Origin of the sequence: Lysobacter enzymogenes, from assembly GCF_023617245.1 — a bacterium.
Lineage (GTDB): Bacteria > Pseudomonadota > Gammaproteobacteria > Xanthomonadales > Xanthomonadaceae > Lysobacter > Lysobacter yananisis.
The window spans coordinates 3,992,970-4,105,414 of sequence record NZ_CP067396.1 but is presented as its reverse complement, the minus strand read 5'-3'; the positions used below and the strand labels follow the sequence as shown (position 1 = coordinate 4,105,414).

Sequence of the window (112,445 nt, the reverse complement as noted above, 5' to 3'; positions counted from 1 at the left end):
GCGGGTGGCTGCGCGCCTGCTCGTGGGTGATCACGCCGTTGGCGATCAGCTCCTGCACGTAGCTGTGGTCCTGCGAGAGCTGGGCCAGGTGGCCGTCGCGCCACAGGTAGACCCGGCTGTCGCCGACCCAGGCGACCTCGAAGCGGTTGCCGTTGATGCGCGCGGCGACCACGGTGGTGCCCATCGGCAGGGTGTCGTTGCGCCGGCGCGAGGTGCGGATGATCTCCTCGTCGGCGATCCGGATCGCCTGGGCCAGCGCCGAGCCGCCGCGCACTTCGCGCACGATCACCTCGCGCGCCAGCGCGCTGGCGACCTCGCCGTACTCGTGCCCGCCCATGCCGTCGGCGACCAGCCACAAGCCCAGCTCGCTGTCGCCGTAATAGGTGTCTTCGTTGAGTTCGCGGCGCAGGCCGACGTGCGTGAGGTGTCCGAATTCGATCATCTGCCGGTCATGCCATTCGCGTCGTCGGGATCGCCACTGAAGGTGTATACGGAATCATCGCGAGCGAGCGGCCTAGTGGCAAGGAAAGCGTGATCCCTGCTGCGCTTCATGCATGAGCGCGGATGAAGGCGGCGTGTGCGCTGCGGCCGCTTCGCGCGCGCCGCGCGTCGCAGCCGCCGCAGCGAGATTCGCCTGTCGCGGCAAAACCGGCGATGAAGCGGCGCGCCGGCGCGGCGTCCTGCCGGGCTCCGCGGCGGCGATGTCGGGCGCGGCGGTGGGCGTGGCGCATGGACGAGGACCGAAGACGGAAGGGCGGCGCGCAGGACGCCGGAAAACGAAACGGGCCCGCGAGGGGCCCGTTGCGTCTGTATCTGGCGGAGAGGGGGGGATTCGAACCCCCGGTACGCTATAAACGTACGCCTGATTTCGAGTCAGGTACAATCAACCGCTCTGCCACCTCTCCGGGTGCAGTCGAGCCGCGTATGTTACGGGTTGCCGCGCGCGGGAGCAAGCGGCGCGTGCGCTCAAGCGCCCGTGCGTGCGCGCATCCGCCCCGGCGCCGCCGGCAAAGCCGCCGCGCCGGCGCGGGGCTACACTAGCGGCCCCTCACGTTATCGAGACGGTCGCGCCCATGTCCGAAATCCTGGTCCCGGTGTCCTTCGGCGAACTGCTGGACAAGATCGCCATCCTGCAGATCAAGTCCGAGCGCATGAGCGACGAGGCCAAGCTGGCCAACGTGCGCGCCGAACTGACCGCGCTGGAGCGCACCTGGATGGCGCATCCGGCCGCCGGCAACGACATCGTGCGCCTGCGCGCCGAGCTCAAGGCGGTCAACGAGCGGCTGTGGGTGATCGAGGACGACATCCGGGTCAAGGAAAAGCGCCAGGAGTTCGATGCCGAGTTCATCCGCCTGGCGCGTTCGGTCTACGTCGAGAACGACGTGCGCGCGCGGGTCAAGAAGGAGATCAACCTGGCGCTGGGTTCGACCTACGTGGAAGAGAAGTCCTACCAGGACTACGGCACCGGGCCGGTCTGAGCCGGTTCGCCGCGATGGCGCCGGCCGCCGCATCCGGGATCAGGCCGGCCCGACGCTAGCGGATTCGGCCCGGGTCTGCTCTCGCGGCGGCTCCGGGGCCGCCGTCAGCCGCGCGCCGCCAGCTGCGCGCGCACGTCCATCAGCGCGAATCCGAGCAGGTTGAGGCCGCGCCAGCGCTCCGGCCGGGTCGCGTCGGCGTGGTCGGCGGCCAGGCCGATGCCCCACACCGCATCGACCGGGCTGGCTTCGACCAGCACCTGTTCGCCGGTGGCCAGCAGGAACTCGCCCAGCGCCGGGTCCTGCCCGAACTTGGCGAGATTGCCGGCGACCACCAGCGGGTAGCGATGCGCGACCCAGCGCGCCTCGTCGAACCCGGCGATCTTGCGCCCCAGGGCCTTGGCCGCCGCCGGATCGGCGTCGGCGAGGATGCGCGCGGCGCTGGCCTGGTCGCCGAACAAGCGCGCCTTGCCCGCCATCATCCAATGCTCGGCGGTGGCGTAACGCTCGCCGTCGATCTCGAACGCGGCCGGGTACCACTGGCTGAAGCAACTCTTGCCGACCTGCCCGGGCCGGGCGCGGTGGCCCCAGAAGCACAGGTAGTCGAAGTGCGCGCCGCCGCGCACGGCGGCGACGAGCGGGTCGAGCGAAAGCGGGAGCATGGGCGGCGATTCCTTTCGATGGCGATTCGATGGTGCGATTGCGGGGGTGCGATTGCAGGGGTGCGATTGCGGCGGTGCGATTGCGGCGGTGCGGGCGGGCCGTCGGCTCAGCGTCCCGGGTGATCGGCGCGGTAGCGTTCGAACGCGGCGATGCCGTCTTCGACCGCGATCAGGTCCATGACCCCGTCATGCTCGATCTTGGTCCCCCAGGCGATCTGCGCGGCCGGCTTGCCCAGGTATTTGCGCGCGGCGTCGTCGTAGCGATCGGCGCAATAGCGTAGGTCGCTGTACGGCCCGCTGCGCGCCGGGTTGCTGGCCGCGTGCAGGCCCAGCACCTTGGTGCCCATGGCGTTGGCGATGTGCATCGGGCCGGAGTCCGGTGTCATCAGCAATTGGCCGCGTTCGAGCAGCGCCGGCAGTTGCTTGAGCGTGTCCTTGCCGACCAGGTCCAGCGCGGAATGGGTCATCGCCGCGACGATGGCGTCGGTGGTGTCGCGCTCGAGTTGGCTGCGGCCGCCGCACATCACCACCCGCCAGCCGAGCCCGGCGGCGTGGTCGGCGACCGCGGCGTAGCGCTCGGGGCGCCAGTTGCGCAGGGTGTGGCTGGAGCACGGCGAGATCAGCAGGGTCGGGGCGCCGTCGTCGGGCCATTGCGCCCGCGCCCATTCGCGGGCGGCGTCCGGTACCGGCAGGTCCCACACCACTTCGGTCTGGCGCAGGCCCAGCGGTTCGCAGAAGCTGCCGATCGCGTCGAGCACGTGGATGCCGGGGCGGTCGGGGATGCGCTCGTTGACGAACAGGCCGTGCAGGTCCTTGGAGCGCGAGCGGTCGTAGCCGATCCGCCGCGTCGCCGGCACGAACGCCGACAGCAGGTTGGCGCGCGCGGCCACCTGCATCTGCAGCAGCGCGTCGAAGCGCCCGCCGGGCAGGCCGCGCTCGCGCAGGCCGCGGCGCAGCGCGCGCATGCCGGCCCAGCCGCTTTTCTTGTCGTACTCGATGAAGTCCACGCCTTCCAGGCCTTCGAGCAGGCGGCGTTCGCCCTTGCCGATGATCCAGGCGATCGACGCCTGCGGCCGGGCCTTGCGCAGGGTGCGCACCAGCGGGACCACGTGGGTGACGTCGCCCAGCGCCGACAGGCGCAGCAGGCACAGCGCGGGGGCGGGGGGCAAAGTCGATGAGGACGGGGTCGATTGGTTCACGTGACTTGTTAGACTCGGACGGATGACGGGTTATGACGCCGCCGAGGGACTGACGCCGTACCGCGACGACAGCGGCTACGGAGCGATTCTGTTCGACCGCGCACGGGTGCAGCAAGCCGCGCCGGAATGGTTCGTGCCCGGACACTGGGGCGCGCAGGCGCGGCCGGTGGACAGCGGCGGCCGCGGCGGGGCCTGGTTCGTCGACGCGCCGTTCGGCCGCGCGGTGCTGCGCCGCTACCTGCGCGGCGGCCTGGTCGCGCGCTTCAACCGCGATCGCTACGGCTGGCGCGGCGGCGACCGCACCCGCAGCTTCGCCGAATTCCGCCTGACCCGCGAGGCCGCCCGTCGCGGCCTGCCGGTGCCGGCGCCGATCGCCGCGCTGTACCGGCGCGAGGGCCTGCAGTACCGCGCCGCGATCCTGGTCGCGCGGCTCGACGACGTGCGCTCGCTGGCCGACCGCGCCGCGGTCGCCGGCGACGGCGCGCCGTGGGAGGAGACCGGCCGGCTGGTCGCCCGCTGCCACCGCGCCGGGCTCGACCATGCCGACCTCAACGCCACCAACCTGCTGTTCGACGCCGCCGGCCGCGGCTGGGTGATCGACCTGGACCGCGGCCAGTTCCGCATTCCCGCGACCGGCTGGCGCGAGCGCAACCTCGCCCGGCTCAAGCGTTCGCTGCTGAAACTGCGCGGGCCGCGGCCGCCGGCCGAGGTCGAACGCGATTTCGCCCGATTGCGCGCGGCCTATGACCGCGCCTGGGAACGTGGTTACTGATTAGGCGTCGCCGCCATGGCGCGGCGGCACAATCAAGAAGAACCGGCGCGCGCCGGGCGATCGGATGCTGGAAGGGGGTTCAATGACTTGGCGGCTGCGTCTGCACGGTGTCGGCAATGCGTCGGCGGTGGAACTGGGATCGGCGATGGCGACGCTGGAACGCGACGGCGAGCCGTGGCTGACCATCGACTGCGGCGGCGAGGGCCTGACCGCGTTCCTGCGCCACTACGGGCGCATGCCCGAGGCGGTGTTCCTCACCCATGCGCACATGGACCACATCGCCGGCTTCGAGCGGCTGTTCGTGGCCCACTACTTCGACCCGGACCGGCGCGGCAAGGTCCGGCTGTACATCCCCGCGCCATTGGTGCCGCTGCTGCAGCAGCGCGTGGCCGACTACCCCAACGTGCTGGCCGAAGGCGGGGTGAATTTCTGGGATGCGTTCCAGCTGGTGCCGGTCAGCGGCCATTTCTGGCATCGGGGCGTGCGCATGGAGGCGTTCCCGGTGCGCCACCACTGGCCCGACAGCGCGTTCGGCCTGCGCCTGCGCGGCAGCGCGGTGTGGACCGGCGACACCCGGCCGATCCCGGAGATGCTGGCCCGGTTCGCCGACGAAGGCGAACTGATCGCGCACGATTGCGCCCTGCACGGCAATCCCTCGCACAGCGGCATCGAGGACCTGGAGCGCGAATACCCGCCGGCGTTGCTGCAACGCTGTGTCCTGTATCACTACGCCAGCCGCGAGGAGGGCGACGCGCTGGCCGCGCGGGGGTATCGTGTCGGCAGGCCCGGCGAGGCCATCGACCTGGCCGACCCCACTGCCGCACAGGTGCCGCCTTCGTGAATGCCGCTGCCGACCGCCTCGTCCCGCTCGCCGCGCCCGATCCGCTCGATCGTCGCGGCCGGCCGTTGCGGGACCTGAGGCTGTCGGTGATCGAAGCCTGCAACTTCCGCTGTCCCTATTGCATGCCGGCCGAGCGCGTGCCGGACGACTACGGCCTGGACGCCGCCTCGCGGCTGAGCTTCGACGAGATCGAGACCCTGGTGCGCGGCTTCGTCCGCGTCGGCGTGCGCAAGCTGCGCCTGACCGGCGGCGAGCCGCTGCTGCGCAAGAACCTGCCGGAGCTGATCGCGCGCCTGAGCCGGATCGACGGCCTCGACGACCTGGCGCTGACCAGCAACGGCTCGCTGCTGGCGCGGCAGGCGCGCGCGCTGCGCGAGGCCGGGCTGCGGCGGCTGACGGTGAGTCTGGATGCGCTCGATCCGGACCTGTTCCGGCGCCTGTCCGGCGGCCGCGGCGAGGTGGCGCAGGTGCTGGCCGGGATCGAGGCCGCGCGCGCGGCCGGGTTCGGGCCGCTGAAGATCAACTGCGTGGTCCAGCGCGGCGTCAACGAGGACCAGGTGCTGCCGCTGGCGGAACATTTCCGCGGCAGCGGCGAGGTGTTGCGCTTCATCGAGTACATGGACGTGGGCAACTGCAACGGCTGGGACGCGCGCGGGGTGGTGAGTTCGCGGCAACTGCGCGACGCCATCGACGCGCGCTGGCCGCTGCGCGCGCTGGACGCGCAGTACCGCGGCGAAGTCGCCTCGCGCTACGCCTATCGCGACGGCGCCGGCGAGATCGGCTTCGTGTCCTCGATCAGCGCGCCGTTCTGCGGCGACTGCCACCGCGCGCGGGTGTCCGCCGACGGCCGCCTGTACACCTGCCTGTTCGCCGCCGAAGGCAGCGACCTGCGCGAGGCGCTGGCCGGCGGCGAGACCGCGCTGGCCGAGCGCGTGGCGGCGCTGTGGCGCGGCCGCAACGACCGCTACAGCGAACTGCGCGCGGCCGATGCGCCGCGGCCGAAGCGGCACGTGGAAATGTTCCTGATCGGCGGTTGAGCGGCGATGCCGACGGCGGACCTGCACGACTCCCTGCAACGGCGCGGTTTCGCCCATTGGCCCGGCGCGCTCGCGTCGGAGCAGGTCGCCGCGGTCGCCGCGCAGCCGTTGCTGGCCGAGGCCGCCGATACGGATGCCGGCGACCGTGAACTGCTGCGCGAGCCCTGGTGCGGCGCGCTGGCGGCGCGCTTGCGCGAACGGCTGGCCGCCGCCGGCGTGCTGGCGCCGGACGCGGTGGCGGTGCAATGCACGCTGTTCCGCAAGAGCGCGCTGCGCAACTGGAAGGTGACCCTGCACCAGGATCTGTCGATCCCGGTCGCCGCGGCGGTGGCCGATCCGCGCCTGGGCGCGTGGTCGCGCAAGCAGGGCCGGCCCTTCGTCCAGCCGCCGGCCGAGCTGCTGCAGCGGCTGCTGGCGGTGCGCCTGCACCTGGACGATTGCGGCGCCGGCGACGGCCCGCTGCGGGTGGTGGCCGGTTCGCACCGCCACGGCCGGCTCGACGCGGCCGCGGCGCAGGCCCTGCGCGCGGCCGAGGGCGAGACCGAATGCACCGCGGATCGCGGCGATCTGCTTATCATGCGGCCGTTGCTGCTGCACGCCTCGTCCAAGGCGACCCGGCCCGAGGGGCGGCGGCGCGTCCTGCATTTCCTGTTCGGCCCGCGCGAGCCCGGCTACTCGCTGCACTGGAGCATCGCCCTTTGAACGCCAAACCGACGAAGGCCGCACCGGCCCTGACCCATCTCGACCGCGCCGGCCGCCCGGCGATGGTCGATGTCGGCGCCAAGCCAGTCACCGCGCGCGCCGCGGTGGCGCGCTGCCGGGTGCGCTTTCCCGCCGCCGTGGCCGCGCAGCTGCGCGCCAGCGGCATGAGCAGCAAGAAGGGCGCGGTGATCGACACCGCGATCGTCGCCGGCACCATGGCGGTCAAGCGCACCCACGAGCTGATTCCGTTCTGCCATCCGCTGCCCATCGACGGCTGCCGTTTCGCCGTGGACTGGGACGGCGAGAACGCGCTGTCGATCGAATGCGAGGTGCGCACCGTCCATCGCACCGGCGTGGAGATGGAAGCGCTGACCGGCGCCACCGTCGCCGCGCTGACCGTGTACGACATGTGCAAGGCGCTGTCGCACGCGATCGTCATCGGCCCGGCGAAACTGGTCGGCAAGCGCGGCGGCAAACGCGATTTCGGCGCGGTCGCGGGGGCGGGCGCATGAGCACGCTGACCGTGCTGTATTTCGCCAGCCTGCGCGACGCCGCCGGCATCGCCAGCGAATCGGTCCCGGCCGATGCGCGCGATCTGCGCGGCCTGTACGAGACGCTGCGCGCGCGCCACGGCTTCGCCTTGCCGGTCGAGCGCCTGCGCGTGGCCGTGGACGGCGCGTTCGCGCGTTGGGACGAGGCGCCGCGCGCGGGCAGCGAAGTCGCCTTCATCCCGCCGGTGTCGGGGGGCTGAGCGATGGCGCATTCCGATACCTCCGCCAGCCGATCCGCCGCGCCCGAGGCGCGGTTCGCCCTGTCCGCGGCTGCGTTCGAGATTGCGCCGCTGCGCGCGGGCCTGCTCAGCGCCCAGGCCGGCGCCTACGCCAGCTTCGAAGGCTGGGTGCGCGATCACCACGGCGGCCGCGCGGTGCTGGGCCTGCGTTACGAGAGTTATGCCGAGCTGGCTTTGAGCGAAGGCGAGAAGGTGCTGGCCGAGGCGCGCGAGCGCTTCGCCATCGTCGACGCGCACTGCGTGCACCGGGTCGGCGACCTGGCCATCGGCGAACTGGCGGTCTGGGTCGGCGTCAGCGCGGCGCATCGCGACGCGGCGTTCGCGGCGTGCCGCTACATCATCGACGAGACCAAGGCGCGGGTGCCGATCTGGAAGCACGAGCGTTATGCCGATGGCGACGCGGATTGGTTGCATCCGCTGCCGCCGGCGGCGGGGGCGTAGCGATCGGGGCGGAAGGCGTCGGGGCTGAAGCCCCTCCCACAAGAGCCGTGAGCCATAGCCAAGCTCTTGTGGGAGGGGCTTCAGCCCCGACGCTTTTGTCTCAGCCAAGGCCCTGCATACCGCGCCGTCGCCGGCACATGCCCGCGCCGGCTCGATGGGTTAGCGTCGAAAACCCCGCATCCGCATCGAGAAGCCGCCATGCTCCTGCGCCCGCTGTGCCTGCCGTTGCTGTTGCTCGCCGCGCTGCCCGCGCTGTCCGCCGAGCTGTTGGTCGGCAACAAGTCCGCCGACACCGTCTGGCGCCTGTCGCTCGAGGACGGCCGCAAGCTCGGCGAGTTCGCGACGCGCAAAGCGCCGCACGAGATCGTCGTCGCGCCCGACGGCAAGACCGCGCTGGTCGCCAACTACGGCGGCAGCGACGCCGCCGGCGACACCCTCAGCGTGCTCGACCTGCGCGGCAAGGCGCCGCCGCGGATCGTCGAACTCGGCCGCCACGGCCGCCCGCACGGGCTGCGCTTCCTGCCCGGCGGGCGCGAGGCGCTGGCGACCACCGAGGCCTCGCAGCACTTGCTGCGCATCGACGTGGCGAGCGGCCGGATCGTCGCCGAGATCGCGCTCGGCGAAGGCAAGGGCCACATGGTCGCGGTCGCCGCCGACGGCAAGAACGCGTATGTCACCAAGGTCGACCGCGGCACGCTCAGCCGCATCGATCTCGCCCGCAACCGCAAGGCGGAGGAAGTCGAGGCCGGCGCGGGCGCGGAGGGCGTCGCGGTGCGGCCGGGTAGCGGCGAGGTCTGGGTCAGCAACCGCGAAGCCGGCACGGTCACCGTGCACCAGCCGCAGACGCTGGCGATCCTGCGCACGTTGCCGAGTCCCGGCTTCCCGATCCGGGTCGCGTTCACCGCCGACGGCCGCCACGCCCTGGTCAGCAACGCGCGCGCGGCGACGCTGTCGGTGTTCGACGCGCAGCGCAAGCGGCCGCTGGCGACGGTGGCGCTGAGCCGCGACGGCGCGCAGTACCGCGACACCATGCTCGGGCGCGCCGCGCTGCCGATCGGCGTCGTCGCCGATCCGGCCAGGCCGCGGGTGTACGTGGCGATCAGTGGCGGCGACGAGGTCGCGGTGATCGACCGCGCGACCTGGAAGCCGGTGGCGTACTGGAAGACCGGGCGCGAGCCCGATGCGGTGGCGGTCGCTGCGGATTGAGTGCGGCGCGTCGGAGCCGACTCGTCGAGTTCGGCCGTTTGTGCCCGCTTGCTCCGTCCAGCGCGGCGCCTGTTCGCAAGCCGCTCGCACTTCGCGATCCGCCCTCTCTCCGCTTGCAGGAGAGGGCAGGGTGAGCGCCGGCCTCTCGAACCGGCGAATCCGCCCCCGCAAAAAGGCGGCGGCCCCGCAAGCGTGACTCCGGCGCCCGAATCAACCGATACCGTTGCTGCCTTCCGGCCCTGGCGGGATTTTCGATCTATCGTCGCGGAGGCGCCAACGGGGCCACCATAGGATCTTGCGCCGGCGGCGGGGCTCGCACGAGGCGGGCCGGAACGCTACCGGAGGGGCGGCATTCTGCACGAAGCCGCAGTGCGGCGCAAACGCGCGCGGCGAGCGCGGCCGCAGGGGCGTTCGGACCGACGCCGCGCATCCGACGCTAGCGTTCTCCATGCACGCAATGCGGCGGGCGACGCTTGCGATCCCCGCATGCGTATCGCTGTCGTCTGCGAGCAAAGTCCAGACGGGCGCGCACATGCGTTGGCGCGTCCAGCGCGCGCCGCGCCGTGGATCGATGCGCCATTGCACGCGCGATCGCGCAGGCGGCTGCTCGCGGCCGTCGATGCCGGAAAACGAAAAGCCCCCGATCGCTCGGGGGCTTTTGCGCGGATCTGGCGGAGAGAGGGGGATTCGAACCCCCGAAGCGCGGTTTAGACGCTTACACACTTTCCAGGCGTGCTCCTTCAACCACTCGGACACCTCTCCGGAGCCTGACGGGCCGCCGAGGCGGGCCGTGCAGGGCCGGGAATTCTAGCCGGCGCCGCGCCGGGGGACAAGTTGTGCCGGCGCGGCCCGGTTCGGGACCGATCGCGCCTGGGGAGCGAGGGTGGGGCATGGCACAATGCCGGACCGGTCCGCGCGCGCTGCGCCGCCGGCCGGCCCGATCCCGCCGCGGCGGCGTCGCCGGCCTTGCGCCGCGCTCGCCAGGCGCCGCGCGGACCGCCTCCCGCCAACACCCGTGTCCAAGGATCCGATGTCCTATCTCGTCCTCGCCCGCAAATGGCGCCCCAAGCGTTTCGCCGAACTGGTCGGGCAGGAGCACGTGGTGCGCGCGCTGACCAACGCGCTGAGCACCGGACGCGTGCACCACGCCTTCCTGTTCACCGGCACCCGCGGCGTGGGCAAGACCACGATCGCGCGCATTTTCGCCAAGTCGCTCAATTGCGAGCAGGGCACCTCGGCCGATCCCTGCGGCGAGTGCAACGCCTGCCGCGACATCGACGCCGGCCGCTTCATCGACCTTCTGGAAATCGACGCGGCCAGCAACACCGGCGTGGACGACGTGCGCGAGGTGATCGACAACGCGCAGTACATGCCCAGCCGCGGACGGGTCAAGGTCTACCTGATCGACGAAGTCCACATGCTGTCCAAGTCGGCCTTCAACGCGTTGCTCAAGACGCTGGAAGAGCCGCCGGGGCACGTCAAGTTCCTGCTCGCCACCACCGACCCGCAGAAGCTGCCGGTGACGGTGCTCTCGCGCTGCCTGCAGTTCAATCTCAAGCGTCTGGACGAGCAGCAGATCGCCGGGCAGATGACCCGGATCCTCGCGGCCGAGGCGATCCCGGTCGAGGACGCGGCGATCCGCCAGCTGGCCAAGGCCGCCGACGGCAGCCTGCGCGACGGCCTGTCGCTGCTCGACCAGGCCATCGCCTACAGCGGCGCCGGCAGCGCGGGCGGTGCCGGCGGCGAGCAGGCGCTGCAGGGCGCGGCGGTGGCGGCGATGCTCGGCTCGGTCGACCGCACCCGCGTCGGCGCGGTGCTGTCGGCGCTGGCCGAAGGCGACGGCCGCCGCCTGCTCGACGAAGTGGCGACCCTGGCCGAATTCTCGCCCGATTGGGGCAACGTGCTCGAATCGCTCGGCGACGCGCTGCACCGCATCCAGGTGCGGCAGCTGGTGCCGGACGCTGCGGTCGAGGCCGACGGCGTCGATGTCGACGGCCTGGCCGCGCAACTGCGGCCCGAGCTGGTGCAGCTGTGGTACCAGATGAGCCTGGGCGGCCGCCGCGACCTGCCGCTCGCGCCGAGCCCGCGCGCGGGTTTCGAGATGAGCGTGCTGCGCATGCTCGCGTTCCGGCCCGGCGCGGGCGGCGATGCCGCGCCGCCGTTGGGCTCGGGCGGGCGCGGCGAACCGGCGCGCGCGGCCAATGCCGCGGCGCAGGCGGCCGCGGCGATGCGCGAGATGGGCAGCGGGCCGCGCACGGCCGCGGCCGAGGCGGCGCCGCCCGCGCTGGCGGTGCGCGAAGCGCGCCCGGCCTATGTCGCCGGCGAGAACGCCAGCGACGATGCGCCGCCGTGGGCGCCGCAGGAGCCGGCAACGGCGCCCGCCGGCAGCGTGTCTGCGCCGAAGCCCGCGGTCGCACTGAAGCCCGCGGCCGAGCCGCCCGCGAATCCGATGCGCGAGGCCGCGCCCGCACGCGCGTTGCCGGCGATGTCCAACCCGTTCGACGACGCCCCGCGCGACGCGGCGCCGGTCGCGGCGCCGAAGCCCGCGCCGCCGGCCCGCGCCAACCCGTTCGAGGACGCCGCGCGCGACGCGGCGCCGGTCGCCGCACCGAAGCCCGCGCCGCCGACCCGCGCCAATCCGTTCGAGGACGCTGCGCGCGACGCGGCGCCGGCCGCGGCACCGAAGCCCGCGCCGCCGGCCCGTGCCAACCCGTTCGAGGACGCCCCGCGCGAAGCGGCGCCAGTCGCCGTGCCGAAGCCCGCGCCGTCGGCTCGCGCCAATCCGTTCGAGGATGCTCCGCGCGAAGCGACGCCGGTCGCCGCGCCGAAGCCCGCGCCGCCGGCTCCCGCCAATCCGTTCGAAGACGACCCGCGCGATGCCGACCAGCTCGCCGCCGCGTCGTCCGCGGGCGGCCCGATGTTCGAGGACGATCCGCGCGACGCGCCGCCGCCGCGCGCGGCCGTGGCGCCGCCCGTGCCCGTCGCGCCGCCGGCGCCCGCCGCGCGCGAGGACATCCTCGCCCCGGCCGAACCGATCACCATGCCCGCGCGCGCCGCCGCGCCGGCCGGCGCCGCCGCCATCGCCGACGACGGCGCCTGGCACGCGCTGATCGACGGCAGCGGCCTGCGCGGGCCGGCTCGGATCCTGGCCGAGCACGCTGCCTTCCTCGGCTACGCCGGCGGCGTGCTGACCCTGGCGCTGGGCCCGAACGACGAACACCTCAAGGCGCCGGCGCTGATCAAGCTGGTCGCCGACGCGCTGGCCGCGCCGTTGGGCGCGCCGCCGCAGATCCGCTTCGAGACCGCGGCGGACAGCGCCGGCCACGGCAACGGCGAGTCGGTGCACGCGCGCAACCTGCGCGCGCGCGACGAGCGCCAGGCGCGGGCCGAGGACGTGTTCATGAACGATCCGGACGTGCGCCGGCTGATCGAGCAGTACGGCGCCCGGCTCGTGCCCGATTCGATCCGCCCGTTCGACGAAGCCTGACGGATCGGCGCGGCCGCCCTTGCGCGCGGCCGCCGCCGGCCCAACACCTGTAGCGTCGCCTTCGGCGTCGGCGCGGCATGCCACACTCGCCGCGCGCGAGCCGCCGGGACGGCCGGCCCGGATCGCTTGCCCGCCCGGCTCGCCGTCCGCCCCGCGCCGACCCGATCACCGAACCCTTCACGAAAACAGCAGGACCACCACCATGCGCGGCAACATCGCCCAACTCATGCAACAAGCGCAGAAGATGCAGGAAAACGTGCAGCGCGCCCAAGAAGAACTGGCCAAGATCGAAGTCACCGGCAGCGCCGGCGGCGGCATGGTCAGCATCACCGTCACCGGCCGCATGGAGTGCCGCAAGGTGCGCATCGATCCCAGCGTGCTGAGCGACCAGGAAATGGTCGAGGACCTGATCGCCGCGGCTTTCAACGACGCGGTCAACAAGATCAACGCCGAGTCGCAGGCGAAGATGTCGGCGGCCACCGCCGGCATGCCGATGCCGCCCGGCATGAAGCTGCCGTTCTGAGCGGGCGGGGCTGAATCCCATGGGTTTGCATATCGGTATCACCGCCGCGCTGGTCGCGGCCGGCCTGCTCGGGCTGGATCTCTACGCCACCTGGGCGGTCTGGCGCGAGCCGGATCTCACCGGCGCGCAGAAGGGCCTGCAGTCGGCGATGGTCTGGCTGCTGCCGCTGCTGGGCGCGATCGTCGTGCTCAACGTGGTGCGCTCGATGAACCGCGAGCCGACCGCGCGCAGCACCTTCACCACCTCCGAGTGAACGCCGCCGCCGCGAAGGGCGCGCGCGCATGAGCAGCGCCCTGCTCGAACAACTGATCGACGCGCTGCGGGTGCTGCCGGGCGTGGGCCAGAAATCGGCCCAGCGCATGGCCTACCACCTGCTCGAGCGCGAGCGCGCCGGCGGCCAGCGCTTGGCCGCGGCGCTGAGCGAGGCGATCGAGAAGATCGGCCACTGCGTGCGCTGCCGCGACTTCAGCGAAAGCGAGGTCTGTCCGACCTGCGCCAGCGCCGCGCGCGATGCGCACCTGCTGTGCGCGGTGGAATCGCCGGCCGACCGGCTGGCGATCGAGCAGGCCACCGGCTACCGCGGCCTGTACTTCGTGCTGCAGGGCCGGCTCAGCCCGCTCGACGGCATCGGCCCGCGCGAGCTCGGTCTGGACTCGCTGGCCGCGCGCCTGGCCGAGGGCGAGGTGCAGGAACTCATCATCGCCACCAACCCGACCGTGGAAGGCGAGGCCACCGCGCACTACCTGGCGCAATTGGCGCGCCAGCACGCGGTCAAGCCGAGCCGGCTGGCGCACGGCGTGCCGCTGGGCGGCGAGTTGGAATACGTGGATCGCGGCACGCTGTCGCATGCGTTCGGCAGCCGGACCGAGGTGTGACGATGTTCGGGATTCGGCTCGGTTTCGGTCGCGGTCGCGGCGCAGCCCGCGGCCGGCGCGGTCGGGGTAACGGCGTGGCTGGTACGCTTCGCCGGTCCCGAGTCCCGACGAGCCCGCCATGACCGACCCCACCATCTTCGGCAAGATCATCCGCCGCGAACTGCCGGCCGACATCGTCTATGAAGACGACGACCTGATCGCGTTCCGCGACATCGCCCCGCAGGCGCCGGTGCACGTGCTGTTCGTGCCGAAGACGCCGATCGCCACGCTCAACGAACTCAAGCCCGAACAGGCCGCAGTGGTCGGCAAGCTCGCCTACGCCGCCGCCCAGTACGCCAAGCGCGAGGGCTTCGCCGAAGACGGCTACCGCGTGGTCATGAACTGCAACGAGCACGGCGGCCAGACCGTGTTCCAGCTGCACCTGCACCTGCTCGCCGGCGACCCTCTCGGCCGCTTCGGCACGCCGCGCTGAGCCGCGGCGGAGCGTCGGCGACGCGGGCCGCGTCGCCTGCTGCGCGCGACCGCCGCCGCACAACGAACGAAGGCGCCCCAGGGGCGCCTTCGTCGCATCCAACGGGCGCGGCCTCAGCCGCGCGCGGGACTTACCACCAGCCCCACCACGGCCACGGCGACGGACGTTCGATCACGTCGACCTGCTGGCGCAGCGGCCACAGGTACACCACGTCGGCATCGAGCTTGGGCAGGCGATAGTCGTACTCGCCGATGCGGCGCGATTCGAAGCCGTCGATGCGGCCGGTGAAGGTCACCTCGCGGTTCTTCTCGAACAGCGCCGGATCGTAGAACCCGGTGCGGCAGGCCAGGAAGCGGCCGCCGGTGTCGTCGGTCGCCCAGTACGGACGGCCGGTGTCGCCGAGCCGGGTCGAGATCATCTCGAAACAGGTGCGGTTGGCCTGCGGCTCGACGCCGACGATGCGTCCGCCCCAGCGCACCACCGAACCGGTGGCGTCGCGGGCAGCCGCGTCGGACGGAGTGATCGCGGTGAACGCCCCCTGCAGCGGCTGGGGCGCGGTGGCGCAGGCGCTGAGCAGCGCGGCGCCGGCGGCTAACAAGGCAAGACGGAGGCGGTTCATCGAGGTTCTCCAGTGCGGGTCGGGCGGTGCGCGCGTAGCGTCCGGACCAGTTCGTTGCGCAGTGCTCGGGCTTCGCGCCGCCCGGGTTGGCTGTCAGCGTACCGCCAATCGTTGAAACTTTGGCTGAGCCGGCGCAGCGGCGCGGCCAGATCCGGCCGCGCCTTGGCGACGCGTTCAGCCCAGGCCAGGGCCGGCTCGTGCGGCTCGCGTTCCAGGCCCAGCCGGCGGTAGCGGCGGCCCAGCGCATGCCAGGCGCGCAGCACCGGGTCGCGCTCGCGTTCGCCGCGGCTGCTGAGCCAGATCATCCAGGCGCCGGCGAGGCTGGCGAACAGCACGAACAGCGCGAGCAGGCGCGGGCCGTCGAGCCGGTCCACGCCGAACGGGCGCAGCAGCCGCTCCTGCCGGCTGGCGTCGAAGCCGAGCACGAAATCGTTCCAGCCGCGGCGCAGCCAGTCGCCGACGTTGAACAAGGGCGTGGACGCGCCGATGCCGCCGAACAGGCCGCCGGCGCCCGGGGTGCGGTCGGCGAGGGTGTCGTAGATGCGTTCGGGCGCGATCGCGGCGGTCGGGTCCATGCGCACCCAGCCGCGCCCGCGCAGCCACACCTCGGCCCAGGCGTGGGCGTCGGAGCGGCGCACCAGCCAATAGCCGCCGACCGGGTTGTAGTAGCCGCCGGCGTAGCCGGTGACCACCCGCGCCGGAACCCCCGCCGCGCGCATCAGCACCACGAACGAGGAGCTGAAGTGCTCGCAGAAACCGGCCTTCTGCTCGAACAGGAACTCGTCCACCGAGTGCCGGCCCAGCAGCGGCGTTTCCAGGGTGTAGGCGAACTCGCGGTGGAACATGCGCATCGCCCGCTCGACCACGGCGGCATCGTCGGCGCCGGCCTCGCGCCGCCACTGCGCGGCCAGCGCCAGGGTGCGCGGGTTGTAGCCGGCCGGCAGTTCCAGCGCGGCGCGGCGCAGCAGCGGCCGCAGCTCCGGCTCGAACGCGCGCGGCGGCGAGGAGCGCAGGCGCCAGCGGCTGAGCGAGGTCAGCGAGCGCTCCGCGTACAGGCCGTAGTCGTAACTCAGCTGCGAGCGCGCCGGCGCGGCCAGCGGCAGGTCGAGGGCGACGAACTGGCGGTTGTCGGTCGCCTCGACTTCCAGGTCGTAGTCCCAGACCGTGGCCGAGGCCTGGAACGGCGCCGCCGGCAGGCCGCGGAACCAGCGCGGCTGGGTCCAGGTGCGGCCGTCGAAGTCCCACAGCACCGGCCCGCGCCAGTACATCTGCGAGGTCGGCGGCGCGGCGCCATGGAAGCGCGCGCGCAGGGTCACCGTCTCGTCGTTCATCAGCTCGATCAGCTCGCCCGGCGACATCCGGTCGGACAGGCCGGGGCGGGCGAGGGCGCGGTCGGGCACGCCCCACAGCGGCGCGGCCAGGCGCGGGAACAGCCAGAACACCGCCAGCGCCAGCGGCAGGCCGATGCCGATCAGGCGCGCGATCGACCACAGTTGCTGGCGCACCGGCGCGGCCGGCTCGGGCGGCTGGCCGGGCAGCGCCAGCGCATCGAGCTGGGCCAGCCGCTGCAGGGTGACCAGGGCGAACGTCGAGGCCGCCAGGCCCAGGGTCAGCGACAGCGGGCCCTGGTCGAGCAGGAAGGTCGCGAACGGGCCGAACAGGGCGAAGCCGATCAGGCTGCGCGCATCGCGCAGGGTGTAGGTCTCCGAGGGTTTCAGCGCGAACATCGCCGCCAGCAGCGCGCAGCCGGTATCGCGGCCGACGGCGAAGCGCGCCAGCACCAGCACCGTGCCGACCAAGGCGATCACCAGCACCAGCCGCACCAGTGCCGGCAGCGGCCGCCGCCACGACAGCGCGCCGACGACCAGGCCGGTCGCGGCGACGACCGCGGCGATCTTCGCCGGCAACTGCAGCAGCAGCGGCAGCAGGCAGCTGGCGCCGGCCAGCAGCGCCCAGCGGCGCGCGCCGGGTTCCAGCGCCGCGGCGGGCAGGGCCTCAGCCATGCGGCATCAGCGCCAGCGCGCGCAGGCAGGCGTGGCGATGGGCGGCGCCGTTGCCGGGGCCGAGCGGGTTGTGGCCGGGCAGGGTCAGGCGATAGCGGCAGCCGTCGCGCTCGGCCTCGTCGACCCAGCGCGCCAGGCGCGAGATCCGGGTTTCCTGCGGCAGGCCGTGCAGGCGGTGCCAGTCGAGTTCGACGTCGGCGCCGAGCGGTTGCTCGTACTCGCGCACCAGCAGCGTGTCGCGCCGCGCCGAATGCTTCCAGGCGATCGCCCGGCGCGCGTCGCCGGGGCGATAGTTGCGCAAATGGTGGACGTCGTCGCCGCTGGGATGCAGCCGGGTCACGGTCGGATCGCCGCCGCCGACCGGCAGCGGCGGCCCGTGCGCTTCCGGCGCCGGATACACCAGCAGCGGCGCTTCCGGCCACACGTGCGACCAGGCCCGTGCCAGCCCGAGCGGACGGGTGGTAGACACGCGCAACTTGGGCAGGTCGAACCAGCCGCGGCGGTGGGTGGCGATGCGCAGCTCGGCTTCGCCGGCGCCTTGTTCCAGGTCCAGCCGCGCCGGTTCGAGTTCGCCGGCGAGCCCGTCGTCGACCTGCAACCCCTGGCGCGGCCGGTCCGGCGCGGCGCGCGCGTGCACCCGCACGCGCATCGCGCTGCCGGCCGGCACCGGCTCGGCGTCGACCGCGACGATGCGCAGCCCGGCCAGTTGCAACTGCGCCGCGATCAGGCTGGCCAGCCCGGCGCCGCCGAGCAGCAGCGCCAGCAGGAAGGCCGGGTTGTTGTTGTAGTTCAGCGCGCCCAGGATCATCGCCGTCAGCAGCGCGCCGTAGAACGCGCCGAAGCCGGTCGGCAGCACGTAGATGCGGCGGCGGTCGAACTGGACCGGCAGCGCCTCGGGCAGGCGCGGCCGGGTCCAGGCGTGCATGCGCGCGCGCCCGCGCCGCCATAGGCTGCGCGCGGCGGGGGCGGGCGCGGCGTCGGCGCGGGCCGGGGCCGCGCTCAATCCACGGCCACCGCGTAGAGGATCGACTTGGCCAGGTCGGCGGCGGCGTCGGCCTCGGCGACCAGGCGATGGGTGGCGACCGCGGCGAACAGCGCCTGCACGTCCTCGGGCACCACGTGGCCGCGGCCGAGCAGCAGCGCGTAGGCGCGCGCGGCGCGCAGCAGCGCCAGGCCGGCGCGCGGCGACAGGCCCACGCGCACGCCCGGGTGCTTGCGGCTGCGCGCCAGCAGCGCCTGCACGTAGCCGATCAGCGCCTCGCTGGCGTGGACCGCGTCGACCGCGCTGCGGATCGCCTGCACGTCCGGCGCGCTCAGCAGCGCGCGCGCTTGCGCGATCAGGTGGCGGCGGTCGGCGCCGGCGAGCAGGTCGCGCTCGGCGGCTTCGTCGGGATAGCCCAGTTGCAGGCGCAGCAGGAAGCGGTCGAGCTGCGAATCGGGCAGCGGGTAGGTGCCCGACAGGTCGACCGGGTTCTGGGTGGCGATGACGAAGAACGGATCCGGCAGCCGGTGGCTGCGCCCGTCCACGGTCACCTGGTGCTCGGCCATCGCTTCCAGCAGCGCGCTTTGCGTGCGCGGCGGCGCGCGGTTGATCTCGTCGGCGAGCAGCACCTGGGCGAACACCGGGCCGGGATGGAACTGGAACTGGCGCGAGGTCGGATCGAACACCGACACGCCGACCACGTCGGCCGGCAACAGGTCGGAAGTGAACTGCACGCGCTGGAACTCCAGGCCCAGCGTCGCCGCCAGCGCATGCGCGAGCGTGGTCTTGCCGAGGCCGGGCAGGTCCTCGATCAGCAGGTGCCCGTCGGACAGCAGCGCGACGAAGGCCAGGCGCACCGCCTGCGCCTTGCCGAGCACTAGCGCGTTGACCTGCGCCTGCGCTTGTTCGAGGGCGCTGCGCAGGCCATCGGTTAGGATGGCCGCGTCGTGCGTCGCGCTGCTTGCGGTGATCTTGCCTGCGCTCATCGGGCCTGCCGTGGTGTGGTAAAGACGGGTGAAGTCGAAGATGTCGTTTTTGTCAGGTTCGTGAGGGTCGGCGACGCGGCGCGCACGCGCTTATGCGATGCGCGTCAACAAATCGCGGCGCGACCGCGTTCTCGCCGGCGCGGACGATCCCCAAACATTCGAGAGTGTAGCGAGGTCGGGTGCCGATGCGGGACAGGGACGAAGCCAGCGCGATGCGCAATGTGTTCTGGGCGCTGTGGACGCTGGTGTTGCTGCTCAAGCTCGCCGTCGCCGCCAAGCTGCCGCTGTTCGTCGACGAAGCGTTCTATTGGCAGGAAGGCCGCCATCCCGCCGCGGCCTATTCCGACCTGCCCGGACTGACCGCGTGGCTGGCGCGGCTGGGCGTGGAGTTGGGCGGCACCCGCCCGCTGGCGCTGCGCGCGCCGTTCCTGGCCATCGCCGCGTTGGTGCCCTGGCTGCTGGCGCGGGTGACCGCGCGCGAGTTCGGCGCGCGCAACGGCTGGATCGCCGGCAGCTATGCCTTGCTGTTGCCGCTGTCGGGCACGCTCGGCTTGCTCGCCTTGCCCGATGCGATGATGGCGCTGGCGACGCTGCTGTGCCTGGACGCGGGCGCGCGCCTGCTGCGCCAGGTCGATGCGCGCAGCGCGGTCGAACTCGCCGCGGGTCTGGCGTTGGGCGCGCTCAGCCACTACCGCTTCATCGCGGTGATCGGCGTCGGCTTCCTGGTGCTGATGCTGCTGCCCGAAGGCCGCCGCGCGCTGCGCGACGTGCGCGTGCTGACCGCGGTGGCGATCGGCGCCTCGGCCTGGGCGCCGCTGGTGGCCTGGAACCTCGACAACGCCGATGCCGGCCTGCGTTTCCAGTTGGTCGACCGGCATCCGTGGGCGTTCCACACCGACGGTCTGTGGTTCGTCGCGATCCAGGCCTTGCTGGTCACCCCGTTCCTGTTCGCCGCGCTGCTCGCGGCCGGTTGGCGCGGTGCGCGCGATCCCTCGCCGGCGACGCGCTACTTCGCCTTGCTCGGCAGCCTGATCGTGCTCGGCTTCTTCGTGCTCGGCTTTTTCGCCGACACCGAGCGGGTCAGCTTCCACTGGCCGCTGCCGGGCTTCATGGCGTTGCTGCCGTTGCTGCCGCTGGTGCTGGCGCGCTGGCCGGAATGGGCGCGCGGGTTGTGCGCGGGCCTGGCCGGCGCGGCGCTGCTGGCGATGCTGGGCTATTACGTCGCGGTGTCGCGGCCGGAGTTGCGCGCGCGCAGCGCCGGCGAGAAGTGGTACCCGGCCAACTTCGCCGGCTGGGACGAGCTGGCGCGCGCGGTGCGGGCGAAACTCGCGACGATGCCGCCGGGCACGCGCCTGGTCGCCGACAATTTCAAGGTCGGCGCCGAACTCGGCTTCGCCCTCGACGATCCGCGCATCGCCGTGCTCGATCATCCGATCAACCACAAGCACGGCCGCGCGCCGCAACTGCGCTTGTGGGGACTGCACCGCGACGGCCGCGCCGACTGGGGCGAGGGCCCGGCGCTGCTGGTGGTCGGCGCCACCGAGGTCGCCTACAAGAATCTGCTGCAGCGCTATCACGACCTGTGCGCGATGGTCGGCCCGCTGCCGCCGCCGCGGGTGCTCAACGTCGATCACGGCCGCCAGCGCTTCGTCCTGTTCGCGTTCGATGGCGCGCCGCGCAGCGGCGACTGCACGACGCCGGCGATGGCCTGGATCGACCAGCCCGCGGCCGGCGCACGGGTCGGACCGGGCGCGTTCGCGGTCACCGGCTGGGCGTTCAAGGACGGGGTCGGGCTGGACAAGGTCGAGGTCATGCTCGACGGGCGGGTGGTGGCGCAGGCCCATTACGGCCGCGAGCGCATCGGCGTGCGCGAGTACTGGACGCTGCGCGACGGCCGCCGTTCCAGCGATCCGCAGCATCCGCAGGTCGGCTTCGAAGCCACCGTGCAGCTCGATGCCGAGCCGCCCGGCCGCCACTGGCTGGGCCTGCGCCTGCACGGGCGCGACGGCAGCGTCGAGGATTGGGCCGAGCAACCGATCGATCTGCGCCGGCCCTGAGCCGGCGCGGCGCGGGGCAGGGCGCTCTCACGCAGCGTCCGGCGCGATGGCGCCGCTCGATCCTCGCTGCCGCGCGTCGTCCGCTGCCGCGCGCCCGGCGCGGCGCGGCGGATCGCTCAGGGCAGGGCATACCCCGCGCGCCGCAGCAGCCGCGCGGTCGCGATCAGCGGCAGTCCGACCAGCGCGGTCGGGTCGCGCGACTCGATCGCCTCGAACAAGGCGATGCCGAGGCCTTCGGACTTGAAGCTGCCGGCGCAGTCGAAGGGGCGCTCGGCATCGACGTAGCGCTCGATCTCGGCCAACGCCAGTTCGCGGAAGCGCACCACGGTGACATCGAGTTCGCTCAAGCCGGCCTCGCCGTCGCGCAGCACGCATACGCCGGTGCAGAAGCGCACCTCGCGCCCGGACATCGCGCTCAGTTGCGCGATCGCCTGGTCGCGTCCGCCGGGCTTGCCGATCGGCCGGCCGTCGAATTCGGCGACCTGGTCGGAGCCGATCACCCACGCCCCGGGGCGCTGCGCGGCGACCGCGGCGGCCTTGGCTTCGGCCAGACGCCAGGCCAGCGCCGCCGGCGCCTCGCCGGGTTGCGGGGTTTCGTCGGTCTCGGGGCGGGCGACGTCGAAGTCCAGGCGCAGGCGGGCGAGCAGTTCGCGGCGGTAGACGGAGGTGGAGGCGAGGATCAGCGGGGTCATGGGCTCAGTTCAGCCGGGCCTGTTCGATCTGCACCAATTGCTGTTCGATCCGTCCGCGCGCGGCGTCGATCGAAGCGCGGACCTCGCCGAGCTGGTTCAGGCTGGCCTGGCGGCCGTGGTCGCGCAGCCACAGGCGCTGGCGCAGCATCTCGCGCATGGCCTCGCCGACCGGGTCGCGGCCTTCGTCGCCGGCCACCGCCTCGATCTCGGCGCGGGCGGTGCGCAGGCGCTCTTCCAGGGCGTCGGCGGCGTCGAGAACCTCGCGCACCGCGCGCTGGCGCTGCAGCGGCCGGTACAGCAGGGCGGCGGCCAGGATCGCCGCGGCCGCTGTGGTCAGGAAGATTAACAGGGCGATGGCCAAGGTCAGGCCCGTGGCATGGATCGAGGCCGGGCAGTCTGCACGTCCGGGCCGGCCAGGGGCAAATCCCTGGCCGGCCCGGGACTTGCGCTGCGTCACCGGTTTGACACAGGCCCGCGCCATCTCTACCATTTCGCGGCTTATGTCAGCCGAAGTGCCACCTGGGCGGGTGCCCGAAGTTCTGGATGCCTGGCGCCTGGTGGCGGCACGGCGCGGTGTGGAAGGCCGTCTGCCGTTGTCGGCGCTGACGCGCCTGCAGGGCCTGCTGTACGACGTCGACGGCGAAGTCCGGTTCTCGCTGGACTTCGACACCGACGAGCTGCGGGTGCCCTACGCCGAGCTGAAGATCGAAGCCGGACTGCCGCTGCTGTGCCAGCGTTCGCTGGAGCGGTTCGTGATGCCGGTCCGGATCGAGCAGCGCCTCGGCCTGATCCGCGACGAGGCCGACGAAGCCGCGTTGCCGCCCGGTTACGAGCCGCTGCTGATGCCCGAAGACGGCATGCTGCGGCCCGCGGAGATGGTCGAGGACGAATTGATCCTGGCCGTGCCCGTGGTCCCGGTGGCGCCGGACAGCGAGGCGGTCGAGCGCGACTTCTCGGCCACCCAGGTCGAGCTGGACGCCGCCAACCCGTTCGCCGCGCTGTCGTCGCTGAAGAAGAACAACTGACCCAAACCCGTTGGGTTGTTGCAAAATATCCAGTTCCACATCCGACCTGCAGGCATCGAGCGAGTCCTGCTAATCGGGCTTACGCTATCCACCTCAGGTTTCCACCGCTTTTCCGGAGCAAGACCATGGCCGTTCAGAAGTCCCGCGTCACCCCGTCCCGTCGCGGCCAGCGCCGTGCGCACGATGCGCTGTCCAGCAAGCAGCTGGCCACCGACCCGACCACCGGCGAGACCCACATCCGCCACCACGTCACCGCCGACGGCTACTACCGCGGCAAGAAGGTGATCGACACCAAGTCGCGCGTCGCCGACGAGGAGTAATCCTCCCGGTCCGCCGCGGCGCGCGCTGGAGTTGGCGCGCGTCGCCGCGATCTGGGCCGGCGGAGGATGCCCGAGGGCATCGCGCCGGCACCGGTCGGGCCGCCCCCGCGGCGGTCCCGCGCGACCACAGACCTGCGGCTTCCGCGGTTTCGTCTTCCGCCAGCTTTGCGCTGGCGGTCCTGTTTTCCGGTGGCCTGCGGGTGCGCGCGCGTTCGCGCCTTCGTCCCCGCGCAGGCCGCCCCGGCAACTCCGCGGAGCGGTGATGACAGATCGGATTTACGCCCGGATTGCGGGCACCGGCAGCTACCTGCCGGCCCAGGTGGTGACCAACGACGAGCTCGCCAAGCGCGTCGAGACCAGCGACGAATGGATCCGGACCCGTACCGGCATCCGCCAGCGCCACGTCGCCGCCGAAGGCGAGACCACCGTCGACCTGGCCTACCAGGCCTCGCTGCGCGCGCTCGAAGCCGCCGGCACGACGCCCGAGGAGATCGATCTGATCATCCTGGGCACCACCACCCCGGACCTGATCTTCCCGTCGAGCGCCTGCTTGCTGCAGCACCGCCTCGGCGCCAACGGCTGCCCGGCGTTCGACGTCAACGCGGCCTGCTCGGGCTTCGTCTACGCGCTGACCGTGGCCGACAAGTTCATCCGGTCCGGCGCGGCCAAGACCGTGCTCGTGGTCGGCGCCGAAACCCTGACCCGCATGCTCGACTGGACCGATCGCTCGACCTGCGTGCTGTTCGGCGACGGCGCCGGCGCGGTCGTGCTCAAGGCCGATAGCGAGACCGGCATCCTCAGCACCCATCTGCACGCCGACGGCGGCAAGAAGGAGCTGCTGTGGAATCCGGTCGGCGTCTCGGCCGGGTTCAAGCCGGAAGAGCACAACGCCGGCGTGCGCGTGCTGATGACCGGCAACGAAGTGTTCAAGCACGCGGTCAAGGCGCTGGATTCGGTGGTCGAGGAGACCCTGGAAGCCAACGGCCTGGACCGCCACGAGATCGACTGGCTGATTCCGCACCAGGCCAACCTGCGCATCATCGAGGCCACGGCCAAGCGCCTGGACATGCCGATGGAGCGGGTGATCGTCACCGTCGACAAGCACGGCAACACCTCCTCGGGTTCGGTGCCGCTGGCGCTCGACGAAGCGGTGCGCTCGGGCAAGGTCCAGCGCGGCCAGCTTTTGCTGCTTGAGGCCTTCGGCGGCGGTTTCACTTGGGGTTCGGCGCTGCTGCGTTACTAATGCGTTAACAGGGGCGTCCGCTCCTGCGTGGAGCGGCGTCCCGTCCACGGGCCGGAGCGCCCGCGCGCGGCGCCACGCACAAGGACTCGCGTCATGGTGACCCGTCTGAACCTGCAAGGCCGCACGGCCTGGCTCAAATCCTATGGCGGCGGCAGCCGCCGCCTGCGCTTGCGCGCGCTGGAACTGACCGCGCGCCGGCTCGGCGTGCCGTCGCTGCGGCCGCCGCCGCACCGGGTCGGCGCCGACGCGCGCCAGACCGAGCAGCGCCGCCTGCAGGAACTGGCCGCGGTCGACGTGCGCGTGCCCAGCATCCTCGGCGAAGGCGACACCTACCTGTTGCTGAGCGACATCGGCGAGACGCTGTCGGCGCGCCTGCGCCGGTCTTCGCCGCCAGAGGCCTACCGCCTGGTCACCGAAGCCGCGCGCGCGCTGGCCCAGGTGCACGCGCGCGGCGGCTACATCGGCCAGCCGCTGGCGCGCAACCTCACCGTCGACGAGCACGGCCGCATCGGCTTCATCGATTTCGAGGAAGACCCGGCCGAGGTCATGAGCGTGCAGCAGGCGCAGATCCGCGACTGGCTGATCTTCGCCGCCGGCACCTCGCGTTACTTCCGCGATCCCGACCGCGAGCTCAGCGCGATCATCGCCGAGTCGTTGCGCGGCGGCGCCGAGGAAGTGCGCCGCGGCCTCGGCGACGCCGCCGACCGGCTCGGCTTCGTGCAGTCGCTGACCCGCTGGCTCGGCCGGCGCGCGCGCGGCCTCGGCGGCGCGGTGCAGGCGCTGCGTCGCGCGGCCTGGGTGTGGGCGCTGTGCGCGGTGCTGATCGGCCTGGGCGTGGACTTCGCCCCGGACCGCGATTTCGATTCGATCCGGCAGATGGCCGAGTTCATCGACTGATCTCGGCGCTGCTGGCGGCGCACCGAAGGCCGCGGGGCGACCCGCGGCCTTCTGCATCCAGCCGATCGCCGCGCCGCTGAAGGCCCGACTGTAGGAGCTGCGCGAGCTGCGACCGCGAAACCTCGCTTGCGTCGTAATTGCGGATTCGCGGTCGCAGCTTGCGCAGCTCCTGAAGTCGGACCATCTGCGTCGAGGTCGGCGATCCGCGCGTCGAAACCGCCGATCGCGCACAACCGCTCGCGTCACTTTGCGACGCGCTGTGACCCCGTACCGCCGGGTACAGACGTTCGCCGCGGTTCGCCCGTATCATGCGCGCTCCCTATCGATACGGCAGTGCGCGTGAGCGACCAGCGACTTTCTTTCGTCTTCCCCGGTCAGGGCTCGCAATCGCTGGGCATGCTGGCCGAGCTGTCGGAACTGCACGCGGGCGTGCGCGAATCCTTCGCCGAGGCCAGCGACGGCGCCGGCGTCGACCTGTGGGCGCTGAGCCAGGGCGGCCCGGAAGAAATGCTCAACCGCACCGAATACACCCAGCCGGCGTTGCTCGCGGCCGGCGTGGCGGTGTGGCGGCTGTGGCAGGCCCGCGGCGGCGCGCAGCCGGCGCTGCTGGCCGGGCACAGCCTCGGCGAATACACCGCGCTGGTCGCCGCCGGCGCGCTGTCGCTGCGCGACGGCGCGCACCTGGTGCGCCTGCGCGGCCAGCTGATGCAGGAAGCCGCCCCGGCCGGGGTGGGCGCCATGGCCGCCGTGCTCGGCGCCGAGGACGCCCTGGTCGAGGAGATCTGCCAGGCCGTGTCCGGCAGCGAGGTGGTGGTCCCGGCCAACTACAACTCGCCGGGCCAGATCGTGATCGGCGGCCACGCCGGCGCGGTCGACAAGGCCCTGACCCGGCTGGCCGAATCCGGCGTGCGCAAGGCGGTCAAGCTGGCCGTCAGCGTGCCCTCGCACACCCCGCTGATGCGCGAAGCCGCCAACCGCCTGGCCGAGGCCATGGCCGGGCTGGAGTGGCGCCTGCCGGGCCTGCCGGTGGTGCAGAACGTCGACGCCCAGGTCCATGCCAGCGTCGAGGCGATCCGCGACGCCCTGGTCCGCCAGCTGTACCTGCCGGTGCAGTGGACCGGCTGCGTCCAGGCGCTGGCCGCCGCCGGCGTCCAGCGCACCGCCGAGTGCGGGCCGGGCAAGGTCCTGACCGGGCTGGTCAAGCGCATTGACAAGTCCATCGACGGCCGCGCCATCGGCACACCGGCGGAGTTCGAGACCGCCCTGGCCGAGTGGCGCTGAGCCCGCACGGCCGCACCTTTCGCGCCGCGCGCGCTACTCAATCGCGACGCCAGCCTGTAGGCTGGCCGCGCCCGGGCCGCGCGCCCGGCGGGCGGGATCGCAGGACGCGGCGGTTACCAGCAGCGGCGCAACCACGAGCCAGCACTACGGAGTGAGAAAATGAGCACGACCCCGCTTTCGGGCGAAATCGCGCTGGTCACCGGCGCCAGCCGCGGCATCGGCGCGGCGATCGCCGACGAACTGGCCGCGCAGGGCGCGACCGTGATCGGCACCGCCACCAGCGAATCCGGCGCGGCCGCCATCGGCGAGCGCCTGGCCGCGCACGGCGGCCACGGCCGGGTCCTGAACGTGGCCGATCCGGCCTCGGTCGAGTCCCTGCTCGACGCGGTGGCCAAGGAGATCGGCGCGATCTCGATCCTGGTCAACAACGCCGGCATCACCCGCGACAACCTGCTCATGCGGATGAAGGACGAGGACTGGCAGGCGATCCTCGACACCAATCTCAGCAGCGTCTACCGCACCAGCAAGGCGGTGATGCGCTCGATGATGAAGGCGCGCAAGGGCCGGATCATCAACATCGCCTCGGTGGTCGGCGTGACCGGCAACCCGGGCCAGGCCAACTACGCCGCCGCCAAGGCCGGCGTGATCGCCTTCAGCAAATCGCTGGCGCGCGAGATCGGCAGCCGCGGGGTGACCGTGAACGTCGTCGCGCCCGGATTCATCGACACCGACATGACCCGCGACCTGCCGCAGGACGCGAAGACGGCCATGTTCGACCAGATCGCGCTGGGCCGCTTCGGCGAACCGGCCGACATCGCCCGCGCGGTGGCGTTCCTGGCCGGCCCCGGGGCCGGCTACATCACCGGCGAAACGCTGCACGTCAACGGCGGCATGTACATGCCGTAAGGCCTTGACGTAGGCTAGTAAGCGATTGAACCCAAAGGGGTTTCGCCGATGCCGGGCGCCGGTCTCGCGAAACATCCCGATTCCATTAGACTATCCCATCGAAAAACCCCTCACGGGAGGAGCAGCATCCATGAGCAGCATCGAAGAACGCGTCAAGAAGATCGTGGTCGAACAGCTGGGCGTCAAGGAAGAAGAGGTCACCAACAACGCTTCGTTCGTCGACGACCTCGGCGCGGATTCGCTCGACACGGTCGAGCTGGTGATGGCGCTCGAGGAAGAGTTCGAGTGCGAGATCCCGGACGAAGAGGCCGAGAAGATCACCTCGGTGCAGCAGGCGATCGATTACGTCAAGGCGCACGTCAAGTCGTAATCCGCCGCGACGGGCCCGCGCACGAGCTTTCGCGCGCGGCGTCCGACGGCATGCGTTGCGGCGACCATCGCACGACCATCGCAATGGATCGACAAGCAACCAACCGGGGCCGCATTGCGGCCCCGTGCTTTTCCGGCCGGTCGATACGCCGGCGTAGCGTCGGGCGGCGTACGGTCGCCGCGTCGCGCGGGCCGCGCGGCCGGGCCGCGGCGGGCCGATCGGCCCGGATCGCGCTCGACCTGGCGCCGGCAAGACCGACCCGCTCCGAACCAGACCGATCCGTTCCAAACAAGATTGCTCCCAAGAGGTAAGGCTGAATGTCCAACCGTTCCTTCAACCGCCGCGTGGTCGTCACCGGCCTCGGCCTCGTCTCTCCGCTCGGCAACGACGTCGCCAGCAGCTGGGACGGCATCGTCAACGGCCGCTGCGGCATCGGTCCGATCACCCATTTCGATCCCGCCGCGTTCACCACCCGCATCGCCGGCGAAGTGCGCGACTTCGACATCACCCGCTACGGGGTGAGCACGAAGGACGCGAAGAAGATGGACGAGTTCATCCATTACGGCGTCGCCGCCTCGCTGATGGCGTTGCAGGACGCCGGCATCGTCGTCGACGACTCCAACGCCGAGCGCATCGGCGCGCTGGTGGGTTCGGGCATCGGCGGCCTGCTCGGCATCGAGGAGCAGACGATCAAGTACCACGAGGGCGGCCCGCGCAAGATCTCGCCGTTCTACGTGCCCAGCACCATCATCAACATGCTGCCGGGGCAGATCTCGCTGATCACCGGCGCCAAGGGCCCGAACTTCTCCGCGGTCTCGGCCTGCGCCACCTCCAACCATTCCATCGGCGTGGCGATGCGCATGATCCAGTACGGCGATGCCGACGTGATGGTCGCCGGCGGCGCCGAGCGCGGCTCCTCGCCGACCTCGGTCGGCGGCTTCTGCTCGATGAAGGCGATGTCGACCCGCAACGACGATCCCGCCCGCGCCTCGCGGCCGTGGGACAAGGATCGCGACGGTTTCGTGCTCGGCGACGGCGCCGGCATCCTGATCCTGGAAGAGTACGAACGCGCCAAGGCGCGCGGCGCTCGCATCTACTGCGAGCTGGCCGGCTTCGGCGCCAGTTCCGACGCGTTCCACATGACCGCGCCGAGCGAGAACGGCGAGGGCCCGGCGCGCTGCATGGTCGCCGCGTTCAAGGACGCCGGGATCAATCCCGAGCAGGTCGAGTACCTCAACGCGCACGGCACCTCCACCCCGCTCGGCGACCTCGCCGAGACCCTGGCGATGAAGCGCGCGCTCGGCGATCACGCCTACAAGATGATGGTCAGCTCGACCAAGTCGATGACCGGGCACCTGCTCGGCGCGGCCGGCGGCGCCGAGGCGATCTTCTCGGTGCTGGCGCTGCACCACGGCATCATCCCGCCGACCATCAACCTCGACGAGCCGGGCGAGGGCTGCGATCTGGACTACGTGCCGAACGTGGCGCGCGAGAAGAAGATCGACGTGGCGGTATCGAACGGGTTCGGCTTCGGCGGCACCAACGGCACGCTGGTGTTCAAGCGCGTCTGACCCTGGGTTCGGTTGTTCGGAAAACCCGCGGAGCTTCGGTTCCGCGGGTTTTTCTTTGCGCGATGGTGCCGCGGCTGGCGCGGCGGTCCGGCGGGCCGCGTAGGATGGCCGCCATGTCCGCAGCCGACGACCTTCCCGAAGCGCGTTTCTTCCGCGGCGGCGTCCGCCTCCCGGCTTTGCCGCCGTTCGACCGCGGCCAGGCCTACGGCGACGCCCTGTTCGAAACCCTGCGCGCGCACTGCGGCGAACTGCCGTGGTGGGACGCGCATTGGGCGCGGCTCACGCACGGCGCGCAGCGCCTGGGCCTGGCGCTGCCCGATCCGGAGCGAGTACGCGCCGAGGCGCTCGAACTGCTCGCCGGCGCCGACGCGGTGCTCAAGCTGATCCTCAGCCGCGGCGCGGGCGGGCGCGGGTACGCGCCGCCGGCGCGGGCCGAGCCGGTGTGGACCCTCTCGCGCCATCCGCTGCCGCCTCCGCCGCGCGCCGGCGGCCTGCGCCTGCGCTGGTGCGAGCTGCGCCTGGCCGAGCAGCCGGCGCTGGCCGGGCTCAAGCACTGCAACCGCCTGGAGCAGGTGCTGGCGCGGGCGGAATGGGACGATCCGGACATCGACGAGGGCCTGCTGCGCAACGCCGCCGGCGAGGCGGTCTGCGCCACCGCCGCCAATGTGTTCGTCCTGCACGGGCGGCAATGGACCACGCCGCCGGTGGATCGCTGCGGCGTGGCCGGCGTGTGCCGGCAGCGCCTGATCGAACTCGGCGCGGCGCGGGTCGCGGCGGTGGCGGCCGAAGAACTGCAACGCGCCGATGCCATTTTCCTGTGCAACGCCGTGCGCGGTATCCTGCCCGTGGCGCGGCTCGGCGAGCGGCAGTGGGCGCCGCATCCGGCCGTGGCCGAGTTGCGGCGCCGGCTCGGCGACGCCCATCCCGCCTTCGTCCCCGGCGACGACTGAGCCGCCGCATCCGCGGCCGCCGGTCCGCGGCGGCGCGGCGGGCCCGGATCGTTCGACGGAGGTTGCGTGGCGGCAAAGGAAAAGAAAGGCAAGCGCGGCTGCGGTTGCCTGATCGTGATCGTACTGTTGCTGGCGGCGCTGGCCGTGGGCGGCGGGTGGGCGTGGCAGCGTTACCTCGGCTTCGCCGACGCGCCGCTGCGCGGGCTGGCGCCGGATCAGAGCCTGCTGGTCGAGCGCGGCGATTCGCTGCCGACGGTGGTGCGCAAGCTGCGCGCGTCCGGGGTGGAGGTCGGCGAGGAACTGGAGTGGCGCCTGCTGGCCAAGCAGCTCGGCGCGGCCGGGCGGTTGCAGGTCGGCGAGTATTCGCTGGCGCCGGGCACCAGCCCGCGCGCGTTGCTGGTCGCGATGCGCGACGGCAAGGTGGTCAGCCACCGCTTCGTGATCGTCGACGGCTGGAACGTGCGCGACCTGCGCACGGCGCTGGCGCGCGCGGATAAGCTCAAGCAACAAGCGGCACAGCTCGACGACGCGGCGCTGATGAAGGCGCTCGGCAAGGGCGGGCAGCACCCGGAAGGGCGCTTCCTGCCGGAAACCTATTTCTACACCGGCGGCGACAGCGATCTGGACGTGCTCAAGCGCGCGGCCGCGGCGATGGACAAGGCGCTGGCGGCGTCGTGGTCCGGACGCGACAAGGACAGCGTGCTCAAGACCCCGTACGAGCTGCTGACGATGGCCTCGATCGTGGAGAAGGAAACCGGCGTGCCGGCCGAACGCGCGCAGATCGCCGGCCTGTTCGAGCGCCGGCTCAAGCTCGGCATGCGCCTGGAGACCGACCCGACCGTGATCTACGGCATCGGCTCGGCGTACGACGGCAACATCCGCAAGCGCGACCTGCAGACCGACACGCCGTACAACACCTACACCCGCGCCGGCCTGCCGCCGACGCCGATCGCCATGCCCGGGCTGGCCGCGCTCAAGGCCGCGGCCAATCCGGCGCCGGGCGATGCGCTGTTCTTCGTCGCCGCCGGCGACGGCAGCGGCCGCAGCCTGTTCGCTGCGACCTACGCCCAGCACCAGGCCAACGTGCGCCTGTACCTGCAGCGCTATCGCCAGAACCAGGGCCGCGGCCAGCCGGAGGAGGGCAAGGCGGTGCTGGAGGAAGCGGCCGAAACGTCGCCGGCGTCCGCGGCGCCCGCCGCCCGGCCCGCGCCGGGAGCGAGCCGATGAGCCTGCGCACCTGGCCGCGCCTGGTCACCCTGGAGGGCGGCGAAGGCGCCGGCAAGTCGACCGTGCTGGCCGCGTTGCGCGGCGCGTTCGAAGCCGCCGGCATCCAGGCCGTCTACACCCGCGAGCCCGGCGGCACGCCGCTGGCCGAGCAGATCCGCGGGCTCATGCTCGACACCCAGCACGAGCCGGCCACCGACGAAACCGAACTGCTGCTGGCGTTCGCCGCGCGCGCCCAGCACGTGCGCGCGACCGTGCTGCCGGCGCTGCAGCGCGGCGCCTGGGTGGTCAGCGACCGCTTCACCGACGCCAGCTACGCCTACCAGGGCGCCGGCCGCGGCGGCGACGCGGCGTTCATCGCCGAACTGGAGCGGCGCGTGGTCGGCATCCGCCCGGCCCTGACCCTGCTGCTGGACGTGCCGGTCGACGTCGGCCTGGCGCGCATGCGCGGGCGCGGCGCCGCCGACCGGATCGAGAGCGAGCGCAACGAGTTCTTCGAGCGCGTGCGCCAGGGCTATCGCGACCGCGCCGCGGCCGAGCCGGCGCGGTTCGAAGTGATCGATGCCGCACAGCCCGCCGAGGCGGTCGCCGCGCAGGCGGTGGCGCGGCTGCGCGCGTTGATCGCCGCGACCGCGGAGGGCGCCGCATGAGCGCCGTTTTCGCGCCGTGGCAACGACGCATCTACGACCAGGCCCAGGCCTCCATCGCCGCCGGCCGGCTCGGCCACGGCCTGTTGTTCTGCGGCCCGGCCGAACTGGGCAAGCGCGCGGTCGCGCAGCGGCTCGCCGAAGGCCTGCTGTGCCGCGAGCGCCTGTCCGACGGCGGCCCCTGCGGCCGTTGCCGCAGCTGCCTGCTGCTGGCCGCGGGCACGCATCCGGATTACCAACTGGTCAGCTTCGTGCCGAACAAGGAAGGCACCAAGCTGCGCACCGAAATCGTGATCGAACAGATCCGCAACCTGTCCGAACGGCTGGCGTTGACGCCGCAGTACGGCGGCGCGCAGATCGCGATCATCGACCCGGCCGACGCGATCAACACCGCCGCCTGCAACGCGCTGCTCAAGACCCTGGAAGAACCAGTGCCGGGCCGCTACCTGTGGCTGGTGAGCTCGCACCCGGCGCGGCTGCCGGCGACCATCCGCAGCCGCTGCCAGCGCCTGGAATTCCGCTTGCCGCCGCAGGACGAGGCGCTGGCCTGGCTCAAGGCCCAGGGCCATGCCGACGCGGCCGCGCGCGAGGCCTTCGACGCGGCGCGCGGCCATCCCGGATTGGCGCACGAATGGTTGACCGGCGACGGCCTCAAGCTGCGCCGCGAAGTCGCCGCCGACCTGGCCAAGCTCGGCCGCGGCGAAACCTCCGCGCCCGAAGTCGCGCAGCGTTGGGTCGGCGACGAGCACGCGGTGTTGCGTCTGCGACACGCGTCGGACATCGCGCTCGCCGAAGCCAGCGCCGGCTTGACCGACCCGGCGCGCGCGCGCAGTCTTGCGTCCTGGTTCGACCGGGCCAACCGGACCCGCGAACTGCTGCGGACCACGGTCCGCGCCGATCTGGCGGTCACCGAATTGTTGATGGCCTGGCGCAGCGACGAAGCGCGCCGCGCCGGGGGAGGAAGGGCATGAACGCACCAGCGGGCGCAGCGCGGCAGGGCATCCTGTCGCTGACGATCAAGGACAAGGCCGCGCTGTACAGCGCCTACATGCCGTTCCTGAAATACGGCGGCATCTTCATCGCCACGCCCAAGCGCTATTTCCTCGGCGACGAGGTGTTCCTGCTGCTGACCCTGCCCGAGTCGGGCGAGCGCATGCCGGTCGCGGGCAAGGTGGTATGGGTGACGCCGACCGGTGCGCAGGGCCACCGCACCGCGGGCATCGGCGTGCAGTTCGCCGAGACCGCCGAGGGCGATGCGATCAAGGGCAAGATCGAGGCCCTGCTGGCCGGTACGTTGAACGCCGAGCGGCCGACGCACACGATGTGACGCGGCTGTGGCCGTTTCCTGTCGGAGGCGGCTAGCACGACGGATGCGGGGTAATCCGTCGCGACGATCCGATGCAACCGAGTCTGCGGCTGCCTTTCTCGGGAAGGGCGGAATGCGGTTGCGGTTGCTGTTGCCTTGCCCTTGCCTTGCCTTGCATTTGCTTGGACGAAAACCTCGCCGCAGGCCCTGGCTCCGTAGCCCCGGAGGGCGCGCGCATGGATGCGCGCGTGCGCCATGGGGCAGGACGCCCCTTATGGCGCAGCCCCGCGCAAGGTGCTGGACTTAGTGTCTTTTGACCTTAAACAAGCGTTTTTCTTTGGCTGCTGGTCTCTAACCTCAAGTGCATCACCTCAGTGAGGCACTGTGAATGGGTCAGCAGTATTCGCATCTGAGCGCAGAAGAGCGCGGCGCCATCATGGTCTTGATCGCCCAAGGGGCGAGCGGACGGCAAATCGCCCAGACGTTGGGTCGGGCGCAAAGCACTATTGCTCGCGAGTTGCGTCGTAATGGGTTTCAGTCCCATTCGGGGCCGCCGCTGCGCGGACGCCCCCGTTTCGACCCTGGCTACGATGCGACCCGGGCGGGCCGGCGGGCCCAGCGACTGCGGCGACGGGCGCGCGTGCGCCGCAAGCTGCGACGCGACACCGTGCTGTGGCGACGCGTGCGCTATTGGCTGGAACGGTGCTGGTCGCCGCAACAGATTGCCGACAAACTGCGGGATCTGTACCCGGACCGGCCCTGGCTGCGCGTGTCGCACGAAACGATCTATACCGCGATTTATGCGATGCCGCGCGGCGAATTGCGCCGCCAGGTGACCCGTCTGCTGCGGCAGGGGCGCAAGTCCGGCCGCCGCACGCGCCAGGGAAGCGACGCCCGCGGCCATCTGCCGGATCTGCCCAACATCCGCCTGCGGCCGCCGGCCGCGCATGAGCGCCTGATGCCGGGGCATTGGGAGGGCGACCTGATCGTGGGCGCGCACAATCGCTCGGCGATTGGGGTATTGGTCTGCCGCCGCACCTTGTACGTCAAGCTGGTCAAGCTCGCCGACGCGACCGCGCACACGGTGCTGGAGGCCTTCAGCTCGGCGTTCGAAGGTGTGCCGGAAAGTTTGAAGAAGACCTTGACCTACGACCAGGGCAAGGAAATGGCATCGCATCGGCAGTTGAGCGAACGCACTGGTTTAGCGATCTACTTCGCCGACCCCCATAGCCCGTGGCAACGCGGAACCTGCGAAAACACCAACGGCTTGTTGCGGCAATACTTTCCCAAGGGCACCGATCTGTCGGTGCATTCTGCGCAGCGCCTCAAAGAGGTGGCGTGGGAAATGAACAACCGCCCCCGTCGCAGCCTGGGCAGGCGCTCGCCCGTCGAGGTGCTCTTTGCGGACGAAAGCTCTTGATGGTGGCTTGTCGTCGCGCGACGCATCGATAACGGCGGAAGCAACAGCAAAATCAAAATGGGTTCCGGCTTTCGCCGGAATGACAGTGGCGGGTTACGTACCCGACTGTAGGAGCGGCGCGAGCCGCGACCGCGACAACGCAACTACGGCGAAACGTTCGTAGTCGTCGCGATGGCGCGGTCGCGGCTTGCGCCGCTCCTACAGGGGGCGTGCCGCGGTGGGGTCTGCGTTTGCATGTTCGTTCGGGTGAAGACAAGCGAAGATCCAGAGCTTCCGTCCGCAAGCGGCCGGGTCACTTTCTTTGTCTGAAGCCACAAAGAAAGTAACCAAAGAAAAGGCCTTGTTTTTTCGGATCAAGAGCCACTATGGCTCGCAGCGGCGCGGGGCCGCGCCATAAGGGGCATCCTGCCCCATGGCGCGCGTGCGCATCCATGCGCACGCCCTCCGGGGCTGCGGGACGACTGCATCGGGCTCGGGGGCGAGCAAATGCAAGTGCAAATGCAACGGCAGGAGCAATATGGATTCCGGCTTTCGCCGGAATGACGGTGCGTGGGGCGCGGGGATTACGGCGGGTCGATGCGGCAAGGGCGTGGACAGATTTTGCCGCCCTCGCGATGGCTTCGATCGAACGCAAAGAAAAAGCCGCGCTGGGCGCGGCTTTTTCGTGGACGTGCGGCTCCGGTTACGGACGCAACGCCGGCGAATCCCAGCCCGGACGCGGAGCGAAGCGCTCGCCATAGCGCGCCTGCAATTGCTTGAGCCGCGTCAGCACGTTGTCGACGCCGGTCTCGCGCACGTACTGGATCGGACCGCCGCGGAACGGAGCGAAGCCGGTGCCGAAGATCACGCCGGCGTCGAGCAGGTCGCCGTCGGCGACCACGCCGTCGTGCAGGCAGGCGACCGCTTCGTTGACCATCGGCAGGATCAGGCGGTCTTCCAGGTCGGCCGGCGCCTTGTAGTCCTTCGCCAGTTCGGGCTTCTGCGCGCGGCCGTTTTCCCACTTGTACAGGCCTTGCCCGTCCTTCTTGCCGCGCTTGCCGGGCTCCACGCCCGCCAGCGCCGCAGGCACGGTCAGGCCGAGGAACGGCGCGAGTTCGGCGCCGACGCCCGCGGCCACGTCCAGGCCGACGGTGTCGATCAGTTCGATCGGGCCCATCGGCATGCCGAACTTCACCGCCGCCTTGTCGATCGCCGCGCCCGGGATGCCCTCGGCGAACGCGGTGCCGGCTTCGAGCATGTACGGGAACAGCACGCGGTTGACCAGGAAGCCGGGCGTGCCGGCGACCGGCACCGGCAGCTTGTCGAGCGCGCGGCAGAACGCGGCCAGGCGCTGCTCGGTCTCCGGCGCCATGCGGTCGTGGCGGATGATCTCCACCAGCGGCATCAGCGCGACCGGGTTGAAGTAGTGCAGGCCGGCGAACTGGGCCGGACGGCGGATGTGCTCGCGCAGTTCGTCGAGCGGGATCGACGAGGTGTTGGTGGTCAGCAGCGCGTCGGGCTTGAGCTGCGGCTCGACCGCGTCGTACAACTCGCGCTTGGCTTCGGGCTTTTCGATGATCGCCTCGATCACTAGGTCGGCGTCCTTGACGCCGTCGCCGGCGAGGTCGCCCTTGAGCCGCGCCGCCACCGCCGGACGCTTGGTCTCGTCCTTGACCTTCTTGGCGAACAGCGCCTGCGCGCGCTCCAGCGCGCCGTCGATGAAGCGTTGCTCGCGGTCGCTCAGGGTGACTTCGAAACCCTTGTAGGCCGACCACGCGGCGATGTCGCCGCCCATCACGCCGGCGCCGACCACGTGCACGTTCTTGATCTTGTGATCCTTGCCGCCCTGGCCCTTGAGCCGCTCTTGCAGGAAGAACACCCGGATCAGGTTGCGCGCGGTCGGTGTGCCCGACAGCTTCACCACCGACTTGCGCTCGGCCGCGAGCAGCGCCTGCACGCCGCCGCTGGCGCGCTCCCAGGTCGAGATCAGCGCGTACGGCGCGGGGTAGTGGTCCTTCTTGGCCTTGCGCGCGACCTGCTTGACCAGCATCGGCGCGAGGATCTTGCGCGCGAGCCAGGTGTTGCTGGCCCAGGCGGTGAAGCGTTGCTTGAACGGACGCTGCGCGCCGCGCAAGGCCAGCGCGGCGGCGGTGTCGACCAGCACGGCGGGCTCGGCGGTCTTGTCGACCAGGCCGATCGCGCGCGCGGCCGAGCCCGACAGGCTGCGGCCGGTGAGCATCATGTCGAACGCGGCCGGCGCGCCGATCAGGCGCGGCAGGCGCACGCTGCCGCCCCAGCCGGGATAGATGCCGAGCTTCACTTCCGGCAGGCCGATGCGGGTCGAGGGATCGGTGCTGGCGACGCGGTAGCGGCAGGCCAGCGAGATCTCGGTGCCGCCGCCCATGCAGAAGCCATGGATCGCCGCGACCGTGGGGCAGGGCAGCTCGGCCAGGCGCTGGAACACCTGCTGGCCGCGCCGGATCGCGTCGCCGACCGTGCCCTTCTCATCGAAGGTCTGGAATTCCTTGATGTCGGCGCCGGCGATGAAGCCCGAGGCCTTCGCCGAGCGCAGCACCAGGCCCTTGGGCGGGTCCAGGGCGAGGCGCTCGAGCAGGCTGTCGAGTTCGATCAGCACTTCCTGGGCGAAGGTGTTGACCGGGGAGCCTTCGCGATCGAAGGACAGCACCAGGACGCCGTCCTCGCGCAGTTCGGTATGCCAATGGCGGGCGCGGAGCCCGTCAAACGCGGGGAGGCCGTCGAGGGCTGCAGTCATGCCGCACCATCCGTTCAGGTATGGAATAGGCCGCTATCATCCCGATCTGGTTCGGCTGCCGTCAAATCGGCGACGCCGGCACCCCGCCGCGCGGCCGTCCGGCGGGCCTTTCAGCCGGCGCGCGGGCGGCGAAGGCGCCGGTTGTGTGACACTTGGCGGTTGCGAGCGGTCGCCGGCGGCCCCATTACTCCGGCGATTGAACTTTTGCCCCGACAGGGTTGTCCCATTGCTCGGCCGTATGCCGAGCCGACAGGAGTGCCGGCGCGGTATGGCCGATAACGAGTTGTTGGACCAGGAGCTGGTCAGGCGTGTCCAGCGCGGCGACAGCGCGGCCTTCGATGCCTTGGTGCGTAAGTACCAGCATCGGATCACCGCGTTGATCGGGCGCTACATTCCCGACTGGAGCGAATGCCAGGACGTGGCCCAGGAAACCTTCATCCGCGCCTACCGCGCGATGGCGAATTTCCGCGGCGACGCCCAGTTCTATACGTGGTTGCACCGCATCGCCGTGAATACCGCCAAAAACTACCTCGTCGCCCAGAACCGTCGCCCGCCGACCGACGACATCGACGCCGGCGACGCCGAGCAGTTCGAGACCGGCGTGCGCCTGCGCGACACCGACACCCCCGAACACGAACTGCTGCGGCAGGAGATCGAACGCACGGTGATGCGCGTGGTCGACTCCCTGCCGGAGGAACTGAGATCGGCGATCACCCTGCGCGAGGTGGATGGCCTGAGCTACGAAGAGATCGCGCAGAAGATGAATTGTCCGATCGGCACCGTGCGTTCGCGCATCTTCCGCGCCCGCGAGGCGATCGATACGGAACTTCGGCCCCTTCTGGACAATCAAGACCAGGGTACTCACCGCACCAGGGAGCGCGCTCACTGATGACTTCCACCATCCACTCAGGCGACGACAACGAGACGCTGAGCGCGCTGTTCGACGGCGAGCTCGACGGCGATGCCGCGCGCTTCGCCTTCAAGCGGCTCAGCCACGACGGACAATGGCGCGAGGCCTGCGGCCGCTGGCAGCTGTGCGGCGACGTGCTGCGCCGCCGCGCCCACGGCGCGGCCGAGCCGGCGCCGGGCTTCGCCGCGACCGGCTTCGCCGAGCGCGTCGCCGCGGCCATCGCCGCCGACGCGGCGCTGCAGGCCAGCCAGGCCGCCGCGGCCCCGCCGGCGCAAACCGAAATCAAGCCGCGCAAGGCTGCCGGCTCGCGCCGCGGCTGGATCGGCGGCGCGGCGCTGGCGGCTTCGGTCGCGGTCGCGGCGCTGTTCGTGGCGCGGCCGTTCTCCGACGAGGCCGCCGGTGGCGTGGCCGATCCGGCCCAGGTCGCGGCGCAGGCCGCGCCGGGCGCGGCTCCGGCCCAGCCCACCGCTCCGGCCGTACCGCAACCGGCTCCGGCCCAGGCGCCGCAAGCGCTGGCCGCGCAGACGCCGGCGACCGCCGAGACCGGGCTGACCTCGGCCGATGCGTCCGGCATCGCCGCGGGCGCGGCGGTGGCCGTGGCCGAGCTGCCGCGCCGTCTCAACGAACGCCGTTCGCGCGGGCAGAGCCAACGCGCCGCCGTGCGCGCATCCGAGCGTCAGACCCAGGAGGCGCCGTTGCAGGTCGCCGCCGCCGGCGCGCCGATGACCGCCGTCGCCGATGCCGGCCACGCCAACCCGTTCCGGCCGCAATCGGGCGAAACCCCGGCGGCGCGGCCGTGGCCGCGCGCGGCGTTGCCGAACTACCCGAGCAGCAGCGCCTACAGTGCGAGCTACGGCAGTTCCGGCCTGGTGTCGCCGTCGTTCTACCCGTTCGAGCCGGCGCAGGATGCGTCCGCCGCGCGAACCCGGCCGCCGGTCCAGGAACCGCAGCCGCCGCAGCCATAGGCTGTCCGATCGCTGGCTGATCGATGCGGGCCCGCCCGCATCGCGCCGGCCGGGTCCGCGCCGGCGACGATGGCCGGACCCTCCCCGAATTCCCTCCCTCCTGCGCGGCCCGCCCGCGCAACGGGGTCGGTTTGCCGCGGTTTTGCCGCCAATCGCCCCTCACCCTGGACAACCCCAGCCGTACCGAGGCCGCCGTCATGACCCTGCCGATCCACGTTCCGACCCAGACTTCCCCCGCACGCCGCCGGCCGCTCCAGTCGCTCGCCCTGGTCGGCGCGATCGTCGCCGCGCTGCCGGTGGCCTGCACCGCGCAGCCGCCGACCGCGCCGATCGCGCCGCCGCCGTCGGCGACGCCGTCCGCGCCCATCGTCGCCGGCCTGCCGGACTTCACCGCGCTGGTGCAGCGCGTGGGCCCGGCGGTGGTCAACATCAGCGCCGAGATCACGCCTAAGCGCCAGGCGCGCTCGCGCAACCAGATGCCCGACGAGGACCAGATCCCCGAATTCTTCCGCCGCTTCTTCGGCCCCGACTTCCCCGGCCCGGGCGGCCAGGGTCCCGGCCAGCAGGGCCCGCGCCAGCCGCGTGGCGGCGGGCGTTCGATCGGCAGCGGCTTCCTGATCTCGCAGGACGGCTATGTGCTGACCAACCACCATGTGGTCGACGGCGCCGACAACGTCACCGTCAAGCTCACCGACCGGCGCGAGTTCAAGGCCAAGGTGATCGGCAGCGACGAGCAGTCCGACGTCGCCTTGCTCAAGATCGACGCCAAGGGCCTGCCGTTCCTGCGCAGCGCCAACGCCGGGCTGACCAAGGCCGGCCAGTGGGTGGTGGCGATCGGCTCGCCGTTCGGCCTCGACCATTCGGTCACCGCCGGCATCGTCAGCGCGGTCGGCCGCGCCAACCCGTACGCCGACCAGCGCTACGTGCCCTTCATCCAGACCGACGTGGCGATCAACCAGGGCAACTCCGGCGGCCCGCTACTCAACACCGCGGGCGAGGTGGTCGGCATCAATTCGCAGATCTTCTCCAACTCCGGCGGCTACATGGGCGTGAGCTTCGCGATCCCGATCGACGTGGCGATGAACTCGGCCGAGCAGCTGCGGGCCAAGGGCAAGGTCAGCCGCGGGCAGTTGGGCGTGGTGGTGCAGGCGATGACCATCGAAGGCGCCAAGAGCCTGGGCCTGCCCGACGCCAACGGCGCGCTGATCTCGCAGGTGGTGCCGGGCGGCCCGGCCGAGAAGGCCGGCCTGCAGGCCGGCGACGTGATCCGCAGCGTCAACGGCACCGCGGTGCGCGAATCCAGCGACCTGCCGCCGCTGATCGGCAACATGGCGCCGGGCTCCAAGGCCCGGCTGGGCGTGTTCCGCGAGGGCAAGACGGTCGAGCTCAACGTCGCCGTCAACGAACTCGACGCGAGCCTGGCCGGCGGCGCGGCCGGGTCGGAGCCGTCCGACCGCGACGATGCCTCGGCGTCGAACGCCAAGGGCAATCCGCTCAACCTGATCGTTCAGGACGTCGACCAGGCCGCGCGCCAGCGCCTGGGCCTGAAGGCGGGCGAGGGCGTGCTGGTGCGCGATCCGGGCGACGCCGGCGATGCCGGGGTGCGCCCGGGCGACGTGGTGCTCTCGGTCGGCCGCACTCCGGTCGGCAACGCGGCGGCGCTGAACCGGGCCCTGGCCGGGGTGCGCCCGGGCCAGACCGTGATGCTGCTGGTCCGGCGCGGTGCCCAGACCCAGTTCATCGCGGTCCAGGCGGCCGAAACGAAGTGAGGCGCGCCGGCGTCGCGGCCGCGCGGACCCGCACGGGCGGGTCCGGCGCGGTCGGCGGCGCCGGGACGGATCGGACGCCCGCCGCATCGCGGCGGGCGTCTTCACATCCGCCGCCGGGCCTTGCCGGGCCGGGCGGACAGGGCGATCCGTGAACGCGGACGCCGGTCGCCGCGCGCGGATCGCCGCCCGGGCGCCAACTCCCGTCGAGGGCTGTGCGATAATGTCCCGTTAATTTTCCTGTCCGCTCAACCTTGGAGCCGGCGAGTCCCGCGTCGCCCTGCATGCACCTGATCAGAAACTTCTCCATCATCGCCCACGTCGACCACGGCAAGTCGACGCTCGCCGACCGCATCATCCAACTGTGCGGAGGCCTCGAAGCGCGCGAGATGGAAGCGCAGGTGCTCGATTCCAATCCGATCGAGCGCGAACGCGGCATCACCATCAAGGCGCAGTCCGTTTCCTTGCCGTACAAGGCCAAGGACGGCAACACCTACCAGCTCAACTTCATCGACACCCCCGGCCACGTCGACTTCAGCTACGAAGTCAGCCGTTCGCTGGCCGCCTGCGAGGGCGCGCTGCTGGTGGTCGACGCCGCCCAGGGCGTGGAAGCGCAGTCGGTGGCCAACTGCTACACCGCGGTCGAGCAGGGCCTGGAAGTGGTGCCGGTGCTCAACAAGATCGACCTGCCCACCGCCGACATCGAGCGCGCCAAGACCGAGATCGAAGCGGTCATCGGCATCGACGCCGAGGACGCGGTGGCGATCAGCGCCAAGACCGGCCTCAACGTCGAACTGGTGCTGGAGGCGATCGTCCACCGCATTCCGCCGCCGAAGCCGCGCGACACCGACAAGCTGCAGGCGCTGATCATCGATTCGTGGTTCGACAACTACCTCGGCGTGGTCTCGCTGGTGCGGGTCATGCAGGGCGAGATCAAGCCGGGCAGCAAGATCCTGGTGATGTCGACCGGGCGCACCCACCAGGTCGACAAGGTCGGCGTGTTCACCCCCAAGCGCAAGGAGCTGCCGAAGCTCGGCGCCGGCGAAGTGGGCTGGATCACCGCCTCGATCAAGGACGTGCACGGCGCGCCGGTCGGCGACACCCTGACCCTGGCCGGCGATCCGGCGCCGGGGCCGCTGCCGGGCTTCCAGGAAATGCAGCCGCGCGTGTTCGCCGGGCTGTTCCCGGTCGACGCCGAGGACTACCCGTCGCTGCGCGAAGCGCTGGAAAAGCTGCGCCTCAACGACGCCGCGCTGCGCTTCGAGCCGGAAAGCTCCGAGGCGATGGGCTTCGGCTTCCGTTGCGGCTTCCTCGGCATGCTGCACATGGAGATCGTGCAGGAGCGGCTGGAGCGCGAGTACGACCTCAACCTGATCAGCACCGCGCCGACGGTGATCTACGAGGTGCTCAAGACCGACGGCACCACGATCCCGATGGACAATCCGGCCAAGCTGCCGCCGGTGAACATGGTCGAGGAGATCCGCGAGCCGGTGATCCGCGCCAACATCCTCACTCCGCCGGACTACATCGGCAACGTGATCAAGCTGTGCGAGGAAAAGCGCGGCGTGCAGATCGGCATCACCTACATGGCCAGCCAGGTGCAGATCAGCTACGAGCTGCCGATGGCCGAGGTGGTGCTGGACTTCTTCGACAAGCTGAAGTCGGTCAGCCGCGGCTACGCGTCGCTGGACTATCACTTCCTGCGTTTCCAGGAAGGCCCGTTCGTGCGCGTGGACACGCTGATCAACGGCGACAAGGTCGATGCGCTGTCGATCATCGTCCACCGCAGCCACGCCGACCGGCGCGGCCGCGAGCTGTGCGAGAAGATGAAGGACCTGATCCCGCGACAGATGTTCGACGTCGCGATCCAGGCCGCGATCGGCTCGCAGATCATCGCCCGCAGCACGGTCAAGGCCATGCGCAAGAACGTTTTGGCCAAGTGCTATGGTGGCGACATCACCCGCAAGAAGAAGCTCCTCGAGAAGCAGAAAGAGGGCAAGAAGCGGATGAAGCAGGTCGGTCGGGTCGAGATTCCGCAGGAAGCGTTCCTGGCGGTGCTCTCGACCGACAGCAAGTAATCCGGACGGGAATAGGGAGTGGGGAATCGGCCATGGCCGGCGCGCTGCCGGCGCCGCGGGTTCCCTGAGGTTTTCGTCTTCATCAACTAACCACGGATCGGGCGGAGGATCGGCGGAACACGAGGGCGGCGCGGCCGATTCCCGGTTCCCCGTTCCGGCTCCCGGCCCGGACAAGGAACAAGCATGCGTTGGTTCGAAATCGTCCTGGTGTCGCTGACCCTGTTCACCGGCGTGATCTGGCTGCTCGACAAGCTGGTGCTGGCCAAGCGCCGCGCCGCGCGCGAGGGACTGCTCGACGACGGCAAGGAGCCGGTGGTCGTCGACTATTCCAAGGCGTTCTTCCCGGTGCTGTTCGTGGTGCTGATCCTGCGCAGCTTCATCGCCGAGCCGTTCCGGATTCCGTCGAACTCGATGATGCCGACCCTGCTGACCGGCGACTTCATCCTGGTCAACAAGTTCACCTACGGCCTGCGCCTGCCGATCAGCAACCAGAAGGTGCTGCCGATGGGCGAGCCGGCGCGCGGCGACGTGGTCGTGTTCCGTCCGCCGCACCATCCCGAGCAGGACTGGATCAAGCGCATCATCGGTCTGCCGGGCGACAAGATCAGCTATCGCGACGGCCGCCTGACGGTGAACGGCGAACCGGTGCCCTACACTCCGATCGGCACCTACCAGGGCCGCGGCAAGGGCGTCGAAATGACCGGCGCGCAGGAACTGAGCGAGCAGATCGGCAACCACGTGCACCGCATCCTGCTGCGCACCGAGTCGCCGCTGCTGGACCAGGGCGAAGGCGACTGGGTGGTGCCGAAGGGCGAATATTTTGTGATGGGCGACAATCGCGACAACAGCGAGGACAGCCGATACTGGGGCTTCCTGCCGGAGCAGAACCTGCGCGGCCGGGCGTTCCTGATCTGGATGAACTTCGACGAAGGCGTGGATTTTTCCCGGATCGGTAATAGCATTCCTTGACGGCCGGGCCGTCGCGGCGGGGGTTCGCGACGGCGGGGTCGGGCGGTAGGGAGCGGCGTGCCCTGGATGGCAAGCACGATCGGCAATCGGGATCCAATGGGGATACAGGCTCATGAAGCGTAATCAGCGCGGCATCACTCTGCTCGGTTTCATCATCACGCTGGCCGTGGTCGGCGTTTTCGCCTACGTCGGCATGAAGCTGGTGCCGATGTACACCGACTACTACTCGGTCAAGCGTTCCCTCGCCGATCTGGCCAAGGAACCCGGCGCCGGCCAGATGGATGCGGCCAAGGCGCGCGACCTGTTCTTCCGCCGCATGGACATGAGCTATGTGGACAGCGTCAAGCAGGAGCACTTCAAGGTGCAGCGCAACGACCGCGGCCTGGAAATCACCGTCGCCTACGAAGTGCGTCGTCCGCTGATCGCCAATCTCGATGTCGTCGGCCATTTCGAAGCCAAGCAAGCGTTGACCAGCAAAGAAGGTGACTGATCCGATCTCCCATCGCTTCGCCAATCCGGCCCTGCTGGAGCAAGCGCTGACCCACCGCAGCGCCGGGGCGCCGCATAACGAGCGCCTGGAGTTCCTCGGCGACGCGTTGGTGAACCTGATCGTGGCCGAGGCGCTGTACCAGCGCTGGCCGCAGGCCGACGAGGGCGCGCTGACCCGCGCCCGGGCCGAGTTGGTGCGCGAATCGGCGCTGGCGCCGATCGCGCGCACGCTGGAACTCGGCGCCCGGTTGACCCTGGGCCCGGGCGAGATGAAATCCGGCGGCCACCGCCGCGACTCGATCCTGGCCGATGCGCTGGAAGCCGTGGTCGGGGCGATCTACCTCGACGCCGGCTTCGAGACCTGCCGCGCCCAGGTGCTGCCGTGGTTCGTGCCGGCGATGGAGGCCCTGCCGCCGGCGCACAAGGTCGGCAAGGACGCCAAGACCCGTTTGCAGGAATGGCTGCAGGGCCGGCAGAAGCCGCTGCCGCTGTACGCGTTGCTGGCGGAGAGCGGCGAAGACCATGCCAAGACCTTCCGGGTCAGCTGCACCGTCGGCCAGCCGCCGCTGAGCGCCGAGGGCGAGGCCGGTTCGCGCCGCGCCGCCGAGCAACTCGCCGCCGAAGAGGTCCTGCGCTTGCTCAAGGCCGACGACTGACGGCGCGGGTTCGGGTTGTTGGACGCTTGAGGCCCGCTTTTGGCGGGCCTTGTCGTTTGCGGGGTCGGGTGGGCGGTCGCCGGCCGCCCGAGCCGTCGAATCCGTCCGGATGCGGCGACCTGCACCTCTAGCGTCATCCCCGCGAAGGCCAGGATCCAGGCAGGGCGCTGAAGTCTCTGGATTCCCGCCTTCGCGGGAATGACGGCAGGCGGGGCCGGGCGGCTCGCGGCGTTACCCGATTCCGAATCCCCGATCCCTAAATTTGCCGTCCCCGCCGCTCAAGCGGACAATTCCCCCATGACCTCCACTCCGCACCGCGCCGGCTACGTCGCCGTCATCGGCCGACCCAACGTCGGCAAATCCACCCTGACCAACGCCCTCGTCGGCGCCAAGGTCAGCATCGTCTCGCCGCGTCCGCAGACCACGCGCCACCGCTTGCTCGGCATCGCCACCTTCCCCGAAGGCCAGGTGTTGCTGGTCGACACCCCCGGCATCCACCGCGAACAGAAGCGGGCGATGAACCGGATGATGAACCGCGCCGCGCGCGGCTCGCTCGAAGGCGTCGACGCCGCGCTGCTGGTCGTGCGCGCCGGTCAATGGGACGACGAGGACACGCTCGCCTACGACGCACTGCGCGGCGCCGGCCTGCCGGTGGTGCTGGTGGTCAACCAGGTCGACCGCATCGCCGATAAGACCAAGCTGCTGCCGTACCTGGCGCAGATCACCGAGGGGCGCGAGTTCGCCGGCGTGCATCCGATCTCCGCGCTCAAGCGCAGCGGCCTGGAGGCGCTGGTCAAGACCGTGCTGGCGCTGCTGCCCGAGCAGGGTCCGCTGTACGGCGAGGACGAGATCACCGACAAGAGCCAGCGCTTCCTCGCCGGCGAGATGGTGCGCGAGCAGCTCATGCGCCAGCTCGGCGAGGAACTGCCGTACGCGACCACGGTCGAGATCGAACGCTTCGAAGTCGACGGCGCGATGCTGCGCATCGGCGCGGTGATCTGGGTCGAGCGCGACGGTCAGAAGGCCATCGTCATCGGCAAGGCCGGTTCGCGCCTGCGCGAAATCGGCGCCAAGGCGCGGGTGCAGATGGAGCACCTGTTCGGCGCCAAGGTGTTCCTGGAAACCTGGGTGCGGGTGCGCGAGGGCTGGTCGGACGACGAAGCGGCGCTGCGGCAGTTGGGTTACGAATGATGGTTCGGGACCCGGGACACGGGACCCGTAGGCAACAGTCGAGATCCCGGGAATATCGCCATGAAGGCAGTAGTTCCCACGGTTGTGTTTTTTAGCCTTTCCCGAGTCCCGAGTCCCGAGTCCCGAGTCCCGAGTCCCGGGTCCCGGGTCCCGGGTCCCGGGTCCCGCCCCCGAGCCCATGCGCCTGACCGCCGAACCCGCCTACATCCTCCACGTCCGTCCCTGGCGCGAGACCAGCGTGCTGGTGGAAGCGCTGAGCGAGCAGCACGGCCGGATCGGCCTGGTCGCGCGCGGGGTGCAGGGGCCGAAGAAGCAGGTCCTGCGCGCGGCGTTGCAGCCGTTCCAGCACGTGCGCCTGGACGCCTTGCTGCGCGGCGAACTGGCGCGGCTGGCGACGGCCGAAGCGATCGACGCGGCGCCGCGCCTGCACGGCGACGCCGCGCTGGCCGGGTTCTACGTCAACGAACTGCTGCTGCGGCTGGTGCCGCGCGGCGACCCGTTCGCGGAGTTGTACGAACTCTACGGCCGCACCCGCGCGCGCCTGGACGGCCCGCACCTGGCCTGGACCCTGCGCCGTTTCGAGCGCGACCTGCTCGACGCGCTGGGCTCGGGCCTGGACTGGAGCGCGGACGCCGACGGCGCCCCGATCGATCCGGCCGCGCGCTACCGTCTCGACCCGGAGCAGGGCGCGCGTCGCCTGCTCAGCGATCGCGGCCACGGCGAACGCAGCGCCGCGGCGACCGGCCGCGCGCTGTTGGCCCTGGCCGAGGACCGCCAGCCCGAGCCCAGCGACCTGCCGGGCCTGCGCCACGCCTTGCGCTCGGTGCTGGTCCACCACCTCGGCCCGCGCGGGCTGAAATCCTGGGAAATGATGGCCGACCTGGCGCGCGCGTCCCGCCCCGCCGCGGTGCGCGACGACAACCCCTGAGCCGCCGCGGGCTACGCCCGTAGAGCGCGAGCCCGCCTGCACAGCCGCGCTGCAGACTTGGTCTCGTGGGAGGGCCTTCAGGCCCGATGCTTTCCGCTCGGATCACGACGAAACCACCCGAGCCAATCGGCGCGGTGCGCAGCGGCGCGCCGCGCACACCGGCCCGAGTCGCTTTTTGTGGGAGGGCCTTCAGGCCCGACGCTTTCCGCTCAGATCACGGCGAAACCACCCAAGCCGATCAGCGCTTTGCGCAGCGCCGCGCCGCACATACCGGCCCGAGTTGCTTTTGTGGGAGGGCCTTCAGGCCCGACGCTTCCCGCTCGGATTACGGCGAAACCACCCGAGCCGATCAGCGCTGTGCGCAGCGACGCGCCACACACCGACCCGAACCGCTTCTATGGAAGGACCTTCAGCCACGACGCTTCCCGCTCGAATCGCCGCTCAGCCCTTGGCTCAACCCGCCAGTTCGATCGTCTCGCGCGCCACCTGATCGAACCGCGCCAGCCCTTCGGCCGAGTCCAGCTGCGCCTGCAGCGCCTGCACCGTCTGCCCCAATCGCGCCGCGCCGACGAAGCCGCAACTGGCGCGCAGCTTGTGCAGTTCGCCGCGCAGGGCCTCGAGGTTGCCGAGCTGGGCCGCAGCCAGGATCGAGCGTCGCGCGTTCGGCAATTCCTGCACGAACAACCCGCGCAGGGTCAGGATGTGGGCGCGGTTGCCGTTGAGCGCGCGAGCGGCGGACTCGTCGTCCCAGACCGGCGCGGTGTCGGCGTCGGCCGCGCACGCGGAAGCCGGCGCATCGGATTCGGGCAGGCCCAGCAGGCGCCGGATCGCGCCGCGCACCGCGGCCGCCGGCAAGGGCTTGACCAGCACTTCGCAGAAGCCCGAGGCGATCAGGCGGTCGCGCACCTCGCTCTCGCCGGTGGCGGTGTGCGCCAGCGCCGGCGTGGCCGGGTGCGAGCGGCGCAGGCGCTCGAGCAGTTCGCTGCCGCTGCCGTCGGGCAGGTGCGCATCGAACAGCCACAGTTGGTAATCGGTCGAAGCGCCCAGCGCCATCGCCGCGGCCAGACTGTCGGCGCCGTCGACCTGCGCCGGCACGGCTTCCACGGCCGCGGTCAGGAAAGCTCGGCTGGTGGGGTCGTCCTCGACCAGCAACACGCGTGGGACCTGGGAATTCTTCATTGCCGGTTCGCTTCCGCCCGCTATCCTGCTTCCATGCTGCGGACCATGTTACGCCTACTGATGGGGTTGTCGCTGCCCCTGCTCGGGGCGGTCTGCCTGTGGGCGCTGCCGGCCGATGGTGAGGCGCGCACGCTGAACGCCAGGATCGCCCGCGTCGCCACCGGCGTGGCCCAGCTGGAACGGGTGCAGGTGCGCCTGGCCTGGCCCGACGGCGCGGCGCAGGGCGAACTGGAGCTGCGCGCCGGCCGGATCGATGCGCCGGATCTGGGCTATCGCTTCGACGAGGTCGCCTGGCGTTGCCCGCTGCGCCGCGACGGCCGCGGCGGCTGGCAGTGCGAGGGCGAATTGCGCGGGCAGGGCGGGGCGCCAATGAGGTTGGCGCTGGACCTGGGCGTGGCCAGCACCGACGCGCGCCTGAGCCGCGGCGCCAGCGCCATCTCGCTGCAGCGCGCCGCCGCCACGCCCGACGCCACCCGCATCGACCTGACCCGGGTGCCGCTGGCCTGGGCCCAGGCGTTGGCGGCGAAGGCCTGGAGCGAGGGCCGGATCAAGTCCGGCAGCGTCGACGGCCGCCTCGATGTCACCGCGCCGGCGCGCGCGCCGCTGCGCATCGCCGGCGAACTGGGCGTGGACGGCGCCGGTTTCGACACACCCGACGGCCTGGTCGCCGGCGAGAAACTGGCCGCGCGCTTGCGCGTGGACAGCGAGCTGGGCGCGGTCACCCGCCTGCGCCTGGGCGGGCGCCTGCTCGACGGCGAGATGCTGTTCGGCAACGCCTACATCGCCCTGCGCGGCAAGCCGGTGGCGCTGGACCTGCAGGCCGAGAGCGGACCCGGCGGCGGCTGGCGCCTGCCGCGCATCGCCTGGCGCGATCCCGGCGCGCTCGATGCGGAAGGCAGCGCCGCGCTGCGCGGCGATGCGAGCCTGGACGCGCTCGACCTGCAACTGGCCAGCCCGGACCTGGCGCCGCTGCGCGAACGCTACCTGTCGGGCTTCCTCGGCCTGGCCGGGCTGTCCAAGCTGGAACTGTCCGGCGGCCTGGATGCCCAGCTGAGCCTGCGCGGCGGCGACCTGTCGCAGGCGCGCGCGCAGTTGCGCGAGGTGCGCCTGCGCGACGAACAGGGGCGGTTCCGTTTCGACGGCCTCGACGGCAGCCTGGCCTATTCCGACGCCGCCTCGCGCGAGAGCGAACTGAGCTGGCGCAGCGGCGCGTTGTACGGCCTGGAATTCGGCCCCACCCGGCTGCCGTTCTCCAGCGACCACGGCGAATTCCGATTGCAGCGCGCGATCTCGTTCCCGATGCTCGGCGGCCGGGTCGGCGCCGACAACCTGCGCCTGCGTCCGCCGGCCGGCGGCAAGGGCCTGGACCTGCGTTTCGGTCTGAACCTGGACCGGCTCGATGTCGCCCAGCTGTCCAAGGCACTGGACTGGCCGGCCTTCACCGGCGAACTCAGCGGCCGCATCCCCGAGGCGCATTACGCCGACGAGCGTCTGGAACTCGACGGTGGCCTGGCGATGCAGTTGTTCGGCGGCACCGTCGAGGTGTCGTCGCTGGCGATGGAGCGGCCGTTCGGCGTCGCGCCCACGCTGAGCTCGGACCTGGCCCTGCGCAACATCGACCTGGAGTCGCTGACCGGCGTGTTCGGCTTCGGCAGCATCACCGGGCGTTTGTACGGCCGCATCGATCAGCTGCGCCTGGTCGATTGGCAGCCGACCGCGTTCGACGCCGAACTGCATACCGAAAAAACCCGCGGCGTGCGCCAGCGCATCAGCCAGCGCGCGGTGCAGGACCTGTCCAGCGTCGGCGACTCGTCCTTCGTCGGCAGCCTGCAGGACCGGCTGATCGGCTTCTTCGACGACTTCGGCTACGCCCGCCTGGGCATCTCCTGCAAGCTCGCCGACGAGGTCTGCCAGATGGGCGGGCTCGGCGCGGCCAAGGCCGGCCCCGACGGCAAGCCCGGCTTCACCATCGTCCGCGGCGCCGGCGTGCCGCACCTGGACGTGGTCGGCTACAACCACCGGGTCGACTGGTCGACCCTGCTCGAACGCATGGAGGCGGTCAGCAAGGGCGAGCTCAAGCCGGTGGTGCAGTAAGGCCGCCGCGCGCGGCCGGGCGGGACGGGGCCGCGGCGCGGCCGGCCGGCCGGCGTAGCCTTGCCGTTCAACGCCGCCGTGGTTCAATGGCGGGCATTCGTTCACTGCCGCGGACGGACCGGCGGCCCGCCGCGCCGGACGCGCACAACCAGAAGGATCCGCACATGCGCCGTTGGATGGGAGTACCGGTCGCCGCCGTGATGTTGACGGCCTGCGTGACCATCAACGTCTACTTCCCGGCCGCCGAGGCCAAGGAAGCGGCCAAGGAATTCGTCGAGAAGGTCATCGGCGACACGCCCGCGGCGCAGCCGCAGGCCCAGCCGTCGGAAGGCGGCAAGCCCGGCGGCAGCGCCGCGCTGGATCGCCCGTCGCTGCGCTGGGGCGAACTGGCCAGCCGCATCGACTGGTGGTCGGTGGCCGGCATCGGCAGCGCCCGCGCGCAGTCGCCGGACATCTCGATCAAGACCCCGGCGATCCAGGCGATCCAGTCGCGCATGGCCCAGCGCTTCGATTCGCAGCTGCGCGCGCAGTTCGACTCCGGCGCGCTCGGCTTCGCCAGCAACGGCACCGTGAGCGTGCGCGACGCGGCCAAAATCCCGCTGTCCGACCGGGTCGGCGTCAATCAGGCGGTGGCCGACCAGAACCGCGATTCCAATGCGGTCTACAAGGAAATCGCCGTGGCCAACAACCATCCCGAATGGGAAGGCCAGATCCGCCAGGTGTTCTCGAAGCAGTGGATCGAGAGCGCCAAGGGCGGTTGGTGGTACCAGGACGCGGGCGGGGCCTGGAAGCAGAAGTGATCGGGACCGGGGACCGGGGACCCGGGACCCGGGACCCGGGACCCGGTGAGAGCGAGAGCCCGCCGCTTGGCGGGCTTTTTCTTGCGGAGCCGGTTTGCGTTCGCTCCCCGGTCCCCGGTCCCGAACATGCGACAATAGCCGGCCGTAAAACCCCGCCAGCCGCTGTGGCCCGCATCGACCAGACTCCTTTCGAGATCGCCATTTCCGGTCTCACCCACGACGGCCGCGGCGTTGGCCGCCGCCCCGATCCCAAGGCCCCCGACAGCGCCGGCAAGGCGATATTCGTCGCCGGCGCGCTGCCCGGCGAGCGGGTCATGGCCAAGCAGACGGCGCGTTCGCGTAGCTTCGACGAGGCCGTCGCGGTGCAGGTGCTGCAGGCCTCGCCCGACCGCGTCGATCCGCGTTGCGCGCATTTCGGCGTGTGCGGCGGCTGCGCGTTGCAGCATCTGGCCGAAGACCAGCAGATCCTGGCCAAGCAGCGCGTGCTGATGGAGAACTTCGAGCGCATCGGCCACGTCATGCCCGAGCGGGTGCTGCCGGCGCTGACCGACTCGGCCTGGGGCTACCGGCGCAAGGGCCGGTTCTCGGTGCGCCGGGTCGAGAAGAAGGACAAGACCCTGGTCGGTTTCCGCGAGACCGATCCGCGCTTCGTCGCCGACATTTCCCGCTGCGAAACGGTGATCCCGGCCATCGGCGACAAGGTCGCGGCGCTGGCCGCGCTGATCGACGGCATGGACGGGCGTCGCGAGATTCCGCAGGTGGAGTTCATCGGCGGCGACGGCATGGACGATCACGACGGCATCGCGCTGACCTTCCGCCACCTCGCGCCGCTGTCGGACGGCGACCGCGACAAGCTGGCGGCGTTCGGCCGCGAGCACCGCTTCGCGATCTTCCTGCAGCCCGGCGGCATCGACACCGTGCATCCGCTGTGGCCGGCCGATCCGCAACTGCAGTTCTCGCTGCCGGACTGGGACCTGCGGCTGAAGTTCCGTCCGCTCGATTTCATCCAGGTCAACGCCTCGCTCAACGGCCGCATGATCCAGCACGCGCTGGACCTGCTGGAGCCGCAGCCCGAGGACCGCGTGCTCGACCTGTTCGCCGGTCTCGGCAACTTCACCCTGCCGCTGGCGCGGCGCGTGCGCGAGGTGGTCGGGGTGGAAGGCGAGGCCGGGCTGGTGCAGCGCGCTCGCGAGAACGCTACGCACAACGGCCTGGGCAACGCGCAGTTCTACGCCGCCGACCTCGGCAAGGACCTCAGCGGCGAGCGCTGGATGCGCGAGGGCTTCGACCGCCTGCTGCTGGACCCGCCGCGTTCGGGCGCCGACTTCGTGCTGACCCAGCTGCCGCTGAAGCAGTTCAAGCGCATCGTCTACGTCAGCTGCCATCCGGCCTCGCTGGCGCGCGACGCCGGCTACCTGGTGCGCGAGAAGGGCTGGAAGCTGCGCGCGGCCGGGGTGATGGACATGTTCCCGCATACCGCGCACGTGGAATCGATCGCGATGTTCGAGCGCTGAGGCGCGCGGCTCGCGTCGCGACTGTGGCCGCTCGCATCTTTCGCAAGCCTCGCAGACCTCACACGCCTCACACGCCTCACACGCCGTCATTCCGGCGAAAGCCGGAACCCATTTTGATTTTGCCTTTGCTTTCCAAGCCCAGCAGCCAACCGCAACAGCAAAATGGGTTCCGGCTTTCGCCGGAATGACGGCGAGGGCGAGGGGACGGCGTCGGCGACGGACCTGCCGCGGCGCGGGCAGTGGTGGATTCCGCCGGCGATGGTTGCGGCGGCTGCGCGCGGACGATGGGTTCGGCGTGGTTTCTACTTGAGGACATTCGCGTGGGCATCGAAATCGAACGCAAGTTTCTGGTCACTTCCGACGCCTGGCGCGCCGCCGCGCACAAGGTGGTGCCGATGGCGCAGGGCTATCTCAACGATCTGGCGACGATGGACACCGGCGCGATGAAGGCCTCGGTGCGCGTGCGCATCGCCGGCGAGGACGCCTTCCTCAACCTCAAGTCGCGCGAACTCGGCCACACCCGCCAGGAATTCGATTACCCGATCCCGGAGCGCGACGCGCGCGACCTGCTGGCGCTGTGCGTGGGCGGGCTGGTCGACAAGCGCCGCCACTACGTCGAACACGCCGGGTTTGTGTGGGAAGTCGACGAATTCCTCGGCGACAACGCCGGGCTGGTCGTGGCCGAAGTCGAGTTGCCGAGCGCCGATGCGGCGTTCGACAAGCCCGCCTGGGCCGGGCGCGAGGTGACCGAGTCGGCGCGCTACTACAACCTGGCGCTGGCGACCCGGCCGTTCTCGCGGTGGAGCCAGGCCGAGCGCGACGGCGAGGGCTGATCCGGACCGGGCTGCTGGCTTTCGTGGGCCGCCCGACTCGTGGGGCAGGGGCCCTTGTGGGAGGGACTTCAGTCCCGACGCTTTCGGCTCCGATCGCCGCGAGCTGGCACGAAAGCGTCGGGACTGAAGTCCCTCCCACAAGAGCGCCCAGACGGGCGCCTCTCCCATCGGAGCATCCCGGCTGAAGCGCTTCCCATGAACGCCGGGCGCGAGGCCCTTTCCGCCGCCGGCCGCCCCGGGATGCCCCGCCGCCGCATCTGCGCGACAATGCCCACGGCGCCGACCGCGCCGCAATCCTCCTCACAGGAGTCTCCGCATGCTCGTGATCGGCGTCGCCGGTACCGAACTCAACGAACAGGAACGCGACTGGCTGCAACACGAAGCCTGCGCCGGCGTGATCCTGTTCGCCCGCAATTTCGCCTCCAGGGCCCAGGTCGCCGAGCTCTCGCAGGCGATCCGCGAAGCCGCGCCGCGTCCGCAGCTGGTCTGCGTGGACCAGGAAGGCGGCCGCGTGCAGCGCTTCCGCGAGGGCTACAGCGCGCTGCCGCCGCTGCAATCGCTCGGCAAGCTCTACGCCCAGGACCGCGAGGCCGCGCTCAAGCTGGCCGAGGAGCACGCCCAGCTGATGGCCGGCGAAGTCCAGGCCAGTGGCGTCGACCTCAGCTTCGCGCCGGTGGTCGACCTGGGCCGCGGCAACCTCGCCATCGGCAACCGCGCCTTCGACGCCGATCCGCAGGTCGTGGCCGAGTTCACCCGCGCCTACATCCGCGGCATGCACGCGCGCGGCATGGCCGCGACGCTGAAGCATTTCCCCGGCCACGGCTCGGTCCTGGCCGACACCCACTTCGACCAGGCCGCCGACCCGCGCAGCCTCGAGGATCTGCGCAAGACCGACCTGATCCCGTTCGTCGCCGGCATCGAGGCCAAGGCCGACGCGGTGATGATGGCGCACGTGTCGTATCCGGCGGTCGCGCCGGAGCCGGCCGGCTATTCGCGGCTGTGGATCGAGGACATCCTGCGCAAGGAGATGGGCTTCCGCGGCGTGGTCTTCAGCGACGACATCGGCATGGCCGCGGCGTTCTCCGCCGGCGGCGTGCGCGCGCGCATCGACGCGCACCTGGACGCCGGCTGCGACGTGGTGCTGGTCTGTCATCCGCAGTTGGTAGAAGAGTCGCTGCAGGCGGTCGCCGGCCGCCCGCTCAACACCGCCGCGCTGGTGGGCCTGATCGGCCGCGGCGCGATGGGCTGGGATGGGCTGATCGCCGACGCCCGCTACGCCGACACCCGCACCCGTTTGGAAGGACTGGCTTGATGAGCAACCACGACCTGGCCGCCGCGTTGGAAAACGCCGACCTGATCTTCGACCGCCGCAGCCTGGAGCGCGAGATCGCGCGCATGGCCGTGCGCATCCGCAACGACTACGCCGGCGCGCGCCCGGTCTACCTGACCGTCATGCACGGCGGCCTGCCGTTCGCCGCGCAGCTGGCGATGGAACTGGGCCAGCGCGGCCTGGACCTGGAATTCGACTACCTGCACGCGACCCGCTACCGCGGCGCCACCACCGGCGCCGACCTGGTGTGGAAACACCGCCCGGCCACGCCGCTGCGCGGGCGCCGGGTGCTGCTGGCCGACGACATCGTCGACGAAGGCCACACCCTGCACGCGATCCGCGCCTGGTGCCTGGAGCAGGGCGCGGCCGAGGTGCGCATCGCCGCGCTGGCGGTGAAGGCGCACGACCGCTGCGTCGAAGGCCTGTGCGCCGATTACGTCGGCGTCGAAGTGCCCGACCGCTACGTGTTCGGCTACGGCATGGACTTCCACGAGCAGGGCCGCAACCTGCCGGCGATCTACGCGCTGCGCTGAACGCTTCAGCCGCGTTCGCGGCAACCCGTCACACGGCTCGCGCGCGCCCGGCGCGCGGCCTTCCCCGCATCGATCCGGATCCGCATCCCATGACCCAACCCATCGACCTCGCCGTGATCGGCGGCACCGGCCTGTACCGCATCGCCGAGCTGCAGGACGTCGAATCGCACCAGCCGGTGACCCGCTACGGCGCGCCGTCGGGCCCGGTCCGCATCGGCCGCCTCGGCGAGCGCCGCGTCGCCTTTCTCGCGCGCCACGGCGAAGGCCATTCGCTGCCGCCGCACCAGATCAACTACCGCGCCAACCTCGCCGCGTTGCAGGCGCTGGGCGCGACGCGCGTGCTCGCGCTCAACACGGTCGGCGGCATCACCGAGCGGTTCGGCCCGCGCGTGCTCGGCTGCCCGGATCAGCTGATCGACTACACCTGGGGCCGCATCTCGACGATCTGCGAGGTCGCTTCCGAAGGAAGCGGGGGCACCGAAGTGCTGCACGTGGATTTCGGCGAGCCCTACACCCGCGCGTTGCGCGCCGCGGTGCTGGCGGCGGCGCAGCGCGCCGGCGTGGCGCTGGTCGACGGCGGCTGCTACGGCGCGACCCAGGGCCCGCGCCTGGAAACCCGCGCCGAGATCGCGCGCATGCGCCGCGACGGCTGCGACCTGGTCGGCATGACCGGCATGCCCGAAGCCGGCCTCGCGCGCGAGCTGGGACTGGACTACGCCTGCCTGGCGATCGTCGCCAACTGGGCCGCCGGCGCCGGTCCCGATCCGGACGAAGTGATCACCCTGCAGGATGTGCTCGACAACGTCGCCGCGGCATCCTCGGGCTTGCCGGCGCTGCTGCAGGCGCTGCTGGACGCGCGCTGAGTGATCGCGGTCGCATAAATGCGATCGCGCATGCGCGAGGTGACCGGAAATTCCCTCATTTCACGTGTTCGATGCCGTCACGCTGAGCCGTTGTCATCCAATGGCACAGTTTGCATACTCGCCGGTGCGTCAAACGCCACGCGGCGGCGACGCACGTCAACGCATCCAGCATGAGGTCAATAAGGATATGCAGTACGGCACCGTGAAGTGGTTCAACGACGCCAAGGGCTTCGGTTTCATTTCTCCCGAAGATGGCAGCGCGGATGTATTCGTGCATTTCTCCGCGATCAACGCCAAGGGCTTCCGCAGCCTGCAGGAAGGCCAGCGCGTCAGCTACCAGCTGACCCAGGGCCCGAAGGGCGCGCAGGCTTCGGAAGTCACCCCGCAGGCCTGATCGATCGTATTGCCCGTCGCGCGGGCTTCGGCGTATCGCCTTACCGTTCCACATGGACAGGTTCGTTTCGGACAGGTTCGTCGGACAGTTTCCAAGGCCTCGCTTCGGCGGGGCCTTTTCTTTTGCGGGCGCTGTTGTGGCAGGGCCACCGGGCCCGACGCCGTCCGGCCGGATCGCGCTGTGAAGCCGGTATGGAAGCGCCGCTCTAATCGCCTGGGTCTAGAATCGCCTGGGTCTAGAACCGCCTGGGTCTAGAACCGCGAAGAACCCGCAGGAGCAACGCAACCCATGGACACGCCCGCCGAACTGCCGCCGTTCGCCACCCACGCGGTCGCCAACCAGCCGCCGCCGTTCGCGCCGCGCGACCTGTGGGCCGACGACGCGGCCCTGCGCGAAGCGGTCGAGCGCGAGGGCGGCGGCGCCTTCGCCGCGCGCCTGCAACGCTACGGCGCCTTCGCCGGCGACGGATTGCTGGCGCTGAGCGTCGACGCGCACCGCGACAAGCCGCGCCTGCGCAGCCACGACGCCTTCGGCCACCGCATCGACACGGTCGAGTTCCATCCCAACTACCACGCGATCATGGGCGCGGCGATCGAACACGGCGTCGCCGGCCTGTCCTGGCACGAGCCGGCGCCCGGCGCGCACGTCGCGCGCGCGGCGCTGAGCTACCTGCACCATCAATCCGAACCCGGCACCAGCTGCCCGCTGACCATGACCCACGCCAGCGCGCCGGTGCTGCGCCACGCGCCCGCGCTGGGCGAGTGGATGCGCAAGGCCGCCGCGCCGCATTACGACGGCCGCGACGTCGCCGCCGCCGACAAGCCCGGGCTCACCCTGGGCATGGGCATGACCGAGAAGCAGGGCGGCTCGGACGTGCGCGCGAACCAGACCGTCGCCACCGCGATCGGCAACGACGAGTACGAACTGGTCGGCCACAAATGGTTCTTTTCCGCGCCGATGTCCGACGGCTTCCTGGTCCTGGGCCAGGCGCCCGCCGGCTTGACCTGCTTCCTGCTGCCGCGCTGGCACCCGCACGGCGGCAAGAACGCGCTGCGGCTGATGCGGCTCAAGGACAAGCTCGGCGACTGGTCCAACGCCTCGTCGGAGGTGGAGTTCCAAAACGCCTGGGCGCAGCGCGTGGGCGAGGAGGGCCGCGGCGTGGCGACCATCATCGAGATGGTGATGCTGACCCGGCTCGACTGCATGCTCGGCTCGGCCGGCGAGATGCGCATGGCGTTGAGCCAGGCCCTGCACCACACCCGCCACCGCCGCGCCTTCGGCAAGCCGCTGGCCGAGCACGCGCTGATGCGCAACGTGCTGGCCGACCTCGCGCTGGAATCCGAAGCCGCCACCGCGCTGGCGATCCGCGTGGCCGGCGCGATCGACCGCGCGCCGCGCGATCCGCGCGAGGCCGCGTTGGCGCGCATCGCCACCGCGATCGGCAAGTACTGGATCTGCAAGCGCGCGCCGGCGTTCGTCAACGAGGCGCAGGAATGCCTGGGCGGCGCGGGCTACGTCGAGGAATCGCTGCTGCCGCGCCTGTACCGGCAGGCGCCGCTGAATTCGATCTGGGAAGGCAGCGGCAACATCCAGTGCCTGGACGTGCTGCGCGCGCTGGCGCGCGAGCCCGAGGCCGGGCAGGCGCTGCTGGCCGAACTCGACGCCGCGCGCGGTCGCGACGATTGGTTCGATGCGCGGATCGATCCGCTCGCCGACGCCTTGTCGGGCCGCACGCCGCTGCCGGAAGCGCAGATGCGCAGCTGGGTCGAACGCTTGGCGCTGGCGCTGCAGGGCGCGCTGCTGCTGCGCGCCGGCAGCCCGGTCGCGGCCGCGTTCTGCCGCAGCCGCCTCGGCGGCGGCCACGGCCTGGGCTTCGGCACCTTGCCCGACGAACTGGATTTCGTCGCCATCGCCCAGCGCGGGGTGCCGGCATGAGCGCGTCCCTGCGTTCGAACCGCGCTATGGGCGCGATCGGCGCGATGCCTGCGATGGCAGCGGCCGCGCTGCTGGCCGTCGCGCTGGCCTGGGCCGCGCCGGCGTCGGCGCGCACGCCGCCGGCGATGGCGGCCAAGGCCGAGCAGGCCGACTTCATCGTGGTCGACAAGTCGGCGCGGCGCATGCAGTTGCTGCGCGGCGGCAAGGTGCTCAAGAGCTATGCGATCCTGCTCGGCGACGCGCCGACCGGGCACAAGCGCCAACAGGGCGACGAGCGCACGCCCGAGGGCGAGTACCGCATCAGCGGGCGCAACCAGAACAGCCGCTTCCATCTGTCGTTGCGGGTGTCGTATCCGAATGCGGCCGACCGCAAGCAGGCGCAGGCGCGCGGCGTCGATCCGGGCGGCGACATCATGATCCACGGCGGTACGCCGCCGGGCTATCGGCGCGACTGGACCGACGGTTGCGTCGCGGTGACCGATCGCGAGATCGAAGACATCTGGAGCCGGGTCCCGACCGGCACGCCGATCCGCATCGATCCCTGAGCGCGTCGCAAGCCCGGACCGCGGTCCGGGCTTGCGCGTCGCATCGCGCGCACCGATTCGTATCGACGATTGAGATGCGCGCGGTGCACACTGGCGCGATCGTCCGACACTGGAGCCGTTGGGTATGGGCATGACCTGGAGCGCCACCGCCATGGATCCCGCGCGCGCCGCCGCGCTGCTGGAACAGTCGCGGCAGATCGAGGAAGCCTTGTACGAGCGCGACGATCAGGCCGCGCAGGACGCCTATCTCGACAAGGCCTGGCATGCGATCCATTTCGTCCTGACCGGCTCGGCCTGGACCGGCGAAGCGCCGTGGGCCTGGGCGATCCTCGGCGGCACGCCGGTGAACGAGGACGACGACGCCAGCTGGCGCCACCTGCCGGCCGAGCAGGTGCGCGAAATCGCGCAGGCGCTGGCCGCGCTGCCGCCGGCCGAATTCGCCGAGCGCTTCGACGCGCAGGCGCTGGCCGACGCGCAGATCTATCCCGACGTGATCTGGCTGCGCGACGGCGAGGACGCCAAGCAGTACGTGCTGGATTACTACGCGCAGCTCAGCGGCTTCTACGCGGCCGCCGCGGCGCGCGGCGACGACGTGTTCGCGACCATCGGTTGAGCCGGGCGAACGACGGCATGCGCGGGAACCGGCGATGAAGGCGGACGCGGCCGCGCGCCGATGGCGCATCGCCTCGTGGCTGGCCGCCGCGGCGTCGCTGGCGCTGCCGGTCGCCGCCTACCTGCTGCAGAAGCGCGAACTGGACGCGGCGATGCACACGCACCATGGCTACGTTTGCGGCTTGCCGTACCTGGCGGCGATGCTGTCCAGCGTGCTGTTCGCGGCGGTGTTGTCGCTGGCGGCGATGCTGTGCGGCTGGCGCGCCTGGCGCCGCCTGCCGCCGCGATCGATAGCGCGCACCTTGGAGGTCGCCGCGGTCGGCGCCGCGCTCTGGTTGCTGTTGCTGCTGGCCGGCGCGATCAGCGCGCTGTACTGAGCGCTTGCGCATCGCACGCAGCGCGGGGCCGGCGGCGTATGCCGGTGCTGCGATCGACGAGGGTGCGCATGCCGAATGGCCGGCCGCGTATCGCACTGCGGCGACGGATGCGGGCCGCCCGGCGCGTCAGCGCAATCGCTCGGCGTAGCGCTCGCTTACGTGTCGATTGATGTAGGTGGCCAGTCCGCGCCCGGCCTCGGCCAAGGCCTGCATGTGCGCGATGGCGGCCGAGCCGGCGCTGGCGCGGGTGTAGAGATAGACCGAGCCGTCGGCGAACTCCACCGAGATCGCGTCGAGGCCGAGTTGGTAGGCGCGCACGCCGGAGCGCCCGCTCAGGTTCCGATAAGGTTTCATCGCGTGATCGATTCGCCTGAATACGCCTGTCGACGTGTGTTCTCGCGCGCCGACGATACCGCCGGTCGCGCGTGGCCGGACCAGACCTTCAGTTTCGCGCGATTGGGTGTAAGGTCGGGTGAGACGGCATCGTGCCGTCGCGGGAGGTGCGCCATGCGTGGTTCACGTAAATCCCAAGCCCTGGCCTTGCTGGCCCTCGCGGCGGTGCCGCCGCCAGCGCACGGTTCGGACTTTTCCTTCGCATTGTTCTGGCTCGGCCGCGGCGTCGGCGTGTTTGCGCTGTGCGCGTTGGCGGCGTGGATCTGGGCGCAGAGCCGGCATTCGTCGTAGCGCTTCGGTTCGGGCGAAAAGCGTCGGGGCTGAAGCCCCTCCCACAAAAGCGGACCCGAAGTTGGCGATGCTTCCGTAGAAGGAACTTCGCTTTGGCGGAAGGGTTTGGCTTTTGTGAGAGGGCTTGGCTTTTGTGGAAGGACTCGGCTCTTGTGGGAGGGGCTTCAGCCCCGACGCTTCCGTTTCCGCTCGCCTTAAGCTGCAACCCAAACAAACTCCATCGGCCGCATGCGCGAACGCAGCGCTTTCGTGGCCGACAGCGCACATGCACGAACAAACACACTCGCGCCGATGCGTTGCATCGCAACACGCGCACGCACGCGATTCGTGCCGAATTTACGCGCGTCTACTCGATCGATGCGAACTCGCGCGATTCGATGAACGACTCGCTCATCTTCCGCAATTCGCTACCGAATGCGCGATCTTGTGACACGCCTCGAACTGTGCGTGTGACCCGGCCTTGCGCGCGCATCTTGCACGCGCGGCGCAGTTCTTTTTAGCTGACACAGCCTCGCGAATCGAACGCCAAGGGATGGCGCGCGCCTTCGCCGATCACGGGCCGCCGTTTGCGCAACGGCGTCGCGAAGCCGCCAGGCTTCATCTTCGATCCATGTCAGATTCCCTCAGGAGTTCCTCGCATGTACGTATCGAACCACCGTTCGCGCCGGATCGCGCGCGCTTCCGTCTTCTGCGTCGCCGCCGCGCTGGCTGCGATGTCTTCCGGCGCCGCGCTGGCGTCCGAGCAGGTCAGCCCCGAGCTGAAATTCGCCATGCAGCGCGATCTGGGCATCTTCCCGGCGCAGCTGCCGCAGTACCTGCAGACCGAAAAACTCGCCCGCACCCAGGCCGCGGCGATCGAGCGCGAGTTCGGCGCGCAGTTCGCCGGCAGCTGGATCGAGCGCAATCAAGACGGCAGCTTCAAGGTCGTCGCTGCGACCTCGGGCGCGCGCAAGTCGACCACGCTGGGCGGGGTCGAAGTACGCAACGTGCGCTACAGCCTCAAGCAGCTGCAGGCCTCGATGGATCAGCTCGACGCCGGCGCCAACGCGCGGGTGAAGGGCATCAGCAAGCCGCTCGACGGCGTGCAGAGCTGGTACGTCGACGCGCAGACCAATTCGATCGTGGTCAAGGTCGACGAAGGCGCGACCGACGCCGGCGTCGATTTCGTCGCGCTCAGCGGCGCCGACAGCGCGCAGGTGCGGATCGAGCGTTCGCCCGGCAAGCTGCAGACCACGGCCAACATCATCGGCGGCATCGAATACTCGATCAACAACGCCTCGCTGTGCTCGGTCGGTTTCTCGGTGACCCGCGGCGCGACCAAGGGTTTCGTCACCGCCGGCCATTGCGGCACGGTCAACGCGGTCGCGCGCATCGGCGGCGCCCAGGTCGGCACCTTCGCCGCGCGCGTGTTCCCGGGCAACGACCGCGCCTGGGTCAGCCTGACCAGCGCGCAGACCCTGCTGCCGCGCGTGAGCAACTACAGCGGCGGCTACATCACCGTGCGCGGCAGCAGCGAAGCCGCGGTCGGCGCGGCGGTGTGCCGTTCGGGCCGCACCACCGGCTACCAGTGCGGCACCATCACCGCCAAGAACGTCACCGCCAACTACGCCGAAGGTGCGGTGCGCGGCCTGACCAACGCCAACGCCTGCATGGGCCGCGGCGATTCCGGCGGCTCGTGGATCACCAGCGCCGGCCAGGCGCAGGGCGTGATGTCGGGCGGCAACGTCCAGTCCAACGGCAACAACTGCGGCATTCCGGCCTCGCAGCGCAGCAGCCTGTTCGAGCGCCTGACGCCGATCCTGAGCCAGTACGGCCTGACCCTGGTCACGGGCTGATCCGCTCGCCGAGCCATCCGCGGCGCCGCGCCTGCAGCGCCGTCGATGCGAACGCCCCGCCGTGTGCGGGGCGTTTTTTTGTGGGCCGCGTTTGCGCGCGCGTGCGCGAGGCGAAACGCGCGTTGCGTTGCGTGCGCTGGTGATGCGCAGTCGCGCGCGGGCGATGCGCCGAAGACCGCCGCGGCGATGCGCTCGATGCCGACGTCGCCGTCGCGAACGTCGATGCGCGATGCGGCTGGCGTTCTAGGATTCGTCCGAATCTTGCGCGTTCTGTGACTGCATGCGGCGCCAGCGCGCAGCCATCGCGCCGGATCGGCTTGTGCGGCCGCGGCGCTTGCTTCTATCTGGAAGCGGCCCCGCGCAGCCGCGTCGCGCTCGATCCGGGCCGGCGTCATCGACGGCTGCATCGGAGGCCGCGGACCGGCGCGCCGGTCCATCCCCGTCCTGTCCGAGGAGTTCCCGCATGACCGTTTCGCAATCCGTTCGTCGCCCCGTGGGCCGCTCGCTGTTGCTGGCGCTGGCGTCGACCGCCGCATTCGCGTCCGTCCAGGCCGTCGCCGCCGAGCCGATCGACCCGCGCCTGCAGCAGGCGATGCAGCGCGATCTCGGCGTTTCCGCCGAGCGCTTGCCGCAGTACCTGGCGACCCAGCGTCTGTCGCTGCAGCAAGGCGCCGCGGCGCAGCGCGCGTTGGGTTCGACCTTCGCCGGCAGCTGGATCGAGCGCAAGGCCGACGGCAGCTTCGGTTTCGTGGTCGCGACCTCGGGCACCGGCAAGGCGGCGCGCAGCCTGGGCGGGGTGGAAGTGCGCAACGTGCGCCACAGCCTGCTTCAGCTGGAGCGATCGTTCGCGGCCCTGGATGCGCAGTCGAACGCGCGCGTGCCGGGCATCAGCAGGCCGTTCGCGGGCGTGCAGTCCTGGCGCGTGGATCCGGTCAGCAACGCGGTCGTGGTGACCGTCGCGCCCGGCGCCATCGGCGAAGGCGTGGAGCTCGTCGCGCTCAGCGGCGCCGATGCCGGCGCGGTGCGCTTCGAAACCGGCGAAGGTTCGCCGCAGCTCACCGCCGAAGTCGTCGGCGGCATCGAATACAGCTGGCCGGTCGGCAGCCAGTTCGGCGTGTGCTCGGTCGGCTTCCCGGCGACCAAGGGCTCGGTCCGCGGTTTCGTCACCGCCGGCCACTGCGGCACCGTCGGCAAGAACGTGAACGTCGGCAACCGCGCCAGCCTGATCCCGCTGGGCACCTTCGCCAACTCGGATTTCCCCGGCACCGACATGGCCTGGGTCACGATCAACGCCAACCACACCCTGTCCGGCCGGGTCAGCAACTACAGCGGCGGCTTCGTTTCGGTGAAGGGCAGCGTCGAGGCGCCGATCGGCGCGGCGTTGTGCCGCTCCGGCCGCACCACGTTCTACAAGTGCGGCACCATCCGCTCGAAGAACGTCACCGTGAACTACCGCGAGGGCACCGTCCGCGGCCTGACCGAATCCAACGTCTGCACCGGCGGCGGCGATTCGGGCGGCTCGTGGATCACCGCCGACGGCCAGGCCCAGGGCGTGACGTCCGGCGGCCAGATCCCGTTCGGCGCGGCCGACAATTGCTCGGTCGCGGCGTCTTCGCGGGTGACCTGGTTCCAGCCGCTGAAGCCGATCCTCAGCAAGTACGGCGTCACCCTGGTCACCCACTGATCGGGCGATGCCGCCGGCGGCGTCCCGCGCCTTGCGGGATGTCGCCGGCGCCGGCGCGCCCGGGCGCGCGCAGGGCGTTTACGGCGAGCCGACGGCGAACGCGGACGCGCCGCGGGACGTTACCACTGCGGCCCGTTCGGCACCGGCTCGGCCAGCCATTGCGCGCGGCTGGCCGGAGCCAGCTCGCCCGCGTCGCGGCTGCGCTGCGCATCGCGCTTGAGCGTCACCATCTGCCGCTCGCCGGTCTCGCTTGGGGCATAGCCGCTGCGATGGAGCAGGGCGCCGCTGAGGGTCTTCGCGCCCAGGGTGCCGTCGAACTCGAACAGGTCGCGGCTGGGGCGGCCGTCGGGGCCGGAATCCTTGCTGAACTCCTGGCCGATCGTGAGCTTGGCGCGGAACGACAGCTTGCCGCTGGCGGCGTCGTAGCGCACGTCCTGCAGGCGCCCGCGCGGAGTGTCGCCGACCATGCCCTGGGAGGAATAGAACAGGCCGAACAGCACGCCGTTCTCGCGGTAGAGCTCGACGTCGTAGCCTTCGGCGTGCGGGTCCTCGCCGCCGCTCACGCGCACGTTGCTGTAGACGCCGACGGTTTCCACCGCGGCTTGCGCGGCGGCCGCCGGCGCGCGCGCGGCCAGCGACGGCGTCGCGGCCAACGCCAGGGCGAGAGAAAACGCGAAGCTCGCGATCCGATGCATGTTTGGTTCCATTAGAGGCGGTGCGGCCGCGCGTCGGCCGCTGCGTTCGTGCGGCTGCGTCCAAGCGGCGCGGTTCAATCCAGGAACTGCAGCTTGGCCAGTTCCGCGTACAGGCCGCCCTGCGCCAGCAGCGCCTCGTGGGTGCCCTCGGCGACGATGCGACCGCGGTCCATGACCACGATCCGGTCGGCCTTGAGCACGGTCGCCAGGCGATGGGCGATGACCAGGGTGGTGCGGCCCTGCATCAGCGCTTCCAGCGCCTGTTGCACGGCGCGCTCGCTCTGCGCGTCGAGCGCGCTGGTGGCTTCGTCCAGCAGCAGGATCGGCGCGTCCTTGAGCAGGGCGCGGGCGATGGCGATGCGCTGTTGCTGGCCGCCGGACAGGCGCGCGCCGCGTTCGCCGAGTTCGGTCGCCAGGCCCTGCGGCAGGTCGTGGATGAAGTCGGTGGCGTGGGCCGCGCGCACCGCTTCGTCGAGTTCGGCGTCGCTGGCGTCGAGGCGGCCGTAGCGGATGTTCTCGCGCGCGGTGGTGGCGAAGATGGTCGCCTGCTGCGGCACCAGGGCGATCGCGCCGCGCAGCTGGCCGAGATCGGCCTCGCGTACGTCGACGCCGTCGACGCGCACCGCGCCGTGCTGCGGGTCGTGGAAGCGCAGCAGGATCGAGAACACCGTGCTCTTGCCGGCGCCCGACGGGCCGACCAGGGCCACGGTCTCGCCGGAGTTCACCCGCAGCGTGAAGTCCTGCAGCGCCGGCAGGTCGGGGCGCTGCGGGTAATGGAAACCGACCTGGTCGAACACGATCTCGCCGCGCACCGGCTGCGGCAGCGGCCGCGGCTGCGCCGGCGCGACCACCGCGCTGCGTTCCGACAGCAGTTCGCCGATCCGGCCCATGCCGCCGGCGGCGCGCTGCAGGTCGTTCCAGACCTCGGCCAGCGCGCCGACCGAGCCGCCGCCGATCAAGGCGTAGAGCACGAACTGGGCCAGGGTGCCGCCGGTGAGGCGGCCGGCGACGACGTCGTGCGCGCCCGACCACAGCACCAGGGTGATCGCGCCGAACACCAGGGTGATGGCGATGGCGGTGACCCAGGCCTGGGCGCGGATGCGCTTGCGCGCGGTCTTGATCGCGGTCTTCAGCGATTCGCTGAAGCGGCCCTGTTCGTAGGATTCGCGCGCGTGCGCCTGGACCGTGCGCACCGCGCCGAGGGTTTCGCTGGCCAGGGTGTTGGCGTCGGCGATGCGGTCCTGGCTGGAGCGCGAGATGCGCTGCAGCCGGCGCCCGCCGGCGACGATCGGCAGTACCGCCAGCGGAATGCCGACCAGGGCGTAGGCGGCCAGGCGCGGGCTGGTGACGAACAGCATGCCGAGGCTGCCGACGAAGGTGACCAGGCTGCGCAACGCCACCGACATGCTCGATCCGACCACGCTGCGCAGCAGTTCGGCGTCGGCGGTCAGGCGCGAGACCAGTTCGCCGCTGCGGTTGCGGTCGTGGAAACCGGCATCGAGCGCGATCAGGTGGCGGTAGAGCTGCTCGCGCAGGTCCGCGACCACTTTTTCGCCCAACACAGAAACGAAGTAGAAGCGCGCCGCGGTGGCCAGGGCCAGGGCGATGGCGACCGCGAACAGCAGCAGGAAGGCGCGGTCGATCGCGCCGCTGCCGCCGCCGGCCGCGCTCTGGGCGAAGCCTTGGTCGATCATGGTCTTGAACGCGACCGGCAGGGTCAGGGTGACGGCGCTGGAGGCGGCCAGGGCGAACAGCCAGGCGACGAACAGGACGCGGTACTTGCTGACGAACGGCCACAGGATGCGCAGGCTGCCGATCGGTGCGGTGTCGCGGGATGGGTCGGCCTTCGGGCCGGCGCTGGCATCGGTCATCGGGATTTCAGGCAGGGGAGGGTGGCGCGTCCGGTTCGGACAGACGCACGCGATTACGGGTGGCGTCGCGCAACTGCGCTTTCAAGGCGTCCAGCTGTGCGGCCGGCAGTCGCACGCGCACCCGCGCGCCGGCGGCGTCGAAGCGCTCGTCGGCCTTGTCCGCGCCGAAGGCGTTGAGTGTCGCATGGACCGCGCCGGTGTCCGCGAACGGATACGCCAGTTCCAGTTCGGCATAGGTCACCAACTCGCGACGTGGCGCGCGCCGCAGGCATTCGGCCGCGGCGCCGCCGTAGGCGCGGACCAGGCCGCCGGCGCCGAGCTTGATGCCGCCGTACCAGCGGGTCACCACGACCACGGCCTGGTCGCAGCCCTGGCCGTCGATCGCGGCCAGGATCGGCCGGCCGGCGGTGCCGGAGGGCTCGCCGTCGTCGTTGAAGCGGTATTGCGCGCCGATCCGGTAGGCCCAGCAGTTGTGGGTCGCGGCCGGGTCGGCGACTTCGGCCAGGAACGCCAGCGCTGCCTCGGGCGTGGCGACCGGCGCGGCCAGGGCGAGGAAGCGGCTGTGCTTGACCTCGATCGCGTGGCGCGCGCGTTCGGCCAGGGTCGTGGCCGCGCTCATCGCGGCGTTCCGCGGCGGCGCGCGAGCGGCGCGCCCATCAAGGCGCGCTCATTCGAGCAGCGACCGCAGGTCCTTGGGAATGCGGGCGCGCGGGTGGGCGCGGCGGAACTCGCGCAGGTCCTGGCGGGCCAGGTCGAGCTCGCCGTCGTCGCGGTACTGGCGGATCCGCTCCAGCCATTGTTCCGGCGCCAGGGCATTGGCGTGTTGCGACGGGCCGATGCGCGAGCCGGTGATCTGGACCCGCTCCAGAACGGTGGCGTCGGCGGCGTTCTGCTGCGGCGGCGCGGCGCGTTGGGCCTCGGCGGCGATCGGCGCGTTGGCCGCAGCTTCGGCCGGCGGCGCGGCGACCGGGCGCTCGGCTTCGCGACGGCTCAGGCCTTCGACCTGGCCGGCGGCGCGCTTGCTCTCGGCGGCCGGCTGGCCTCGCGCGCGGGCGGCGCCAGCCGGCGCCGCAGCGGCGGGAGCGCTGTAGCCGTAGCCCTGCGCGGCGGGCGGCGCGATGGCCGGAGCCGGCGCGGGCGGCGGAGGCGGGGCCGGCGGCGGCGGAGCATCGGCCGGCGCGGGCATCGCCTGGGTCGATTGCGCCTGGGCGGCGCGCGGGGCCTCGCTCTTGGCGCGGCGGTCGAGTTCGCGCGTTGCGGGCGGCGCGGCATCGGCGGCCGCGCGCTTTTCGGCCGCGTGGTTCTCCACCGCCTTGCTGGCCGCGGCGCGGCTTTCGAGCGCACGGTCTTCGACCGGCGGGGACTCGGCTCGTGCCGGGGCGGGGGCGGGCTTCGCCAGCACCGGCGCGGGCGGGAGGTCCTCGATCGGCATCGGCTCGGGCGGTTGCGGCGCGGCGAGGACATCGGCCGCCGGAGCGCGTTGCGCCGGCGCCGAGGCGGGCAGGTCGGGCGCCTGCGCGGCGGCGGCCGGCATCTCGGGCACGGCGATCGCGGCGTCGGCAGAGGCATCGGCGCCGGCCTCGGCCTGCGGCATCGCCGCCACGGCCGGGGCGGCCTGTTCTTCGCTGAGCGCCGAGGGCGCCTTGTCGAGCGGGCGCAGCTGCCACGCCACGCCGACGGCCAGGGTCAGCGAGGCGGCCACGCCGATCCACGCCGGCCAACGGGTCTTGTTCGGCCGGGCGCGCGGCGCGCCGGCCTGCGGCGCGGCCGGGCGCGCCGGTGCGGCCTGGGGCGCGGCAGCCTGCGGGGCTGCGGCTTGCGGCGCCGCGGCCAGCGGCGCAGCGGCCAACGCCGCGGCCGCCTGGGACGCCGCGTCTGGCATCGGCTCCGCCACGGCGGCACGCGCCGCGGCGAGGATCGTGGCGTCCAGCGCCGCCGACGGACCGTCGTGCGGGCCCAGCCGCAGCAGCCGCTCGGCCAGGTCGCGCTCTTCCGGCGACAAGGGATCGGGAGCGTCGGGACGGCGGTTCATTCGGTCAACCTCGCGCGCAGCTTGTCCATCGCGTACCGCAGCCTGGACTTCACCGTTTCCCGACCCACCCCCGTAATGGCGCCGATTTCTTCCAGGCTCAACTCTTGTTCCAGGCGCAGCAGCACCACCTCGCGCTGCTCCTCGGGCAACTCCTCGATCGCGCGCTGCAAGCGGCGGCGCTGCTCGAATTCGGACAGCTCGCGCTCCGGCGTGGTCGGATCGGGCACGCGCGCGGCGCGCTCGTCGCCGTCCTCCGGCGTCGCCGGGCGGTGCTTGAGCCCGCGCCAGTAGTCGTTCAGCCGGTTGTGCGCGATCCGGAACAGCCAGGTATTGAACTGCGCGTCGGGCTTCCAGCCCTGGCGCGCGCCGATCACCCGCTGCCACACGTCCTGGAAGAACTCGTCGGCCAGGGCCGAATCGCGCAGCTGGCGCAGCAGGAAGCGGTACAGCGGGCCGCGGTGGCGCGAGTACAGGACTTCGAACGCGCCGGCGTCGCCGGCCGCCCAGGCCAGCATCAGCACGTCGTCGCTCGTGTCCGCAGCGGTGTTCATCGGCGGCAGGTTACGGGCAGACGGCGCCGACGGGAAGCGCTTGCTTGCCGCGGCCGGGTCGTATAGCGGGAGTCGGAGCGCCAGGATCATGACGGGAACAACGGATCACGACGCCGGGCGGGGTTTGCGGCCTGCCGTCGGTGTAAAGCTCGCGTTATCCTTCGGGGGCTCGAAAACGGGCGGTAGTGGACAGGCGGTCCGGTGCAGGGCGATCGGGTGCGGAATGATGCGATGCGAACGGCAACGGTGAGCGACGCGGCCGAGGGCGCCTGGCCCGGCCAGGCGTTGGCGGCCGCGCTGCTGGAAGCGCTGCCGGCCGGTTCGCAGATCGCGGTGAGCTGGCGCACCGCCCAAGGCCAGGTGGCCGAATCCTTCACGCCCGGCGCCGACGGCGCCCTGCGCGCGAGCGCGCTGGACCGGCTGGAATGCGACCCGCCGGCCATCGGCGCCTCCGACGAACGCTACGCCGACCGGATCGAGGCGGCGTGGTGGCTGCAAGACCGCAGCCGCGCCAGCCTGGCGGTGCAGATGCCGCGCGCGCTGCCGGCGTGGCTGCGCGCCGGCTGGCTGGCGATGGCGCGCGGGTTGGTCGCGGCCGAACTGGCGGCGCTGCGCGCGCACGCCCGCGCCGAGGCGCTGGAGAAGTCCGAGCGCCTGCAGCAGGCGCTGTTCGGCATCGCCGACCTGGCCGGTTCCGGGCTGGAGATGAGCGACCTGCTCAGCCGCATCCACGGCGTGGTGTGCGGGCTGATGTACGCCGAGAATTTCTACATCGTGCTCTACGACGACATCGCCGACACGATGCGTTTCCTCTACTTCGCCGACCGCCACGACCCGTACGTGGCCAACCCGCTGCAGGTCATCCGCGGCGAGGACATGCCGACCAGCCTGACCCTGGCCCTGTTGCGCCACGGCGAGCCGCTGCAGGGCAGTTCGGCGCAGCTGCGCGAACGGCTGAGCGTGCCGCACGACGAGCGCCACGGCCCCGACAGCGCCGACTGGCTCGGCGTGCCGATGCGGCGCGAGGAACGGGTGTGCGGCGCGGTGGTGGTGCAGAACTACGACAGCGCCGACAGCTACGGCGAGGAGGACCGCGCGCTGCTGGCGTTCGTGGCCCAGCACATCCTCACCGCGCTGGACCGCTACCGCGCGCGCGAGGAACTCGAGCGGCGGGTCGCCGAGCGCACCTATGCGCTGCAGCTCAGCAACCGCGACCTGCAGGCCGAGATCATCGAGCGCCAGCGCGCCGAACGGCTGCAGCGCGCGCTGTTCCGCATCGCCGAACTGACCATCACCTCCGACACCCTGGAGCGGTTCTACTCGCAGGTCCACGACGTGGTCAGCGAGCTGCTGTACGCGCGCAATTTCTATATCGCGCTGCTGTCCGACGACGGCGAGCGGCTGCAGTTCCCGTATTCGATCGACGAACGCGACATGATCCGCGAGGCGCGCCAGTTCGCCGGCGGCCTGACCGAGTTCGTGATCCGCCAGGGCCGTCCGCTGCTGGCCGACCGCCACCGCATCGCCGAACTCAACAGCCGCGGCGAAGTGCGCAGCCACGGTTCGGCCGCGCACTGCTGGCTGGGCGTGCCGCTGTACCGCGACGACGCCGTGGTCGGGGTGATCGCGATCCAGAGCTATTCGCGCGCGATCAGCTTCAACGCCCGCGACCAGGAGCTGCTGACCTTCGTCGCCCACCACATCAGCATCGGCCTGGCGCGCAAGCAGGCCCAGGACCGGCTGCTGACCGCGCACGGCGAACTCGAACAGCGCGTCGCCAGCCGCACCCGCGAGCTGGCCCACACCAACGCCGAGCTGGTCGCGCAGATCGGCGAGCGCGAGAGCGCCGAGCGCAAGCTCACCCACCTGGCCCTGCACGATCCGCTGACCGAGCTGCCCAACCGCAGCCAGCTGCTGGAACGGCTCGACCACGCCATCGCCCGCGCGCGCCGCGAACAGCGCCCGTTCGCGGTGCTGTTCCTCGACCTGGACCGATTCAAGCTGGTCAACGACAGCGTCGGCCACGCCGCCGGCGACGAGCTGCTGGTGGAGAGTGGCCGCCGCATCGTCGGCGCGGTGCGCGGCGAGGACACGGTGGCGCGGCTGGGCGGCGATGAATTCGCGATCCTGGTCGAACACATCGACGGCCTCAACGTGGCCGAGGAACTGGCCCAGCGCGTGCTGCGCGCGCTCGGCGAGCCGTGCTGGGTGGCCGGGCGCGAGGTGTTTCCCTCGGCCAGCGTCGGCATCGCCTTGTGGCATCCGCGCTACCGCAACGGCATCGAGCTGTTGCGCGACGCCGATGCGGCGATGTACCGGGCCAAGGGCGCCGGGCGCGGCCGCTTCGCCGTGTTCGACGAGGAAATGCGCGAGCAGGCGGTGCGCATCCTCGACCTCGAGGCCGACCTGCGCCGGGCGATCAACTCCGACGCCTTCATCGCCTACTACCAGCCGATCGTGCGCCTGGACGACGGCGTCGCGATCGGCCACGAGGCGCTGCTGCGCTGGCGCCACGAAAAACGCGGTTTGCTGCTGCCGCGCGAGTTCATCGGCCTGGGCGAGGACAGCGGCCTGATCGAGGAAGCCGACTGGATTCTCTACGGCCGGGTGATCGAGGAACTGGCGCGCGGCGGCGAGGGCTACATCTCGGTCAACGTCTCGCCCAAGCACTTCCGCGCCGGCGACTTCGCCGACCGACTGCTGCGCATGCTCGACCGCGCCGGCGCCGACCCGCACCGGCTGCGCATCGAGATCACCGAGGTCGCGCTGCTCGACGACGTGCCGCGCGCGTTGCGGATGCTGCGGACCTTGCGCAGCCACGGGGTGCTGGCGCAGCTGGACGATTTCGGCACCGGGTTTTCGGCGTTGTCCTATCTGCATCGATTCCCGATCGAATGTTTGAAGATCGATCAGAGTTTCGTCGCGGGCTTGGTCGGCGAATCGCGGCCGGAGAGCGTGGCGGTGGTGCGCGCGATCCAGGCCCTGGCCGGCACCCTGGGCATCCACACCATCGGCGAAGGCGTGGAGACGCCGGCGCAGCGCGCGGTGCTGCGCGAACTGGGCTGCGCGTTCGGCCAGGGCTATCTGTTCGGCCGCCCGGCCGAGCGCATGCGTAGCGTGCAGCCCGCCGTGGGCGAATAGTCGGTGCCTACAGGGACTTCGGCCATAAAAACGCCGCCGGAGCCGATCGCGACGGGCCTGACTGCGTCGCGAATCGAACCCCGGCGGCGTGCACCACGCCTTAGTGGCTGATCGCCACGTCCGCGGTCGGCTTGAGCTCGCCGATCTGCGCCTTGGCCCGCTCGACCAGGCGCACGAACTCGGCGCGCTGGCCCGAGGCATCGGCCGTCTTCACTCCGCGCGCGGCGCCGAGGATCTGCTCCCAGCCCCAGCCGTCGTATTGGCTGCCGCCGCGCAGCGCGTCGGCGAAGGCCGCGACCGAGGCGGCCATGCGCAGCGAATCGCTGGCGACGGCGCGGCGGCTGGAATTCAGGACCGGGGTTTCGATCAGCTGGCTGCGGTCTTCGCCGGGACGCTTGTAGCGCAGCTTGAGGTTGGCCATCTCGCCGTTGCCGCCGCTCGCGGCCGGCGCGGCCTGGGCGTAGCGCAGCGGCGGCAGGCGGTTGGCCTTCGAGCCGACCGGAGTGATCTCGTACAGCGCGGTGACTTCGTGGCCGGCGCCGATGTCGCCGGCGTCGACCTTGTCGTTGGCGAAGTCCTCGCGCTTGAGCAGGCGGTTTTCGTAGCCGATCAGTCGGTACTCGGCGACCTGCGCCGGATTGAACTCGATCTGGATCTTGACGTCGCGGGCGATGGTCATCAGCGTCGAACCCATCTCCTGCACCAGCACCTTGCGCGCTTCCTGCACGGTATCGATATAGGCGTGGTTGCCGTCGCCGACGTCGGCCAGCTTCTCCGACAGTTCATCGTTGTAGTTGCCGGCGCCGAAGCCCAGCGTGGTCAGGGCGATGCCGGTCTTGCGCTGGTCGGCGACGAGGGTTTCCAGCGCGTCGGTGCCGACCGTGCCGACGTTGAAGTCGCCGTCGGTGGCCAGGATCACCCGGTTGACGCCGTTCTTGATGAAGCCCTGGCGCGCGGTGGCGTAGGCGAGGCGGATGCCGTCGCCGCCGTTGGTGCTGCCGCCGGCCTGCAGGCGCTCCAGCGCGTCGAGGATCTCCTGCTGCTTGTCGCCCGGCGTCGGCGGCAGCACCAGTCCGGCGGAGCCGGCGTAGACCACGATGGAGATGCGGTCCTGCGGGCGCAGCTGCCGGGCCAGCATCGAGAACGCGCTCTTGAGCAGCGGCAGTTTGTCGGGCGAGTTCATCGAGCCGGAGGTGTCGATCAGGAACACCAGGTTGGCCGGCGGCAGGTTCTGCTTGGGCACCTCGAAGCCCTTGATGCCGATCATCAGCAGCTGCCGCTGCGCGTTCCACGGCGCCGGCGCGAGTTCGGTCGAGACCTTGAACGGCACCGCGCGCGAGGTCGGTGCCGGGTGGCCGTAATCGAAGTAGTTGATGAACTCTTCCGCGCGCACCGCGTCGGCCGGCGGGCGGATGCCGTCGTTGAGCATGCGCCGCACGTTGGCGTAGCTGCCGGTGTCGACGTCGATGGAGAAGGTCGACAGCGGCTGCTCGCTGGCGCGCTGCACCGGATTGTCCTCGCGCGCGGCGTACTTCTCGGTGTTGGCTGCCTGCTGGTAGAACGGCGGCGGCGGCGGCGGGGCCGGCGCGGGCGCGATGAAGCCTTGCGGCGCCGCAGCGAGCTTGACGCGCGCGTCGGAGCGGCGCATCGGTGCCGGCGCGACCCGCGAGCCGGTGACCTGGACGCGTTCCAGGGCGTCGGCCATCGGCTTGGCCGTCGCCGCCGGCGCGGATTGCTCCACGATGGGCTGCGCGGGCAATGTCTGTATCGCCGGCGACTGGACGTTGGCGGCGGCGTCGACCGGCGCCGCGGCCGGCGCGGCCTCGGCCTGCTTGTCGGCCGGGCTGCCGGTGGACTGGCAACCGGCGAGGGCGAGGGCGGCGAGCAGCGCCGCGCTGAGGCAATGGAGGGCGAGGCGCGGCGACTGCGGACGGGCGACGGCGGACATGGTGGCTTCCCTGGTGTGTGGACCTGGGAAGGCGAACGGGCGGGGTCGGTGGGTGGGGTTAAGCGGGGCGATTTTTTTGGAGGGGGCGTTTCCCTCAGACCGTCACTTCCCCCGCAGCCCGTCGCTTTTCCCCAGCCCGTCGTTCCGGCGAAAGCCGGAACCCATTTTGATCTTGCCTTTCCGCTCTTCCCGCACGAAAAGTCGGAGCGAAAATCAAAATGAATTCCGGCTTTCGCCGGAATGACGGGGAGGGGATGGGCGTGTGCGGAGGATGGCGCGGCGTGGCTGGTGGCGGAGTGAGGCAGAACGAGGCGGGGCGGTTCCGGGCTTCGGGTGCGGCCGGGGTTACACCGCTTCGGTTGGATCGCGTATCACCAGCAAGCGCTGCTCGCTCATGTCCTCGATCGCGTAACGCACGCCCTCGCGGCCCTGGCCGGAATCCTTGACTCCGCCGTACGGCATGTTGTCGACGCGGAAGCTCGGCACGTCGCCGACGATCACCCCGCCGACGTCGAGCCGGTCCCAGGCGCGCATGGCGTGGTCGAGGCGGCCGGTGAAGACGCCGGCCTGCAGGCCGAAATCGCTGTCGTTGACTCGGTCGATCACGGCGTCGAAATCGTCGAACGGCTCGATCAGCGCCACCGGGCCGAAGGCTTCCTTGCGGTACAGCTCGGCGTCGCGCGGCACGTTCTCCAGCAAGGTCGCCGGGATCATCGTGCCCTGGCGCGCGCCGCCGGCGATGCGCTTGGCGCCGCCCTTGAGCGCGGCGTCGATCCACGCCTGGATGCGCTGCGCGGCCTGTTCGTCGACGACCGGGCCGATGAACGTGCTCTCCTCGCGCGGGTCGCCCATGCGCAGCGCGCCGACCGCGGCCTTGAGCTTCTTGCGCAGCTTGTCGTAGACATCGGCGTGGGCGTAGATGCGCTGCACGCTGATGCAGCTCTGGCCGCTCTGGTAATAGGCGCCGAACACCAGCCGCTCGACCACGTGGTCCAGGCTCGCGCCGGGATCGGCGTCGACGATGCAGGCCGCGTTGCCGCCCAGTTCCAGGGTCACTTTCTTCTTGCCGGCGCGGGCCTTGAGGTCCCAGCCGATCAGCCCGCCGGTGAAGCTCAGCAGCTTGATCCGCTCGTCCTCGACCAGCAGCGAGGCGTCCTCGTTGGAGCAGCACAACACCGAGAACGCGCCTTCGGGCAGGTCGGTCTCGGCCAGGATCTCGGCGATGATCAGCGCGCCGACCGGGGTCTTGATCGCCGGCTTGAGCACGAACGGGCAGCCGGCGGCGATGGCCGGTGCGACCTTGTGCGCGACCAGGTTCAGCGGGAAATTGAACGGGGTGATGAAACTGCACGGGCCGATCGGCACGCGCTTGACCATGCCGCGGTAGCCGCGCGTGCGCGGCGAGATCTGCAGTTCCAGCAGCGTGCCCGGATCGCGCGTGGCCTCGTTGGCGGCGATGCGGAAGGTGTCGATCAGGCGGGTCACTTCGCCGCGCGCGTCCTTGATCGGCTTGCCGGCCTCGATGCACAGCGCCAGCGCCAGTTCCTCGAAGCGCTCGCCGAAGCGGCGCACGCAGTGTTCGAGCACGTCGCGGCGGCGGTCCGGGGCGAACTGCGCCATCGCCTCGCGCGCCTTGTGCGCGGCGACGATGGCCTTGCGCACCGCGGCCGCGTCGGCCATCGCCACGCGGGTGGCGCGCTTGCCGCTGTACTTGTCCAGCACGTCGAGGTCGCCGTTGGCGGCGACGGCGCGGCCGGCGAGGTAGTAGGGATAGCTGCTCTTCAGTCCCTTGGCGGGCTTGGCGGTTTTGCTTTTCTTCTCGGACTTGGCCATGAGGATGCTCCGTGGATTGCGCCGCGCTCAGACCACCGCGGCGGCGCGCTGGGGAATGTCTTGGTTGAGGATCGTATCGTCGTCGCTGTAGTCGATCGGCACTTCGATCAGGTCCACGCCGGGCGTGTCCAGCGCGCGCCGCAGCAGCGGCGCGAACTCGTCGGCGCTGGCCGGGCGATGGCCGCGCGCGCCGTAGCTGTGCGCGTATTCGACGAAATCCGGATTGCCCAGGTCCATGCCGAAGCTCGGGTAGCGCTCGTGCGCCTGCTTCCACTTGATCATGCCGTAGGCGTCGTCGCGCAGCACCAGCACCACCAGGTCCAGGCCGAGGCGCACCGCGGTTTCGAGCTCCTGCGAATTCATCATGAAGCCGCCATCGCCGCACACCGCGACCACCTTGCGGTCCGGGCAGACGATGCGCGCGCCGATCGCCGAGGGCAGGCCGGCGCCCATCGTCGCCAGCGCGTTGTCGAGCAACAACGTGTTGGGCTCGCGGCAGCGGTAGCTGCGCGCGAACCACAGCTTGTACAGGCCGTTGTCGAGACAGACCACGTCGCGCGGCGACAGCTCGCGGCGCACGTCGGCGACCAGCCGCTGCGGCGCCATCGGGAAGCGGTCGTCGGAGGTGCGTTCGGCGAGTTGCTCCAGCAGCGCCGCGCGGACCCGGTCGAAATAGCCGAAGTCCCAGTGCGCTTGCGGCTGCAGCGCCTCGCTCAGGCGCCAGACCGAATGGGCGATGTCGCCGATCACCTCGATCTGCGGGAAATACACCGCATCGACCTCGGCCGCGGCGTAGTTGACGTGGATCACCGTGCGCCGGCCTTCGCGCATGAAGAACGGCGGTTTCTCGATCACGTCGTGGCCGATGTTGACGATGCAGTCGGCCGCGTCGATCGCGCGGTGGACGAAGTCGTGGTCCGACAGCGCCGCGTTGCCGAGCCACAGCGGCCCTTCCTCGTCGAGCACGCCCTTGCCCATCTGGGTGGTGAAGTAGGGGATGCCGAGCTTGGCGACGAATTGTTCGAGGGTCTTGGACGTGGTCTTGCGGTTGGCGCCGGCGCCGACCATCAGGATCGGGTGGCGGGCCTGGGCGATGGCCTGCGCGGCGCGCTCGATGGCCTTGTCCTCGGCCACCGGGCGGCGCGAGAACGAGGCCGGGATCAGCCGCGCCTGGGTCGGATCGCCGGCGATGTCCTGCGGCAGTTCCAGGTGGGTCGCGCCGGGGCGCTCTTCCTCGGCGCGGCGGAAGGCCTCGCGCACGCGCGCCGGGATGCTGTCGGCGGCGACGATCTGGCGGGTGTACTTGGTCAGCGGACGCATCGTGTCGACCACGTCGACGATCTGGAAATGGCCCTGCTTGCTGGTCTTTATGGGTTTTTGCCCGGTGATCATCAGCATCGGCATGGCGCCGAGCTGGGCATAGGCCGCGGCGGTGACCAGGTTGGTGGCGCCCGGGCCGAGGGTCGACAGGCAGACGCCGGCCTTGCCGGTCAGGCGGCCGTAGGTCGCGGCCATGAAGCCGGCGGCTTGTTCGTGGCGGGTGAGGACGAGCTCGATCGTCGAGGTGCGCAGCGATTCGAGCAGGTCGAGGTTCTCTTCGCCGGGAATGCCGAACACGTACTGCACGCCTTCGGCTTCGAGCGCGGCGACGAAGAGGTCGGACGCCTTGGTCATGCGGAACTCCGGGGACGGAAACGCAGGACCGCAAGGATCGCGCAAACCACGTGAGCGAGGGGCGACGGTGGTGGAACGGTGCGGGCCGGCGGGCGCTGTGGCCCGATCCGGAAAAGCGCTGGCGCGCTCTTGTGGGAGGGCCTTCAGGCCCGACGCTCTTCGGTCGATTCGCGGCGATCCGCAACAAAAGCGTCGGGCCTGAAGGCCCTCTCACGAAAGCCTGAGGCATAGCAAATGCCGGGGTGTTTGTGGGAGGGGCTTCAGCTCCGACGCTCTTCTGTCGTATGTCGCGAACTGAAACGAAAGCATCGGGCCTGAAGGCCCTCCCACGAGAGTGAAGGCCCTCACACGACCGTAGATGGATCAGTCTTCGCGCGGCTCGACCCGCACCCGGATCTGGCCGTCCTGCACGCGCGCGCTCAGGCGGTCCCCCGGCGCGGCGTCGAGCACGCTGCGCACCACCCGGCCGTCGTCGTGCTGGACGATGGCGTAGCCGCGCGCGACCGTCGCCAGCGGGCTCACCGCTTCCAGCGAGCGCGCCAGCCCGCGCAGGCGCAACGCATCGCCGTGCAGGCGCCGGGCCAACGCCGCGCGCGGGCGCGGCGCCAGCGCGGCCAGGCGCTCGCGCAGGCGGGCGATGCACCGCTGCGGATGGTGCGCGCGCAGCACCGCGTCGCTGTGGCGCAGGCGCGCGGTCTCGCGTTCGATGCGCAGGCGCCAGGCCTGTTCGAGCCGGCGCAGCGCGTCCTGCTGGCGGTTGCGCAGCGCCGCCAGACGCGCCTGCGGGCGCAGCGCGCTCAAGCGCAGGCCGGCGCGGTCGGTGCGCTGCATCGCCTGGCGCAGGCGCTGGCTGTGCAGGTTCCCCAGGCGCGCATCCAGCACGCGCAAGCGGTGCAGCAGATCGTCGCGCTGCGGCACCAGCAACTCGGCAGCCACCGAAGGCGTGGGCGCGCGCACGTCGGCGGCGAAGTCGGCGAGGGTGAAGTCGGTCTCGTGGCCGATGGCGGAAACCACCGGCACGTCCGACGCGGCGATGGCGCGCGCCAGCCGCTCGTCGTTGAACGCCCACAGGTCTTCCAGCGAACCGCCGCCGCGGGCGAGGACGATCACGTCGTAACGCTGCGCGGCCTGGGCGCGCTGCAGCGTCGCCACGATCTTCTCGGCCGCGCCGTCGCCCTGCACCGGCACCGGCAGCACCTCGGCCTGGGCCAGCGGGAAGCGCCGGGCGAGCACGCTGAGCACATCGCGCACGGCTGCGCCGCTGGGCGAGGTGATGATCGCGATGCGTTCGGGGAAGCGCGGCAGTTCGCGCTTGCGCTCGCGGTCGAACAGGCCCTCGGCGGCGAGTCGCGCCTTGAGCTCCTCGAACGCGCGGCGCAGCGCGCCTTCGCCGGCCTCTTCCATGTGGTCGAGCACCAGCTGGTAGTCGCCGCGCGCTTCGTACAGGGTCAGCCGGCCGCGCGCGAGCACGCGCAGGCCTTCGCGCGGGACGAACTTCAGCCAGCTGCTCTTGGGCTTGAACATCGCGCAGCGGACCTGGGCGCGCGCGTCCTTGAGGGTCATGTACAGATGGCCCGAGGACGGCCGCGACAGATTGCCCAGCTCGCCCTCGACCCAGATCAGCGGGAAGGTGTCCTCGAGCAGGTCGCGGGCCAGGGTGTTGAGCTGGCTGGGGGTGAGGACTTCGTCGGGGGAACTGGGGGGCATGAGCGAGCGATGGCGGCGCCAGCCGCCCGGAGCGAAACAGTTGCGCCGATGTTAACCCGTCCCGCCACGGACTTCCGCGGCAGGCTTTGCCGAGTCGGATCGGAAGGCATCGGGCCTGAAGGCCCTCCCGCGACAGCCGAGCCCTTATGCCAGGGCCAAGCCCTTGTGGGAGGGCCTTCAGGCCCGACGCCTTTCGGCCCGATCGCCCTGTGGCCCAAGCCTCCCGCCGCGTCAGCCCCGCTTCACCCCCGCCGCACCTGCGCCCACCGCCCCGGCGCTACAATGCGGCCCATGAATTCCGACGCCGTCCTGCCTTGCTCCGTCCCCGATTTCGGCCCCTTGCCGCGCCGCCTGACCCGCAGCGTCGCCATCGGCGGCGTCCAGGTCGGCGGAGGCGCGCCGGTGGTGGTGCAGTCGATGACCAACACCGACACCGCCGACGTCGCGTCCACCACCAAGCAGGTCGCCGAACTGTGGCGCGCCGGTTCCGAATTGGTGCGCGTCACCGTCAATACCGTCGAGGCCGCCGCGGCGGTGCCGCGGATCGTCGACAAGCTGGCGATGATGGGCATCGAAGTGCCGATCATCGGCGACTTCCACTACAACGGCCATCAGCTGCTGAGCGCCGAGCCGGCCTGCGCCGAAGCCCTGGGCAAGTACCGCATCAACCCCGGCAACGTCGGCTTCGGCAAGAAGAAGGACAGCCAGTTCGCGACCCTGATCGAGTTCGCGATCAAGTACGCCAAGCCGGTGCGCATCGGCGCCAACTGGGGCTCGCTCGACCAGGCGCTCGCCGCCCAGCTGATGGACGAAAACGCCAACCGCGTCGAACCCTGGGACGCCGGCCGGGTGCTGCGCGAGGCGCTGATCCGTTCGGCCCTGGATTCGGCCGCGCGCGCGGTCGAACTGGGCCTGCCGGCCGAGCGCATCGTGCTCAGCGCCAAGGTCAGCGGCGTGCAGGAGTTGATCGCGGTGTATCGCGAACTGGCCTCGCGCGGCGACTACGCGCTGCACCTGGGCCTGACTGAGGCCGGCATCGGCAGCAAGGGCATCGTCGCGTCCAGCGCCGCGCTCGGCGTGCTGCTGCAGGAAGGCATCGGCGACACCATCCGCATCTCGCTGACGCCCGAGCCGGGCCAGGCGCGCAGCAACGAGGTCATCGTCGCCCAGGAACTGCTGCAGACCATGGGCCTGCGCGCGTTCACCCCGATGGTCACCGCGTGTCCGGGCTGCGGCCGCACCACCAGCACCTTCTTCCAGGAACTGGCGCAGACCGTGCAGGAGCACGTGCGCGCGAAGATGCCGGAGTGGAAGATCACCCATCCCGGCGCCGAGAACCTGACCCTGGCGGTGATGGGCTGCGTGGTCAACGGTCCCGGCGAATCGCGCCACGCCAACATCGGCATTTCGCTGCCGGGCACCGGCGAGGCGCCGTCGGCGCCGGTGTTCGAGGACGGCGAGAAGACCGTGACCCTGCGCGGCGAGAACATCGCCCGCGAATTCGTCGCCCTGATCGACGGCTATGTCGAGCGCCGCTACGGCGTGCCGGCGGCCGGCGGAGCGGCGTGAGCGAGGACCCGCGCGCGGACGCCGCGCCGCCGCGTTCCGCCGCGGCGAGCGCGGAAAGCCCGCACCCGCAAGGCCCGCGCTCGCAAGAGCAGCGTGCCGCGCGCCGCCGCGGCGCCGACGACAGCGCATTCGAACAGGAGGCGCGCTTCGGCGCGGCGCTGCTGCGCCACCACGGCTGGACCCTGCTGCTGGTGTTCGCCGGACTGCTGCTGCCGCTGTGGGCCTTCGCCGAACTGGCCGACGACATCCACCGCCAGGAGTCGCTGGTGTACGACGTGCCGGTGCTGGAATACGCGCACGGCCTGTCGCGGCACAGCCTGGACCTGTTCTTCAGCGTGATCGCCAAGCTCGGCTACCAGTGGGGCGTGGTGCCGTTCGACATCGTGCTGGTGATCGCGCTGACGGTCACGCGGCGTTTCCGCGAGGCCAGCTACGCGGCGATCGCGCTCGGCGGTTCGGGCTTGCTCAACATCGCCGCCAAGCAGTTCTTCGCGCGCGAGCGGCCGTCGCTGTGGGAGTCGATCGCGCCGGAGCACAACTACAGTTTTCCCAGCGGCCACGCGATGGGCTCGATGACGCTGGCCGCGGTGCTGATCCTGCTGTGCTGGCCGACGCGCTGGCGTTGGCTGGTGGTGGCCTCGATGGTTCCGTTCACGGTCCTGGTGGGTTTCTCCCGCCTGTACCTCGGCGTGCATTACCCCTCCGACATCCTCGCCGGCTGGGCGGTGGCCACGGCCTGGGCGGTCGCGGTGTACCTGCTGGTCTATCGCGGCGGCGTGCGGCGGCCGTGGCAGGCGCGCGAAGGCTGAGCGCGGCGGCCCGCGCGCGGCCGTTCGCCCGCGCGGTTACGCGCACGAACGATCCGGCGCCGAGACTGGTTTAGCCAAGTGAAGTTGCAGCGCCGCAACACGCCGGCGGCGAACCTGTAACCAAATGCGATTTGTGCGCGAGGTCACGCCGAAATTCCGCCGGCTCGCGCAGTGTGGCCGTGGGCAGGAGGTTCGGTCCGCGCGGCGACGCCGCGCGGCACGGTGGCAGGAGCGATCGGCCGGTGCGTCCGCACGACGCGCCGGTTCACGGACGACGCTCGATCACGGCGATCCCTCCCGGCCCGCCCCCGGAACCGCGACCTGCCTGTTGACAGGGGACAGGCGTGCAGCGGCTTCTTCGCGAACGATACGTGGAGGACCACCCGATGCCCAACGCAAAGAACCGGCTGACCATCGCCATCGCCCTCGGACTGAGCGGCCTGACCGCGCTCGCCGCGGCCGCCGCCGCCGGCGGCCTGAACCGGCCCGCGGCCAGCGCCGACGCGTCGGTCGGCGGCGCGCCCGCGCCGCAACGCGCGGCCCCGGCCGATTCCGCCGGCCAACGCTATGTCGTGCTGTACCAAGAGGCGCCGCTGAGCGTCTACAACGGCGAAGTCGCCGGGCTGGCGGCGCCGCAGCGCGTGGCCGGCGCGCAGAACGCCAACAGCGCCGCGGCGCGCATCGCCGGCGGCGGCAACGCCCGCATCGACGTGCGCGGCGCCCAGGCGAGCAGGTATCTGAACTATCTCGACAACGTCCAGCGCAACCACGAGCGCAGCATCAACGCCGCGCTCGGGCGCACGCTCAAGGTCGAGCGGCGCCTGCGCCATGCGGTCAACGGCGCGGTGGTGCGGATGAGCGCGAGCGAGGCCGCGCGCGTGGCCAAGCTGCCCGGCGTGGCGCTGGTGCAGGCCAGCCGCGACTATCCGCTCGACACCGACGTCGGCCCGCAGCTGATCGGCGCGCCGGCGCTGTGGAACGCCAAGCCGACCCAGTGGCGCGGCGAAGGCGTGGTGGTCGGCATCCTCGACACCGGCATCAACTTCGGCAGCCCGGCGTTCGCCGCGATCGACGACAGCGGTTACCGCCACGTCAATCCGAACGGCGCCGGCCAGTACCTGGGCACCTGTGCGCCCGGCGGCGTCGACGAAGGCCGCTGCAACGACAAGCTGATCGGCGGCTGGGACTTCGTCTGCGGCGAGCCGGCCAACATGTGCGGCCAGCCGGGCATCCGCGAGGAACCGGGCTTCGGCGACACCAACGGCCACGGCAGCCACACCGCCTCGACCTCGGCCGGCAACGCCTGGACCGCCAACTACAAGGGCCGCGACATCCGCATCTCCGGCGTCGCCCCGCACGCCAACATCGTCGCCTACGACATCTGCTACACCGACGCCGCCGGCCAGGGCTGGTGCCCGGATTCGGCCGCGCTGGCGGCGATCGACCAGGCCGTCGTCGACGGCGTGGACGTGATCAACTACTCCATCGGCGGCGGCGGCGAGCCCTGGGGCGAAGCGGTATCGCTGGCCTTCCTCAACGCCTCCGACGCCGGCATCTTCATCGCCGCTTCGGCCGGCAACAGCGGTCCGGACCCGAGCACCAACGGCCACCAGCAGCCGTGGGTCTCCACCACCGCGGCGAGCACCCACGGCCGCGGCACCTTCGCCACGCTGCTGCAGATCACCGGGCCCGGCACGGTGCCGTCCGACCTGCAGGCGGTGCAGCTCAACGACGGCAGCGGCGGCGTTTCGCTGACCGCGTCGATTCCGCCGAACACGCCGGTGCGGATCAGCGCCGGCATCGACAGCGCCGACGACGGCTGCGCGGGCTTCGCCCCCGGCGCGTTCGCCAACGCCATCGCGGTGGTGCGGCGCGGCACCTGCAACTTCTCGATCAAGGTCAACAACGCCGCCGCCGCCGGCGCGATCGCGGTGGTGATCGCCAACAACCAGGCCACCGGGGTGACGCCGAGCGTGCCGGGCACCACGGTGCCGGCGTTCGCGGCGGCGCAGGACGACAGCAACGCCTTGCGCGATTTCGCCGCCGGCAACGGCAATACCTCGACCGGCGGCATCGGCTTCCCGCCGACGCCGGTGCCGAACACGCCCGACCTGATCGCCGATTTCAGCTCGCGCGGCCCGGGCGGGTTCAACCTGATCAAGCCCGACGTGGCCGCGCCCGGCGTCAGCGTGCTGGCGGTGTTGGCCGGCACCACGATCGGCGGCAGCGAGAACCTGGTCGGCCTGCTCAGCGGCACTTCGATGGCGTCGCCGCACCAGGCCGGCTCGGCGGCGCTGCTGCGCCAGGCGCGTCCGAACTGGACCGCCGCGGAGATCAAGTCGGCGCTGATGATGACCGCCAGGGAAGGGATGCTGCTCGAGGACGGCGTGACCGCGGCCAATCCGTTCGACACCGGCTCGGGCCGGATCCAGGTCGATCAGGCGGTGAAGTCCGGGCTGGTGCTCAACGAGACCACGGCGCGTTACCGCGCGGCCGATCCGGCCGCCGGCGGCGATCCGGCCCAGCTCAACCTGGCCAGCATGCAGCAGCAGGACTGCAAGCGTTCGTGCACCTTCCAGCGCAGCTTCCGCCACGCCCAGGGCGCGTTGCCGGAACTGTGGCTGGCGCAGGTCGAGGGCGTGGACGGCATCGCGTTCCCGCCGGTGTTCGTCTCGGCGCCGGGCAGCAAGACCCCGGTCAGCGTGTTCGTGTTCAGCCGCAAGTACGCGGCCGACGGCAGCTGGCATTTCGGCAAGCTGCAGCTCAAGCCGTTGCTGGGCCGCAAGTCGCCGAGCCTGCATCTGCCGATCGCGGTGTCGGTGCCGGCGCCGACGGCGGCTGCGGTTGCGGCAGCGGCAGCGCCGAAGGCGGTGCGCACCGACCGCCTCGGCGCCAGGCCGGTGGAACCGGAGCGCAGCGCGCGTTGAGCCGGGTCGCGACCGACCCTTCGCGGGTCGGTCGCGATTCCGCAATCGCGTTTGCGTCAACCCAACGCCGGGCCCCGTGCGGGCCCGGCGTTTTCATAGGCGTCGGTCAGGTGCGGGCGACGGGAGCGGAGCGCGCGGCGATCCGACGCGCCGCGTGCGCGCACGGCGGTGCGGGAGCGGCGAAAAGGAAACGGCGAACCGGGAGCGGTGCGCGACGCGCGGCTACCACTCGCGCCACGGTTCGGTCGGATCGTCCTGGCCGCGCAGCGCGCCGATGCCGGCCAGGGCGCTGCGCACCAGTTCGCACAGGCCTTCGCGCTGGTCGGTCTCGATCAGGTTGTAGCGGCAGCGCGCGTTGAGCGCGTTGAGCGCGCGCACGGCCTGTTCGACCGCGGCGCGCGCGCTGCGGTCCAGTTGCGCGGGGGAGGGCACGCGCTCGCCGTCGCCGACCGCGTTGCGCAGCGCGGCGAGCAAGGCGTCGATGACGCGTTCGCATTCGTCGATCTCGGCCGCGCCGTAGCCGGCGTCGGCGCCGTCCTGGGCCAGGTCTTCCATGTAGCTGCGCATGCCGTCGAGGATCTCGTGCTTGAGTTCGACGTAATCGTTGGTCTCCACCTGCACCCCGCTGCCTCCTCGTCGCCGCCGCGCCGTGCGCGCCCCGCGCGACGACCGGAACGCGAGTCTAGCCGCGCGACATTGCAGGCGAAGGAAACCGCGCCGTGCCGGCGTCGCGGCCGCGTTGTGACCGCCATCGCCGCTTCGCCGATCCGTACGCGCCGGCGCTTGACGGCGGCGCATGCGGCGGCTCCGAGAGCGCGCCGCCGACGCCGCGCCGGCGCTTGCTAGACTGGCCGGCGTCGGTCGCCCGCATCGCGCGGGCGGCCGCGCAAGCCCCGTTTGGAAGCCGACCGCGCCCGTCGCGCCCGTCATCGTCCGGACACCGCCGTGCAAAGACCTCCGACTCCCGTCAACGAAGCCCAGCGCCTGCAGGCGCTGCGCAGCTACGACATCCTCGACACCCCGCCGGAGCGCGACTTCGACGACCTGGTGGCGATCGCCGCGGCGGTGTGCGACGCGCCGATCGCGCTGGTCAGCCTGATCGACGAGCAGCGCCAGTGGTTCAAGGCCCGCACCGGCCTGGCCGCGACCCAGACGCCGCGCGAACTGGCGTTCTGCGCCCACGCGATCCTGCGTCCGGACCAGACCCTGGTGGTGCCCGACGCGCGCGACGACGCGCGCTTCGCCGGCAATCCGCTGGTGCTCGACGATCCCAACATCCGCTTCTACGCCGGCGCGCCGCTGGTGACGCCGGAGGGCCACGCGCTGGGCACCCTGTGCGTGATCGACACCAAGCCGCGCGACCTCGCCGACAAGCAGCACCAGGCGCTGACCGCGCTGTCGCGGCAGGCCTCGCGGGCGATGGAACTGCGCCGGGTGAGCCGCGCGCTGGCGCGGCAACTGCAGGAGAGCGAGTGGTACGAGCATCGCCTGCTGCAATACCAGTCCGAACTGGAGGCGAGCAACGCGGCGCTGGAGGCCAGCAATGCCGACCTGGCCGCGTTGACCCGCACCGATCCGCTGACCGGCCTGCCCAACCGGCGCGCGTTCGCATTGGCGCTGGAGCAGGCGGTGGCGCGCAGCCACGCGGCCGCGCCGCTGCAGGTGGCGGTGCTCGACATCGACCACTTCAAGACCATCAACGACGTCCACGGCCACGCCGAGGGCGACCGGGTGCTGCTTGCGGTCGCCGACGCGCTGCGGTTGTACGCGCCGGGGCCGGGCAGCGTGGCGCGCTACGGCGGCGAGGAGTTCCTGCTGCTGTTCGAGGCGCCGCAGCCGCAGGCGCAGCTGCAATGCGAGTTCGTGCGCGAGGCGATCGCCAATTTGCCGCTGGGCCTGCCGCTGACGGTGAGCATCGGTCTGGCCGCGTATCGCACCGGCGAGGAACCCGCGGCGACCTTCGCCCGCGCCGACCAGGCGCTGTACGCGGCCAAGCGCGGCGGGCGCAACCGGGTGGTGCTGGCCGAGTCGGAGTGAGCGGTGCGCCGCAGCGGCGGCTTTGGACTGGTCGCGGCGGAGTGCGGCGAAAGGCGTCCGGTCGGCGGCTTCGTTAGCCGGTGGGTGGGGCTTTCGCCGCGGCACGGTGTTGCTCAGTGGGAGGGCCTTCAGGCCCGACGCTCTTCGCTCAGGTCATCGCGATCCGAGCGAAGAGCGTCGGGCCTGAAGGCCCTCCCACAGATTCAGCCCGTCGGGCCTGAAGGCGGGCTCGCAGGTTCAATGCATCGGGCCGGTAAACCCTCCCGCAAGGTTCAGCGGTAGATCCGCTCGCGTTCGGCCTGCAAGCGCTGGCGCAGGTACTCGTCGCGGGTCAACCCGCCCGGAATCTGCTGCATCGCCATCGTTTCGGCGACGATCCGCGCTTCGCTGCGTTTGTAGGCCTGGAACTTCGGATCGCGCGCCTGCTGCTCGACGAAGGCCTGTTCGTGCTGCGCGGCCTGGCTGCGGTAGCGCTGCGCCAGTTGCTGCACCAGCAGCGCCTGGCGCGCTTCGTCGGGCACGGTGGCGCGGATCAGGCCCACGCGCAGCAGCATGGTCTCGCCGGCCGACAGTTCGTCGGCCTGCTCGTAGCGGTCGATCTGCGCCTGCAAGGCCTGCGCCCGCCGCTCGCGTTCGGCCGGCCCCAGCGCGGCGGCATCGCGGAAGAAGCGCTTGGCCTCGTCCTGGAACTGCCGGCGTTGCTGGAAGCGCCGGCCTTGCGGCGTGGCGAGCATCGCGTGCACGCCGGAGCCTGCTTCCGCGGCGGACGCGGCGCCGGCGTCGCCGCCGGCCTGCGCGGTCGCCGCGGCGCGGCTGGAGGAAAACGGCCACGAGCCCAGGCTGACCGCCGCGGCGAGCGCCGCGGCGGTCAGGGCCAGGCCCAGCATGAGAGTGTTTCGCTTCATGCCGCGTCGCCGGTCAGATCAGCTGGTCCACCAGCCAGTACAGGAAGTTGAAGGGCTTGGCCTTGTCGGCCGCATCGCTGGTTTCGCTGGCGTCGAGCACCTTGCCGTTGCCGTCGAGCACCGAGTCGATGAAGTTCTTCAGTTCCAGGTTCTGCGCCTGCACGTCGCCGTTCTTGAAGTCGACGATGGTGGTGCAGTGGCTTTCGTTGAGCGCGCGGTACTGCGGGAAGTAGCCGCCGAAGTTGTCCAGGCCGTTGAGGCGCGCGGACAGGCGCTGGGTGTCGGTGCCCCACTTGGCGTGGATCAGCGCTTCCTTGGCCGCCTGGTTCGGCGCCTGAGCGATGTCGTCGTGGAAACGCTCGTACGAGTACGACGAGTAGTTCAGGTCCTGCCAGAAGTGGGTGTGGCCGAGGCGGTCGCCGGTGTGCTTGCTCGACAGCGCCGGGTAGATCGAACCCAGTTCGTTGAGGTCCATCTGCGGCAGGCCGGCGGCGAGGAAGGCCAGCGGGCCGTTGGGCGCGTCCAGGCCCCACACGTCGCGGATCTTGGTCATCAGCGGCTGCGAGGGATATTCGGCCGGGTTGGCGTTCTTCGGGGTCGGGAAGATCGGGCCGGAGTCGTCGATCAGGAAGCCCTGGGTCGGCGCGACGTCGGTGCGGAAGGTGTCGTAGGAGATCAGGCTGCCGGCGCCGCCGGCGCTGCAGCCGGTGTTGAGCATCTGGCCCGGGCGCGGCAGGTTGTCCTTGAGCCAGGCGATGATCGCGCGGGTGTTGCGCAGGCCGTTGTGGTGCCACACCAGCGGCGGCTTCTGCCCGCTCGGATCGTCGTACACCGCGACCTTGTCGCCGCTGTAGATGTCGCCGGTGCAGTACGGCACGTAGACCATGTTCCAGCCCTGGGTCTTGACCGCGTCGAACGGGCTCACGCGGGTCACGAACGGGCTGACCAGGCTGGCGCCGGGATTGAGCAGCTTCATGTAGTCGTCGGGCACGCCGTTGGGATTGCGCGCGCCGCGCACGCCGGTGGCGCCGGTGCAGCTGGCGTAATCCCAGCACGCGCCGCCGCCTTCCATGTAGATGATGGTGTTGGTGGTGTCGGGAACGCGGTTGACGAAGATCTTGTACGGCGAACCGTTGCCGCAGATGGCGCCGGTCTCGGCCGGCAGCTGCACGGTCTGCCACTGGTAATAGGCGCCCGGGTCGAAGCCGCTGGCGCGGCCCGCGTCGGCGCTCAGCAGCGGGTACTGGCCGGTGCGCTGCTTGGGCTGCACCTTGTTGTCGGGCTTGGGCGGGGACACCAGGTTCTTCAGGGTCTGGAAGAACCCGTAATCGCCCTGTTCGGCCTGCGAAGGCAGGCTGGAAAACGCGACGGCGCCGCCCATCAGGGCGACGGCGACGTAACGGCTCAATGCGGCCATGAACTCTCTCTCCTGTGATCGTCATGAAGGCAGAGCGAAACGCGCATCCGGCGCGTGCTAGGGCGTGCGCGCGGCCGGTTCCTCTCCGTACTGCTGCGTCTGGATAACGGTGGGGAGATGACGGGTCAATCGGCGCCGGCGGGGTTTTTCGACCGTGGACCAGATTGGCCGCGAATGTGGCCGCGGGTGGCCGTTTTTGCCCCGATAGCGGTCACGCAACCGGGTCCGCCGGGCGAGCGGTCGTGCGCTGCAACATGTGACCGGGTTCGATGAATGCGTCGATGTGCCCGCGGTCAAGCGCGCGTTGTGACGTCGAGAATCCGCGCGGCGCCGCCTGCGGCCGCGGCTTGGGTGCAGGCCGGGTCGATGCTGGCGCGTAGCGAATCTAGCTGGCGCCGGAGAGCGTCGGCGGCCATGCGAGGAGCGCCGTCGCAGTCGAAGAAATAGTGCGTAAAAAGAGTGCTGAAATTACGTGCCGCTAGGTGATTTTTAGCTGTCTTTTTGCTCATTGGAGCGCTGTTGGCGCGTCGATATAATCGCCGCCTTTCCACCGCCCGTTGCGCCATGATCGTCGACAAAGCGCCCTTGCTCGCCCTCGCCCTCGCAGCGATGTGCCTCCCGCTCGATTCCCTCGCGGCGCCGCCCGATCGCGAAAGCCTGCCGGACTTCGTCTGCGGCGCGCTGGACAAGATCTACTTCGATCCGGTCAAGGCCAAGGCCCTGTGCAAGGCGGCGCGCGAGACGGGCAAGTCCCCGGAATTCGTGCAGGCCGCTCCGGCCGACCAGGCCAGGCAACTGACCCAGGCGCTGCGCAACCGCAGCCACGACAAGCATTTCTACGTGGGCATTCCGAAGCCGGCCGGTACCGCTTCGGCCGTCCCGCCAACGGCCACGGCGCCGGCGCTGCCCGCCGACGCGAACGGCGGTTGGGTCGAAGTGCGCATCCTTCCGGGCCAGATCGGCTACGTGAAGTGGACCCAGCACGTCGCCGACGACGCCGCCTTCGCCAAGATCACCGCGGCGCTGCAGTTCCTCAGCGGCGTCAAGGCGCTGGTGTTCGACATCAGCCGCGACGGCGGCGGCGACGGCCGCGCCAACGGCTTCGTCTACCAGCATCTTTTCCAGGACGAGGCCTATCAGGGGTTGCTGCAGAAGAAGTGCAAGGGCGAGACGGCCTGGAAGAACGGCGAGGTGCCTTATCACTATTCGCCGGCGCCCAAGTTCTACCGGACCCCGGTCTACATCCTGGTGTCGGAGAAAACCGGCTCGGCCGCCGAGTACTTCGCGCTGATCGGCCAGGACAGCGGACGGGCCACCGTCCTGGGCACGACCACCGCGGGCGCGGGCAATCCGGTCGCGCAGATCGCCACCGACGACTACGTCGCCTATATCCCGAACTGCGAGATCCGGACCCGCTCCGGCAGGAGCATCGAAGGCGTGGGCGTGGTGCCCGACGTCGTGTTGAAGTCCGACGACCGGGTGCAGGAAGCGCTGGCGTTCGTGCGCCAGGATCTGGCCCGCAAGTCCGCCGCCGGCGCTCCTTGATCGCGCGCGGCGGCGCCTATTCGCCCGGCGCCGCCCCCGCGGTGGCCGCCGCCGATGCCTTCTTGCGCGCCAGCAGCGCCTCGCGATGGGCGATGTACGCGTTCGAGCCGAGGATGATCGCTGCGCCGATCACCGTGTAGCGGTCCAGCGTCTCGTGGAACCACAGCCAGCCGGCGACCGACACCAGCGGCAACTGCACGAAGCTGATCGGCGTCAGCGCCGAGACTTCGCCGAGCTTGAGCGCATGCGTCCACAGCACCTGGCCGCCGGTGCCGAACACGCCGGCGGCGACGATCCAGACCCAGGCGACGCCCTGCGGCCACTGCCACACGAACAGCGCGGGAATCAGCGACATCGGCACCCAGAACGCGTAGGTGTACAGGACGATGGTGTTGGCCGAGTCGATCCGGGACAGTTGCTTGATCTGGATCGAGATCACCCCGCCGAGCACCGCCGCGGCCAGCGCGGCGAGGCTGTCGACCGAGAACTCGGTCGAGCCCGGGCGCACGATCACCAGCACGCCGAGGAAGCCGGCGGCGACCGCCGCCCAGCGCCGCGCGCGCACCTGTTCGTGCAGGAACAGCGCCGCGGCGATGGTGACGAAGATCGGGGTGGAGTAGGTCAGCGAGATCGCCTGCGCCAGCGGCAGGTGGCCGATCGCCCAGAACCCGCACAGCATCGACACCATGCCGATCGCGCAGCGCACGAAGTACTTGGGCAGCTGGCGCGTGCGCAGTTCGGCGCGGCGCGCGCTCAGCAGCAGCGGCAGCACCGCCATCAGCCCGAACAGGTTGCGGAAGAACGCGACTTCGAAGGTGTGCAGCGATTGCGAGGCCAGGCGGATGGCGATGGCCATGATGCCGAAGCTCAGCGTGCTTGCCAGCATCAGGCCGGCGGCGCGCATCGGCTGGGTGGTGGAGGCGGCGGGCGCGCCGGCGCTCACCAGCGCGCGCCGACGATGCGCGGTTCGGGTTCGATCGCCACCCCGAAGCGCTCGCGCACCGAGTCGGCGATGCGGCGGGCGAGGTCGAGCAGTTGCGCGCCGCTGGCGCCGCCGTGGTTGACCAGCACCAGCGCGTGCGCGGCGGACACGCCGGCGTCGCCGTCGCGGTGGCCCTTCCAGCCGCAGCCGTCGATCAGCCAGGCGGCCGAGAGCTTGCGGGTGGCTTCGCTGTCGCCGCGGAACGCCGGCATCGACGGGTACTGCGCCAGCAGCGCCTGCGCCTGCGCCGCCGGCACGATCGGGTTCTTGAAGAAACTGCCGGCGTTGCCGAGCACGGCCGGGTCGGGCAGCTTGCGGCGGCGGATGGCGACGACCGCGTCGGCGATGTCGCGCGGCGTCGGCGCGCTCACCCCGCGCGCGGCCAGTTCCTCGCCGATGCCGGCGTAGTCGAGCTTGGGCGCGGCGTGGCGCGGCAATGCGAATTCGACCGCGGCGATCAGGTAGCGGTCGGCCTCGCGCTTGAACCGGCTGTCGCGGTAGCCGAAGGCGCAGGCGGCGTTGTCGAAGCGGTGCCACTGGCCGGTGCCCGGCTCGTAGGCCTCGACCGCATGCACGAACTCGCGCACTTCCACGCCGTAGGCGCCGATGTTCTGGATCGGGCAGGCGCCGACGGTGCCGGGGATCAGCGCCAGGTTCTCGAGCCCGGCGTAGCCTTGCTCCAGCGACTGCATCACCAGCCCGTGCCAGGGCACGCCGGCATCGGCGCGCAGGATCGCGCGCTCGCCGTCGTCGTCCAGCACCCGCACCTGGCGGCCGCTGAGTTCGAGCACCGCGCCGTCGGGATCGCCGGCGAACAGCAGGTTGCTGCCGCCGCCGATGGCCAGGGCGAGGCCTTCGCGCAGCGGCGGCGCGGCCAGCGCCTCGGGCAGGGCGCGGGCGTCGTCGACCGACACCAGCCACGGCGCGCGCGCGGCGACGCCGAAGGTATTGCGGGTTTGCAGCGGCGCATCGCGCACGATGCGGACGTTCGGGCTCATGCGCGCGCGGACTTCGGGTTGGGGGCGGAAAGCGGAATGACGGCGGCTCGCTGCGGGCTCGGGCGGTGACGGGTCGGCGCGGGCTCGCGCCGATTCAAATCTGCGGCGGCACGTGGCCGCGGCTGGGAGCTTCCTTGCGCCGGCGGATCGCGTCGACGCATTCGCCGATCAGCGCCGGGCCGCGGTAGACCAGGCCCGAATAGACCTGCACCAGGCTCGCGCCGGCGGCCATCTTGGTGACCGCGTCGGCGCCGCTGAGGATGCCGCCGACGCCGATCATGGGAATGTGCTCGGGCAGGCGCGTGCGCATCCGCCGCAGCACCGCGGTGGCCTGGGCCATCAGCGGCCGGCCCGACAGCCCGCCGGCCTCGCCCGCGTGCGCGCTGCGTTCCACGCCTTCGCGCGCGACCGTGGTGTTGGTGGCGATCACGCCGTCGACCTGCAGCTCGGCCAGCACCCGGCTGGCGGCCTCGATGTCGTCGTCGGACAGGTCCGGGGCGATCTTGACCAGCATCGGCACGCGCCGGCCCTCGCGCGCGGCGAACGTTTCCTGCGCCTCGCGCAGGTTGCCGATCAGCCGGCGCAGCGACTGCTCTTCCTGCAATTCGCGCAGGCCCGCGGTGTTGGGCGAGGAGATGTTGACGGTGATGTAGTCGGCCAGCGGATAGACCCGTTCCAGGCAGTGCAGGTAATCGCGCTCGGCCTGGTCGTTGGGGGTGTCCTTGTTCTTGCCGATGTTGATGCCGAGCAGGCCGCCGCCGCGGCGGCGCGCCTTGGACACGTTGCGCACCAGCGCGTCGACGCCTTCGTTGTTGAAGCCCAGGCGGTTGATCACCGCTTGCTGCTCGGGCAGGCGGAACATGCGCGGACGCGGATTGCCCTGCTGCGCGCGCGGGGTCACGGTGCCGATCTCGACGAAGCCGAAACCCAGCGCCAGCAGGGCGTCGATGTGGGCGCCGTTCTTGTCCAGGCCGGCGGCCAGGCCGACCGGGTTGGGAAAACTCAGGCCCAGCACCTTGGTCGGCAGCGGCTTGGGCGCGCGCGCCACCAGCGGATTGAGGCCGCTGCGATAAGCCGTTTCCAGCGCGGAGAGGCCGAGGCCGTGGGCTCGTTCGGCATCCAGTCCGAACAAAAAGGGGCGGGCGAGGCTATACACGAGTTCGTTGCGGGCCGCTCGGACGGGGAACGCCGATTATCGCCCAATCGATACCGCCCGGGCGAGCGCGAGCGAACGGTTCGTACGCAGATCGTGGGCGTGGCGGCGGATCGGCCGCGGCGACCGCCGCAGCGGCTGCGTTGCGGCCGTACCCGGCGGGCGGCGCCCGCGCGGGAACCGCGCCGGCCGCGGCCGGCGCGGCGAGGCTCAGGCTTCCGGCGCCGGGCAGTCGATCGGGCTCATGCACTGGCCGTAAGCGCGATCGCAGGCCTGGGTCTGCGCCTGGTTCTCGGCGTGCAGCAGGCAGTCCTCCCAGACCACGCGGCAACGCTCGCATTGGTCGATCTGGGCCGAGGCGGTCAGCGAAGCGGCGAATCCGAAAACGGCGACGGCCAGGGCGGCCAGGGCGGTGGGCTTGCGCAAGCTCATTGGGGTTTCTCCGGGCGGGTGGTCGGGTGGCGAAGCGCGAACGCCGCGGCGGCCGGGATCGTGGCCGGGCCGTCGTGGCGACGCGCGCGAGCATGCGGCGGCGCGGCGCGTACCCGCCCGCACGGCGCCCGCTGCGGCGAACGCAGCGGGGCAAGCGAGAGGCGGATCGTGCGCGGCCGCGGCGCGGCTCAGGGTTCGATGACGATCTGGCAGCGGTTGGCGGTGAGACAGGCGCGGTACTGCACCCAGCAGCTCGGCGTGGCGTTGGGCGTGTTGGCCTGGCACGGCAGCAACAGGTCGGTGTAGCACTGGTGGCAGCGGTCGACCGCTGCGGTCGCTCCGAGCGAAGCGGCGAAACCGAACACGGCGGCGGCGAGCGCCGCCAGGTGGGCGCGGCGGCGGCCGGCCTTCAACAAGCGCAGTTCCATGGGGTGCGTCCTATGCGTGGCGCCAGTCCATCTGGCCGGGCCACGCTAGTGGCGCCGGCCGGCACGCGGCAAGCTGCGCCGCAGCACGCCTTTCGCGCCGCGGGCGCGCTCAGTGCTGGCCGGAGAACGCCAGCAGCGCGGCGATGCCGCCGAAGAACAACACGATCACCACCACCGTCAGCACCGCGATGATCACCGACGACCAGCCCAGGATCAGGCCGCCGATGGCGAGGCCGGCGCCGTCGTAGCGTTGGGGTTCGCGACGGATCTGCCCGCGCGCGATGTGGCCGGTGACGATCGCGGCGAGGCTGCCGAGGACCGGCAGCAGGGTCCAGCCGAGGATGCCGGCGATGAGGCTGAGAATGGCCAGGACATTGGTTTCCCGGGCGGGGACTTGCATGCGGACGTTCCTTCGCTTGAGTGAAATCGGTCACAGCATACGGCCCGGGCTGCGCGCGGGCCAGGATCGGGCCGGCGCGGGGCCGGCGCGGCGGCGACGAAAAAGCCCGCGGACTCGCGCCCGCGGGCCTGGACATCGACGTCCGACGCACGCGCCGGATCAGTACTCCGGCGGCAGGCTGATCATGCAGCCGTTGGACGTCTGGCACTGCCAGAACGCGTTGACGCAGCTGTCGTAGTCGCCGCCGGCGTCGCGGCAGCCGTAGTACTCGGGCAAGCAGTGATCGCAGCCGAACCCGGCGGCGGTCGCGGTCATCGTCGCGGCGAAGCCGAACGCGGCCAGCGCGAACGCGCCCAGGCGCAGGCGGATGCTACGGTTCCGTGTGTTCACAAGACCCTCCTTCATGTGTCGCCAGTCCATCTGGCCCGCCCATGCTAGGCCGCCTGCGCCCTGCACAAACGCAACAGGCGTCGCGGTCTGCGAAGACGGCGCGGCGGCGTTTTCGCCGCACGAACGATCAGATTTCCGGCGGCTCCACCATCGGGCAGTGGTTGGCGCGCTGGCAGAACATCAAGTCGTTGCGGCAGGAGTCGTAGTCGAAACCGGCGGCGCGGCAGTCGTAGTAGCCGGCGATGCACTGCTCGCAGCGCGGAGTGGCGGCGGTCGCGGCGAGCGCGGCGGCGAAGCCGAACGCGGCCAGGGCCAGGCGCAGGCGGATGCTGCGGGGAACGATGCGGCGGGTAGTCATGAGACCTCCTTGTTCGTGATCGGGGCGACGGTCGTGAGGCGAACGCCAAGTTGCGCGCGCGGTCGCAGGCGGCCTGTCCATCGGCGCCAGTCCTTCTGACGAATATCACGCTAGGCAGCTCACCGGAGCCGGTCAAGCGACGGCGCCGGAGTTTGCGACCGTCGGCTCATGCGCGGCGGCGAGCCGGATCGGCGCGGCGCGGCGCGGCGCGGCGCGGCCTGCTGTTCGACCGAGCGGTCTTGCGCCATCGCCCGCGGCCCCGGCGCGGACGGCGCTCAGCGCTTCACCGCCGCCTTGCCGTCGGCGACCGCCTGGCGGTAGTCGTACACGTCGCGGTGGCGCTCGCTGGATTGGCGCAGCAGTTCCGGAGTCTCGACCGCTTGCATGCGTCCACTGCGCAGCGCCTGCCGGTTCGCGCGGATGAAGCCCAAGTGCTTGCGCATTTCCACATCGCCGATCCGGTATCGGGACAGATCGACCCGATGCGGATCGGCGAACCCGAGCAGGCGCAGCGGCCCGTTTTTCGATGGCGAAGGCCGGTCCATCCGGTAGTCGGCCGACAGGGCCATGGCGCCGAACACGATCGCGTTGCCGATCAGTAGCCACGACTGCGCTTGCGCCAGTGCGGTCAGCGGCAGGCCCTGGGCCCAATACGCCAGCGCGCAGAGCAAGGCCGAGCCGACGTAGCTGCAACAAAACAGCCGCAGCGCGAGTTTGCGCTCGGCTTTCGCATCCGCCGCGCTGCCGCGCGGATGGTGTATCCACAGCCTGCCTTGCTGCGGGTCGAGTATCGCGTGCGCGCGCAGCGCGTTGCCGCTGCGCGAAACCGCGGCTTTCACCCGATGGCCCGGCTTGAGCTTGTCGGCGCCGGCGAATTGGCCGCACACCGGCCGGCCGTCGATGAGGCCGGCGAAGTACTGCAGGTCTTCGGCGAAATACAGCGCGCGTTCGATGCCGTCCGCGGCTTGCGCGATCGCGGAGGCGTCGCGGGCCTAGGCGTCCGCGTCAGCGCCGGCGACAGGTTGCCGCGCGATTCGCGACAGCAGCCGATCCGGCTCGTCTTCGACCCACAGTAGATCGAGCACGCCTTCGATCGCGAACAGCGCGTCCTCGCGTTGGGGCGGCGGCGGATCGTTTTCCTGGATGCCGATCTTCATGCTCCTCGATCGCGACGCGCGGTCGAAATCCCTCGACTCCACGATCGGCGCCTGGCGTCATTCAGTACGCCGCGGAGCGTGCCGGCCGTCGTTCCGGCGAAAGCCGGACTCCCTCTCGATGTCGTTCTAACCGGCCAGCACGCAGCCGTCTTGCCGGCGGCTCTGGCGCGGCCGCAATCACGTCTTGAGCCGGCACGTCTTGAGCCGGGTCGCGAAGAGGCCGCTATGGCATGCGCGCAGTCCGCACCCGTTCGCTTGCAACGATGGGACGGACCCGGATATCCATCGCCGCCGGAGTACACCCCGGCGGCGACGGACCTTGCGGCGGAGCGAAGCAGGGCCCCGTCCGCCGCTTCGTCTTACAGGTCGAACTTGATGCCCTGGGCCAGCGGCAGCGCGTCGGAGTAGTTGATCGTGTTGGTCTGGCGGCGCATGTAGGCGCGCCACGCGTCCGAACCCGATTCGCGGCCGCCGCCGGTCTCCTTCTCGCCGCCGAACGCGCCGCCGATCTCGGCGCCGGAGGTGCCGATGTTGACGTTGGCGATGCCGCAGTCCGAGCCGGCCGCCGACAGGAACGCCTCGGCGGCCTTGAGGTTGGCGGTGAAGATCGACGAGGACAGGCCCTGCGGCACGTCGTTCTGCAGCGCGATGGCGTCTTCGAGCTTGCTGAACTTCATCACGTACAGGATCGGCGCGAAGGTCTCGGTCTGCACGACTTCGGCGTCGTTGGTGAGGCCAGTGACGATGGCCGGCAGCACGAAGTTGCCCTTGCGGTCGATGCGCTCGCCGCCGGTCTCGACCTTGCCGCCGGAGGCCTTGGCCTTGGCGATCGCGTCGAGGTAGGCCTGCACGCCGTCCTGGCTGTTGAGCGGGCCCATCAGGTTGGCCGGGTCGGTCGGGTCGCCGATCTTCTTCTCGACCTGCTTGTACGCGGCGACCAGCTTGGCCAGCACGTCGTCATGGATCGACTCGTGCACGAACAGGCGGCGGGTGGTGGTGCAGCGCTGGCCGGCGGTGCCGACCGCGCCGAACGCGATCGCCGGGATCGCCAGCTTCAGGTCGGCGCTGGCGTCGACGATGATCGCGTTGTTGCCGCCGAGTTCCAGCAGCGAACGGCCCATGCGGCGGGCGACGCGCTCGCCCACGGCGCGGCCGACCTTGGTCGAGCCGGTGAAGCTGACCAGCGCCACGCGCTTGTCGTCGACGAAGTTCGAGGCCAGCTCGGTGCCGGCGTCGTTGAACAGGAAGAACAGGTCGGGGAAGCCGCCGGCGCGCAGCGCCTCGTTGCAGATCTTCATCGACGCGATCGCCGACAGCGGGGTCTTCGGCGAGGGCTTCCAGATCGAGATGTCGCCGCAGATCGCCGCGATGAAGCTGTTCCAGGCCCACACCGCGACCGGGAAGTTGAACGCCGAGATGATGCCGACGATGCCGAGCGGGTGCCACTGCTCGTACATGCGGTGGCCCGGACGCTCGGAGTGCATGGTCAGGCCGTAGAGCTGGCGCGACAGGCCGACGGCGAAGTCGCCGATGTCGATCATCTCCTGCACTTCGCCGTCGCCTTCCGGCTTGGACTTGCCCATCTCCAGCGCGACCAGCGAACCCAGCGCGTCCTTGTGCTTGCGCAGCGCGTCGCTGCACAGGCGGATCGCTTCGCCGCGGCGCGGCGCCGGGGTGGTGCGCCACACCGCGAAGGCGGCCTGGGCGCGCTCGACGATGGTGTCGTAGTCGCTCTGCGAGGACGCCTGCACGCGCGCGAGCACTTCGCCGTCGGTGGGATTGACGGGTTCCAGCACGCCGGCGTCGGCGGTCTTGGACCATTCGCCGTGGCCGAGGTAGGTGCCGGACTCGTTGTCTTTGAGTCCCAGGGCGGCGAGAACGGGGTGGGTCATACCGAAAGCTCCATGTGGTGGCACGCCGGGGGGCGTGGCGAGCGGATTGAAATGGGTGGGCGGCGCGTCGGCCTGGCGGCGGCGCGCGGCGCCGGAAGGTGGCGACCCCGACACGATTCGAACGTGTGACCTTCCCCTTAGGAGGGGGATGCTCTATCCAGCTGAGCTACGGGGCCGGCTTTGAAATCAATGGCTTATGCGGGTTCTCCGGGGCCGGACGGTTCCGGGGGCGGTCCTGTCCGTGCCGGGAGGCGACGCCGCGGCATCCGCCTATTGTAGCCACGGGGCGAATCGCGGTCAGCCGCGGCGGCGGTTGCCGCCACGACGGGGCGGGAGGCGCCGGCTTTCGCGCCAGGACCTGCGCAATCCGATCCCGTACGTCTAAATGGCCCAAATTAGTGACCTGAATCGCACTCGTTTCCCGTAACAGGGGGAAATGCGTCTGGATTTCCAGGCGGCAAGACGTCCGGACGACCGAGCCGAAGGGGACGGTGGTGGACGGTAGCAGGCCGGGGCGATCGCGCCCGGCATGCATACGGGGCGCGTCGCACTTCGGCGTCGTCAGGGGTTACGGGATAGTCGCGGTGCCTTGGGGGCGCTGTGTCGGGGGCAAACATGATCGGTTCGATGAGAAGGGCGGTGCGCTCGGGCGCGCTGGTGCCCGCGGGTGCGGGCTTGCGCGGGCGCGGGGACCGCCGCGGTGCGGCGTGGTGGGCGGCCTGGTTGCTGTTGCCGGGCCTCGGGCTGGCCGGCGCGGCGCAGGCGCAAAGCTGCGCGATCGGCGAGACGCCGGCGGCGTTCGGCTTCACCGGCGGCGAGCAGACCTTGACGGTCCCGGCCGGCGTGCACTCGTTGACCGTCTACCTCAGCGGCGCCCAGGGCGGCGCCGGGCGCAGCGGCGCCGGCACCATCGGCGGCAGTCCCAATTCGCCCGGCGGCATCGGCGGCCTCGGCGGCCGGGTGCGCGGCACCCTGGCGGTGACCCCCGGCGCGGCCTTGTCGATCTGGGTCGGCGGACAGGCCTCGCAGGCGGTCAATCCCGGCGGCATCGGCCAGGGCGTGGACGGCATCGGCGGCGGCGCCACCGACCTGCGCCTCAACGGCAACGCCATCGGCAACCGCGTGGCCGTCGCCGGCGGCGGCGGTGGCGGCGGCAACGCCGGCTGGAGCACCACCAGCGTGATCGCCGGCGGCAACGGCGGCGTCGGCGGCGGCGGCACCGGCGGCACGGGCGCGACCGTGCCCGGCGGTCCCGGCCCGTTCGGCGGCGGTGGCGGCGCGGTCGGCACCGGCGGTGCCGGCGGCGCCGGATGCGGCGGCTTCCCGGCCACGGCCGGCAACGCCGCCAACGGCAACGGCGGCGACTCGTTCAACTTCTCCGGCTCCTTCAGCGGCGCCGGTTTCGGCGGCGGCGGCGGCGGCGGCGCCACGGTCGGCGCGGGCGGCGGCGGCGCGGGCGTCGGCACCACCGCCTGCCAGCAGAACTGGAACGGCGGCGGCGGCGGCGGCGCGGGCGGCAGCTCGTCCGCGACCGCGCTGACCGGCGTGGTCTTCAACAACGGCGTGCAGACCGGCAACGGCGCGGCGCTGATCTGTTTCGCGGCGCCGACCTTCTCGGTCGGCGGCACTGCGGCCGGCCAGACCGGCCCGGTCACCCTGCAATTGGCGTCGACCAACCCGGCCGGCAGTCAGCAAGTCGTCGTGGCCCAGGCCGCGACCAGTTTCGTCTTCCCGACCCGCTTGCCGCAGGGCGCCAACTGGAACGTCAGCGTGCTCGGCTCGCCGGCCGGACAGATATGTACGGCGACCCCGGCCAGCGGTGCGGCGATCGCCGCGGACGTCACCAACATCGCGCTCGCCTGCACCACCGTGACGGTCACGGTGGCGCCGCCCACCTTGCCGAACGGCGCGCTCAACACGGCGTATTCGCAAACCCTCACCGCCAGCAGCGGCAACGGCGGCGTCGCGCCGTACAACTTCGCGGTCAGCGCCGGCGCCTTGCCGCCGGGCCTGGCCTTGTCGACCGGCGGCGCGCTGTCGGGCACGCCGACCGCGGCGGGCTCGTTCAACTTCACCGTGCAGGCGACTTCCAGCAACAGCTTCAGCGGCACCCGCGCCTACACCTTGGCGATCGCCCAGGGCGCCCAGGCGATCTCCGCCTTCGCCGCCAACCCGGCCACGCCGACGTATGCTCCGGGCGGTACGTTCACCGTCTCCGCGACCGGCGGCGCCTCCGGCAATCCGGTCGTGTTCGCCAGCGCCAGCCCGGCGGTGTGCACCGTCGCCGGCAGCACGGTCACCACCGTCGCCGCGGGCGTGTGCTCGCTGACCGCCGACCAGGCCGGCAACGCCAACTACAGCGCCGCGCCGCAGGCTTCGCTGGCCGTCACCATCGGCCAGGCCGCGCAGGCCATCGGCGGCTTCGCCTCGAATCCGGCCGCGCCGGTATACGCCCCGGGCGGTACGTTCACCGTGTCCGCGACCGGCGGCGCGTCCGGCAATCCGGTCACCTTCGCCAGCACCAGCACCGGCGTGTGCACGATCAGCGGCAACACCGCGACGATCGTGTCGGCCGGCACCTGCGCGCTGAACGCCGATCAGGCCGGCAACGCCAACTACGCCGCCGCGCCGCAAGCGAGCTTCACCGTGAGCATCGGCGCGGCGACGCAGGCGATCAGCAACTTCGCGGCCAACCCGGGCACGCCGGTGTACGCGCCGGGCGGCACGTTCGCCGTGTCGGCCACGCCGGGCCTGTCGACCAGCCCGGTGGTGTTCGCCAGCGCCAGCCCGGCGGTGTGCAGCGTCGCCGGCAGCGCGGTGACCACGCTCGCCGCGGGCACCTGTTCGCTGACCGCGAACCAGGCCGCCGACGCCAACTACAGCGCTTCGCCGCAGGTGACGCTGGACGTGACCATCGCTCTGGCCGCGCAGGCGATCACCGGCTTCGCCGCGAATCCGGCCGCGCCGGTGTTCGCCGCCGGCGGCAGCTTCAGCGTGTCGGCCACGCCGGGCGCTTCGACCAGCCCGGTGGTGTTCGCCAGCGCCACGGCCGCGGTGTGCACGGTCAGCGGCAGCACCGTGACCATGCTCAGCGCCGGCCAGTGTTCGCTGACCGCGAACCAGGCCGCCGACGCCAACTACAGCGCGGCGCCGCAAGTGACGCTGGACGTGACCATCGGCGCCGCGGCGCAGGCCATCACCGACTTCGCCGCCAACCCGGCCGCGCCGGTGTACACGCCGGGCGGCAGCTTCAGCGTGTCGGCGAACGGCGGCCCCTCGGGCAATCCGGTGGTGTTCGCCAGCGCTTCGCCGGCGGTGTGCACGGTCGGCGGCAGCACGGTGACCATGCTCGCCGCGGGCACCTGCGCGCTGACCGCCGACCAGGCCGGCAACGCCAACTACACCGCCGCGCCGCAAGTCGCGCTGCAGGTGTTGATCGGCGGCGCCACCCCGCAGCTGAGCTGGATCGGCGACATCGCCAAGACCTACGGCGAAGCGGCGTTCGACCTGCCGAACCCGAGCAGCAACAGCGCCGGCGCGTTCACCTTCGCCAGCGACAACACCGCGGTGGCCACCGTCAGCGGCCGCCGCGTGACCATCGTCGGCGCCGGCGTGGCCACGCTGACCGCGACCCAGGCGGCTACCCCCAACTATCTGCAGGGCAGCGTCAGCCTGGTGTTGACCGTGTCCGGCCGGCCCGACCCGACCCGCGATCCCAGCGTGGTCGGCGGCCTGCAGGCGCAGACCGACGCCGCGGTGCGTTTCGCCACCGCGCAGCAGTCCAACATCAACGACCGTCTGCGTCAGCAGCGCTACGCCGGCGCCAACCGCACCAGCAACGGCATCGCGCTGAGCTACAACACCCGCGCCGGCGGCGGCCTGTCGCTGAGCGGCGAGCAGATCGCGCAGATCGACGGCTCGCGCCTGCCGCAGGGCTGGGGCCTGTGGACGGCCGGCACCATCAGCAACGGCCAGCGCGACCGCAACGCGCGCAGCGACGGCTTCGACTTCCAGAGCGACGGCCTCACCGTCGGCGCCGACTGGCGCATCGGCGAGCGCTTCCTGCTCGGCGTGGCCGGTGGCTACGGCTGGAACGACACCGATCTCGACGACGGCCGCTCCAAGATCGAAGCGCGTCAGCGCGCGCTGTCGCTGTACGGCCTGTGGCGTCCGAGCGAGCGCTGGTTCGTCGACGGCACCCTCGGCTGGGGACGGCTGGACTACGACATCCGCCGCTACAGCGCCACCGCCGGAGCCATCGCCACGGCCGATCGCGAAGGCGACCAGGTGTTCGGTTCGCTGACCGCCGGCTACGAGCACGGCAGCGCCAGCGGCCTGCTGCTGACCGGTTACGGCCGCCTCGACGGCAGCCGCACCAAGCTCGACGGCTACCGCGAAACCGGGCTCGGCATCTACGACCTGAATTACGGTTCGCAGACCGTGGAAAACAGCGGCGCCGCGCTGGGCCTGGAAGGCAGCTTCCCGATCCTGACCGCGCGCGGCAACGTGTTCCGCCCGTTCTGGACGATCGAGTACCGGCAAGCGCTGGAGGATCGCAGCGACGTGCGCCTGAACTACGTGATCCTGCCGGCCGCCAACGACTACCTGCTGCGGCTGCGCAGCTACGGCGACAACGCGCTGAGCTACGGCGCGGGCATGGACATGGAGCTGGCGCAGCGCTGGCGCCTGTCGCTGCTGCTGCGTCGCCAGCACGCCAGCGGCCTGGACGCCGGCACCAGCTTTGGCTTGTTGCTGTCGTACTCGCCGGGCAGCGCGCGCGTGGGAACGGCCGCGGCGGTGGACGGCGACGCACCGGTCGCGCAGGCCACGACGCAGTCGACCGGAAGCAACGACGCCGGCCGCTGAGCGGCGCGCCCGCAGGCCGGGCCCGCCGCATCGGCATCCGTGCGGCGCGACGACTATGGCGGGAGGAGCGAATGCTCCTCCCGCTTTTTTTTCGCGACGCGGACGCTCGCCACGGCGCGACGTCGGCGACCGTCGCCGATACCCGCGGCGAACGCGCGCTGCGTGCCTGGACGATGCCGGCCCCGCTCCCGGCTAACTTCGTCCTCACATTCCCCGCAGACGCATTGGCTATCCTGCCGGCGGCCCATCGCGGCGCGGATCGGATCCGCGCCGGGCCATGCCCCGCGGGCATCCCCCGATGCCCCTCGCAGTCGCCGAACAAGGAGTTTCGCCATGTCGAGCTTTGCCACGTCGCGCCCCGCTTCGCCCCGTCCCGCTTCGCGCCGCCTCGCTTCACGCCGCCTGTTGCTTCCGCTCGCCGCCGCGCTGTTGCTCGGCGCCGGCGCCGCCCACGCGCAGAGCGACAACGAAGTCTACGAATCGGCCATCGCCAAGGCCTCGCGCCTGTGCCCCGGCCATTCCAAGGAGCGCACCACGCCGGGCGTGCGCGCGGTCCCGGTCGGCGCGCTGCGGGTGCTGGCCCAGCGCAACTACACGATGTGCCCCGACCGCCGCCTCGATGCCGCCACGCCGGCGGTGTGGTACGGCCAGGTGGGCGTGTTCGCCTGGAACCCCGAGGTCCAGGGCGCCGCGCAGTTGATCGCCAAGCAGGTCGATGCGATGACGCGCAAGGAGGAATTCCCGGCCGAGACGCTGGTGTGGAAGGCCGACGGCAGCGCGGCGACCGGCACGGTCGTGCCGATGTTCGAGCCGCGGCCGCGGCCGGTGGGTTCGTACTGAGCGCGCCGAGGGTGCCCGGCGCGTAATCGCCGCGTTCGCGCCGTCTGTTCCTGGCGCTCGCTACGCGGGATCGCGTCCTTGCGATGCGCCCGGCGCTTGCCGCCGGCGCATCGCCGGGCGCCTGCGACGTTGCCGCGCCGGGCCGTTGCGCATGCGGCGCTGACATCGCCGTCGCGGCTGGCTTATCGTCGGCGCACCCTGTCCCGCGTAGCCGCCTAATTCCCCCATGCTGCAACAAGCCGACCTGCTGATCGCACTGCTGACCCGGGTCAGGCTGGAAGCGCGCTTCGTGTGCGAGAGCGGACGCCCGCAGCGCTGGCGCGAGGGCGGCGCGGATTCGGCCAACGCCTTGTTCGTGTATGCCGCACGCGGCCGCGCCGAACTCGACGACCGCGGCCGCGCGCTGGTGCTGCAGGAGGGCGATCTCGCGTTGTTGCCGCACAGCGTGGCCGAACGCATGGGCGGCGCGGCGGTCGACGCCGAACTGCCGGCCGCGTTGCTGCGCGGCGAAGCGGCCGACGCGCACGGCGACGCGGCGCCGCGCGTGCTCTGCGCCGGCCTGCACTACGACGCGACCAGCGCGATGCCGCTGTGCCGGCTGTTCGCGCCGGTGATGATCGCGCCGGCCGCGGCGATCGCCGGCGAACCGATGCTGAGCCACGCGCTGCACGGCCTCAGCCGCGAGCTCGAACGCGCCGCCGCGTTGCGCAACCCGGTGCTGCTGCGCGCGCTGGAACTGATTTACGCGTTGGCCCTGGAACTGGCCGTCGCCGGCGCCGTGCGCGCGGGCGAGGAGCAGGCCGACACGGCCTTGCGCGACCCGCGCATCGCGCGCTGCCTGTACTACATGTACACCCACTTCGGCGAGAAATGCTCGCTGGAGGAACTGGCCGCGCACGCCGGCCTGTCGAAGTCGGCGCTGTCGGCGCGCTTCAACGCGCTGGTCGGCGAGCCGCCCGCGCGGCACCTGGCGCGCATCCGCGTCGCCGAGGCGCGGCGCCTGCTGCGTACGACCGACCTGCCGCAGGAGGCGGTCGCGCAACAGGTCGGCTACGCGAGCGTGGTCGGCATGCACCTGGCGTTCCGTTCCATTGCCGGCGAGCCGCCGGGCGCGGCGCGAAGGCGCGAGGCGAGGTGAAGCGTCGCGGCGCGGGCCGGCGCGACGCGTCGCGGCAGCGCCGCCGTGGACGATCGTTTAAGCGTCCAGCATTCGGCTTAATTGCCGCCCCGCGGCGCCGCGCCTAGAGTTCGCTCCAGCCGCCGCGGCCGCCATCGAGCGCATGCGGACGACGACCGCAACGCCCCCTTGTCGCGAACAACCGACGGCCCATCGCCGCCGGACGGGCGCGGCTTGCCCATCGCCCACCACGGAATCCGTCATGAACCATCCCACCATCCGCACCATCGCCGGCGCCGCCGCGCCGCAATCGCTGCCCGCCGGCAAGACCGCGCTGCTGGTCATCGATTTCCAGAACGAATACTTCAGCGGCCGCATGCCGGTCCCCGACGGCGCGCAGGCGCTGGCCAACGCGCGTCGCCTGATCGACCGCGCCGATGCCAACGGCATCGTCGTCTATCACGTCCAGCACGTAACCCCGCCGGGCACGCCGATCTTCGCCGAGGACAGCGACAGCGTGCGTTTCCACGCCGACCTGCAACCCGCGGCGCATCACCGCGTCGTGCGCAAGAGCTCGGTCAGCGTGTTCCCGACCACCGATCTGCATCGGCAACTGCAGCGCGACGGCATCCGGAGCCTGCTGATCGCCGGCCTGATGACCCACGCTTGCGTTGCCGGCGCAGCGCGCGACGCGGTGCCGTTGGGTTACGAAGTGATCGTCGCAAGCGATGCCTGCGCCACCCGCGACCTCGACACCGGCGAAGGCCGCGTGCTGCCGCACACGGACCTGCACCGCGCCGCGCTGGCGAGCATCGACGACACCTTCGGCGCGATTCTCAGCACCGACGAAGTGCTCGCATTGCCGATGGCCTGAAACGAAAACGGCGGCGGGCCGACTGCGCCGCCGCCGTTCGATGTGCACGCACGCCGCAGGCAGCGCGCGCAACGCGGCACATGCACGGGGCGCGGCGAAGGCCGTCTCCCGTGAGTCGCGCCTCAACCGCCGGCGTCGCCCGCGCGCGCGGCGACCAGCTTGTCGACGATGGCGTTGTACAACGACGCGACGAACTCGGCGTCGCCGCCGGTGTCCTCGCTCATGGCGTACTGCCCGCTGGCCAGCATCCCCGCGGCGAGATGCGCCGCGACCTGTTCGGCTTTTTCGCGATTCATATCCATCTCCACTCCATGATCCTGCGCGGGATCGCCGCGCCGCGCCGACGGCGCGTGCATCGAGCCTACGCCCGCGCGGCGTTGCGCGGGCTGGCGGAAATGGGACGGTTCGGGCCAGCGGTGTCGTTCGGGCAGGGCGGGCAAGCAAGCCTCGCCAGAGTCGGCAAAGCGGCGGGGCGACGGGTAGGCAGGCGATCGCGCCGTGCCTAAGCAAATGCACAATTCATTACGCGTCGAAACCGCTTGAGGCTTAAGCGTTGCTCCGCGTTTGGCTAGTGATCGCGTCGAGCGCCTATTGCCCGCGATGCCCGACGGGACCATCATGGCCCCATCCGCCGCAAGGACATCGCGGCCGGTTTTGCGCCAGACACGGATATGTCATATGAGGCCTTCATCGCTTCGCGCGATCAATCCATTTGCCCGACCTCGCGTGACGCTGCGGCGAATCGGACGCGAATGCATTCCTGTGCAGTCGAACAGCGGGCGCGATGGGTCCGGTTCGCGTCCTGCAATCCGCAAGTCCCTTTCTGTTTCGAAAAACGTTCGCCGCCATGCATTCTGGCGCCTGCGAACGGCCGCGCGTGCGTTGCAATCCGGGCACCTGACTGCCCAACCAAGGAGACTGTGATGTCGAGAAGAAAAGGAACTTCGAACATCGGCCGTGGCCGCCCGCTGCTGGCGACGTTGACGGTATCGGTGCTCGCCGCGCTCAGCGCCAATGTCCAGGCCCAGGAGGCTGGCAGGCTGTGGACCAGCAACATCGTGCCGATGGAGCCGCAACTGACCGAAGCCGCCGCGCAGGAAAAGATCAAGGAATTCATTGCATCCGGAGGCGGCGTCGACTCGCAGTTGTTTCTGGCCGGCAATGTCGTTTCCGGCAACAAGACGGTCTACCAGTACGAGTTCGTGCCGCGGCCGCCGACGATCGATCCGTGGCGCTACACCGATGCCAATGTCTCAAATCCCACCGAAGTCGGTTCCGTCGAGGCGCTGAAGGCGCAGCTCCTCCAGCGTTGGAACCAGGAGAGCGCGAACGAAGGCTGCCCGGCCGCCACGACGATCCAGATCGCGCCGGATTGGAGCGAGGAACTCTACTGGGACGACGGCAGGACCGACATGCAGGGATTCGGCTCCTACACCGGTACCCGTTCGGCCTGGACCGGCAGCCAATGCGATACCGTCGGCCTTTCCGGCTCACTGGAGCGTCAGCGCGACGTCGCCTGCCCGGACAGTCTGATGCTGTTCTGGGACGAGGAGAAACAAGCCTGCGCCGGCCTGCAATTGGCCTACGAAACGGCACCGCTGCCCAAGAACGAGTGCCCGATCAAGAACCCCTGCGATCCGACCACCGGCGACAAGTCCGAGCCGGCCGCGGATTTCGACCTCGGCTGGATCGCATTCGACCGCCATTTCCATTCGATGGCCTCGGCCGGCCGCAGCGGCTTCGGCGACGGCTGGACGCATTCGCACAATATCCAGTTGGCCATGGGCGTCGATCCGGCCGATCCGAACCAGACGTTCCGCATGGGCTTGATCGACGCCGACGGCTCGCAGATTTCGTTCACCGCCGTGGGCGCGGCCTATGAGGCCGACGACGGCAGCGGCGACCGCATCGCCGCCGATGGCGCCGACTGGCTGCTGTACCGTCCGGATCGCGTCCTTCGCTTCAATGCGGCGGGGCGCCTGATCGAGCAACGCCTGCAGGACGGTACCGCGCTGAACTATGCCTACGACGGTTCGCGGCGCCTGACGACGATCGCGCACAGCAGCGGCCGCAGCCTCGCGTTCGAGTACGACGGCGACCGCGAGGATGCGCGCATCCTCGCCCTTCGCTCGGCCGGCGTCGCGCTGGCGAGCTACACCTACACCACGGGCGGGCAGGTCGAAACCGTTGCCTATCCCGGCGGCGGCACGCGCACCTATCACTACGAGGACGCGCGCTATCCGCGCTTCCTGACCGGCGTGACCCGCGAGGACGGGCAGCGTTACAGCACCTTCGCCTACGACGCCAAGGCGCGGGTCGTGTCCACCACCCATGCCGGCGGCGCCGACCTGGCGACCTTGAGTTATCCGGCCACGGGCGGCTCCGTGGTCACGGACACGCTCGGCAACGTCATGACCTACGGGCTGGATGCCGCCGGCGCCAGCGGCCTGCCGCGCAAACTCAACGCCTTCAGCGACGTGCGCGGAACCGTCGCGCGCACGTTCCTGCCCGAATCCACCGACTTCCGCCGGCGCCTGAGCAGCGTCACCGACCGGCGCGGCACGCTCACGCAGCACACCTACAGCGAAGCCAACGACGCGGTCACCGGCCAGCCGGCGCGGACCCACACCGTCAAGGAAGCCGTCGGCTTGCCGGACGAACGCATTAGTCAGTCGCGAACCGACATCGCCAGCAACCGCGTGCTGCTGACGGTAGCGGGGAGCCGCGAGACCCGCATTACCCGCAACGCCCGCCTGCAGCCCGCCACCGTCGCTGTGCGCGATACCCTCACCAACGAAGTGCGCACCACGACGTACGCGTACTGCGAAGCGGCCGACGTTGCCGCGGCGAACAGCGCCTGTCCGACCCTGGGGGTGCTGAAGTCCGTCGACGGCCCGCGCAGCGACGTCAGCGATATCGTCAGCTACCAGTACTTCGGCAGCGACGACAGCGCCTGCGCCACCCAACCCGCGCTATGCACCTACCGCAAGGGCGACCTGCGCAAGATCATCAACGCGGTCGGCCAGACCACCGAGATCCTCGGCTACGATCCGCTGGGCCGGCCGCTGTCGTCGCTGGACGCCAACGGCGTGGTCACCGACCTGGAATACGACGCCCGCGGCCTGGTGATCGCTACCAAAGTGCGCGGCGCCGATAATAGCGTCGAGACCGACGACCAGATCACTCGCATCGAGTACTGGCCGACCCAACTGGTGCGCAAGGTGACGCTGCCCGGCGGCGTCTACACCCAATACACCTACGACCCCGCCCATCGCCTGACCGGCATCGGCGACAACGCCGGCAACAAGCTGATCTACACCCTCGACGGCGACGGCAACCGCAAGCAGGAGGACATCAAGGCCGGCGGCACCACCCTGCGCAAGACCCTGTCGCGGGTCTACGACGCGTTCAGCCAGTTGCGCTTCCTCAAGGACTCCGCGCAGAACGCCACCGGTTACGGCTACGACGCCAACGGTAATCCGGACAGCGTCACTGACGCGCTGGGGCGCAAGACCGAAAATGCTTACGACCCGCTCAACCGTCTGACCCGCACCCTGCAGGACGTCGACGGCCTCGCCGTCGAAACCAAGCTGCAGTACAACGCGCTCGACCAGGTCACCCAGGTCACCGATCCCAAGGGCCTGAACACGCTCTACGCGTACAACGGCTTCGGCGACCGCACCAAACTCACCAGCCCCGACACCGGCGTCACCGACTACACCTACAACGCCGCCGGCCTGCTTGCGACCAAGAAGGACGCCAACGACACCGTCGCCCATCGTTACAGCTACGACGCGTTGAGCCGCCCGACTGCGATCTTCTACACCGCCAGCGGCCCGGCCGACGTCGAATACGATTACGACACGGCCTCCAGCGTCTGCGCCGCCGGCGAGACCTTCGCCAAGGGCCGCCTTGCCGCGACGCGCACCGAAGGCACCGAGCTCAAGTACTGCTACGACCGCTTCGGCCGCGTGGTGCGCAAGGTGCAGACGGTCGACAGCAAGAGCTTCGTCCTGCGCTACGCCTACAACATGGCCGGCCAGCTCTACACGACCACGTATCCCGACGGCACCACCGTCGACTACGTGCGCAACGCTCAGGGCCGGATCAAGGAAGTCGGCGTGCGTCCCTACGGCGGTACCCGCACCGTGCTGCTCAACAACACCGCGTACGAGCCCTTCGGCCCGGTCACTGGCTGGACCTACGGCAACGGCCGCACGTTGAGCCGCAGCTACGACCTCGACTACCGGCCCAAGACCGTGTTCGACCCGGCCAGCGGCGGCCTGTCACTGGGCTACGGCTACAACACCGTCGGCGAACTGACCGAACTCAAGGACGGGCTGCTCGCCACCACCCAGGCCAAGTACGACTACGACACCCTTGGCCGCCTGACCGTGACCCGCGACGGCACCGACATCAACGAAACGGCGCTGGACACTTACGGCTACGACAAGACCGGCAACCGCACCAGCCTGCTGCACGGCGGCATCACCGACACCTACGTGTATCCCGCCAACAGCCATCGTCTGAGCAGCGTCGCCGGCGTGGCGCGCAGCTACGACGCGGTCGGCAACACCACCAGCATCGGCGGCGCGGCCAAGGAATTCGTCTACAACGCCAACGACCGGATGCAGCAGGTCAAGCAGGGCGGCGTGGTGACGATGGGCTACCGCTACAACGCCAAGGGTGAACGCGTCGCGGCGACGAACGGCGGAGTGGGGGCGGTTAGCGTCTATACGCTATACGACGAGGCCGGGCATTGGATCGGCGATTACGACGGTGCCGGGGCGGCGGTGCAGCAGGCGGTGTGGTTCGACGATGCGCCGGTGGGGCTGGTGGTTGGCAGTGGTGTGGCGCAGTCGTTGAAGTATGTGCAGCCGGATCATTTGGGAACGCCACGGGCAGTGATCGACCCGCAGTGGAATGTGGCGATCTGGGCTTGGGATGCAAAAAGCGAAGTGTTCGGTAGTAGTCCGCCCAATCAAGATCCCGATTTGGAT

At 71.0% G+C, this 112,445-nt stretch carries 105 protein-coding genes, 3 tRNA genes, 1 other RNA gene and 2 pseudogenes (2 of these 111 cut by a window edge); 68 read left to right on the top strand and 43 right to left on the bottom strand.

The genetic code is table 11. The annotated features are described in order from the left end of the window. Together JHW41_RS16825 and JHW41_RS16820 are read right to left on the bottom strand one after the other, a co-directional pair. Positions 1-442: the 5' portion of a PP2C family protein-serine/threonine phosphatase gene (locus tag JHW41_RS16825; RefSeq protein WP_057946956.1), read on the bottom strand. Its footprint begins 263 nt before the window's first position; the window shows 442 of its 705 coding nt (coding positions 1-442); the start codon lies at positions 440-442; its stop codon lies beyond the left edge, outside the window. A gap of 372 nt (positions 443-814) precedes the next feature. Beyond that, positions 815-905 (bottom strand) — tRNA-Ser (locus tag JHW41_RS16820). Between the two features lie 168 nt (positions 906-1,073). On the opposite strand from JHW41_RS16820, the gene JHW41_RS16815 reads away from it, so the two are divergent. Next, a complete protein-coding gene (locus tag JHW41_RS16815; protein ID WP_057946957.1) occupies positions 1,074-1,478 on the top strand; it encodes a DUF6165 family protein in 405 nt (134 codons plus the stop codon). 104 nt (positions 1,479-1,582) lie between these two features. Here the strand turns inward: JHW41_RS16815 and JHW41_RS16810 are convergent, their stop codons facing one another. Beyond that, positions 1,583-2,137, bottom strand: a complete 555-nt coding sequence (locus JHW41_RS16810) for an NADAR family protein (RefSeq protein ID WP_250443646.1) — start codon at positions 2,135-2,137, stop codon at positions 1,583-1,585. Between the two features lie 107 nt (positions 2,138-2,244). Next, positions 2,245-3,306: a glycosyltransferase family 9 protein gene (locus tag JHW41_RS16805; protein WP_250443642.1), complete on the bottom strand. Its 1,062-nt coding sequence runs from the start codon at positions 3,304-3,306 to the stop codon at positions 2,245-2,247. Between the two features lie 52 nt (positions 3,307-3,358). Between JHW41_RS16805 and JHW41_RS16800 the strand changes: the two genes are divergently transcribed. The 8 genes from JHW41_RS16800 to JHW41_RS16765 all read left to right on the top strand — a co-directional run bounded on the left by JHW41_RS16800 (position 3,359) and on the right by JHW41_RS16765 (position 9,125). After that, positions 3,359-4,108 (top strand): 3-deoxy-D-manno-octulosonic acid kinase, encoded by a 750-nt coding sequence (locus JHW41_RS16800; protein ID WP_250443634.1) that lies wholly within the window; start codon positions 3,359-3,361, stop codon positions 4,106-4,108. A gap of 82 nt (positions 4,109-4,190) precedes the next feature. Next, positions 4,191-4,949, top strand: a complete 759-nt coding sequence (locus JHW41_RS16795) for an MBL fold metallo-hydrolase (protein ID WP_078996441.1) — start codon at positions 4,191-4,193, stop codon at positions 4,947-4,949. Then, entirely contained in the window at positions 4,946-5,986 is a 1,041-nt protein-coding gene (moaA, locus tag JHW41_RS16790; protein ID WP_078996442.1) for a GTP 3',8-cyclase MoaA, read from the top strand. The genes JHW41_RS16795 and moaA overlap by 4 nt, the downstream gene beginning before the upstream one ends. A gap of 6 nt (positions 5,987-5,992) precedes the next feature. Continuing rightward, positions 5,993-6,688, top strand: a complete 696-nt coding sequence (locus JHW41_RS16785) for a phytanoyl-CoA dioxygenase family protein (RefSeq protein WP_250443631.1) — start codon at positions 5,993-5,995, stop codon at positions 6,686-6,688. A 62-nt stretch (positions 6,689-6,750) separates the two neighbouring features. Then, positions 6,751-7,200, top strand: a complete 450-nt coding sequence (moaC, locus tag JHW41_RS16780; protein ID WP_250451083.1) for a cyclic pyranopterin monophosphate synthase MoaC — start codon at positions 6,751-6,753, stop codon at positions 7,198-7,200. Continuing rightward, complete coding sequence (locus JHW41_RS16775; RefSeq protein WP_250443628.1) at positions 7,197-7,439, top strand: MoaD/ThiS family protein; 243 nt, start codon at positions 7,197-7,199, stop codon at positions 7,437-7,439. Before moaC ends, JHW41_RS16775 begins: the two co-directional genes overlap by 4 nt. Positions 7,440-7,442: 3 nt before the next feature. Continuing rightward, a complete protein-coding gene (locus JHW41_RS16770; RefSeq protein ID WP_250443625.1) occupies positions 7,443-7,919 on the top strand; it encodes a molybdenum cofactor biosynthesis protein MoaE in 477 nt (158 codons plus the stop codon). A gap of 198 nt (positions 7,920-8,117) precedes the next feature. Beyond that, complete coding sequence (locus JHW41_RS16765) at positions 8,118-9,125, top strand: YncE family protein (protein WP_250443622.1); 1,008 nt, start codon at positions 8,118-8,120, stop codon at positions 9,123-9,125. A 182-nt stretch (positions 9,126-9,307) separates the two neighbouring features. Here the strand turns inward: JHW41_RS16765 and ffs are convergent. After that, positions 9,308-9,404: signal recognition particle sRNA small type (ffs, locus tag JHW41_RS16760), an RNA gene on the bottom strand. Between the two features lie 390 nt (positions 9,405-9,794). Then, a tRNA-Ser gene (locus tag JHW41_RS16755) sits at positions 9,795-9,887 on the bottom strand. A 268-nt stretch (positions 9,888-10,155) separates the two neighbouring features. Between JHW41_RS16755 and dnaX the strand changes: the two genes are divergently transcribed. The 5 genes from dnaX (at position 10,156) to JHW41_RS16730 (ending at position 14,482) form a co-directional block, all read left to right on the top strand. Beyond that, on the top strand, positions 10,156-12,612 hold the full coding sequence (gene dnaX / locus JHW41_RS16750) for a DNA polymerase III subunit gamma/tau (protein WP_250443619.1): 2,457 nt from the start codon (positions 10,156-10,158) through the stop codon (positions 12,610-12,612). A gap of 202 nt (positions 12,613-12,814) precedes the next feature. Further along, entirely contained in the window at positions 12,815-13,135 is a 321-nt protein-coding gene (locus tag JHW41_RS16745; RefSeq protein WP_057946968.1) for a YbaB/EbfC family nucleoid-associated protein, read from the top strand. Between the two features lie 19 nt (positions 13,136-13,154). Further along, a complete protein-coding gene (locus tag JHW41_RS16740; RefSeq protein ID WP_250443616.1) occupies positions 13,155-13,388 on the top strand; it encodes a hypothetical protein in 234 nt (77 codons plus the stop codon). Between the two features lie 28 nt (positions 13,389-13,416). Further along, positions 13,417-14,010, top strand: a complete 594-nt coding sequence (gene recR, locus JHW41_RS16735; protein ID WP_250443613.1) for a recombination mediator RecR — start codon at positions 13,417-13,419, stop codon at positions 14,008-14,010. A 118-nt stretch (positions 14,011-14,128) separates the two neighbouring features. Further along, complete coding sequence (locus JHW41_RS16730; RefSeq protein ID WP_057946971.1) at positions 14,129-14,482, top strand: histidine triad nucleotide-binding protein; 354 nt, start codon at positions 14,129-14,131, stop codon at positions 14,480-14,482. Positions 14,483-14,612: 130 nt separating this feature from the next. On the opposite strand, the gene JHW41_RS16725 is transcribed toward JHW41_RS16730, so the two are convergent. The 4 genes from JHW41_RS16725 to JHW41_RS16710 form a co-directional block, all read right to left on the bottom strand. Continuing rightward, entirely contained in the window at positions 14,613-15,101 is a 489-nt protein-coding gene (locus JHW41_RS16725) for a Slp family lipoprotein (protein WP_057946972.1), read from the bottom strand. Then, positions 15,098-17,104, bottom strand: a complete 2,007-nt coding sequence (locus JHW41_RS16720) for a transglutaminase TgpA family protein (RefSeq protein WP_250443611.1) — start codon at positions 17,102-17,104, stop codon at positions 15,098-15,100. Before JHW41_RS16720 ends, JHW41_RS16725 begins: the two co-directional genes overlap by 4 nt. Continuing rightward, positions 17,097-18,029, bottom strand: coding sequence for a DUF58 domain-containing protein (locus JHW41_RS16715; RefSeq protein ID WP_057950035.1), 933 nt, complete (start codon positions 18,027-18,029; stop codon positions 17,097-17,099). The genes JHW41_RS16720 and JHW41_RS16715 overlap by 8 nt, the downstream gene beginning before the upstream one ends. A gap of 74 nt (positions 18,030-18,103) precedes the next feature. Continuing rightward, entirely contained in the window at positions 18,104-19,072 is a 969-nt protein-coding gene (locus JHW41_RS16710) for an AAA family ATPase (RefSeq protein ID WP_057946974.1), read from the bottom strand. 212 nt (positions 19,073-19,284) lie between these two features. On the opposite strand from JHW41_RS16710, the gene JHW41_RS16705 reads away from it, so the two are divergent. Next, positions 19,285-21,129, top strand: coding sequence for a glycosyltransferase family 39 protein (locus tag JHW41_RS16705; RefSeq protein WP_250443609.1), 1,845 nt, complete (start codon positions 19,285-19,287; stop codon positions 21,127-21,129). 116 nt (positions 21,130-21,245) lie between these two features. Here JHW41_RS16705 and JHW41_RS16700 read toward each other — a convergent pair whose 3' ends face one another. Next, positions 21,246-21,821 carry a Maf family protein gene (locus JHW41_RS16700; protein ID WP_057946976.1) on the bottom strand — a complete coding sequence of 192 codons (576 nt, stop codon included), beginning with the start codon at positions 21,819-21,821 and terminating at the stop codon, positions 21,246-21,248. A 4-nt stretch (positions 21,822-21,825) separates the two neighbouring features. Then, positions 21,826-22,182, bottom strand: a complete 357-nt coding sequence (locus JHW41_RS16695; protein WP_057946977.1) for a hypothetical protein — start codon at positions 22,180-22,182, stop codon at positions 21,826-21,828. Positions 22,183-22,321: 139 nt separating this feature from the next. On the opposite strand from JHW41_RS16695, the gene JHW41_RS16690 reads away from it, so the two are divergent. The 14 genes from JHW41_RS16690 to JHW41_RS16625 all read left to right on the top strand — a co-directional run bounded on the left by JHW41_RS16690 (position 22,322) and on the right by JHW41_RS16625 (position 34,981). Beyond that, positions 22,322-22,846, top strand: coding sequence for a YceD family protein (locus JHW41_RS16690; protein ID WP_057946978.1), 525 nt, complete (start codon positions 22,322-22,324; stop codon positions 22,844-22,846). Between the two features lie 125 nt (positions 22,847-22,971). Then, positions 22,972-23,166 carry a 50S ribosomal protein L32 gene (rpmF, locus tag JHW41_RS16685; RefSeq protein WP_057946979.1) on the top strand — a complete coding sequence of 65 codons (195 nt, stop codon included), beginning with the start codon at positions 22,972-22,974 and terminating at the stop codon, positions 23,164-23,166. 262 nt (positions 23,167-23,428) lie between these two features. Continuing rightward, complete coding sequence (locus JHW41_RS16680; RefSeq protein ID WP_057946980.1) at positions 23,429-24,409, top strand: beta-ketoacyl-ACP synthase III; 981 nt, start codon at positions 23,429-23,431, stop codon at positions 24,407-24,409. A gap of 93 nt (positions 24,410-24,502) precedes the next feature. Next, complete coding sequence (locus tag JHW41_RS16675; protein WP_250443606.1) at positions 24,503-25,306, top strand: phosphotransferase; 804 nt, start codon at positions 24,503-24,505, stop codon at positions 25,304-25,306. A 339-nt stretch (positions 25,307-25,645) separates the two neighbouring features. Beyond that, complete coding sequence (gene fabD, locus JHW41_RS16670) at positions 25,646-26,587, top strand: ACP S-malonyltransferase (protein ID WP_250443603.1); 942 nt, start codon at positions 25,646-25,648, stop codon at positions 26,585-26,587. 159 nt (positions 26,588-26,746) lie between these two features. Continuing rightward, positions 26,747-27,493: a 3-oxoacyl-ACP reductase FabG gene (gene fabG / locus JHW41_RS16665; protein WP_057946982.1), complete on the top strand. Its 747-nt coding sequence runs from the start codon at positions 26,747-26,749 to the stop codon at positions 27,491-27,493. A gap of 130 nt (positions 27,494-27,623) precedes the next feature. Beyond that, positions 27,624-27,863 carry an acyl carrier protein gene (acpP, locus tag JHW41_RS16660; RefSeq protein WP_031373652.1) on the top strand — a complete coding sequence of 80 codons (240 nt, stop codon included), beginning with the start codon at positions 27,624-27,626 and terminating at the stop codon, positions 27,861-27,863. 317 nt (positions 27,864-28,180) lie between these two features. Further along, positions 28,181-29,434, top strand: coding sequence for a beta-ketoacyl-ACP synthase II (gene fabF / locus JHW41_RS16655; RefSeq protein WP_057946983.1), 1,254 nt, complete (start codon positions 28,181-28,183; stop codon positions 29,432-29,434). Between the two features lie 113 nt (positions 29,435-29,547). Further along, positions 29,548-30,384 carry an aminodeoxychorismate lyase gene (gene pabC / locus JHW41_RS16650; RefSeq protein ID WP_250443599.1) on the top strand — a complete coding sequence of 279 codons (837 nt, stop codon included), beginning with the start codon at positions 29,548-29,550 and terminating at the stop codon, positions 30,382-30,384. A 66-nt stretch (positions 30,385-30,450) separates the two neighbouring features. Continuing rightward, complete coding sequence (gene mltG, locus JHW41_RS16645; protein WP_250443595.1) at positions 30,451-31,611, top strand: endolytic transglycosylase MltG; 1,161 nt, start codon at positions 30,451-30,453, stop codon at positions 31,609-31,611. Further along, positions 31,608-32,258: a dTMP kinase gene (gene tmk, locus JHW41_RS16640; protein WP_057946985.1), complete on the top strand. Its 651-nt coding sequence runs from the start codon at positions 31,608-31,610 to the stop codon at positions 32,256-32,258. The genes mltG and tmk overlap by 4 nt, the downstream gene beginning before the upstream one ends. Further along, positions 32,255-33,226: a DNA polymerase III subunit delta' gene (locus JHW41_RS16635; protein ID WP_250443593.1), complete on the top strand. Its 972-nt coding sequence runs from the start codon at positions 32,255-32,257 to the stop codon at positions 33,224-33,226. The genes tmk and JHW41_RS16635 overlap by 4 nt, the downstream gene beginning before the upstream one ends. Beyond that, positions 33,223-33,582, top strand: a complete 360-nt coding sequence (locus tag JHW41_RS16630) for a PilZ domain-containing protein (RefSeq protein WP_057946987.1) — start codon at positions 33,223-33,225, stop codon at positions 33,580-33,582. The genes JHW41_RS16635 and JHW41_RS16630 overlap by 4 nt, the downstream gene beginning before the upstream one ends. A 367-nt stretch (positions 33,583-33,949) precedes the next feature. Next, entirely contained in the window at positions 33,950-34,981 is a 1,032-nt protein-coding gene (locus tag JHW41_RS16625; protein ID WP_250443590.1) for an IS30 family transposase, read from the top strand. A gap of 682 nt (positions 34,982-35,663) precedes the next feature. Here JHW41_RS16625 and JHW41_RS16620 read toward each other — a convergent pair. Then, positions 35,664-37,733 (bottom strand): 3-hydroxyacyl-CoA dehydrogenase NAD-binding domain-containing protein, encoded by a 2,070-nt coding sequence (locus JHW41_RS16620; protein ID WP_250443587.1) that lies wholly within the window; start codon positions 37,731-37,733, stop codon positions 35,664-35,666. A gap of 268 nt (positions 37,734-38,001) precedes the next feature. Between JHW41_RS16620 and rpoE the strand changes: the two genes are divergently transcribed. The 9 genes from rpoE (at position 38,002) to recO (ending at position 47,685) form a co-directional block, all read left to right on the top strand. Beyond that, a complete protein-coding gene (rpoE, locus tag JHW41_RS16615; protein WP_057946989.1) occupies positions 38,002-38,622 on the top strand; it encodes an RNA polymerase sigma factor RpoE in 621 nt (206 codons plus the stop codon). Next, positions 38,622-39,608: a sigma-E factor negative regulatory protein gene (locus JHW41_RS16610; RefSeq protein ID WP_250443585.1), complete on the top strand. Its 987-nt coding sequence runs from the start codon at positions 38,622-38,624 to the stop codon at positions 39,606-39,608. Before rpoE ends, JHW41_RS16610 begins: the two co-directional genes overlap by 1 nt. Positions 39,609-39,805: 197 nt before the next feature. Further along, positions 39,806-41,377 (top strand): Do family serine endopeptidase, encoded by a 1,572-nt coding sequence (locus tag JHW41_RS16605; protein ID WP_250443583.1) that lies wholly within the window; start codon positions 39,806-39,808, stop codon positions 41,375-41,377. A gap of 281 nt (positions 41,378-41,658) precedes the next feature. Beyond that, positions 41,659-43,452 carry a translation elongation factor 4 gene (gene lepA / locus JHW41_RS16600; RefSeq protein WP_057946991.1) on the top strand — a complete coding sequence of 598 codons (1,794 nt, stop codon included), beginning with the start codon at positions 41,659-41,661 and terminating at the stop codon, positions 43,450-43,452. 183 nt (positions 43,453-43,635) lie between these two features. After that, a complete protein-coding gene (gene lepB / locus JHW41_RS16595; RefSeq protein ID WP_057946992.1) occupies positions 43,636-44,421 on the top strand; it encodes a signal peptidase I in 786 nt (261 codons plus the stop codon). A gap of 112 nt (positions 44,422-44,533) precedes the next feature. After that, a complete protein-coding gene (locus JHW41_RS16590) occupies positions 44,534-44,911 on the top strand; it encodes a DUF4845 domain-containing protein (protein ID WP_078997357.1) in 378 nt (125 codons plus the stop codon). After that, positions 44,904-45,566 carry a ribonuclease III gene (rnc, locus tag JHW41_RS16585; RefSeq protein WP_078997358.1) on the top strand — a complete coding sequence of 221 codons (663 nt, stop codon included), beginning with the start codon at positions 44,904-44,906 and terminating at the stop codon, positions 45,564-45,566. The genes JHW41_RS16590 and rnc overlap by 8 nt, the downstream gene beginning before the upstream one ends. A 297-nt stretch (positions 45,567-45,863) precedes the next feature. Continuing rightward, positions 45,864-46,757: a GTPase Era gene (gene era / locus JHW41_RS16580; protein WP_250443581.1), complete on the top strand. Its 894-nt coding sequence runs from the start codon at positions 45,864-45,866 to the stop codon at positions 46,755-46,757. Positions 46,758-46,935: 178 nt separating this feature from the next. Further along, positions 46,936-47,685, top strand: coding sequence for a DNA repair protein RecO (gene recO, locus JHW41_RS16575; protein ID WP_057946996.1), 750 nt, complete (start codon positions 46,936-46,938; stop codon positions 47,683-47,685). A gap of 209 nt (positions 47,686-47,894) precedes the next feature. Here recO and JHW41_RS27200 read toward each other — a convergent pair whose 3' ends face one another. Further along, complete coding sequence (locus tag JHW41_RS27200) at positions 47,895-48,065, bottom strand: DUF6053 domain-containing protein (RefSeq protein ID WP_428995384.1); 171 nt, start codon at positions 48,063-48,065, stop codon at positions 47,895-47,897. A gap of 73 nt (positions 48,066-48,138) precedes the next feature. Beyond that, positions 48,139-48,864, bottom strand: coding sequence for an Hpt domain-containing response regulator (locus tag JHW41_RS16570; RefSeq protein ID WP_250443578.1), 726 nt, complete (start codon positions 48,862-48,864; stop codon positions 48,139-48,141). 45 nt (positions 48,865-48,909) lie between these two features. On the opposite strand from JHW41_RS16570, the gene JHW41_RS16565 reads away from it, so the two are divergent. The 4 genes from JHW41_RS16565 (at position 48,910) to JHW41_RS16550 (ending at position 54,105) form a co-directional block, all read left to right on the top strand. Beyond that, positions 48,910-50,958 (top strand): hypothetical protein, encoded by a 2,049-nt coding sequence (locus JHW41_RS16565; RefSeq protein WP_250443576.1) that lies wholly within the window; start codon positions 48,910-48,912, stop codon positions 50,956-50,958. A 164-nt stretch (positions 50,959-51,122) separates the two neighbouring features. After that, positions 51,123-51,758, top strand: coding sequence for a DUF1318 domain-containing protein (locus tag JHW41_RS16560; RefSeq protein WP_250443574.1), 636 nt, complete (start codon positions 51,123-51,125; stop codon positions 51,756-51,758). 164 nt (positions 51,759-51,922) lie between these two features. Next, positions 51,923-53,272 (top strand): 23S rRNA (uracil(1939)-C(5))-methyltransferase RlmD, encoded by a 1,350-nt coding sequence (gene rlmD / locus JHW41_RS16555; RefSeq protein WP_250443572.1) that lies wholly within the window; start codon positions 51,923-51,925, stop codon positions 53,270-53,272. A 320-nt stretch (positions 53,273-53,592) separates the two neighbouring features. After that, positions 53,593-54,105 carry a CYTH domain-containing protein gene (locus tag JHW41_RS16550; protein ID WP_250443570.1) on the top strand — a complete coding sequence of 171 codons (513 nt, stop codon included), beginning with the start codon at positions 53,593-53,595 and terminating at the stop codon, positions 54,103-54,105. 55 nt (positions 54,106-54,160) lie between these two features. Here the strand turns inward: JHW41_RS16550 and JHW41_RS27195 are convergent. Continuing rightward, a pseudogene (locus tag JHW41_RS27195) lies at positions 54,161-54,232 on the bottom strand (DUF6053 domain-containing protein); the annotation flags it as partial. Here JHW41_RS27195 and JHW41_RS27190 point away from each other — a divergent pair. The 9 genes from JHW41_RS27190 (at position 54,198) to JHW41_RS16510 (ending at position 60,694) form a co-directional block, all read left to right on the top strand. After that, positions 54,198-54,290, top strand: coding sequence for a DUF6053 domain-containing protein (locus tag JHW41_RS27190; RefSeq protein ID WP_428995559.1), 93 nt, complete (start codon positions 54,198-54,200; stop codon positions 54,288-54,290). The pseudogene JHW41_RS27195 and the gene JHW41_RS27190 overlap by 35 nt on opposite strands. A gap of 131 nt (positions 54,291-54,421) precedes the next feature. Beyond that, on the top strand, positions 54,422-55,417 hold the full coding sequence (gene nagZ, locus JHW41_RS16545) for a beta-N-acetylhexosaminidase (protein WP_057947002.1): 996 nt from the start codon (positions 54,422-54,424) through the stop codon (positions 55,415-55,417). Further along, positions 55,417-55,968, top strand: a complete 552-nt coding sequence (locus tag JHW41_RS16540; protein WP_057947003.1) for a hypoxanthine-guanine phosphoribosyltransferase — start codon at positions 55,417-55,419, stop codon at positions 55,966-55,968. Before nagZ ends, JHW41_RS16540 begins: the two co-directional genes overlap by 1 nt. 89 nt (positions 55,969-56,057) lie before the next feature. After that, a complete protein-coding gene (locus JHW41_RS16535; RefSeq protein WP_078997365.1) occupies positions 56,058-56,831 on the top strand; it encodes an S-methyl-5'-thioinosine phosphorylase in 774 nt (257 codons plus the stop codon). Positions 56,832-57,018: 187 nt separating this feature from the next. Continuing rightward, entirely contained in the window at positions 57,019-57,225 is a 207-nt protein-coding gene (locus JHW41_RS16530) for a cold-shock protein (protein ID WP_057947005.1), read from the top strand. 288 nt (positions 57,226-57,513) lie between these two features. Next, the gene (locus tag JHW41_RS16525; RefSeq protein ID WP_250443568.1) at positions 57,514-59,160 is read left to right on the top strand and encodes an acyl-CoA dehydrogenase family protein; all 1,647 of its coding nucleotides are present in this window, start codon (positions 57,514-57,516) and stop codon (positions 59,158-59,160) included. Then, entirely contained in the window at positions 59,157-59,705 is a 549-nt protein-coding gene (locus JHW41_RS16520; protein ID WP_250443566.1) for a L,D-transpeptidase family protein, read from the top strand. The genes JHW41_RS16525 and JHW41_RS16520 overlap by 4 nt, the downstream gene beginning before the upstream one ends. Before the next feature lie 151 nt (positions 59,706-59,856). Then, positions 59,857-60,318, top strand: a complete 462-nt coding sequence (locus JHW41_RS16515) for a YfbM family protein (protein WP_250443564.1) — start codon at positions 59,857-59,859, stop codon at positions 60,316-60,318. A 34-nt stretch (positions 60,319-60,352) separates the two neighbouring features. After that, positions 60,353-60,694, top strand: a complete 342-nt coding sequence (locus JHW41_RS16510) for a hypothetical protein (RefSeq protein ID WP_250443562.1) — start codon at positions 60,353-60,355, stop codon at positions 60,692-60,694. Positions 60,695-60,820: 126 nt separating this feature from the next. Here JHW41_RS16510 and JHW41_RS16505 read toward each other — a convergent pair whose 3' ends face one another. Continuing rightward, entirely contained in the window at positions 60,821-61,048 is a 228-nt protein-coding gene (locus tag JHW41_RS16505; protein WP_250443560.1) for a hypothetical protein, read from the bottom strand. Between the two features lie 3 nt (positions 61,049-61,051). Here JHW41_RS16505 and JHW41_RS16500 point away from each other — a divergent pair, with 3 nt between their 5' ends. From JHW41_RS16500 to JHW41_RS16490, 4 genes are all read left to right on the top strand, one after another. Then, positions 61,052-61,378, top strand: coding sequence for a hypothetical protein (locus JHW41_RS16500; RefSeq protein ID WP_250443557.1), 327 nt, complete (start codon positions 61,052-61,054; stop codon positions 61,376-61,378). After that, positions 61,323-61,457 carry a DUF6053 domain-containing protein gene (locus JHW41_RS27185; protein ID WP_428995383.1) on the top strand — a complete coding sequence of 45 codons (135 nt, stop codon included), beginning with the start codon at positions 61,323-61,325 and terminating at the stop codon, positions 61,455-61,457. Before JHW41_RS16500 ends, JHW41_RS27185 begins: the two co-directional genes overlap by 56 nt. Before the next feature lie 559 nt (positions 61,458-62,016). Continuing rightward, a complete protein-coding gene (locus JHW41_RS16495) occupies positions 62,017-63,213 on the top strand; it encodes a S1 family peptidase (RefSeq protein ID WP_250443555.1) in 1,197 nt (398 codons plus the stop codon). Between the two features lie 463 nt (positions 63,214-63,676). Further along, entirely contained in the window at positions 63,677-64,897 is a 1,221-nt protein-coding gene (locus JHW41_RS16490) for a S1 family peptidase (protein ID WP_158229845.1), read from the top strand. 119 nt (positions 64,898-65,016) lie between these two features. Here the strand turns inward: JHW41_RS16490 and JHW41_RS16485 are convergent, their stop codons facing one another. The 5 genes from JHW41_RS16485 to JHW41_RS16465 form a co-directional block, all read right to left on the bottom strand. Then, the gene (locus JHW41_RS16485; protein WP_250443552.1) at positions 65,017-65,592 is read right to left on the bottom strand and encodes a hypothetical protein; all 576 of its coding nucleotides are present in this window, start codon (positions 65,590-65,592) and stop codon (positions 65,017-65,019) included. A 74-nt stretch (positions 65,593-65,666) separates the two neighbouring features. Further along, on the bottom strand, positions 65,667-67,463 hold the full coding sequence (locus JHW41_RS16480; RefSeq protein WP_250443549.1) for an ABC transporter transmembrane domain-containing protein: 1,797 nt from the start codon (positions 67,461-67,463) through the stop codon (positions 65,667-65,669). Between the two features lie 7 nt (positions 67,464-67,470). Beyond that, positions 67,471-68,082: an IMPACT family protein gene (locus JHW41_RS16475; RefSeq protein ID WP_123648828.1), complete on the bottom strand. Its 612-nt coding sequence runs from the start codon at positions 68,080-68,082 to the stop codon at positions 67,471-67,473. Between the two features lie 48 nt (positions 68,083-68,130). After that, a complete protein-coding gene (locus tag JHW41_RS16470; protein ID WP_250443546.1) occupies positions 68,131-69,495 on the bottom strand; it encodes a hypothetical protein in 1,365 nt (454 codons plus the stop codon). Further along, on the bottom strand, positions 69,492-70,046 hold the full coding sequence (locus JHW41_RS16465; RefSeq protein ID WP_057950039.1) for an RNA polymerase sigma factor: 555 nt from the start codon (positions 70,044-70,046) through the stop codon (positions 69,492-69,494). Before JHW41_RS16465 ends, JHW41_RS16470 begins: the two co-directional genes overlap by 4 nt. Before the next feature lie 231 nt (positions 70,047-70,277). Between JHW41_RS16465 and JHW41_RS16460 the strand changes: the two genes are divergently transcribed. Then, complete coding sequence (locus tag JHW41_RS16460) at positions 70,278-73,187, top strand: EAL domain-containing protein (protein ID WP_250443543.1); 2,910 nt, start codon at positions 70,278-70,280, stop codon at positions 73,185-73,187. Positions 73,188-73,287: 100 nt separating this feature from the next. Here JHW41_RS16460 and JHW41_RS16455 read toward each other — a convergent pair whose 3' ends face one another. The 3 genes from JHW41_RS16455 to JHW41_RS16445 form a co-directional block, all read right to left on the bottom strand. Then, positions 73,288-75,135 carry a vWA domain-containing protein gene (locus JHW41_RS16455; protein ID WP_250443540.1) on the bottom strand — a complete coding sequence of 616 codons (1,848 nt, stop codon included), beginning with the start codon at positions 75,133-75,135 and terminating at the stop codon, positions 73,288-73,290. 345 nt (positions 75,136-75,480) lie between these two features. After that, the gene (locus JHW41_RS16450) at positions 75,481-76,968 is read right to left on the bottom strand and encodes an aldehyde dehydrogenase family protein (RefSeq protein ID WP_250443538.1); all 1,488 of its coding nucleotides are present in this window, start codon (positions 76,966-76,968) and stop codon (positions 75,481-75,483) included. A gap of 27 nt (positions 76,969-76,995) precedes the next feature. Further along, on the bottom strand, positions 76,996-78,642 hold the full coding sequence (locus tag JHW41_RS16445) for an acetolactate synthase large subunit (RefSeq protein ID WP_057947020.1): 1,647 nt from the start codon (positions 78,640-78,642) through the stop codon (positions 76,996-76,998). A gap of 50 nt (positions 78,643-78,692) precedes the next feature. Between JHW41_RS16445 and JHW41_RS27180 the strand changes: the two genes are divergently transcribed. Further along, positions 78,693-78,866, top strand: a complete 174-nt coding sequence (locus JHW41_RS27180; protein WP_428995382.1) for a DUF6053 domain-containing protein — start codon at positions 78,693-78,695, stop codon at positions 78,864-78,866. Here the strand turns inward: JHW41_RS27180 and JHW41_RS27175 are convergent. Further along, positions 78,853-78,972, bottom strand: a complete 120-nt coding sequence (locus JHW41_RS27175; protein WP_428995558.1) for a DUF6053 domain-containing protein — start codon at positions 78,970-78,972, stop codon at positions 78,853-78,855. The two genes, JHW41_RS27180 and JHW41_RS27175, sit on opposite strands and share 14 nt — an antisense overlap. 33 nt (positions 78,973-79,005) lie before the next feature. Beyond that, the gene (gene xseA / locus JHW41_RS16440) at positions 79,006-80,349 is read right to left on the bottom strand and encodes an exodeoxyribonuclease VII large subunit (protein ID WP_250443535.1); all 1,344 of its coding nucleotides are present in this window, start codon (positions 80,347-80,349) and stop codon (positions 79,006-79,008) included. Between the two features lie 291 nt (positions 80,350-80,640). On the opposite strand from xseA, the gene ispG reads away from it, so the two are divergent. From ispG to JHW41_RS16425, 3 genes and pseudogenes are all read left to right on the top strand, one after another. Then, on the top strand, positions 80,641-81,918 hold the full coding sequence (ispG, locus tag JHW41_RS16435; RefSeq protein WP_250443532.1) for a flavodoxin-dependent (E)-4-hydroxy-3-methylbut-2-enyl-diphosphate synthase: 1,278 nt from the start codon (positions 80,641-80,643) through the stop codon (positions 81,916-81,918). 158 nt (positions 81,919-82,076) lie between these two features. Further along, the gene (locus JHW41_RS16430; RefSeq protein WP_428995557.1) at positions 82,077-82,727 is read left to right on the top strand and encodes a phosphatase PAP2 family protein; all 651 of its coding nucleotides are present in this window, start codon (positions 82,077-82,079) and stop codon (positions 82,725-82,727) included. 491 nt (positions 82,728-83,218) lie between these two features. Next, positions 83,219-85,558: pseudogene (locus tag JHW41_RS16425) on the top strand (S8 family serine peptidase); the annotation flags it as partial. Between the two features lie 318 nt (positions 85,559-85,876). Here the strand turns inward: JHW41_RS16425 and JHW41_RS16420 are convergent. Next, positions 85,877-86,275, bottom strand: coding sequence for a hypothetical protein (locus tag JHW41_RS16420; RefSeq protein WP_057947024.1), 399 nt, complete (start codon positions 86,273-86,275; stop codon positions 85,877-85,879). A 324-nt stretch (positions 86,276-86,599) separates the two neighbouring features. Here JHW41_RS16420 and JHW41_RS16415 point away from each other — a divergent pair, with 324 nt between their 5' ends. Then, on the top strand, positions 86,600-87,691 hold the full coding sequence (locus tag JHW41_RS16415) for a GGDEF domain-containing protein (RefSeq protein ID WP_078997396.1): 1,092 nt from the start codon (positions 86,600-86,602) through the stop codon (positions 87,689-87,691). An 80-nt stretch (positions 87,692-87,771) separates the two neighbouring features. Then, the gene (locus JHW41_RS27170; protein ID WP_428995381.1) at positions 87,772-87,912 is read left to right on the top strand and encodes a DUF6053 domain-containing protein; all 141 of its coding nucleotides are present in this window, start codon (positions 87,772-87,774) and stop codon (positions 87,910-87,912) included. A 51-nt stretch (positions 87,913-87,963) separates the two neighbouring features. Here JHW41_RS27170 and JHW41_RS16410 read toward each other — a convergent pair whose 3' ends face one another. Further along, positions 87,964-88,596, bottom strand: a complete 633-nt coding sequence (locus JHW41_RS16410; RefSeq protein WP_250443524.1) for a hypothetical protein — start codon at positions 88,594-88,596, stop codon at positions 87,964-87,966. A gap of 13 nt (positions 88,597-88,609) precedes the next feature. Beyond that, a complete protein-coding gene (locus JHW41_RS16405) occupies positions 88,610-90,013 on the bottom strand; it encodes a pectin acetylesterase-family hydrolase (RefSeq protein ID WP_078997383.1) in 1,404 nt (467 codons plus the stop codon). A 564-nt stretch (positions 90,014-90,577) separates the two neighbouring features. Between JHW41_RS16405 and JHW41_RS16400 the strand changes: the two genes are divergently transcribed. Then, positions 90,578-91,558 carry a S41 family peptidase gene (locus tag JHW41_RS16400; protein ID WP_250443522.1) on the top strand — a complete coding sequence of 327 codons (981 nt, stop codon included), beginning with the start codon at positions 90,578-90,580 and terminating at the stop codon, positions 91,556-91,558. 16 nt (positions 91,559-91,574) lie between these two features. Here the strand turns inward: JHW41_RS16400 and JHW41_RS16395 are convergent, their stop codons facing one another. The 12 genes from JHW41_RS16395 to JHW41_RS16340 form a co-directional block, all read right to left on the bottom strand. Beyond that, positions 91,575-92,462, bottom strand: a complete 888-nt coding sequence (locus JHW41_RS16395; RefSeq protein ID WP_057950042.1) for a DMT family transporter — start codon at positions 92,460-92,462, stop codon at positions 91,575-91,577. Between the two features lie 35 nt (positions 92,463-92,497). Continuing rightward, positions 92,498-93,538 (bottom strand): UDP-N-acetylmuramate dehydrogenase, encoded by a 1,041-nt coding sequence (gene murB, locus JHW41_RS16390; RefSeq protein ID WP_250443519.1) that lies wholly within the window; start codon positions 93,536-93,538, stop codon positions 92,498-92,500. Between the two features lie 94 nt (positions 93,539-93,632). After that, on the bottom strand, positions 93,633-94,694 hold the full coding sequence (locus JHW41_RS16385; RefSeq protein ID WP_250443515.1) for a quinone-dependent dihydroorotate dehydrogenase: 1,062 nt from the start codon (positions 94,692-94,694) through the stop codon (positions 93,633-93,635). A gap of 207 nt (positions 94,695-94,901) precedes the next feature. Next, on the bottom strand, positions 94,902-95,123 hold the full coding sequence (locus JHW41_RS16380; protein WP_057947030.1) for a hypothetical protein: 222 nt from the start codon (positions 95,121-95,123) through the stop codon (positions 94,902-94,904). A 188-nt stretch (positions 95,124-95,311) separates the two neighbouring features. After that, positions 95,312-95,551 (bottom strand): hypothetical protein, encoded by a 240-nt coding sequence (locus JHW41_RS16375; RefSeq protein ID WP_057947031.1) that lies wholly within the window; start codon positions 95,549-95,551, stop codon positions 95,312-95,314. A 109-nt stretch (positions 95,552-95,660) separates the two neighbouring features. After that, complete coding sequence (locus tag JHW41_RS16370) at positions 95,661-95,951, bottom strand: DUF4190 domain-containing protein (protein ID WP_057947032.1); 291 nt, start codon at positions 95,949-95,951, stop codon at positions 95,661-95,663. Between the two features lie 159 nt (positions 95,952-96,110). Continuing rightward, positions 96,111-96,341, bottom strand: a complete 231-nt coding sequence (locus JHW41_RS16365; protein WP_057947033.1) for a hypothetical protein — start codon at positions 96,339-96,341, stop codon at positions 96,111-96,113. 127 nt (positions 96,342-96,468) lie between these two features. Continuing rightward, positions 96,469-96,699, bottom strand: coding sequence for a hypothetical protein (locus tag JHW41_RS16360; RefSeq protein WP_078997386.1), 231 nt, complete (start codon positions 96,697-96,699; stop codon positions 96,469-96,471). Between the two features lie 275 nt (positions 96,700-96,974). Then, positions 96,975-97,586: a hypothetical protein gene (locus tag JHW41_RS16355; protein WP_250443512.1), complete on the bottom strand. Its 612-nt coding sequence runs from the start codon at positions 97,584-97,586 to the stop codon at positions 96,975-96,977. 105 nt (positions 97,587-97,691) lie between these two features. Then, entirely contained in the window at positions 97,692-97,856 is a 165-nt protein-coding gene (locus JHW41_RS16350; protein WP_250443510.1) for a hypothetical protein, read from the bottom strand. Between the two features lie 359 nt (positions 97,857-98,215). Further along, a complete protein-coding gene (gene amaB, locus JHW41_RS16345) occupies positions 98,216-99,748 on the bottom strand; it encodes an L-piperidine-6-carboxylate dehydrogenase (protein WP_250443508.1) in 1,533 nt (510 codons plus the stop codon). Positions 99,749-99,847: 99 nt separating this feature from the next. Continuing rightward, positions 99,848-99,924, bottom strand: a tRNA-Arg gene (locus JHW41_RS16340). 451 nt (positions 99,925-100,375) lie between these two features. Between JHW41_RS16340 and JHW41_RS16330 the strand changes: the two genes are divergently transcribed. From JHW41_RS16330 to JHW41_RS16315, 4 genes are all read left to right on the top strand, one after another. Next, entirely contained in the window at positions 100,376-104,614 is a 4,239-nt protein-coding gene (locus tag JHW41_RS16330; protein ID WP_284499502.1) for an autotransporter domain-containing protein, read from the top strand. A 405-nt stretch (positions 104,615-105,019) separates the two neighbouring features. Further along, positions 105,020-105,454 carry a hypothetical protein gene (locus JHW41_RS16325; protein ID WP_250443505.1) on the top strand — a complete coding sequence of 145 codons (435 nt, stop codon included), beginning with the start codon at positions 105,020-105,022 and terminating at the stop codon, positions 105,452-105,454. A 226-nt stretch (positions 105,455-105,680) separates the two neighbouring features. Beyond that, entirely contained in the window at positions 105,681-106,592 is a 912-nt protein-coding gene (locus tag JHW41_RS16320) for a helix-turn-helix domain-containing protein (protein ID WP_250443502.1), read from the top strand. Between the two features lie 241 nt (positions 106,593-106,833). Continuing rightward, positions 106,834-107,445: a cysteine hydrolase family protein gene (locus JHW41_RS16315; RefSeq protein WP_250443501.1), complete on the top strand. Its 612-nt coding sequence runs from the start codon at positions 106,834-106,836 to the stop codon at positions 107,443-107,445. Positions 107,446-107,567: 122 nt separating this feature from the next. Here the strand turns inward: JHW41_RS16315 and JHW41_RS16310 are convergent, their stop codons facing one another. Next, on the bottom strand, positions 107,568-107,741 hold the full coding sequence (locus JHW41_RS16310) for a hypothetical protein (RefSeq protein WP_157490355.1): 174 nt from the start codon (positions 107,739-107,741) through the stop codon (positions 107,568-107,570). Between the two features lie 627 nt (positions 107,742-108,368). Between JHW41_RS16310 and JHW41_RS16305 the strand changes: the two genes are divergently transcribed. After that, positions 108,369-112,445 carry the 5' portion of an RHS repeat-associated core domain-containing protein gene (locus JHW41_RS16305; RefSeq protein ID WP_250443498.1) on the top strand. It continues 609 nt past the right edge of the window, so 4,077 of the gene's 4,686 nt are visible here — the first part of the coding sequence; it begins with the start codon at positions 108,369-108,371; its stop codon lies beyond the right edge, outside the window.

Coding starts and splice junctions, on each gene's coding strand:
- JHW41_RS16815 (WP_057946957.1), top strand. CDS start 1,074: ATGTCCGAAATCCTGGTCCCGGTGTCCTTCGGCGAACTGCTGGACAAG.
- JHW41_RS16810 (WP_250443646.1), bottom strand. CDS start 2,137: ATGCTCCCGCTTTCGCTCGACCCGCTCGTCGCCGCCGTGCGCGGCGGC.
- JHW41_RS16800 (WP_250443634.1), top strand. CDS start 3,359: ATGACGGGTTATGACGCCGCCGAGGGACTGACGCCGTACCGCGACGAC.
- JHW41_RS16795 (WP_078996441.1), top strand. CDS start 4,191: ATGACTTGGCGGCTGCGTCTGCACGGTGTCGGCAATGCGTCGGCGGTG.
- JHW41_RS16785 (WP_250443631.1), top strand. CDS start 5,993: ATGCCGACGGCGGACCTGCACGACTCCCTGCAACGGCGCGGTTTCGCC.
- moaC (WP_250451083.1), top strand. CDS start 6,751: ATGGTCGATGTCGGCGCCAAGCCAGTCACCGCGCGCGCCGCGGTGGCG.
- JHW41_RS16775 (WP_250443628.1), top strand. CDS start 7,197: ATGAGCACGCTGACCGTGCTGTATTTCGCCAGCCTGCGCGACGCCGCC.
- JHW41_RS16770 (WP_250443625.1), top strand. CDS start 7,443: ATGGCGCATTCCGATACCTCCGCCAGCCGATCCGCCGCGCCCGAGGCG.
- JHW41_RS16765 (WP_250443622.1), top strand. CDS start 8,118: ATGCTCCTGCGCCCGCTGTGCCTGCCGTTGCTGTTGCTCGCCGCGCTG.
- dnaX (WP_250443619.1), top strand. CDS start 10,156: ATGTCCTATCTCGTCCTCGCCCGCAAATGGCGCCCCAAGCGTTTCGCC.
- JHW41_RS16745 (WP_057946968.1), top strand. CDS start 12,815: ATGCGCGGCAACATCGCCCAACTCATGCAACAAGCGCAGAAGATGCAG.
- JHW41_RS16740 (WP_250443616.1), top strand. CDS start 13,155: ATGGGTTTGCATATCGGTATCACCGCCGCGCTGGTCGCGGCCGGCCTG.
- recR (WP_250443613.1), top strand. CDS start 13,417: ATGAGCAGCGCCCTGCTCGAACAACTGATCGACGCGCTGCGGGTGCTG.
- JHW41_RS16730 (WP_057946971.1), top strand. CDS start 14,129: ATGACCGACCCCACCATCTTCGGCAAGATCATCCGCCGCGAACTGCCG.
- JHW41_RS16725 (WP_057946972.1), bottom strand. CDS start 15,101: ATGAACCGCCTCCGTCTTGCCTTGTTAGCCGCCGGCGCCGCGCTGCTC.
- JHW41_RS16720 (WP_250443611.1), bottom strand. CDS start 17,104: ATGGCTGAGGCCCTGCCCGCCGCGGCGCTGGAACCCGGCGCGCGCCGC.
- JHW41_RS16715 (WP_057950035.1), bottom strand. CDS start 18,029: ATGCACGCCTGGACCCGGCCGCGCCTGCCCGAGGCGCTGCCGGTCCAG.
- JHW41_RS16710 (WP_057946974.1), bottom strand. CDS start 19,072: ATGAGCGCAGGCAAGATCACCGCAAGCAGCGCGACGCACGACGCGGCC.
- JHW41_RS16705 (WP_250443609.1), top strand. CDS start 19,285: ATGCGCAATGTGTTCTGGGCGCTGTGGACGCTGGTGTTGCTGCTCAAG.
- JHW41_RS16700 (WP_057946976.1), bottom strand. CDS start 21,821: ATGACCCCGCTGATCCTCGCCTCCACCTCCGTCTACCGCCGCGAACTG.
- JHW41_RS16690 (WP_057946978.1), top strand. CDS start 22,322: ATGTCAGCCGAAGTGCCACCTGGGCGGGTGCCCGAAGTTCTGGATGCC.
- rpmF (WP_057946979.1), top strand. CDS start 22,972: ATGGCCGTTCAGAAGTCCCGCGTCACCCCGTCCCGTCGCGGCCAGCGC.
- JHW41_RS16680 (WP_057946980.1), top strand. CDS start 23,429: ATGACAGATCGGATTTACGCCCGGATTGCGGGCACCGGCAGCTACCTG.
- JHW41_RS16675 (WP_250443606.1), top strand. CDS start 24,503: ATGGTGACCCGTCTGAACCTGCAAGGCCGCACGGCCTGGCTCAAATCC.
- fabG (WP_057946982.1), top strand. CDS start 26,747: ATGAGCACGACCCCGCTTTCGGGCGAAATCGCGCTGGTCACCGGCGCC.
- acpP (WP_031373652.1), top strand. CDS start 27,624: ATGAGCAGCATCGAAGAACGCGTCAAGAAGATCGTGGTCGAACAGCTG.
- fabF (WP_057946983.1), top strand. CDS start 28,181: ATGTCCAACCGTTCCTTCAACCGCCGCGTGGTCGTCACCGGCCTCGGC.
- pabC (WP_250443599.1), top strand. CDS start 29,548: ATGTCCGCAGCCGACGACCTTCCCGAAGCGCGTTTCTTCCGCGGCGGC.
- tmk (WP_057946985.1), top strand. CDS start 31,608: ATGAGCCTGCGCACCTGGCCGCGCCTGGTCACCCTGGAGGGCGGCGAA.
- JHW41_RS16635 (WP_250443593.1), top strand. CDS start 32,255: ATGAGCGCCGTTTTCGCGCCGTGGCAACGACGCATCTACGACCAGGCC.
- JHW41_RS16630 (WP_057946987.1), top strand. CDS start 33,223: ATGAACGCACCAGCGGGCGCAGCGCGGCAGGGCATCCTGTCGCTGACG.
- JHW41_RS16625 (WP_250443590.1), top strand. CDS start 33,950: ATGGGTCAGCAGTATTCGCATCTGAGCGCAGAAGAGCGCGGCGCCATC.
- JHW41_RS16620 (WP_250443587.1), bottom strand. CDS start 37,733: ATGACTGCAGCCCTCGACGGCCTCCCCGCGTTTGACGGGCTCCGCGCC.
- rpoE (WP_057946989.1), top strand. CDS start 38,002: ATGGCCGATAACGAGTTGTTGGACCAGGAGCTGGTCAGGCGTGTCCAG.
- JHW41_RS16610 (WP_250443585.1), top strand. CDS start 38,622: ATGACTTCCACCATCCACTCAGGCGACGACAACGAGACGCTGAGCGCG.
- JHW41_RS16605 (WP_250443583.1), top strand. CDS start 39,806: ATGACCCTGCCGATCCACGTTCCGACCCAGACTTCCCCCGCACGCCGC.
- lepA (WP_057946991.1), top strand. CDS start 41,659: ATGCACCTGATCAGAAACTTCTCCATCATCGCCCACGTCGACCACGGC.
- lepB (WP_057946992.1), top strand. CDS start 43,636: ATGCGTTGGTTCGAAATCGTCCTGGTGTCGCTGACCCTGTTCACCGGC.
- JHW41_RS16590 (WP_078997357.1), top strand. CDS start 44,534: ATGAAGCGTAATCAGCGCGGCATCACTCTGCTCGGTTTCATCATCACG.
- era (WP_250443581.1), top strand. CDS start 45,864: ATGACCTCCACTCCGCACCGCGCCGGCTACGTCGCCGTCATCGGCCGA.
- recO (WP_057946996.1), top strand. CDS start 46,936: ATGCGCCTGACCGCCGAACCCGCCTACATCCTCCACGTCCGTCCCTGG.
- JHW41_RS16570 (WP_250443578.1), bottom strand. CDS start 48,864: ATGAAGAATTCCCAGGTCCCACGCGTGTTGCTGGTCGAGGACGACCCC.
- JHW41_RS16565 (WP_250443576.1), top strand. CDS start 48,910: ATGTTACGCCTACTGATGGGGTTGTCGCTGCCCCTGCTCGGGGCGGTC.
- JHW41_RS16560 (WP_250443574.1), top strand. CDS start 51,123: ATGCGCCGTTGGATGGGAGTACCGGTCGCCGCCGTGATGTTGACGGCC.
- nagZ (WP_057947002.1), top strand. CDS start 54,422: ATGCTCGTGATCGGCGTCGCCGGTACCGAACTCAACGAACAGGAACGC.
- JHW41_RS16540 (WP_057947003.1), top strand. CDS start 55,417: ATGAGCAACCACGACCTGGCCGCCGCGTTGGAAAACGCCGACCTGATC.
- JHW41_RS16535 (WP_078997365.1), top strand. CDS start 56,058: ATGACCCAACCCATCGACCTCGCCGTGATCGGCGGCACCGGCCTGTAC.
- JHW41_RS16530 (WP_057947005.1), top strand. CDS start 57,019: ATGCAGTACGGCACCGTGAAGTGGTTCAACGACGCCAAGGGCTTCGGT.
- JHW41_RS16525 (WP_250443568.1), top strand. CDS start 57,514: ATGGACACGCCCGCCGAACTGCCGCCGTTCGCCACCCACGCGGTCGCC.
- JHW41_RS16520 (WP_250443566.1), top strand. CDS start 59,157: ATGAGCGCGTCCCTGCGTTCGAACCGCGCTATGGGCGCGATCGGCGCG.
- JHW41_RS16515 (WP_250443564.1), top strand. CDS start 59,857: ATGGATCCCGCGCGCGCCGCCGCGCTGCTGGAACAGTCGCGGCAGATC.
- JHW41_RS16510 (WP_250443562.1), top strand. CDS start 60,353: ATGAAGGCGGACGCGGCCGCGCGCCGATGGCGCATCGCCTCGTGGCTG.
- JHW41_RS16505 (WP_250443560.1), bottom strand. CDS start 61,048: ATGAAACCTTATCGGAACCTGAGCGGGCGCTCCGGCGTGCGCGCCTAC.
- JHW41_RS16495 (WP_250443555.1), top strand. CDS start 62,017: ATGTACGTATCGAACCACCGTTCGCGCCGGATCGCGCGCGCTTCCGTC.
- JHW41_RS16490 (WP_158229845.1), top strand. CDS start 63,677: ATGACCGTTTCGCAATCCGTTCGTCGCCCCGTGGGCCGCTCGCTGTTG.
- JHW41_RS16485 (WP_250443552.1), bottom strand. CDS start 65,592: ATGCATCGGATCGCGAGCTTCGCGTTTTCTCTCGCCCTGGCGTTGGCC.
- JHW41_RS16480 (WP_250443549.1), bottom strand. CDS start 67,463: ATGACCGATGCCAGCGCCGGCCCGAAGGCCGACCCATCCCGCGACACC.
- JHW41_RS16475 (WP_123648828.1), bottom strand. CDS start 68,082: ATGAGCGCGGCCACGACCCTGGCCGAACGCGCGCGCCACGCGATCGAG.
- JHW41_RS16470 (WP_250443546.1), bottom strand. CDS start 69,495: ATGAACCGCCGTCCCGACGCTCCCGATCCCTTGTCGCCGGAAGAGCGC.
- JHW41_RS16465 (WP_057950039.1), bottom strand. CDS start 70,046: ATGAACACCGCTGCGGACACGAGCGACGACGTGCTGATGCTGGCCTGG.
- JHW41_RS16460 (WP_250443543.1), top strand. CDS start 70,278: ATGCGAACGGCAACGGTGAGCGACGCGGCCGAGGGCGCCTGGCCCGGC.
- JHW41_RS16455 (WP_250443540.1), bottom strand. CDS start 75,135: ATGTCCGCCGTCGCCCGTCCGCAGTCGCCGCGCCTCGCCCTCCATTGC.
- JHW41_RS16450 (WP_250443538.1), bottom strand. CDS start 76,968: ATGGCCAAGTCCGAGAAGAAAAGCAAAACCGCCAAGCCCGCCAAGGGA.
- JHW41_RS16445 (WP_057947020.1), bottom strand. CDS start 78,642: ATGACCAAGGCGTCCGACCTCTTCGTCGCCGCGCTCGAAGCCGAAGGC.
- xseA (WP_250443535.1), bottom strand. CDS start 80,349: ATGCCCCCCAGTTCCCCCGACGAAGTCCTCACCCCCAGCCAGCTCAAC.
- ispG (WP_250443532.1), top strand. CDS start 80,641: ATGAATTCCGACGCCGTCCTGCCTTGCTCCGTCCCCGATTTCGGCCCC.
- JHW41_RS16410 (WP_250443524.1), bottom strand. CDS start 88,596: ATGAAGCGAAACACTCTCATGCTGGGCCTGGCCCTGACCGCCGCGGCG.
- JHW41_RS16405 (WP_078997383.1), bottom strand. CDS start 90,013: ATGGCCGCATTGAGCCGTTACGTCGCCGTCGCCCTGATGGGCGGCGCC.
- JHW41_RS16400 (WP_250443522.1), top strand. CDS start 90,578: ATGATCGTCGACAAAGCGCCCTTGCTCGCCCTCGCCCTCGCAGCGATG.
- JHW41_RS16395 (WP_057950042.1), bottom strand. CDS start 92,462: ATGCGCGCCGCCGGCCTGATGCTGGCAAGCACGCTGAGCTTCGGCATC.
- murB (WP_250443519.1), bottom strand. CDS start 93,538: ATGAGCCCGAACGTCCGCATCGTGCGCGATGCGCCGCTGCAAACCCGC.
- JHW41_RS16380 (WP_057947030.1), bottom strand. CDS start 95,123: ATGAGCTTGCGCAAGCCCACCGCCCTGGCCGCCCTGGCCGTCGCCGTT.
- JHW41_RS16375 (WP_057947031.1), bottom strand. CDS start 95,551: ATGGAACTGCGCTTGTTGAAGGCCGGCCGCCGCCGCGCCCACCTGGCG.
- JHW41_RS16370 (WP_057947032.1), bottom strand. CDS start 95,951: ATGCAAGTCCCCGCCCGGGAAACCAATGTCCTGGCCATTCTCAGCCTC.
- JHW41_RS16360 (WP_078997386.1), bottom strand. CDS start 96,699: ATGACTACCCGCCGCATCGTTCCCCGCAGCATCCGCCTGCGCCTGGCC.
- JHW41_RS16350 (WP_250443510.1), bottom strand. CDS start 97,856: ATGAAGATCGGCATCCAGGAAAACGATCCGCCGCCGCCCCAACGCGAG.
- amaB (WP_250443508.1), bottom strand. CDS start 99,748: ATGACCCACCCCGTTCTCGCCGCCCTGGGACTCAAAGACAACGAGTCC.
- JHW41_RS16330 (WP_284499502.1), top strand. CDS start 100,376: ATGAGAAGGGCGGTGCGCTCGGGCGCGCTGGTGCCCGCGGGTGCGGGC.
- JHW41_RS16320 (WP_250443502.1), top strand. CDS start 105,681: ATGCTGCAACAAGCCGACCTGCTGATCGCACTGCTGACCCGGGTCAGG.
- JHW41_RS16315 (WP_250443501.1), top strand. CDS start 106,834: ATGAACCATCCCACCATCCGCACCATCGCCGGCGCCGCCGCGCCGCAA.
- JHW41_RS16310 (WP_157490355.1), bottom strand. CDS start 107,741: ATGAATCGCGAAAAAGCCGAACAGGTCGCGGCGCATCTCGCCGCGGGG.